This window comes from Pantoea sp. Acro-807 (assembly GCF_011752675.1).
GTDB classification, from domain to species: domain Bacteria; phylum Pseudomonadota; class Gammaproteobacteria; order Enterobacterales; family Enterobacteriaceae; genus Pantoea; species Pantoea eucrina.
In genome coordinates this window covers 57672-173014 of the sequence record NZ_VWXE01000004.1, presented here as the reverse complement: position 1 = coordinate 173014, position 115343 = coordinate 57672, and the positions used below count along the sequence as shown (strand labels likewise).

Genomic DNA, 115343 nt, shown 5'->3' with positions numbered 1-115343 from the left:
CGATATCCGTGATTTGCAGCAGCGGCTTGGCTTTACGGCAGTGTATGTCACGCACGATCAGGAGGAGGCGCTGGCGGTATCCGACAAAATTATTGTCATGAAAGAGGGAGATATCGCTCAGCAGGGCACGCCGGAAACGCTCTATCGCAGTCCGGCCTCCGAGTTTATTGCCGATTTTATGGGAGAGGCGAATATCCTGCCGTGTGAAGTTGAAGAGGTCGCAGAGAGTGAGGCGCTGATTCGGCTGGGAAATCAGCGCTATCGCGTGCCGGACAACGGCGTCCTCGCCGGCACCGCCCGTCTCTCCGTGCGCCCGCAGTTTATTACGCTCAGCACTCACCGCGCCGGGGCGCTGACGGGGGAGATCACGCACTGCACCTGGTTGGGCGACCATATCGAATATGAAGTGACCACTGAGCTGGGCGCCTTGTTTATCGTCGATGCACAGATGGAGCAGCAGCTGCCGCTGGCGGCACGGGTCGGCGTCGATTTCAAACCACAGGGGCTGGCTCTGATTGCCGGCTGACAAGAGGAAGCGTCATGAGTGAGACAGTAAGCAGTGCGCTACAAGCGCGACGGGAGCTGGCTGAGCAGGTTGCGCGGGCGGGGGGTGAAAAGGCTCTGGCCTGGTTCCGGCAGCGCGATTCGCTGGTGGTGGAAACGAAATACGATCTGCAGGATGTGGTCTCACGCGCCGATCGTGAAGTTGAGCAGCTGATAGCAGAGCAGATCCGCCTCCGGTTTCCGCAGGATGGTTTTCTGGGAGAGGAGTATGGCCTGCAGCCTGGTTCGTCAGGTTATACCTGGGTGGTTGACCCTATCGATGGCACCAGCCCGTTTCTGAACGGTATGCCTAACTGGTGCGTGTCGGTGGCCGTACTGCACGAGGGAATACCGGTGGTTGGCATTATTTATGCGCCGGTTTATGAAGAGTGTTATGCCGCCTCCCTCGGCGCTGGCGCCACGCTGAATGGCACAACACTGCAGGTTGATCCCGCACGCACTTTGCAGAATCACGTGACAGGTTTTGGTGCAAACAGCCACGTCAGCCCGGAAGAGGTGGGCAGGCTGCTCGCGTCGCTGCTGGCGGCGGGCGGCAACTTTATCCGTATTGGCTCAGGCGCTCTGATGCTGGCCTGGGTCGCTGCAGGACGGGTGGTAGGCTATTTTGAACCCTATATGCACGCCTGGGATTGTCTGGCGGGATATTGTCTGGTGAAAGAGGCGGGAGGCTGGTATCACCCGTTTAATACCGAAGGCGATCGCCTGCTGAAAGGCGCTCAGGTGCTGGCAGTGGCGCCAGGCGCTGAAACCGAGCTCAGGCAGATTGCCGGCGTGTAACTACCGTTAGCGGATGCAAATTATTGCATCCGTTTTTTAACGTAACCGGAACGCTGGTATGCCAGCATACTGCATCAGTAAATATCCGATTCATCAGGCTATTTTTTATTAATAAAAATACAACAAGAAAATATAGCGTAAAGGCGTGAAATAGCGCTTAAAAAACTCCGTAATTAATATTGTATAAATTTGTCATCGCAAACCTTCGTTTTATTTTTGTTTAATATAGATGCTATAAAAATGATTTCTCTTACACGAAAAGGAGAATATCATGATTAAAATTGATTATAACAGCTATCGTTCTGTAAAAGGCTTTAACCGCCGCGTACGCTTTCTTATTATGCATTACACTGCATTAAATTTTAACGGTTCAGTGAATGCGCTAACGGGCGCTTCCGTCAGCGCCCACTATCTGGTCCCGGATTTTACAGACAAAACGTATATCGACGCCGGATTTACCGATGAACGTATATTTAACCTGGTGGATGAGCACGAGCGCGCATGGCATGCCGGCGTCAGCACATGGGCCGGACGAACAAATATTAATGACTCATCCATCGGCATAGAAATTGTTAATGAGGCTAAAAGTAGCAGTGAAGGATTTATTTTTCCTCCTTATCCCGACAGTCAAATCGAGGCGATAATTTCTCTGGCATATAATATTCTGCAGCGTTATCCCGATATTACACCTACGCAGGTAGTAGGGCACAGCGATATTGCTCCGGGTCGCAAAAGCGATCCGGGCGCAAGCTTTCCGTGGCAGCGATTATATGAAGCGGGCGTGGGTGCCTGGTATGATGAAAGTACGAAACAGATGTATAGGGAGCGTTTTGCTGCCGGATTGCCGGATAAAAATGAAATTATCAGCAAATTTAAAACATATGGCTATAACACGCAGGAGGCTGCATCCGCTCACGGCTATCGTGTGCTGGTCAGGGCGTTTCAGCTGCATTTTCGTCAGCAGGATTATGCGGGCGTAATGGATGCAGAAACGGCCGCAATCCTCTATGCGCTGGTAGATAAATATTTTGCTGGCTAACAGGCGCTGCTCTGCCGCACAGATAGCGGCAGAGCACGCTTCAGGATATGACAAACTCCTGATACCCGGAGTAGATCACATACACCGCGAAATAGCTGAAAATCAGCGCTGAGGCGAGATAAGAGAGCCTCAGCAGCTTCCCACCCAGCATTTTGCCGCCCAGCGCGCCGGTCAGGCAAATCACGCCGCTCCAGAGCAAACCTGCAATAAAGAAGCCGCTCAGGAATTCTGCCGTGGCGCCTGCTCCCTGGTTACCCATACGCGCAATCAGCGCGCCGCCCACGCTGGCAAACCAGAGAATGGCGGTAGGCGATGACATTGCCAGCACCACTCCGCGCCGGAATTCCCGTGACAGCGGCTGTCGGGGCGCGGTTTCAGCTGCCGGCATGGCAACAGACTTTATCAGCGCGGCGTAAAGCATACGCCCGGCAAACCCGATCAGTAGCAGGCCACCGCCAATCCATAATGCCCAGCGCACAGGCGCAAATTGCAGCACCATAGCCATACCCGCCAGCGCCAGCAGGGCATAGATCAAATCGCCAATGCAGGTGCCGACACCCAGCCAGAAACCCTGCAGAAAACCACGCTGCATCGCCAGGGTCAGCATGGCGATATTGGCAAGACCAATATCGAGACATAAGGAGAGGCTAAGCAAAAATCCATTTGAAAACGGCAACATAGATCCGTCCCGGGCAGTAAAAAAGCTATTAAATCATCTCTGGCAGGCAGTGTTAATCGCAGAATCAGATTGTTGACTAACTCCTATAGACGGCTTGCAGAATCGTTGCCAGATTGTCCGTTTCCTGACTACGCTGTATCACACCTCTGGTCTGCAGGATAAACATAACGATGTCTATACCTTTCAAACCCGCTGCGTCTGGCGCATTGACGCCGCTTTCCGTAGCACTGTCACTGGCTCTTTTTACTTTTGGGGGAAATGTAATGGCACAAAATAGCGAAGATCAAATCGCCCTGGTGGGCACCTGGACCAGCGTGCCTGATGCTCCGGCGGCTGAAAAACCGGCGCAGCCAAGCGAGGGGCTCTACCGGCTGAAGCTGAACCGTGACGGCACGCTTACTCCGCTGGATGTGGTGAAGATGAAGAGTCCGTCATGGCTGGTGAAATCTGCCGACGGGCGTTTTCTCTATACCACCAACGAAGAGAAGGCAGGCAGCGTAACCGCACTGTCGGTTGCGGCTGATGGCACCGTAAAAGTGATCAACACGATAACCAGCCACGGCGATGAGCCAACACACGCCACGCTCAGCCCCGATGGCCGCTATCTGCTGGTCGCCAACTATTCCGGTAATAAAGGCGGTGCAGGCATTGCCGTACTGCCGGTGAACCAGGATGGATCGCTGGGTGCGCCGGTGCAGCACTTTCCGTTTGCTGAAGGCAGCGGCGTCGTGGACGAGCGTCAGGAGAGCGGACATGCTCATTCAGTCACGTTTACGCCGGATGGAAAGACGCTTTATGCCGCTGACCTGGGGGGTGACAAGCTTTATGCTTATCGCTACGACGCGCATTCAGCCACGCCGCTGCAGCCGGATCCGGCACGCGACATGACCTTTTCACCCGGTGCCGGGCCGCGTCATATGGTATTTTCAGCCGATGGTCACTACGCCTGGGTCATTGCAGAAATGGCGGCGGTGGTCGAAACCTGGCGGTTTACGGGAGAAAAACCGGAACGCATTGCGAGTACGGACATAGCGCCCGATAACGCTACGGCGGATCAGAGAAGCGGCGGCGCAATCATGCTCAGCCCGCAGGGCAAATTTCTGATTGTGTCCAACCGCGGTTCGCATAACCATCTGCTGGTATTCCGGATTGGGCGTGACGGCAAACCGGAGGCGCCCGTACGCTACCCGGCAGGCGGCATTGAGCCGCGGGCGTTATCTTTTGACGCCACCGGCCGCTATCTGTACGTGACCAATGTCTTCACTAACGCCATTTCGCTGTTTTCTTTCGACGAAGAGAGCGGCGAGCTGGAGGCGAAAGGGAAGGCGGCAGAAATTGCCACGCCAACTGATATCAAATTTGTGACCACAGAACGTCCCTGAGCGGCTAACGGATAGGCAATTGTTCAAGCGCCGTCAGCAGCGCATCAACTTTCGGTAACAGCTGCTTGCGGCGCGGCCAGATCAGCGACAGCGCAAAGCCGTCTGGCTGCTGCTGTGGGAGAATAATTTCGAGCTCGCCACGCTGCAGCGGCCCGGCGATGAGCCAGGAGGGCATCTGCGCCACGCCTAATCCGGCACAGACTGCCTGCACCTGTGCATCCACATCGCCCAGCGCCATACGATGCGGGACATTACGCCAGTAAGCGTGCCCCTCTGCGGTAGTCAGCAGCCAGGGCTTGGTGGTGCCATCAACCCGTTCATACATTACCGCCGGATGCAGCAGCAGCTCATTTTCCGTTGCGGGATAGCCGTGATGTGCCAGATAGTCCGGCGCTGCGCAAAATACCATACGTTCACGCCCGAGATGACGGCAGCCCAGTGACGCGGGCAGATCCGGCGAGCCGCCGATGCGCACGGCCAGATCGATTCCCTCCTCAAACAGATCGATAAAGCGATCGGAAAACGTCAGGCTTAGCTCCACTTCCGCGTGCTGCTGGCAAAAAGCGATCAGCAGCGGCATCACCGCCAGCCGGCCGTAGGTGCTGGGCAGGGCCAGTCGCAGGCGCCCTGACGGGATCGTTCGCTGCGCGGCCAGTACCGATTCCGCTTCGGCCAGCTCCTCCATGACGCGCAGGCAGGTCTGATAGTAGGCGCTGCCGGCATCGGTCAGCTTCAGACTGCGCGTGGTGCGCTCCAGCAGGCGTGAGCCGAGACGCGTTTCCAGCCGGGTAACGCTTTTACTGATCGCTGAACCGGTCAGATGCAGCCGCTGCGCCGCCGCAGCAAAGCTGCCGCATTCCACGCTGGCAACAAAAGGAACAATATCTTTCAGGCGATGATCGTGCATCTATTCATGAACTCAATTCAGAAATGAAGTGAATTTTTACCAGAGATAAGAACTCATTTCTCTATTAGGCTAAATATTAATAAACCGACGGGAGGATAATGATGAAAAAACAGGCACTCATTGTAGGGATCAGTGGCGTTATCGGACGTGCGCTGGCAGAACAGCTGCAGAAAGAGGGCTGGGACGTTACCGGCTTATCGCGCGGACGTGGTGCAGTACCGGATGGCTGCCGTAGCCTGACTGCTGACCTTACCGACAGCGACGCGGTACGCGATGCGCTGGCGCAGGAAAAACCCGATGCGCTGTTTTTCAGCGTCTGGGCACGTCAGGAAAATGAGAAAGAGAACATTCGCGTTAATGGCGGCATGGTGCGTAACGTCATTGAGGCGCTGGGCGAACGGCTGCAGGGTGCTCACGTGGCGCTGGTAACCGGCCTTAAGCACTATCTGGGGCCTTTTGAAGCCTATGGTAAAGGAGCCGTACCGGTTACGCCGTTCCGCGAAGAGCAGGGCCGCCAGCCGGTAGATAACTTCTATTATGCTCAGGAGGATGAGCTGTTTGCCGGGGCCGAAAAATATGATTATCGCTGGAGCGTGCACCGTCCGCACACCATCGTCGGCTTTGCGCTGGGTAATGCGATGAATATGGGCCAGACGCTGGCCGTCTATGCCACCCTGTGCCGTGAGAAAGGCTGGCCGTTTATCTTCCCCGGCTCGCCTGAGCAGTGGAATGGTTTGGTCGATGTGACGGATGCTGGTTTGCTGGCTGAGCAGCTGGTCTGGGCGGCTACAGCAGAAGGCGCAGCGAATCAGGACTTTAACGCAGTAAACGGCGACGTTTTCCGCTGGAACTGGATGTGGCCGCAGCTGGCAGCCTATTTTGGTATCGAAGCTGCAGACTTGCCGGCTCAGACGCTGCCGCTGGAAGAGAGAATGCAGGAGGCGGCTGAAATCTGGCAGGAGATCGCTGCACGCTATCAGTTACGTGAGGCGGATATCAGTAAGCTGGCGTCATGGTGGCATACCGATGCCGATCTCGGTCGCCCGATGGAAGTGTTTACAGATATGAGCAAAAGCCGCAAAGCAGGTTTTACCGGCTATCGTTCGTCCGTTGACTCTTTTATCCAGCTGTTCGATCGCCTCAAAGCGGAAAATATCATCCCGCGCTGATGCACTCAGGTTCTGCCGCCGCCTCTGGCGAGCGGCAGACGTTGCGCATAAACGCTATTTTTTACCGCACTGTTTTTATTTTGTAAAACTGACGTGCCTGGTCTGTTTTCAGCCTGTGAAGTTACGTGCAAAACGCACAAATGCCTTAAGCCAGCGGCAGATTAGTGCGGTTCGTTTATTTATTTTTAGTACCAGATCCTTACAATAACCCGCTGATACATTTCACCAGGTTATTGCGTTATGACAACACTTCTGAAAAACAACAACAGTGACACACAGCAACTTTTGGCCGTCATCGAACATGCTGTCAGCGATCCGGTTCCGCTGGTTCAGTCTCTGCCTGAGAATTTCTGGCAGCAAATTGAGTCGCTGGCCGTCGCCGCTGCAGAAGAGTAGCGATTGAGTCCCGGCTGGCTGTCAGAGTTAACCGGGACATCCTCTTTATCACTTCACAAGACGGCTGAAATTTTTCTTTTCCCTCCTCCTCTTTTCTCAAACACCCGCTAAAATTAGCTCGTTCAGCACGCGCGACCCACGGCTCCTGTCAAAATTACTGTTTATCCTGTTTTTATACGTATAAACATGATGTTACCTTTATGTAAATTAAGGTAAATAACAGGGAGAGAGTGAGGATTTTCCCGCTGCGGGTTTAACTGTGCTGCTTTTTTACGGTATAAATCTTTCACCAATAAGCCGGGCGAAACGACAACCCATGACTATCACCGCAAGCCGTACTCTTTTTACCAGTCTGCTGCTCTTTACGCTGGCTGGATGCGCGAAAAAGCATCATGAAGCGCCTCCGCCTGACAGCGCTGAAATGAATCTCTCTGGTGATAAACAGCCCGATTTAATCCCGGTTATTGCTGCACTGCACGATCAGATGCACTCCTGGCAGGGCACAAAATATCAGTGGGGCGGCACGCAGCTCTCCGGCGTGGACTGTTCAGGCTTTGTCTGGCGCACGCTGAAAGATCGCTTTAATATTCCGATGGAGCGCGTGACGACACGTGAACTCATCGCCATGGGCAAGCCGGTCGATCAGGCCCATCTGCAGCCGGGCGATCTGGTCTTTTTCCGCATCAGGCATGAGCTGCATGTGGGCTTCTATGATACTGACCGCCAGTTCCTGCATGCGTCGGTGAGTCAGGGTGTGATGCGTTCATCCCTCAACAATCCTTACTGGAAGTCTGTCTATCTCCAGGCGCGGCGACTGCCCCGCGAACAGGGTTCGCAAATCAGCTTCAACTATAAAAACAAAGTCTGAGCGCTACCTGCTTCTCTGATCCAGGAATAACAGCCGCCCCCCTCTCCGCCTGCTGAGAAAAACCGCCTGATGGCGGTTTTTTTACGCCTGTTTTTATTCAAAAAATATGAACATAAACGGCAAAATGCTTAGCTTTTAAACTCTCCTCAACACCTTTATTCTCTCTTCATCGCAACAGAGGCAGCGCTGATAACGTTTCCGGAGTGATTCTCCACCTGCTTTTTTAAGTGAAATAAACTGCTTGACTTGCTTGTGAATTTAGTTAGCAAGATCACAGTAACAGCATTAATTATCAAAATGTATATAGTTTACAGTGTTACTATATTTCTCATCAAAGGCGTGCGGCCTTTAAAACAGATATTAAGGAAAAGATTATGAAAACCATGAAAGCTCTCTCAATTGCTGCTGTAACCGCTCTGACCCTGGTATCCGGCGCAAGCTTTGCACAGAGCATCTCTGTGACCTCCGGTACGCTGGATGGTGCAGAAGCGAAAATTGCCGCTCAGGCGCAGGAGCAGGGCGCGCAGTACAAAATTACTGAAGCCAATACAAACAACCGTGTGCATATGACCGCTGAGCTCTATAAATAATCTGGCGTGAATAAGCGTTAAGGCCGCCTTCGGGCGGCTTTGCTGTTCTTGTGGTTAAAAAATAACCAATCAATGGCGGCGTATCTGCCATGCGGCCTGCAGAAGGTTATCCACAGGTTTGCGCCTGCTCTTTTCACGCGGAATGTGGATAAACCCGCAAGCATAATCCACTCTCTTTGTCAGGTAAGACGCACGTTTAACTGTGCCAGGCCGATCTATCTATTCGCCTCATTTTTATTCTATTTTATTCCCTGACTGCAGAACGCATAGCAATGACACGCTTCAACGTGAAATTTAACCTTTAGTAACTTATTTCTGGTTACACATTATTGCGGCGCAACTCAGGTAATTCATTCGATATTCCGGAATTTCATTACTATATTCAGCATGAATGCAATCTGCATTTATTTTCGGGGATAAGAATATGCGTAAAATAGCGTTTGCTTTATTAACTGCCGGCGTGCTGTTATCAGCGACTGCTCAGGTTCAGGCTAAAGGCTGTCTGAAAGGGGCTGCGGTAGGCGGTGTGGCAGGGCATCTTAAGCATCACGGTGTAGCCGGTGCGGCAGCAGGATGTGCAGTAGGTCATCACATGGCGAATAAAAAAGAGAAAGAAGCGAATAAAAATACGCAGTAATACTTATTGGGCAGGGCGCTATTTAGCCCTGCCTGAGCGCGCTCAGTGCTTCTCTTTATTTCCCTGCGTCCACGGATTAAATCTGGCGTCAGCAAGATCTTTCTCAGGCTGTTCAGTTAACATCTCCCGATAGAGCGCTTCAACTTCTGTACGCGCCCAGGGTGTACGTCGCAAAAATTTAAGGCTCGACTTTATACTGGGATCGCTTTTAAAGCAGTTGATATTGATCTTTTTTGCCAGTTCTGCCCAGCCGTAATGTTCTGCCAGCGCAGTCACTATCATTTCCAGCGTTACGCCGTGCAGAGGGTCATTTGAATGCATATCAGGTTGCGTCTCACAGGGCAAAAAGGGGCGCCAAGGTTACCGTAAACATACGGTAACCGCAAACCACCCCGCGGTGAAACGTGTTTGTCAGGATTGATCGACCCAGATGAGTTTATCGGTGGCAAAGCCCAGCTCCCTGGCAAGATTAACGTAGTCACGTTTAACCTGCTCCGGGATCTGCGGCTGGCGCGACAGTATCCACAAGTAGCTGCGATTCGGGCCGCTGACCAGCGCATACTGATAATCTTCATCCAGCGCGATAACGTTGTAGCCGCCGTAAAAAGGCCCGAAGAACGAAACCTTTAGCGCCGCAACGTCAGAGCGTCCGGTGAAATAGGCTTTACCCTCGCTTTCACTCCAGGATTTCTTCTCCGGATCGTAACCGCGATTGATAACAACCAGTCCGCCATCGCTGCGCTTTTTATACGTGGCGGTCACGTGATCTTTACCACGCTCAAAGCGATGATCGAGACGCGCAATTTCATACCACTTGCCCAGATAGCGCTGTGCATCAAAACCGGTAACCGGCTTAACACCTTTGGGCGGGGTAGGCGATTTGCAGGCCACCAGCGTCAGTGAAAGCGCGGTGACAGCAACCAGAGGCCAAATCTTCATTGTCTCTCCTTACACAACATCGTAAAAATCCCATGCTGAGTATAGTTAAGGATTGACGAGGCGTGGCGGGCGCGGGCAGATGCGTTCCGCTCGCGCCTTTGCCTGCAAGGACTATGGCGTTTTCTCGTCGTCCGCCGGGAACTGAGGTTCATCAATGGCAATCGACTTACCGGACTTCAGCAGCTGAATATCGAGCATGACGTAAGTCATGGTGGTGATAAACAGAGAGATAACGCTGCCAATAACGCCGCTGGTGGTAAAGGTAAAGAAGTTATACATCACTACCCAGGTGACACAGATAAACAGCGCCAGCGCTACGCTGATAGCGGACTGTGAATAATTGGTCGTGCGCGCGCCCATTTCGTTGATCTGCATACTGAGGTTGCACCCTGTGTATTTCTCAAGTACCCAGATGCCCTGGTCCCAGCTGCGCAGACGACGCGCGCTGCCGCGTGTCACAAACAGAAACAGCAGTGAGATAAACAGGCCTGAGAAAGCGATCAGCACCGGTACTGCCGCCAGAGCATAAGCGATACTTTTATGCAGCGAATCCTGTGCCAGACCGGTGAGATCCAGGGTTAACGACGCGCCGAGTACGCCATATAAAAACAGAAACAGCACCAGATAGAGCGCGTTACGTTTCCAGTCGAGATCGGCTTCGTGGTTTTTCTGCTGACGAGCGATAACCAGAGCCTGCTGCAGGCGCTGCGCTTCAGCAGAGCTGGCGTCGATGGTGTCAGGTTCACTGCCCAGCAGTCGGTGGATAAAAGGCCGATCGGCCGGATCGATAATCATGTGCATAAGGGTTCCGCAAACAGAAGATAAGTGGCAACAGTGTAACAGTTGCCGGCTCGAAGTGATCGTTAAGGCGCGGCTGAAAGCCGTCCGGTGCACCGGTCTTAATCAGAGCGTACCGCCGGTTGTTGGCGATAGCGCATTATTCGGGTAACGTGGAATACTCACCGTTTTATTCATCAGGCCAGCCTGGACTGGCAGGAGCCTCTTTGATGTCAGCTTCCTCTTCACTTGTCGCGCTGATCTGTCGCGCGCCTGAAAATGCGGCAACCGCGCGTCAGCTCAGCGCATTCAGCGCTCAGCTCAACAAACGCGGCATGGTCAGCCTATTGATTCATGCGCAGTCACGCGAGGAGCTGCAGCAGGCGCTGCATAATGCCGCCGCGCTGCCGGTTACGCATCTGCTGTATCTCTCATCTGTCTGCGACGATGAGCAGACTCTGGCCGCAGAGATCCTGCCTGCGGTCGCGCAGCTTCATGCTGATGCACTGGCCAGCGATCGCTACAGCGCCGGCGAAGCGCTCGCCCTGCTGCTGCTTTCGCAGGGGCATCAGCGGACAGGCTTTATGCACGCCGGTGACACGCCGGCTATAAGCCAGCAGCTGGCAGGCGTGAATGCCGCTTTGCAGACGCAGGAGAAAGAGATACAGCTTTTACTGACGGCCGGCAGTGAGCAGCGCGAAGCGGCGTATCAAAGTATGATGACCTACCTGAAGAAAACCCGTGCCGCTGAACGTATTAACGCGCTGGTGTGCAGCAGCGATGAGCTGGCGTTTGGCGCGCTACAGGCCGTGCGTGATTTTGGTCAGGGTGCGCACGTGGCGGTAACGGGCTATGGCAGCGTGCCCGAAGCGGCAACATCCACCTGGCATCTTACCCGCTGGGCACCGCGCAGCGAGTTACAGATCGCAGAAACGCTGAACCGGTTACTGGAGCAGCGTGCTGACAGCAGCGTCTGGCAGCAGGGTGCACTGGAAGTGCGGCATTCCCATCAGGGAAAATATATCCCGGGCGAAATGTCGCAATGTGGCTGCGCGATTCGCCACTAAAGCGCGGCTCCGGACAGCATGAATGCGTATCCGGAGCCCTGCACTTAACGCAGCACGCCGCTGTTGTCAGCCTGCGCGGCACCGGAAGGCTCAATCACCACCGGAATACTTTTATACGCGGGAATACCGCTTTGCGTATCGTGGCTGTCGAGCGGCACCATGATATTCGCTTCCGGATAGTAAGCGGCTACCGAACCGGGCGCCATGTCATAAATCACGAGGGTCAGGTTCTCCATACGGCGCTGCGTGCGGTTGCCCTGCGGATCGAGCGCGGTCATATTGACCGTATCGCCGGAGCGCAGCTGCCGGCTCTCCGCTTCATCGGCAGAAATAAAGAGTACGTCGCGCCGGCCGGTAATGCCGCGATAACGATCGTTCAGCCCGTAAAGCGTCGTGTTGTATTGATCGTGACTGCGCAGCGTGGTCAGCACCAGATCGTGACACTGTAGCGAACGCGGATCCTCATTGATGCCCTGCATCACTTTAAACTGCGCGCGCTTCGACGGCGTCAGCCAGACACGTTCAGAAGCCGCGTTGTACAGGCGGAAACCGCCAGGCTGCATTACGCGCTGGTTAAAGTTCTCAAAAGCGGGGAAGACGGCCTCAATCGCATCACGAATGTTACTGTAGTCGCTGACCATTTTATCCCAGTTTACGCGGGAAGCCGGCAGCGTCGCTTTTGCCAGCCCTGCTACCAGCGCCGGTTCCGATTTTAGATGCGGCGAGGCAGGCTCCAGCGTGCCGCGCGAGGCGTGCACCATCGACATCGAATCTTCCACGGTGACGCTCTGATCGCCCGACGCCTGGCGATCCCGCTCCGTGCGGCCCAGCACAGGCAGCAGGTAACTATGTTTAGCCATCAACAGATGAGAGCGGTTGAGCTTCGTCGCCATATGCACCACCAGATCGAGCTTGCGCATCGCTTCAAAGGTGATTTGCGGATCGGAGATCGCTTCAGCAAGGTTGCCGCCCAGGCAAAGCAGCGCCTTTGAGCGTCCGTCACGAATCGCCTGAATCGCCGCCACCGCGCCGTGCCCGTGCTGCTGCGGGGGCGTGAAGCCAAAGACCTTCTGCAGACTGTCCAGCAGCGTCTGCGAGGGGATCTCTGTAATGCCCACGGTGCGATCGCCCTGTACGTTGGAGTGTCCGCGCAGCGGGCAGATGCCTGCGCCGCGCCGGCCAATATTGCCGCGCAGCAGTAGCAGGTTCGCAATCTGCTGCACATTTTGCGTGCCGTACTGATGCTGGGTGATGCCCATTCCGTAGCAGATAATGGTGTTTTCCGCGGCGGCGTAGAGGTGGGCAATATTCTGGATTTCGGCGATATCCATGCCGGAGACTTTCAGAATATGATCCCAGCTGGTGTCATCCAGATCCGCTTTCAGCGCCGCGAAGCCTTCAGTATGTTCACGGATAAACGTCTCATCCAGAACCGGCGGCTCGCCGGCTTCAAGCGCGTTATCATGCATAGCCAGCAGCGTTTTCATCACCCCTTTGAGCATGGCCGCATCGCCGCCAACGCGCACTTTATAGTAGGTTGAGGCCAGCTGCGTGGACCCCATCGAGAGCATTTCAATCGGGCTTTGCGGAGAGGTAAAACGCTCCAGCCCGCGCTCGCGCAGCGGGTTAATGGCCACAATTTTTGCACCACGCTTAGAGACCTCCCGCAGCGTCCCCAGCATACGCGGATGGTTGGTGCCAGGGTTGTGACCAATACAGATCACCAGATCGGCGTGATCGAAATCCTCCAGCTCTACCGTGCCTTTGCCGACGCCGATGGATTCAGGCAGGCCTACGCTGGTGGGCTCATGGCACATATTGGAGCAGTCGGGAAAATTGTTGGTGCCATATTCGCGGGCAAACAGCTGCCAGAGAAAGGCCGCTTCATTGGAAGCGCGTCCGGAAGTATAAAATTCCACGCTATCGGGATCGTCATAACCGCGCAGCAGCGCGCCAATCTCCTGCAGCGCGGTTTCCCACTCAATGGGCTGATAAGTATCGCTGACGGCATCATATTTCATCGGATGCGTGAGCCGGCCTTCACCTTCCAGTTCAAACGCGCTGCGCTGCCAGAGTTCGCTGACGGTGTGCGCGGCGAAAAAGGCGGGCGTGGTGCGTTTGCTGGTCGCTTCCCAGGAGACAGCTTTGGCACCATTTTCACAAAACTCAAACGACGAGGCGTGACGCGGATCGGGCCAGGCGCAGCCCGGACAGTCAAATCCCTCCGGCTGATTGACCTTAAATAACGCAATCACATCCTGTTTCACCGCCATCTGACGGCGAATGGCATCTGCTACCGCTTTCAGTGCACCCCAGCCGCCAGCTGAGCCGCCATAAGGTTTAATGCCGACATCCCGATTCTGCTCTTTCATGGCTGCTTATCTCGCGTAAAAAATTATCTCATAAGCCTGGAATAAGCTGCCGGGTCCGCAAGGAAACTATTTAAAACAGGTTATTTTAATGTTTACAGAATATTGCAGCGCTGCGATTGCTAAACGGGCATATAAGCGCATCGGATTCTCGCCTTACCGCTATAACATGCTATATAAATGATAATTATTATCAGTAAATTGATGCGGAACTGACAGAATGCACAACGGTAAAACTCTCCATACTGACTGCTGTATTGCAGGCGGCGGTCCGGCCGGATTGATGCTGGGATACCTGCTGGCGCGTGCCGGCGTAAATGTGATTGTGATTGAAAAACATGCTGACTTTTTGCGTGATTTTCGCGGTGACACTATTCATCCTTCAACGCTGGAAGTGATGCACCAGCTTGGTCTGCTGGATGAGCTGTTAACGCTGCCGCATCAGCGGGCTGAAAAGCTGCAGGCGGAAGTGGGTGGGGAAGAGATCACCATGGCGGACTTTTCCCGCCTGCCGGTGCGCTGCCGTTTTATCGCCTTTATGCCGCAGTGGGATTTTCTTGATTTTCTGGCGCGCAAAGCCCGCGCGTATGACAATTTTACGCTGCTGCAGGAGACCGGCTTTGCTGACTTTATCAGAGAGGGCGACCGGGTTACCGGCCTGACGACGTTACAGGGAGAGACTATTCACGCACCGCTTGTGATCGGGGCTGATGGTCGTCACTCACAGGTACGTGCTAAAGCCGGATTGACCAGCCAGAGTTTTGGCGCACCGCGTGACGTGCTGTGGTTTTCACTCCCTAAGCTTCCCGACGATCCGGCGCTCGGCATGGGCCATAAAGGACCGAAGCAGAATTTTATTGTGATCGATCGCGGTGACTACTGGCAGTGCGGCTATACCATCGAAAAAGGTGAGTTTGAGCGGCTCAAAACGGGCGATGTCGCTGCATTTATTACGCGGCTTGCTGAGGTGGCCCCCTTTAGCGAAGCACGGCTTCAGGTGCTGACGCACTGGGAGATGTTTCACCTGCTGTCGATCCGGATCGATCGGCTCGACAGCTGGTGCCGGGCAGGGGTACTTTGCATCGGAGATGCGGCGCATGCGATGTCGCCCATCGGTGGCGTAGGGGTGAATCTGGCTATCCAGGATGCGGTGGCCACCGCTAATCTGCTCACGCCTTCACTGCTCAGGGGAAGGGTGAGCCTGAAAACGCTACAGAAAGTCCAGCGGCGGCGTCAGTTTCCGACGGTTGCCACGCAGTTTCTGCAGATAAAGATGAGCAGTAAAAAACGCACGCGCAGCGCGCCGTCAAAAGTGCCGCAGTTCATCAGCCGCTACCCGTTCCTGCGTCACCTGTTTGGGCGTCTTATCGGACTGGGATTTCGCCCGGAACGCCCGCGTCTGACCGGCAAAGTCTGAATTACAGACAAAAAAAAGCCCGCGAGGCGGGCAGGCGAACGATAACCGGTAAACTTTCTCGTCAGCAACGCATTGCTGTTTAGCGTCACTATAATAGCAACGTTTCAGCGAACGTACGAATTTTGTTCGATGAGTTAATTTTGCTGAACAGATAAGTAATTTATGCAGCCGGGCCGGTTCAGGCTAATCCTTCGGTAATGACAATCGTTGCGTCAGCAATATCAGCGCGCGCAGCACGCGCCTGCTGATATTCGGGTGAGTGGTAACACGCCACGGCCGTCTGATAATCGGGAAACGCGATTAACACATGCCGGCCATAGCTCTCGCCTTCCAGCGTCAGCGCCTGCTCGCTCCGCGCGAGAAATGTTGCCTGATATTTATTAAAGGCCGCCGGTGCAAGATCCCGGTAACGCTGATAGCGCTCAGCATCATGCACCGTCACGTGTGCTATCCAGTAAGCGGTCATGGTTACTCCTCCGTTGTCAGAATCGTTTTTGCCAGCTGCGCAGCTTCCGTCAGATGCTGTATCACCGCTTCTCTGGCCTGCTGCGGATCGCTGGCTTCAACTGCTGCACAGATACGCGACATACGTTCAAATCCGGCAACCTGGCGTTCAGGGCTGCGCAGCGTCATGGCGCGCAGCCGGCTGATACGGCTGTTGAGCCGCTGCACGATTTCCCAGGCGATATGATGCTCCGCAATCGAAAACAGCGTTTCATAAAACGCCTGAGACGCTTCAACCCGTTCAATATCGTCATGATGTTCAGATGCTCTGGCAATTCGCATCAGCCGGGTGTGCAGCCTCTGCTTATCTTCCGCTGTGGCTTTGCGGGCGCAATCTTCTGCAGCTGCAGATTCAAGCAGCTGACGTATGCTGTAGATCTGCTGCGCAATCTCCCAGGTGAGCCGCGCCACAATAGGCCCTTTTTTAGGCAGGTTTTCGATCAGTCCTTCCGCTTCAAGATAACGGATCACTTCCCGCACCACGGTACGACTGACGCCCAGCTCATCACACAATGAGCGTTCAACCAGACGATCGCCCGCTTTAAAATAGCCTGAGATGATTGCCTGTCTTACTTTGACCAGCGCCAGTTCCCGCAGTGTCACCGGCGTGTTTTCAATCCTTAAGGAGTGAATCGCAATCATGATCTTCCCTATTGTCCCGCGTTAAGAACCGTTGCGCGAAGCCCCCTGCGCGCGCTCTTTTTTACTATTAGCACTGTTCCGGCAGTTAACGCAACGTCGCGGACGTGGCTGCAACAGAGTCTGAGGTCATAAAGCCCTCAGCGGCGCTGTGATTTAGTCTGACGCCGCCATACCCGGAATTTGTTATTGCTCACATTTTTATCACTTATCGCTGAAGTATTCCCTTTTCCCGCGCGGGCTTTAAAAATAATGCAAATTTATCAATCACATGATTTTTTTCCGCTGCGCTGGCCTGCATCACTTTTATGATGCCAGTCACACTCCGATAGCTGATTTTCTACCCGCTAAAACCTGCGCTGGCAGCACGCTAAAAATGGCCCAGGAGCGCGTCTGGCGCATCCTGGCGCATAAAAAGCAGGCAATCAAGGTGTGACTGTATGATGGTATACCATATTTTGACATCCCAAAAGCGGCGATGCTATACCCCTTTCACCAGTAGCAATTAACAAACCGTTAACTTGAAAGGGGTTTACATGCATCCGGATATTCGTAAAACCGTCGTCACCACTGAAACCGTGTATACCGATGGCGGCAAAGCGGCGGGCACGCCGCTGGTGATGATTGCCGCTGCAGCCGTGGTCAAAAATCCGTGGGCTGGCAGAGGCTTTGTTGAAGATCTGGCACCAGAAATCCGTGAGATGGCGCCGGTATTAGGCGAATTGCTGACCGGATTAATCGTTAAAGAAGCGGGGGGCGGCGATCGCGTGGTCGCCTATGGCAAATGTGCCGTTACCGGACTGAACGGCGAGCTGGAGCACGCCTCAGCGCTGATTCATACGCTGCATTTTGGTAATCACTACCGTTCTGCGGTGCAGGGCAAAACCTATCTGGCATTCAACAATACGCGCGGCCCGGCCAACACCCCGATTCTCGTCCCGATGATGGGAACAGAAGATGAGGGCTCGCGCGAACATTATCTGACCATGCAGTTCACCATCAATGATGCCCCGTTCAGCGACGAGATCGTGATTGCGCTGGGCGCTGCGCTGGGCGGCCGCCCGCATCATCGCATCGGTAACCGTTATCTTGATCTTAAAGAGCTTGGCCATGATCAGAAAAATCCAGCCGCTGTCTGAGGCGTCAGCGCAGGTCAGCTATCTCGAAGCGGGAGCCGGCACTCCGCTGGTGCTGATTCACGGCGTGGGCATGAATGCGGAAGCCTGGTTTCCCCAGATAGCGGTACTGAGCCGCCATTTTCGGGTTATCGCAGTGGATATGCCCGGGCATGGCGACAGCACAGGCTTCGGGCATCACGCGACGCTGACCGACTACGTTTCCTGGCTGGCAGCCTTTCTCGCCACTCAGCCAGAGCAGCGTTTTGCGGTTGCCGGGCACTCAATGGGTGCCCTGATCACCGCCGGACTGGCAATTGATTATCCGCACTCTGTCAGCCGCGCCATCGTCATGAGCGGCGTCTTCAGGCGCTCAGCTGCGGCCCGCGCTGCGGTCCTGCAGCGCGCTCACGAGCTGGCAAGCGGTGATGTCCAGCTGGATGCGCCACTGGAGCGCTGGTTCAGCGCCACCCCGGAGGAGCAGCCGCTGCGTCACAGAGTCGGCGAGTGGCTGCAGCAGGTCAGCCCGGCAGGCTATGCGCGCGCCTATCAGGCGTTTGCTGAAGGCGACTCGCTGTATGCCGATCGCTGGGCAGAGATGCGCTGTCCGGTGCTGGTCATGACGGGCGAACTGGATGCCAACTCCAGTCCGGAAATGACACGCCAGATGGCCGGCGCAGCACCTTACGGTGAGGCGGTGGTTATCGATAACGCCAGACACATGTTGAATCTGACCGATGCTGAACGGGTCACGCAAGAGATGCTCTCTTTCCTTGAGCCGGTTGCAGCCCCCGTCACGTCACAAGAGCCTATTCAGGAGTAACTTATGGACGCAGATAAACGCAGAGAGTTGCGCGACGCCTTTGGCGCCTTTATGACGGGCGTAACCGTGGTCACGACCCGGGATGCTAAAGGTGAGCCGATTGGTTTCACCGCAAACTCTTTTTCATCGGTATCACTCGACCCGGCGCTGCTGCTGGTCAGCATCGACAAACGTTCGGCTAACTTTGAACATTTTACGCAGTGCCGCCATTTTGCCGTCAATATTCTGGCAGAACAGCAGAAAGAGACGTCAAACGTGTTTGCGCAGAAAATTGCCGACCGGTTTGCACGCGTCAGCTGGCATCGCGGAGAGCAGGGCACGCCGCTGATTGATGAGAGTTCGGCCTGGTTTGAGTGTTCGCTGCATCAGGTGATTGACGCGGGAGACCACGCAATTCTGATTGGTAACGTGCTGCAGTTCGCTTCCAGCGGCACGGCGGGTCTGGGCTACTATCGCGGCGCCTATTTTACCCCTTATCAGCAGGCAGAGTCGCTGATTAGCGGGCCGGATGTTGTGGTCAGTGCGCTTATCGAGTCCGCCGGTAAGGTGCTGCTGGTCAGGCAGTCAGAGGGGTATGAGCTACCGGCACAAACCATGCGCGGCCGCAGCGTCGATGAAACGCTGACGCAGGTATTCAGCACGCTGCAGATTGCCGCCAGTCCGGGCTTTATCTACTCCATGTGGGAGGATCGGCAGAAAAAGCAGCAGCATATTGTCTTTTTATGCGCTCAGCCCACCGGCGGTACGCTACCCGCAGTTGACCAGGGAGAGTGGCGCGATCTGCAGGATCTGGCTGCAGTACCGGTGGCTAACGGTGCGCTGCAGGCGCTGCTGGGACGCTACATGCGTGAATATGCGGCGGGTAATTATGGCCTCTATTACGGCGATGAAGCGCAAGGTTCGGTGCGCCAGTTCTCTGTGTCAGCCCATCAGGAGGTGGTATGAAGCTTTCTCTGTTTCTGCATATGGAGCGCGTCTCGGCTGATGATGCACAGGATAAGCTCTACGAAGAGATGATGACGCTGTGCGAAATCGCCGATCGCGGCGGGCTGCATGCGATCTGGACCGGTGAGCATCACGGTATGAACTTCACCATTGCACCGAACCCTTTCATCAATCTGGTGGATATTGCGCACCGCACCCGACATGTGCGCCTCGGTACCGGCACCATTATTGCGCCGTTTACCCATCCGATTCGCCTTGCCGGTGAGGCGGCAATGACCGATATCATCACTAACGGACGGCTGGAGCTGGGTATTGCGCGCGGCGCCTATGCGTTTGAGTATGAGCGTCTGCTGCCGGGCCTTGATGCCTGGGGAGCCGGTCAGCGCATGCGGGAGCTGGTGCCGGCAGTAAAAGCGCTCTGGCGCGGTGATTATGCTCATCAGGGCGAGTTCTGGCAGTTCCCGTCCACTACGTCCTCGCCGTTACCCAAACAGCAGCCGCATCCCCCCATCTGGGTGGCTGCCCGCGATCCCAACAGCCATGAGTTTGCCGTTAAGCAGGGTTGTAACGTGCAGTGCACGCCGCTGCATCAGGGAGACGAGGAGATTGTGCGCCTGATTACCACGTTTAAAGAGGCGTGCCGGGAATACGCTCCGGAGCAGCCGCTAAAAATTATGCTGCTGCAGCACGGTTTCGTAGCGGCGGATGAAGCGGATGCACAGCAGGCAGCGCAGGAGCTGAACCGCTTCTACCACTACTTTGGCGCCTGGTTTAAAAACGAGCGTCCGGTGACGCAGGGGCTTATTGCGCCACTCAGTGATGAAGAGATTGCCGCTAACACCTATTACAGCGCGGAAAAAATGCGCCAGAACCTGGCTATCGGTACGGCGGACGAAGTGATCGCCCGGCTGAAAAACTATGAAGCACTGGGCTATGACGAATATGCGCTATGGCTCGACAGCGGTATGACCTTTGAGCGCAAAAAAGCTTCGCTGATGCGCTTTATTGAGCAGGTCGTTCCGGAATTCCACTAAGCGGAGAGAGAGATGGACGCGTTTAAACTCTATATTGACGGGCAGTTTGTAACCGGCGCAGCCTCGTTCACATCCCTGAATCCGGCGACCGCAGAGCCCTGGGCAACCATCGCTGGCGCAGAACAGCAGGAGACTGACCGCGCGGTGGAGGCGGCTGCCCGCGCGTTTACGTCAGAGGCATGGCGCGCGCTTACCGCCAGCGCGCGCGGTAAACTGCTGCTGCGGCTGGCCGATCTGATTGAGCGGGATGCGGCGCGGCTGGCACGCATTGAAACGCTGGATACCGGCAAAATTATTCGCGAGACGCAGGCGCAGATCGCCTATGTGGCGGAGTATTACCGCTATTACGCGGGCATGGCCGACAAAATGGAGGGGGCCACGTTAAGTATCGATAAGCCCGATATGGAAACGTGGGTCAGACGTGAGCCGGTGGGCGTGGTGGCGGCAATCATCCCCTGGAACAGCCAGCTGTTTCTGTCAGCGGTTAAAATCGGCCCGGCGATCGCCGCTGGCTGTACGCTGGTAGTGAAGGCAGCAGAGGTGGCTCCGGCTCCCCTTCTGGCGCTGGCAGAACTGATTGATGAAGCGGGTTTTCCGCCCGGCGTGATTAACGTCATCACCGGCTTTGCTGAGCAGTGCGGTGCACGGCTCACCGCACACCCGCTTATCGATCATATCGCATTTACCGGCGGCGCAGAAACCGCACGCCATATTATACGCGGCAGCGCGGAGAATCTCGCCAGCACCTCACTGGAGCTGGGGGGCAAGTCACCGTTTATTGTTTTTGCCGATGCCGATCTGGAGAGTACGGCGAACGCTCAGGTGGCTGCGATCTTCTCAGCCTCGGGTCAGAGCTGCGTTGCAGGCTCGCGCCTGCTGGTAGAAGCCAGTATTAAAGAGGCGTTTATTGAAAGGCTGGTGAGTAAAGTGCGCAGCATTGTGATCGGCTGTCCGCAGCAGCCTGAAACGCAGTTTGGCCCGCTCTGCACGCTGCGCCAGAAACAGAACATTGAACAGGTCGTCAGCCGCACGCTGGAGCAGGGCGCTAAGCTGATTATCGGGCATGAGCCTGTTCACAAGCCTGGCTTCTATTATCCGCCTACTATTCTTGATTGCAGCAGCGTACCGGCAGCAGAGAGTGTCGTGCAGGAGCTGTTTGGTCCGGTGCTTTCGGTGCTGACTTTCAGCGGGGAAGCGGACGCGCTGCGGCTGGCTAACGGCACCGAATATGGTCTTGCCGCCGGCGTCTTTACGCAAAATCTGACGCGCGCGCATCGCATCACGCGCCAGCTGCGCAGCGGTGTGGTCTGGCTGAACACCTATCGGGCAGTCTCACCGCTGGCACCCTTTGGGGGCTATGGCAAATCAGGATTCGGGCGCGAGGGCGGCACTGACGCCGCGCTGGAGTACACCACAACCAAAACGGTATGGCTGCGCACCAGCGATGAGCCCATCGACGACCCATTTATCATGCGTTAATTCCCTTTCCGGCGCTGGCCATTCACATCCCCGCCCGCCGGATCGCTAAGTATCAGGAGTCTTACCGCCAGCAGTTTCTCCTGCGAGAAGACGAGACGCACATCGTCGGGATGGCTATGGCATGACAACGCCAGTGATGTATCTGCAACACATAATAATTCTGCATCTCAACTGGAGGGTAAGGTGGAAAAATCATCACGTCAGGGGCCGTTTATCGAGAACAAGTCGGTGGATTATGTGCCGGTGTCTGAGCGGCACGGCAAATCGCACAGCCTGTTCACGCTCTGGTTCTGTACCAATATTGCTCCGCTGGCGGTGGTCAGCGGGGCGATCGCAACCGAAACGTTTCACCTTAATGTAATTTCCGCGCTCTCTGCGATTATCGCCGGCCATCTCTTTGGTGGCATCTTTCTTGCGCTGACCTCAGCGCAGGGGCCGAAAACCGGCATTCCGCAGATGGTACAGAGCCGCGCGCAGTTCGGGCGCTATGGTTCGCTGCTGGTAATCAGTTTTACTACCGTGATCTATCTGGGGTTCTTTATCTCCAATATCTCGCTTTCGGGCCGGGTAATTAACAATGTCATTCCGGCGCTGCCGGTGGCGAGCGCAACGATTTTAGGCGCCGTGCTGGCAACAGCGATCGGCGTGATAGGTTACCGCTTTATTCACCGGATCAATAAAATTGGCGCATGGATCATGGGCGCGGCCCTGCTGCTGGGACTGACGCTGATGCTATCGCAGCCACTACCGGCAGACTTCTGGCAGCGCGGATCGCTGAGCGCGGCAGGCTGGTTCGGGACCTTTTGCATTGGTGCGGTGTGGCAAATCAGCTTTTCACCTTATACCTCAGATTATTCGCGCTATCTGCCTGCGGATGTGGGGATCGCCCGTCCTTTCTGGGCGACTTACCTCGGCGCCTGCGGCGGAACTATCCTGGCGTTTGTCTTTGGCATGATGGCCGTCAGTATTGCTCCGGCGGATGACGCCATGATGGCGGTGCGTCATGCCACCGGCTGGCTGGGACCGCTGCTGATGATCCTGTTTCTGGTGAATATCATCTGTCATAACTCCATGAACCTGTACGGGGCGGTGTTATCGCTGATAACGGCCGTGCAGACCTTCCGTCCGCACTGGACGCCGGGGGCGGCGGTGCGGCTGGTGGTGTCCGCTCTGGTATTGACAGGCAGCATTTTGATTGCGCTGGCGGCGTCGCAGAACTTTGTCGCATTTTTTATCAACCTGATTCTGGCGCTGATCGCCGTACTGATCCCGTGGATTGTGATCAACCTGCTCGACTTCTACTACGTCAATAAACAGCACTACGACGTGGCAGCCATATTTCAGGCGGACGGAGGACGCTATGGGCGGCTTAATACACAGGCGCTGCTGGTCTATTTTGCCGGGATCCTGGTGCAGGTTCCTTTCATCGAAAATGCGTTTTTCTCCGGTCCCTATGCAAAACTGATCCCGGGCGTGGATATCTCATGGATTATCAGTCTGGTTGTAACCAGCATCGCCTATCCGCTGTTTCATCGCAGGCATCAGCCGGTATTGACCGTACTGCCTGAAAGCAAAGTGTAATAACCGGGCAGGGATGCCCCGGTCTGCTTCCCGCTTTAGCAACGAACGTGCTGCTGTCTGCGACCTTCTCATGCACGACAACCGCACGCAACAGAGGTGCGATTTATGCGGGATACCTGCTAACATAGCGCGCGGCAGCGGCGCGCTGTCGTCTGGTTAACCCGGTATAAATATTATGATTACGCCGTGCGAATAACGCGCGGCGAATGGAGCTATGGCACTGATGTTGCAAGATTTAGGCATTATCGATTTATGGACGTTTCTGGCAGGTGCGCTGGTGATTATTCTGTTACCCGGCCCGAACAGCCTCTATGTTTTACGCACCGGCATGGGCCGCGGCATGAAAGCTGCGTCTAAAGCGATTGCGGGCGTCATGGCAGGCGATCTGATCCTGATTTTTCTTGCCTGGGCAGGGGTTGCTACGCTGATCCGCACCAGCCCGCACATTTTTATGATGGTGCGCTATCTGGGCGCGATGTTTTTACTTTATCTGGGTATCAAAATCATCATGGGCGCACTGCGCCAGCGCGCGGATGCGCAGCCTGCTGAGCCGGTCAAAGCAGAAAACTACTTTCTGCGTGCGGTACTGCTGGGGGTGACTAACCCTAAAGCTATCCTGTTCTACGTCTCTTTCTTTATTCAGTTTATCGACCCCAAAGTCACTCATACCGCGCCGGCGTTCGCCACGCTGGGTGCGCTGATCCAGCTTATCAGCTTCAGCTACTACTCCGTGCTGCTGGTGGCGGGCGCGGTGATGGTCCGCTTCCTGCGCAGCCGCACGCGGCTGGTTAAATTTGCCAACATGCTGACCGGTATGCTGTTCTTTGGTTTTGCCGTCCGGCTGGTGAGCGCCCAGAGCTGATGGCAAACACGCACGCTGCGGAGAGATAAATGATAGCCAGACAACGCCAGGCGGATGCCCTGCTGGTGAGCACCACGCTCATCGCGGCATTTGGCTGGATCTGCTCACGCGAAGCGATAGCTGGTATGCCCGCGCTGGCCTTTGTTGCGCTGCGCTTTCTTTCGGCCAGCGTGGTACTGCTGCTGCTGTGCCGTGCCGCCGAGCTGCGCCATACGCTGCGGAATATCAGGCCGGTTCTGATGAGCGGGCTGCTGCAGTCTGCTTATATGCTGCTGTGGATTTATGCCGTCGCCACCACGCGCTCGCTGGGTGAGGGGGCTTTTATTATGAGCCTCTCAATGCTGTTTGTGCCGCTTTTTGCCTGGGTTATTCTGCGCAGCCGGCCAGCGCGTGCGTTCTGGCTCTCCCTGCCGGTGGGCATCGCGGGGCTGGCGCTGCTGACGCTCAGGCAGGATCTCCATTTTGAACTGAGCCAGCTCCTGTTCCTCGGCGCCGCGCTGGTTCAGGCAGTCTACTTCTGTTTCACCACCCGCTTTGCCGCGACGGTCCCTGTCTGTCCGCTGGCCACGGTACAGCTCGCCTGCACCGGCGCGGTAGCAGGCGTGCTGTCGCTGCTCTCTGAAAGCTGGCCGCAGGAGATCACGCTGGCTTCCTGGAGCTGGCTGGCGGCCAGCGCGCTGCTGGCGACCAGCCTGCGCTTCTGGCTGCAGCTGAAAGGACAGAGCATGACCAGCGCGGCAAATGCCGCACTGATCATGATCCTGGAACCGCTGCTGACGGTGCTGGCGGCGGCCCTCTGGTATGGCGAAGCGATGTCGGCCCGGCAGATGCTCGGCTGCCTGCTGATATTACTGTCGCTGCTCTATTACCGTCTGCAGCAGGCGAAAGCGCTGGCGTAATCGCTTAAGCAAGGCGATACAGCGCATCGCTTACCGCATTAAACAGCCTGTCAAGTTCGTCAGGCTGAGCAGAAAACATCGGACCAAACTGCAGCGTGTCGCCGCCAAAGCGAACATAGAATCCCGCCTTCCATAACAGCATGCCCGCTTCAAAAGGGCGCAGCGTGGCATCACCTTCACGCGGCGCCAGCTGAATCGCCCCGACCAGCCCGCAGTTGCGAATATCCACCACGTGCGGACAACCGCGCAGCGCGTGGAGCTGCTGTTCAAACAGCGGTGCCAGTTCAGCCGACTGCGCTATCAGCGACTCCTTTTCCAGCAGGTCAAGCGTGGCGATAGCCGCTGCGCAGGCGACCGGATGGGCGGAATAGGTATAGCCATGCGCAAACTCCACCGCATGCTCTGGCAGCGGCTGTGACATATAGGCGTGATAGATTTCGCTGCTGGCGGCCACGCCCCCCAGCGGGATGGCGCCGTTGGTGATCTGCTTGGCAAAGTTAAGCAGATCCGGCGTCACGCCAAAGTACTCTGCGCCGGTCCAGCGTCCCATGCGGCCAAAGCCGGTGATCACCTCATCAAAAATCAGCAGGATGTTGTGCTGCGTGCAGATCTCACGCAGGCGCTGCAGATAACCCCGTGGCGGAATGATGGCTCCGGCGGAGCCGGAAAGCGGCTCAACAATCAGCGCGGCGATGTTTGACGCATCGTGCAGCTCAATCAGTTTCAGCATCTCATTGGCCAGCGCCTCGCCGCCGGTTTCAGCCTGACCCGGCGTGAAGGCGAGGTCGCTTTGCAGCGTATGCGGCAGGTGATCCACATCCATAAACTGACCAAACATTTTGCGGTTGCCGCCAATGCCGCCGAGGCTGGTGCCGGCGATGTTCACACCGTGATAACCGCGGGCGCGACCGATCAGTTTGGTTTTGGCCGGCTGGCCTTTGGCGCGCCAGTAGCCGCGCGCCATTTTTACCGCGGTGTCTGCCGCTTCAGAACCGGAGCCGGTGAAAAAGATATGGTTGAGATCGCCCGGCATGTACTGCGTGATACGTTCTGCCAGCTGAAACGAGAGCGGATGGCCATACTGAAAGCCGGGGGAGTAATCAAGCACGCCGAGCTGCCGGCTTACCGCCTGCTGGATCTCACTGCGCGTGTGGCCAGCGCCACAGGTCCACAGCCCTGACAGACTGTCATAAATGTGTCGCCCTTGATCATCGGTAAGCCAGCGTCCCTCCGCTGCCACGATAAAGCGCGGATCGCGCTGGAAATTACGATTGGCGCTGGAGGGCATCCAGTGCGACTGCAGGTTCAGGGAAGCGGTATCTATGCGTTCGGACATGGCGGGTTCTCCAGAGTGTATAGCCAGAGTTTGCAATCAGGCATCGGTTAAGTTAAATGCTAATTAACTTAAGTTTAGTCAGCGGAAAACTCACCTGAATGAAACCTAAAACCCTGGCGCAGGTTACCGATTTCGATCTGCGTCTGCTGCGGCTGTTTAAAGTCGTTAGCGAATGCGGCAGCTTTACGGCTGCCGAGAGCAGGCTGGGCATTACCCGTTCGGCGATCAGCCTGCATATGAGCGATCTGGAGAAGCGTCTCGGGATGCGGCTCTGTCAGCGCGGAAGGGCGGGATTTGCCCTGACGGATGAGGGGCGCGAGATCCTGCGCCACAGCGCCAGCCTGATGGCGGCGGTTGAGGATTTTCGCCAGCAAATAAATCAGATGCATAAACAGCTGCGCGGTGAACTTAATATCGGCATTATCAATAATCTGGTGACGCAGCCGCGTATGCAGATTACGCAGGCGCTGGAAGCGTTACGCGAAAAGGGTGCGGAAGTCCGCATTGATATCAGTATGCTTACGGCCGCTGATATTGAGCAGGGTTTGCTTGACGGACGTCTGCACGTGGGCGCACTGCCCTATACCGCGCCGGTGTCGGGCCTGGTCTATATGCCGCTCTATGAAGAGATCTCCTGTCTTTACTGCAGCAGTACGCACCCGCTTTTCAGCCAGGCGCATGAGGCGGATCCAGCGGTGCTGCATCGCTATGAAGCGATAGCGCCTGGCTACCGTCTGAGCGCGGAAGCCGCTGCCCTGCATCGGTCGCTTAACTGTACGGCCACAGCCTCTGACCGGGAAGGTATCGCTTTTCTGATCTTAACCGGACGCTATATCGGCTTTCTGCCCGATCACTATGCGGCACGCTGGTGTGAGCTGCAGCAGATGCGTGCAATTGCGCCTTCGCGGCTGCGCTTCGGCAGCCAAATCGCGATTGTGACCCGGCAGGGAGAGCGCCGGAATGCCATTCTGCAGCATTTTCTGGCAGCAGCAGGCGCGGAAAATGAAGCTGCCACACTATCATAATTACAACATACTATTAGTTGATTAACTAACTCGTTCAGCTTCAGTGTCAGCTGGTCCGATCGGGCATTCGTCGTGGCATGTTTCACAGCGAGGATAAGACGGTATGAAGCAGGGCAGCATTGCGCTGCCCTGCAGAGAGGTTATGCCCGTACAGGCTCACCGCGCACCGGGCGCTCGCCGGCAACATAGTAGTCGGCAGTGCTGCGTGGCAGCGGATCGCGACCGCGAATGTTATCCGCAATCTTCTCGCCAATCATAATGGTTGTCGCATTCAGGTTGCCGGTAATGATCAGCGGCATGATGGAGGCATCGACCACGCGCAGCCCCTGCAGGCCATGCACGCGACCTTCACCATCGACCACGGCCATCTCATCGCTGCCCATTTTACAGGTGCCGCAAGGGTGGTAAGCGGTTTCACCGTGGTTACGCACAAACTCATCCAGCTGCTCATCGGTCTGGCAGTCGATTCCCGGACTGATTTCGCGACCGCGATATTTATCCAGCGCCGGCTGGTTGATGATTTGACGCGTAATGCGAATCGCATCGCGGAACTCATGCCAGTCCTGTTCATGCGACATGTAGTTGAACAGAATGGCCGGATGGCGGCGCGGATCGCGTGATTTGATCCGCACGTGACCCCGGCTTGGCGAGCGCATAGAGCCAACATGGCACTGGAAGCCGTGCGCTTCAACCGCGTTAGAGCCGTTGTAGTTAATGGCAACCGGCAGGAAGTGATACTGGATGTTAGGCCAGTCGAACTCTTCCCGGCTGCGAATAAAGCCGCCGCCTTCAAACTGGTTGCTGGCGCCGACGCCGGTACCGTTGAACAGCCATTCGGCGCCGATTTTCGGCTGGTTCCACCACTTCAGCGCCGGATAAAGAGAGACCGGCTCTTTGCACTCATACTGCAGATACATCTCCAGGTGGTCCTGCAGATTCTCACCCACGCCGGGCAGGTCGTGCACGACCGGAATATTAAACTGCTGCAACAGCTCTGCCGGACCGACACCTGAACGCTGCAGGATCTGCGGCGAGGCGATGGCGCCAGCGCACAGCAGTACTTCACGCCGCGCATAGACCGTTTTCGGGGTGTTACTGCCGCCCTCAAGGTATTCAACGCCGGTCGCGCGCTTGCCGTCAAACAGAATGCGATCGGTGGTCGCATGGGTAATGATCTTCAGGTTCGGACGCTTTTTCGCGGTATCGAGATAGCCGCGTGCCGTGCTGGAACGGCGGCCTTTTGGCGTAACAAAGCGATCCATCGGGCCAAAGCCTTCCTGCTGATAGCCGTTCAGATCGTCGGTGCGCGGATAACCCGCCTGCACGCCTGCTTCAATCATTGCCGCAAACAGGACGTTGTTATCCGGCTTACAGGTGGTGATGCTGACCGGACCTTCGCCGCCGTGATAGTCATTTGCGCCGATATCACGCGTTTCTGACTTGCGATAGTAGGGCAGGCAGTCGAGATAGCTCCACTGCTCAAGACCGGGCGCTTTGGCCCAGTTGTCGAGGTCCATCGCATTGCCGCGGATATAGCACATGCCGTTGATCAGCGAAGAGCCACCCAGCCCTTTACCGCGCCCGCACTCCATGCGGCGGTTATTCATATAAGGTTCCGGCTCGGTCTCATACGCCCAGTTGTAGCGCTTACCCTGCAGCGGGTAAGCCAGGGCCGCAGGCATCTGAGTGCGGAAGTCAAAGCGGTAATCGGGTCCACCCGCCTCCAGCAGCAGTACGTTGACATTGCTATCTTCGGTCAGACGGGTAGCCAGTACGTTTCCTGCGGATCCGGCTCCGATAATGACGTAATCAAATTCCATTAGTCGCTCCTCAGGTAAGCTCAATTAAAATACTGACTGAAAACGGGTCATTTCGATCTGCACCGATTTAACCTGGGTGTAATTCTGCAGCGTCATCACGCCGTTTTCACGGCCGATGCCGGAGTGCTTATAGCCGCCTACCGGCATTTCAGCGGCGGATTCACCCCAGGTGTTGATCCAGCAAATACCGGCTTCAATCTGGTGAATAACGCGGTGCGCGCGGTTAAGATCCTGCGTGACCACGCCCGCGGCCAGACCATATTCGGTGGCATTAGCGCGACGCACGACCTCTTCTTCGCTCTCATAGGTGAGAATGGACATTACCGGGCCAAAAATCTCTTCCTGTACGATGGTCATTTCGTCGCGGCAGTCGGTAAAGACGGTTGGTTCAACCCACGCGCCCTGATCAAATTCAGCGCCGCTCATGCGCTTACCGCCGCACAGCAGCGTAGCCCCTTCGCTGATGCCCGATTCGATATAGCGCATTACGTTGTCGCGATGGGCAAAGCTCACCAGCGGACCAAAGTTCGTGGCCGGATCGGCGAGGTCGCCCGCTTTGATACGCGCCACGCGTTCGCTGATTTTGGCCTCGAATTCCGCTTTTACCGCTGCGGGAATAAAGACGCGGGTGCCGTTGGTGCAGACCTGACCGGAGCTGTAGAAGTTTGCCATCATGGCGATGTCAGCAGCGAGGTCGAGATCGGCATCATCAAAGATAATCAGCGGAGATTTACCGCCCAGCTCCATCGTGACATCTTTCAGTGTCGAGCCGGCAGCGTTTGCCATCACTTTCTTACCGCTGGCCACGCCGCCGGTGAAGGAAACTTTGTCGATACCAGGATGATCGGTCAGCAGCTGACCGGTCACCGCGCCGCGTCCGTTCAGCACGTTGAAAACACCATCCGGCACGCCGGCCGCGGTGTAGATCTCAGCCAGCTTCAGCGCGGTCAGCGGAGTGACTTCACTGGGTTTGAAAATCATGGCGTTACCCGCAGCCAGTGCCGGTGCCGATTTCCACAGCGCAATCTGGATGGGATAGTTCCACGCGCCGATCCCGGCCACCACGCCGAGCGGTTCGCGGCGGGTATAGACAAAAGAGGTGTCGCGCAGCGGGATCTGCTGGCCTTCCAGTGAAGGGATCAGCCCGGCATAGTACTCCAGTACATCAGCACCGGTGACAATATCTACCGCCTGGGTTTCGCTGAACGGTTTACCGGTGTCCAGCGTTTCGAGTTCCGCCAGTTCGTCATTACGTTCACGCAGGATCTCCACCGCACGCCGTAAGATGCGCGAGCGCTCCATCGCCGTCATCGCAGCCCAGATTTTCTGGCCTTTTTTCGCGGCTTCAACGGCGCGATCGACATCCGCACGCTCAGCTTCATGGACTTCTGCCAGCACATCGCCATTAGCAGGATTGATACTCTGGAAGGTGTTACCTGCTGCAGAGGGGACAAATTTGCCATCAATGTAGAGGTGCTGTTCGGTGAATCGGGACATGGTTTTTCCTTCCTCAGTGATTCGGTGAGTCAGCCAGTTGCTGACGAATAAATTGGGTGGTAAGCGTTCTGGCAATCGCTAAATCAAAGGGCTTGCCACTCAATGCGGCACGCAGCCACAAGCCATCAATCATAGAAGCCAAACCGTAAGCTGCCAGTCGGGCCTGCTCGCGCGGCATTTCCCGGCGAAACTCTGCAGCCAGGCTGGAGAACAGGCGGCGACTGCTGACCCGCTCTAACCGGCCCAGCTGCGGCTGATGCATGCTGCTTGCCCAGAAGTCGAGCCACGCTTTCATGGCGGCACTGTGCAGCTGGGTATCATCAAAGTTACCTTCCACAATGGCCAGCAGGCGCGCTTCGGTGCTGGCGTCTGCCAGCGGTTTAAGCCGCATGGAAACGGCTTCGCGCAGCTGGCGCGTGACATCACGCATGGTGGCTTCGAGCAGGCCATTTTTATCTTTGAAATAGTGACTGATGATGCCGGTAGAGACGCCAGCCCGTCGGGCAATTTGCGCGATGGTGGCGTAGTTAATCCCTACGTCGTTGATGGTATCAAGCGTCGCATCAATCAGTTGCCGGCGACGTATCGGCTGCATTCCTACCTTTGGCATCACTACCGCTCCACCTCAAATCGAGACCCCTATTAAAACTTTTTTTGATTGTACGTTCAATATAAAAAAGAAAGTTGTTAGGATGGTGTGCTTCGTTTGTTACAAAAGCCAAACGGTGAGCTACGCTTGGTAGCGATTTATCACCGTGCCCAACTAACGGAGGTAAAGCAGAGAGTACAACAACAAGATCAGCCACACTGATCGCATCAATTTATTGAGTAGTTACAGGAAATTAACCAGAGGTTATCGATGATTAATCCACCTGCCAGTGAAAAGGACAGAATTAATCCCGTGGTGTTCTTCACCTCGGCCGGACTGATTCTGACATTTTCACTTGTCACCATTCTCTATAGCGACCTTGCGGGCGCCTGGATCCAGACAGCAGTAAACTGGGTCTCAACCACGTTTGGCTGGTATTACATGCTGGCCGCCACGCTCTATATCGTTTTTGTGGTCTATATGGCCTGCTCGCGCTATGGCGCGATTAAGCTCGGGCCGGAGCAATCCAAACCGGAGTTCAGCCTGCTGAGCTGGTCGGCGATGCTGTTTGCCGCCGGTATCGGAATCGATTTGATGTTTTTCTCCGTTGCAGAGCCGGTGTCGCAATATATGCAGCCGCCGGAGGGGGCCGGACAAACCATAGAAGCGGCGCGTCAGGCGATGGTCTGGACGCTGTTTCACTACGGGCTGACCGGCTGGTCAATGTACGCATTGATGGGGATCGCGCTCGGTTACTTCAGCTACCGCTATAATCTGCCGCTCACCATTCGCTCAGCGCTCTATCCGATCTTTGGTAAACGCATCAATGGACCGATTGGCCATACCGTGGATATCGCTGCGGTAGTCGGCACCATTTTTGGTATCGCTACCACGCTGGGTATCGGGGTAGTGCAGCTGAACTATGGCCTGAAGGTGCTGTTTGACGTCCCTGAAGGACTGACCGCGCAGATGGCGCTGATTGTCCTGTCGGTGATCATTGCGACGATCTCCGTCACATCGGGCGTCGACAAAGGTATCCGGATTCTGTCTGAGCTGAACGTGGCGCTGGCGCTCGGCTTGATCCTGTTTGTGCTGTTTATGGGCAAAACAGACTTCCTGCTGAACGCGCTGGTGCTGAACGTTGGCGACTATATCAACCGCTTTATGGGGATGACGCTGAATACCTTTGCGTTCGATCGTCCGACCCAGTGGATGAACAGCTGGACGCTGTTTTTCTGGGCGTGGTGGGTCGCCTGGTCGCCGTTTGTTGGCCTGTTCCTGGCGCGTATCTCACGCGGCCGCACCATTCGCCAGTTTGTGCTCGGCACGCTGATCATTCCCTTTACGTTTACGCTGCTGTGGCTCTCTGTATTCGGTAACGCCTCGCTGTATGAAATTATTCACGGCGATGCCGGCTTTGCGCAGGAAGTGATGGCGCATGCCGAACGCGGTTTCTACAGTCTGCTGGCGCAATATCCGGCGTTTAAACTCAGCGCGTCCGTTGCCACCATTACCGGGATGCTGTTCTACGTTACCTCAGCAGATTCCGGTTCGCTGGTGCTGGGTAACTTCACCTCAAAGCTCAAGGATATCAACAGCGATGCGCCTAACTGGCTGCGCATCTTCTGGTCAATTGCGATTGGGGTGCTGACCATGGGCATGCTGATGACCAACGGGATTTCTGCACTGCAGAACACCACGGTCATCATGGGGCTGCCGTTTAGCTTTGTGATCTTCTTTGTGATGGCCGGCCTGTGGAAATCGCTGAAGGTAGAAGATCATCGCCGCGCCAGTGCCGTGCGTGAAACCGCGCCTTATATTCCCTCAAGCAGCGATCGCCTGAGCTGGAAGAAGAGGCTGTCGCGCCTGATGAACTATCCGGGCACGCGCTATACGCAGCGGATGATGGAGACCGTGATCTATCCGGCTATGGAAGATGTGGCAAAAGAGCTGGAGCTGCGCGGGGCGCGCGTCATGCTGGAGAAAATGCCGGCTGAAGAGGGACAGGCGCTGGGTCACCTCGAGCTGCGTGTGGATCTGGGTGAAGAGCAGAGCTTTATGTATCAGGTCTGGCCGCAGCAATATTCGATCCCCGGCTTTACCTACCGCGCCCGCAGCGGTAAATCGCACTACTACCGGCTGGAGACCTTTTTACTGGAAGGAAGCCAGGGCAACGATCTGATGGACTATAACAAGGAGCAGGTGATTATCGATATTCTCGATCACTATGAACGCCACCTGAACTTTATCCATCTGCATCGTGAGGCACCGGGCAGTAATCTGACCTTCCCCGAGATGTAACCCTCCGGGCAGCTGCGACCATGCAGCTGCCCGTTTTCTTTTTTCTCCACCTCGCGCATTCCTGTCTGAGAGCTAGACTCACTAGCTGCTGTTAAGGGGAATTCTATGAAACTGGGTTTTGCGTGTAAGTATTTCGATCATGAGGCGAAGCAGCCTTTTCCATTCAAAAGCACCACCCGTACCCGCTTTCTGGGCATGCAGGGTGATGCCGCCGCCACGCTGCTAATTGGGCTGGCCCGTACTAACCTCACCAATCTTTATGCTCTGCTGGAACAGCTCGCCACGCTGCCTGATGCACTGCGCATGATGCGTATCGGCAGCGATCTGCTGCCGCTCTATACCGTTCCGCAGGCTACGCCACTCTACCGCGAGGCGATGCCGGAGCTGGCGCCGCTCTTTGCCCGCTGTGGCGAACTGGCGCGCGCCAGCAATATTCGGCTCTCGTTTCATCCCGGACAATATACCGTGCTGGCGTCTGATAATGAGGGGGTGGTGGAGCGTGCAATTGAGGATGTTGAATATCATGCCACCTGTGCCGTTCTGATGGGCTATGGACAGCGTTTTCAGGATTTTAAAATCAATATCCATATGAACGGCAAAAAGGGGTTTGCTGGTTTTCGCGATGCGTTTATGCGGCTCAGCCCTGAGGCGCGTAATATGCTCACGGTAGAGAATGATGAGGTTTCCTGTGCGCTGGATGATGTGCTTCAGGCGCGCGAGCTGTGCGCGGTGGTGCTGGATATTCACCATCACTGGGTAAAAGAGAATGCCTTTATCAAACCTGACGATGGCCGGATTGCACAGATTATCGACTCCTGGCGCGGCGTGCGTCCGGTGCTGCACTACTCGATTGCGCAGGAAGGATTGATCCCCGATAGCGGTTTTCCCGATCAGAACGCGCTGGCAGCCTCCAAAATGAAGCTGCGCGCGCATTCGGACTACTTCTTTAATCAGACGCTAAACGACTGGGCGCTCTCGTTTGACCGGTTCGATATCATGTGCGAAGTCAAAATGAAAAACCTCGCCCGCGACCGGCTCTATTTCTATGCGCTGGAGCGCGGTGGTCACGCTACGGCGCCGTGATCACAATAGCGACGCGGCGGTTCTGCGCACGCCCCTGCGAGGTACTGTTGCTGGCAACCGGCACCCGCATACCCAGCCCGCGCGTCACAATATTCGCGCGCGGGACGCCGCTGCCGGCGGCCCACTGCTGCGCGACGGCATTGGCGCGTTTAAGTGAAAGCTGCTGATTATAGCCCGCTTCACCGTAGTTATCGGTATGACCATCAATGCGCAGATGCGTAATACCGGTAGCTGCCAGCAGGCTTGCCGTGGAGGCGATGCGCTGTTTACTGGCCGCGGTAAGGTCTGACTCATTAATGCCAAACAGGATGCGGTTGGGTAATCCCAGCCCCCAGCCTTCGCTGTTCTGACTAAAGCCCTCCTGCTGCAGCGCTGCAACCTGGGCACGGGTAAAGCCGCCGGACTGGCAGCCCGCGCAGGTGAGTATCAGCGCCATCAGGCAACAATAGATTTTCACAGCCGATCCTTATTCAGTTTTTTGTTTTTATACATATGCAAATCTGCCCGCTCCAGCAGTGAGGCCACGCTGTCGCCAGACTGCGCCCAGGCGTAGCCGATGGTGACTGAGGTGGTAATAGTGCGGTCTTCACTGAGCGCGATAGGCTGGCGTACCGCATGCTGTATGGCATCCCGGAGCGCCTGCAGCCGGGCAGGCGTAGTGCGGCTGGTGAGGACAATCGCAAACTCATCGCCGCCCATGCGTGCAACCAGATCGCCTTCAGAGACCAGGGCGGCCAGGCGTTCGCCGGTTGCTTTCAGCACTTCATCCCCGGCAGCGTGTCCCCAGCTGTCATTAATGTATTTAAAGCGGTCACCATCCAGAAACAGCAGCGCAAAGCGCGGCGGCGTTAACGGACGATCGAGCAATTGCGCCAGCCGCGCTACAAAAGCAGAACGGTTCGCCAGACCGGTAAGCGGGTCGGTCAGGGCTTTTTCTGCCAGCGAGCGGTTATCGCGCAGCAGCGATGCTTTCAGCGTCTGCATCTCACTCAGCAGCGCGTTCAGATCGCTGGAGAGCAGCTGAAACTCATTGATCGGCTCAGGCGGCACGCGCTGAGCAAAATCACCGGTGCGGATCACATAGTGAATCGCGCGCGTGATAGTGCGCATGGAGAGCAGAATGCCGCGATGCAGGAACTCACTCAGCATAAAAGAGATCACCAGCACGCACAGCATACCGCAGGTCAGGATCAGGATGGAGTAGTGGATAAATTCGCTGGCGCCGTTCACCGTTCCGGCCAGTGTCAGGCTGCCGGCCCGCGTGCCCGCGTGCTGTATCTCCACGGTAATCGGGCTGGCGTAGATCCACTGCCGCAGCTGTTTTTCATAGAAGCCGCTGTGCTCGCGGCGGTTGACCCAGTCAACCAGTACGGTATGGCTGGCGGTGACCAGCTGCGCCGACGCAAACATCCCTTTGTCACCCAGCATGGCAATCTTACTGTGCGCATCATAGCTGTCTTCAAATACCGTTGCCGCAGTAAGACTGGTGCTCAGCGTGGTTGCCGTCAGCGCCAGATTGCGGTTTTCGTAACGCTTAATAAAGTAGAGAGAGGTCGAGGTCATCAGCAGCCAGCACAGCAGCAGGATCACCGCCGCATTTATGGTGCTGATGCGGCGCAGGCGACCGCGCAGTGATGAACCCTGACGTTTTCTCAGTAAAAATTTCATCTTATTGGTTCTCTTTACGCGACAGCATCAGCACATCGGGACTGACTTTGACGCCGCTGCGTGCCAGTGAATCGAGATTCACCGAAAAACGGGTACGTTCCTCACCAAAAATCATACAGAAAGTGGCGCCGGTTGCGCAGTCAGGGTTATTTTCCGCCATGCTGAGCACCGCTTTATCAGGCATTGCTGCCAGAGCAGCGTGCTGCTGAGCCGGAGTTTCCGTGCCGAAATAGACCGCGTCGCAGTGCAGCGCGGATAACCTGCCAGCGCTGTCAGCGCGCACGACGCTGAACGGCGTGGCAGGCGGCGCGTCGGCTGATGAAAGCGTGAGGTGTCGGGCGGAGGCCAGGATGCAGAGCTGCGGCACCTGCACCGGAGGTGGCCAGCGGGTAAAACTCAGGATACCGCTGACAATGCGGTTAGCGCGATTGTCAGCGGCAGTATGCTCAGCGGCGTATGCCATCGGCCAGCTAAGCAGCACCAGCAGCGCAGGCAGTGCGCAGCACAGCCAAAGGCAGGATCCTTTTGAATACGGGGCAGGAAATCCTTTTATCTGCATGGCACTCTTCCTGGTCAGTAAAGCCGGGATAGTACCATTCTTCCGTATCAATACACATCAGCCGCCCGCAGCCGTGACGACAGAAGTGGCAAAATATTACTCAGAACTGAGGTCGCGTCCGTTACTGGCGATGACTTTTTTATACCACCAGAAGGATTTTTTGCGCGTGCGCTGCAGGGTACCGTTGCCCATGTCATCCCGATCAACGTAGACCAGGCCATAACGCTTACTCATCTCACCTGTGGAAGCGGCGACCAGATCGATACAGCCCCAGGTGGTGTAGCCCATCACCGGTATGCCATCGGCGATAGCCTCTGCCATAGCCTCAATATGCTGCTGCAGATAGCTGATGCGGTAGTCATCATGAATTTCACCGGCGGCGGTAAGCTCATCACGTGCGCCGAGGCCATTCTCCACCAGAAACAGCGGCTTCTGATAACGGTCATACATCATATTCATGGTGATGCGCAGGCCCAGCGGATCGATTCCCCAGCCCCAGGCGCTGCGCGCAATGTGCGGGTTGGTCAGCGATTTAACAACGTTGGCGGCGCTGCTGTTCTGCTCATTCATCTCTGCCGAGGCGCAGCGCGAGGCGTAATAGCTGAAGGAGATAAAATCTACCGTGTGACGCAGAATGGCTGCGTCTTCATCCGTTATTTCAAGGGTTACGCCTTTTTCACGGAACAGTCGTGCGCTGTAGGCAGGGTAGGCTCCGCGAGCCTGAACATCAATAAAGAACAGGTTTTCACGATCTTTCTGCAGCGCGGCCCAGACATCCTCTGGCTTGCACGACCATGGATAAAAGTTACCGCCCGCCAGCATACAGCCCACCTGGTTCTGCGGATTAACCTCATGCGCAATCTTTGTCACCAGCGCGCTGGCGACCAGTTCATGATGCGCCGCCTGATACTTCACCTGCTCATGATTCTCGCCGGGTTCAAATACCAGGCCAGCGCCTGAGAAGGGACTGTGCAGCAGGATATTGATCTCATTGAAGGTCAGCCAGTACTTCACCAGGCCATCAAACGCTTCAAAGCAGGTTCGCGCGTACCGCGCAAAGAAATCAATCATTTTACGATTGCGCCATGAGCCATATTCAATGACCAGATGCATTGGCACATCAAAGTGAGAGAGCGTAACCAGTGGCTCAATGCCATATTTTCGGCACTCGGTGAATACTTTATGATAAAAAGCGATCCCGTCCGCATTCGGCGTCAGCTCATCGCCGTCGGGAAAGAGCCGGCTCCAGGCGATAGAGGTACGAAAAACGGTAAAGCCCATCTCTGCCATCAGCGCGATATCTTCTTTATAGCGATGATAAAAATCGATAGCGTCATGGCTGGGATAGAACTCCTCTTCGCGCAGCGTAAACCGCTTCTCCAGCCCCAGCTTAACCGCCATACGGTTAGCGCCGTGCGGGATCATATCCACCGTGGTCAGCCCTTTACCATCGGCCAGGTAACTTCCTTCAGACTGGTTGGCGGCTAAAGCGCCGCCCCATAAAAAACCGGCCGGGAATGGCGTGTCAGACATAAAAAACCTCAATCATTAACGGGTAGGGATGGCGACATTGCCGGTGGCCGGCTGCGGCTTTTCTGCTGGTGTGGTAACAGGAATATCCTCAAAGCCGAGCAGCAGCGTCAGCACAAATGAAACCACCACGGAAAGCACCATAACGCCGCCCACCCAGACAATGCTCATGGGGTTAGCAGGATCAAAAAACTGGACGCTGGTAAACAGGCCCGGTGAGGCCATAGAGTGGCTGGCGAGTCCGCCGATGCCGGCCACCGCGCCGCAGATAAAACCGCTGATCAGACTGGCGATCAGCGGACGGCGCAGCCGCACGGCCACACCGTACAGCGCCGGCTCGGAAATACCGGCGACAATGGCAGAGGCGGCGGCGGCAAAAGCGGTCTGACGCAGCTCCGGGTTTTTGGTTTTAAACGCGACTGCCAGCGACGCGCCGCCAAGCGAGAGGTTGGCACCAATTTCTGACGGCATCACCATGCCCTCTTTGCCGGTTTCAGCGATGGTCTGAATGATAGTAGGGGTAAAAACGCGGTGCATACCGGTCATCACCAGCAGCGGCCAGAGTGCGCCCATAATGGCGACTGAGAGCCAGCCCAGATAGCCGTGAATGGTGTAGACCAGCGCAGAGATGCCGCTGCCGATCCAGATCCCCAGCGGCCCGACAAGCAGAATGGCTACCGGCGCGGCCAGCAGGACGATCAGCATCGGCTTGAGGAAATTTTTCGTCACGGCAGGGGTGATGCGATCAACCCAGCGTTCGATCCAGGAGAGGATCCAGGTCATCACCAGCGCGGGGATCACGGTATAGGTATATTTCACCGCCGTTACCGGAATAAACGCGAACTCCACCGTCTGGCCCTGCGCGGCTTTCGCCATCAGGTCGATAAAATTGGGGTGTACCAGCACTCCGGCAATGGCGATCGCCAGCGACATATTGGTATTGAATTTAAGCGCGGCTGAAGCCGCAACCATCACCGGCAGGAAAAAGAAAGCGCCGTCGCCGATAACGTTGAGAATGATCAGCGTTGAACTGCCTTTCTCCAGCACGCCACCCATCTCCAGCATCATCGCCAGCAGCTTAACCATTGAGCCACCGATGATAGCCGGAATCAGCGGTGACATCGTGCCCACCAGTGCATCAAGAATGCCGGCTCCGATGCGGCGCAGCGTGATTTTCCGCGCCGGCGCGGCTGCGGTGGCAGAAGCGCCGGGCGTGCCGAGCTGCTGCACCGCCTGGTAAGCGAGGTTTACGTCATTGCCAATGATCACCTGACACTGTGTGTCGGTATAGACCACACCCATTACGCCCGGGATCGCTTTTAGCGCGGCATCATTAATCTTTTCGCGTGCGTGCACCACAAAACGCAGTCGCGTCATACAGTGGGTCACCGCCGTAACGTTCTCCAGGCCGCCAAGCGCAGCAACAATGGAGCGGGCGGCGTCTGCATATTTATTCGCCATGATTTCTGTCTCAGTTTTCAGGGTAAGATTGTCCGGCAGCAGGCTGCCTGTTTTTTATTCATGAGAAACCGGTTTCACAAAATCATGAGATGTGCATTATGTTCAGGCAAGAGAATTAAAATTTAATATCTGCAATTGTGACGCAGATCGGATCTCGCCCGGCGGGACAAAAGATAAATTTCTTTGCCTGTCCCGATACTTAGGTAAACTCAGCGCAGGAGAGCTTAAACAGGCAGATTATGACCACTATCACCGAAGTAGCAAAACGCGCGGGTGTCTCAAAAGCGACAGTGTCACGTGTTCTGTCAGGTAACGGCTATGTCAGCCAGGATACGCGGGAAAAAGTGTATGCGGCCATCGCTGAAACCGGCTTCCGGCCCAATCTGCTGGCGCGCAATCTGGCGACGCGCTCCAGCCAGACAATCGGGCTGGTCATTACCAATACGCTCTATAGCGGCAGCTACTTTACCGAGATGATGCAGCATTCAGCGCGCATGCTTGAACAGCAGGGGCGCCAGCTGCTGCTGGTGGACGGCAAGCACAGCGCGGCAGAAGAGCGGGCCGCCATTGAGTTTTTGCTCGATCTGCGCTGCGATGGCGTCATCATCTATCCGCGCTTTCTTTCCATCGAAGAGATGGACAGCATTATTGCTCAGCACCGGCATCCGATTTTGGTCATCAACCGCCGCCTGCGTCAGCATACCAGCTACTGCATTTTTGCCGATCAACACGCCACCAGCGCGGCAGCCGTTGAGCAGCTTATTCTGCTGGGGCATCGCGAGATTGCGTTTATCACCGGATCGCTTGATTCGCCTACCGGACGCGAGCGTCTGGCGGGCTATCAGACGGCGCTGGCGAAGCATGGCATTGCGTTCGATTCGGCACGGGTGGTGGAAGGGCGCTGGCAGGCGGAACAGGGCGTCATGGCTATTGAGCAGCTGCTGACGCAGCACGTCCGCTTCAGCGCGGTGGTGGCAAGTAATGATGAAATGGCGATTGGCGCACTCAGGGCGCTGGCCGTCCGGGGGATTGCCGTGCCGCAGCAGGTGGCGGTGGTGGGATTTGATGATATTCCACTGGCACCCTATACCCTTCCGGCGCTGTCGAGCGTGAAAATGCCGGTGACAGAGATGATCCATGAAACCATCGCCCGTCTGGTCGCCATGCTTGACGGCGGCGATATCAGGCCAGGCGCGCCGCACACCGGCACGCTTATCCGGCGTGAATCCCTGGCTGCAGGTCCCTGGCTATCCCGCGCGACTCAGTGATTAAGCAGCGCCTGACGGAAAGAGAGAATATGTACCCGCGTCGCCGCTTCCGCCTGTTGCACGTCACCCTGCTCCAGCGCCAGGATGATCGCTTCATGCTCGGCGATCACCTCTTCCATATGCCGGACGCTGGAGAGCGTGGTTGCCCAGAAGCGCTGTGCCTGAGCATGAATAATGCTCAGAATGTCGGTCAGACGCCGGTTTCCGGCAATCTCCGCCAGCCCCTGATGAAATTCACGATCCAGCAGCATCATCGTCTCTCGCTCATGCGCCGCGCTGGCGCGCGCGATTTGCTGATTGAGCTGACGCAACGTAGCAATCTGCGCGTCACTGATGCGCGCCGCGGCCAGCCTGACGCATAGCGCTTCATTCACCAGCCTGACCTCAATCAGTTCAAGCGCATCGTCAATAGAGAGCGGCGAAACCATCACACCTTTACGGGGAATGATCTGCAGCAGGCCCTCCGTCGCCAGCCGGTGCACCGCCTGGTTGACCGGCGTGCGCCCCATCTGCAGATCTTCCATCACCTGGGCCGTATTCAGATAGTCGCCGGGTTTATAACGCAGCGTGATCAGGCGATGTTTAAATGCCAGATAGGCGCGCTCATTTAATGAAAGCGTCTTTCCCTCCGCCTGCGGGTTCACATTTTCAGCCATTACATCACTCATTGCGCACATCCTTTTTTGGGTACTGAGACATATTACACAAAAACCTGGCATGAAAATGGCTACTTTGAAATCACAGTGAAATTTCACAATCATTTCAAGTCAGGAGAACCGACCATGCAGCTACGTTTCAACACGCAGGAAAACCCGCCCCTGTCGCTGGACGTCACCATCAACCGGCTGGTCATTGCGGGCTGGGCCGGGCGCGATCGGGAAGCCGTATTGCACCATATCCGTGAGCTGGAGGCGCTGGGCGTGCCCGCTCCTGGTGCAGTACCGCTGTTCTATCGCGCCACGCCAGGGCTGCTGAGCCAGCATGAGAATGTGGAAGTGGTGGGAGAGCAGACGTCAGGTGAGGCTGAGCCGTTTGTCTTTTTTCACCAGGGAGAGTGCTGGGTTTCGCTTATCTCTGACCACACCGATCGCCATCTGGAAACCTTCAGCGTGGCGCTTTCAAAACAGGTATGTGTGAAGCCAGTCGCGCAGCAGGCGTGGCGCATGGCGGAGGTTGCCGCGCACTGGGATCGGCTGGAGCTGCGTGCCTGGATAATGGAAAACGGCGACTGGGTCACCTACCAGTCCGGCACGCTTGATGCACTCCTCTCTCCGCTGGAGCTGATTGCGCGCTTCTCAGGTAAAACGGCTGAAGAGGAGGGATTTGCGATCTCCTGCGGCACATTATCGGCTATTGGCGGTATTCGTCCCGCCGTGGCGTTTCGCATGGCGCTGCACGACCCGGTGCTGAATCGCACGCTGGAACACAGCTATTCGCTGTCCACTCTGCCGGTTATTGCCTGATGGAGACGCGCCTTATGACAACCTTATGGCAGGCAAGCCAGCAGCTGCAGGCGGGCGAAACCACATCGGTGGCGCTGACGGCACAGGCGCTGGCGGCAGTTCAGGCGGAGCAGGGCGAGGGCGCGCGCGCGTTTACTCAGGTATGGGCGGAGCAGGCGCAGCAGCTGGCCATCGCTGCCGATGCGCGCCGGGCACGCGGCGCGGCGCGCTCACCACTTGATGGCGTGCCGGTCAGTATTAAAGATCTGTTCGACGTTGCAGGCTCCCCCACGCTCGCCGGATCGCGGCTGCCCGGCCTCCCGCGCGCGACGGCTGACGCCACTATTGTGCAGCGTCTGCTGCAGGCGGGCGCCGTGATCGTAGGGAAAACCACTATGACGGAATTTGCCTTTTCCGGTCTGGGCATTAATCCGCATTACGGCACGCCTGCCAACCCGTGGCGGCGGCAGGAAAAACGCATTCCGGGTGGCTCATCGTCCGGTGCGGCAGTGGCCGTTACTGATGGTATGTCAGCCGGTTCCGCAGGCACGGATACCGGCGGCTCGGTACGTATTCCGGCCGCACTCTGTGGTCTGACCGGCTTTAAGCCCAGCGCCAGCCGTATCGATCAGCAGGGCACGCTGCCGCTGGCACCGTCGCTCGACAGTATCGGCACGATTGCTCATGACGTGCGGAGCTGCTGGCTGCTGGACAGCGTTATCGCCGATGCACCGCTGACGCTCGGGCCGCGCAGTCTGGCTGACGCACATTTTCTTATTCCTCAAACCCGCGTGCTCGACGGTCTGGATGAGGGCGTTAGCGCTGCCTGGCAGCGCGCGCTCAGGATACTGCGCGAGGCGGGTGCGACGCTGACAGAGCAGCCGATGCCTCTGCTGAACGAGCTCGATACCCTCAACGCGCGCGGCGGTATCACCGCGTATGAAGCCTGGCAGTGGCACCAGGCGTGGGTGGAGAGAGCCCCGGCAGAGTACGATCCGCAGGTGCTGCTGCGGATCCGGCGCGGCAGCGCGCTGACGGCGCAGGATGCGGAGCAGCTGTATCAGCTGCGCCGGACGTGGCAGCAGCAGGTCAGCGATTTCCTGTTGCCCTTTGACGCGCTGCTGATGCCCACCGTGCCGCTGATCGCACCCACCATTGCCGAACTGGATGATGAAGAGCGCTACCGCGAAGTCAACCTGCTGATGCTGCGCAACACCAGCGTCATCAACATGCTGGATGGCTGCGCCATTTCACTGCCCTGCCATACGCCCGGCGAGGCACCTGCCGGCCTGATGCTGGCGTCAGTTCACAACCAGGATGCAGCGCTGCTTAGCTGGGCCGCTGCTGCCGAATCTGCCCTGCAACGAGGTTTACATCATGAATAATCCCCACGGTATGCTGTTTGTCGCCACCAGTGTGGCACCCGAAGATGATGCTGATTTTAACCAATGGTATGACCATGAACATGTTGAAGAGCGCGTCGCCATCGAAGGCTTTCTCAGCGGTACGCGTTATCGTGCCGTAGCGGCAGCGCGCCGCTATCTGGGGCTTTATGAAACTGCATCGCTGGAGACTTTTACCAGCGCCGCCTACCACGCCGCCTTTACGCGCCAGACGGAATGGTCAGTCACTAATCTCAACCGGATGATTAATCCGAAGCGAAGGGTTTGCGCAGTGACACACCGGCATGGCCGGGGTCAGGGCGCGCATCTCGCTATTCTGACCCTGCCCGCAGACGCTGAAGGCACGGCGCTGCAGGCGTGGCAGCAGCAGCTGCCGCAGGTGCCGGGCTATATCTCCTCCTGCCTGCTGACGCCGGATGTGTCACTCAGCACGCCGTTGCCGCGCGAAACCGATGCCGATCGTCCGATGCACGCCATGCTGCTGCTGCACTGCGCTGATGAAACCGCCTCTGTCACGCTGGCTGATATGGCCGCGCACACTTTCCATGCTGATGCAGAGCGCTACGCGCTGAGCTGGCAGCTTACCCGACAGGAGATCTCCTATGAGTAATAATGACTCTGCACTGTCACAGGTTTCACAGCCTGACGTCACACACTCTGCCGCTACGGGCGCCAGTAAAACCCGGCGGCTGGCAGCCGCCAGCTCTATCGGTACGGCGCTGGAGTGGTACGATTTTACCGTCTACAACATCATGGCGGCGCTGGTGTTTAACCATGTGTTTTTCCCCAGCTTCGATCCGCTGGTCGGCACCATTCTGGCGTTCTCCACGTATGCCGTTGGCTATGTCTCCCGTCCGGTAGGCGGCTTTATCTTTGGGCATCTTGGTGACGTGGCCGGACGCAAAGCGGTGCTGGTCACCACGCTGGTGATCATGGGCGTCACGACCGCGCTGATGGGTATGCTGCCCGGCTACGCCAGCTGGGGGATCTGGAGTCCGGTGCTGCTGGTCGCGCTGCGGTTTATTCAGGGCATAGCGCTGGGCGGGGAATGGGCCGGTGCGGTACTGCTCTCGATGGAGCATGGTGACGCCAGCAAGCGCGGGCGTAACGCCTCGTTTGCGCAGGTAGGGCCGTCGTGCGGTACGCTTATCGGCACCGGCTTTATTACGCTTGTGACCCTGTCACTGAGCGGCGAGGCGTTTCAGGCATGGGGCTGGCGTATACCCTTCCTGCTCAGCCTGCTGCTGGTGATGTTTGGGCTGTGGCTGCGCCGCGGCGTAGATGAGACACCCACCTTTAAGGCGATGAAACAGGCAGATAAAACCACGCAGGCTCCGCTTAAAGAGGTGTTTACCCATCATCCGCGCGCGCTGCTGATTGCCGGTGGCTCACGCATCGGATCTGACGTGCTGTATGCGCTGGTGGTGGTCTTTACGCTGACCTACGTCACCACGGTGCTGGAGCTGCCGCGTCCGGTAGCGCTGCTGGCGACTATGCTCGGCGCCATCGGCAATGCGATTACGGTGCCGATGTTTGGTGCCTTATCCGATCGGCTGGGGCGTCGCCCGGTCTATATCGCTGGCGCACTGCTGGGCGTGATCTGGAGCTTTGTCTTTTTTGTTCTGCTCGACAGCTCACAGCCGGTACTGATTGTGCTGGCGGTAATCGTCGGGTTACTGATCCATGCGATTATGTATGGTCCGCAGGCGGCTTTCGTGACCGAACAGTTTCCCGGCCACGTCCGCTACGCCGGCTCTTCGCTTGCCTATACGCTGGCCGGTATCATCGGCGGCGGCTTCGCGCCGCTGATCATCACCTCGCTTTACCGTGAGTCGGGCAACACGCTCTGGGTATCACTTTACGTGTCGCTGGCGCTGCTGATCACGCTGCTTGCCCTGTGGAAAGCGAAAGAGACGGCGCATAAACCGCTATAAATGTCGCTGGCGAGGGACCGCCGCATTTTTCCGCATCGGACTATCTTCCGGCAGCACCATCGCAATCTGCGCCAGCGGACCCGGACGTCCGATATAGTAACCCTGTACCGCGTCGCAGGAGAGCGCCTGCAGCTGCGCCATATGTCCGGGGGTTTCCACCCCTTCAGCCGTAACTGACAGCGAATAGGCTTTACCCAGTCCAATCATATTTTCCACTACCTGACGCGCCTGCGGGGATTCACCCAGCGGGAAAATAAACGATTTATCGATCTTGAGGCCATCAAACGGAAACGCGCGCAGATAGCAGAGCGAGGCGTAACCGGTGCCGAAATCGTCAATCAGGAATTTTACGCCGAGCGCTTTAACCGCCTGCATCGTCGCCAGCGTTTTCTCCGGATCGCTCAGCAGCGCGTTTTCCGTCACTTCTATCTCCAGCCGGTGATTGGGCAGGCCGCTGAGCTGCAGCACCTGGGCAATACGTGACGGCAGCGCATCATTCTGGAGTTCCGTCGCTGAGATATTAACTGACACAGAGAGCGCCGGCTCAAACTTAACAATATCGCTGCAGGCGCGCAGCAGCACCCAGTCGCTCAGCGCGCCAATCAGGCCGGTCTCTTCCGCCAGTGGGATGAACTGATCGGGCATCAGCAGACCCAGCCGCGGATGCTGCCAGCGTACCAGCGCCTCAACTGCCGTAACCTGTCCGGCTGCCAGCTCATAGCGCGCCTGGTAAACCAGCGCCAGCTGCTCGCTGTTAATCGCATCGCGCAGCTCATGCTCCAGCTCGCGGCGCTGCACAATCTTCTCTTCCATATCGCGATCGAAAAAGACCCACTGATTGCGTCCGCTGTTTTTCGCCTTATACAGCGCGATATCGGCATAACGCAGCAGATCGCTGGCGTTATCGGCGTCCTGCGGCGCCAGCGCAATGCCGAGACTGGCGCCAATGTGCAGCGTGTTGTCACACACCTCAAACGCATCGTTGATACGTGCTATCAGCTGCTGACACAGCGCGATAATACGATCGCGGCTGTTCATTTCAGGCAGAATCGCCACAAACTCATCGCCCCCCAGGCGTGCCGCCAGTCCGTGACTGCCGAGACAGGCGCGAATACGGTCCGATACCTCATGCAGAACTTTGTCGCCTGCGGTGTGACCGTAGATATCGTTGACCGGCTTAAATTTATCCAGATCGATCATGATAATCGCCAGGCGATGTTGCGGATCGGACGGCAGGCTGAGTTTGCCCGTCAGAAACTCCTGCATCTGCACCCGGTTAGCCAGCCCGGTCAGCTCATCAAAATGGGAGAGGTAGTGCGCCCGCGCCTGCGCCTCATACTCGAGCGTGATATCCGTAGCGCTGCCGCGGAAACCGCTGACGCCCTGGGTCAGCATCACCTCTTTCAGCGTCAGGTTACAGTAGCGCACGTGCCCCTGCGCGGAGCGGTAGCGGCAACCGGTCAGCGTCAACTGACCACCGGATTGCTGAAACAGCGTCAGACGGCTGCGATATTTCGCGTAATCCAGCAGAAAATCCGCCAGCGTACGCTGTATCCACTCCTGACTGCTGAAACCGGTGACGACCGGAAACCGCCCTGAGATCCAGACAAAGCGCAGCTGGCTGTCCATTTCCCAGATCCAGTCCGTAGTGGTTTCGGCGATGTCACGGAAGCGTCGTTCGCTGGCGCTCAGGGCGAGCTGGCTCTGTCCCAGTAGCCAGGCGCTCTCATCATTAAGCTGCGCTTTACGCAGCGCGCTGCGCATCAGCATCAGCGCGGTAAACAGTGAGAGCAGCATAATCAGCACCAGCAGAGGCAGCAATCCGGTCAGCAGCGCGCCGCCAGGATTTGCGCTGCGCCAGACCAGCGCAACGCGCTTGTCACCCACGGAGAGCAGCAGAGCGGGAGAGGCTGGCTGGCCGGCAGGCGAGGTATCCAGATGGAGGTTCTGAATACCATACTCATGACCCAGCTTAAGCAGCTTCTGTGGCGTCAGGCGATCGGTGAAAATCATCAGCGAAGGCGGACCAGGCAGCGCCGTTACGCTGCGGTCGCCTCCTGGGGTGATCCACGCCGCGCTGTAGAGTGTGAGCTGCCCCTTTGCCAGCACGTAGTCGCTGATCGCTTTACCCGCGCTCGCCTGCAGCTGCGTTTTAATCCGGGGCAGGGGATCGGCGCCCAGCCAGAGAGAGAGCGTTCTCTCTTCTGGCTGCCCACGGATTACGCTGTAGCGCGTTTCATCCTGCGGTGAGATAACAAATACCCCCTCATAGGCAAAGGTATCAAACAGCGAGGCGCCAAGATTCTGATTATCCCATGCCCAGCTGCGATTCAGCGTACGATGCAGATTCTGGTACGCCTCGCCCCACTCGGCGTTATCAGAGAGGTGAAACTGCATGACCGCCTGCCGCGTCTGCAGTGCTTTGTCCAGCAGCAAAGATTGCTGGCGATCGGATTGGCGGTTTAAATCGCTGGCGATAAATATCAGGCTGATAAACGCCCCGGCAAATGCCAGCAGGATCAGCAGTACCATCATCATCATAGGCTGACGGATCAGACCACGCATTTGCCCGCGTGTGGGAGAATCGACAAGAGAGGTCTTCGCTATCATAGGCTTAATACGCCAGTTAAAATGACATTACAAAAGTATGTTCAGGTTATCGGCACAGGCTGGCAAAACCTGATGCGTGAACGTGATGTTGCGCTGTGACAGCCCTGCCGGAGAGCTGGTGCATAAAAAGATGCAGGCAGTAAAACTGAATCTGTCGGGTGATATGTAATAAACGGACCTGAATAAATGGGCGTTTCAGTGCTCAGGTTCAAGTATAGCCAGCTCTGCAGGCATAGTAGAGGTATCAAATACCCGGAATGGGTAGCCAGAAATTTTTATAACATTTTGCTGTTTACTTAATATAAATTTAATCTTAATAGGAATAAGCCTTATTGAATGTAAATCTGCGTCAATGTTAATTTGACTTATGTCTATTTATTATTGTCACTGAGAACATCATGCAGGCTCGTATCACTCACCTCGACGGTATGCGCGGTTTGGCTATTCTGATGGTTATCGCCTATCACGCCTGGGCGCGCTGGCCAGAACTGCTGCCTTATGTCGCCACCACTCAGCATCTGCCGCTCTTTTCTTTTGGCTGGGCTGGAGTACAGCTCTTTTTTATGATCTCGGGCTTTGTTATTTTTATGACGCTTGACCGATCGGAGAGCTATTCGGGCTTTCTGCAGAAGCGCTGGCTGCGGCTCTTCCCGGCGATGCTTATTGCCAGCCTGCTGCTTTTTCTGGCCGGCGGATTTTTTCCGGAGTGGTCTCTTATGACCCCTTATGTGAAAAATCTGCTGCCGGGTCTGCTGTTTATTAATCCGGAAACGCTGACGCAGCTGACCGGCATTTCGTTTCACTCTATGGCGGGTTCTTTCTGGTCGCTTTATGTTGAAGCCCTGTTTTATCTGATTATCGGCGCTGTCTATTTCACTGCGGGACGTAAATATTGCCTGCCGGCGCTGATTTTACCGATGCTGTTACTTTCCGGTGCGTCAGTCATTAAGTCACTCGGCTATCCGCTGCTGGTGGATATCATCTCCAAACTGGGATTTATTCATTACGCCTGGTTTATGGTGGGCTGTCTGGTCTACGAGCGTCTGCACGGGCGTGACAGGCGCTACCACTATCTGCTGGTAGCCGTTGCGCTGCTGATCAACTTTAGCTATTACGTGAAAAACAGCGGGGCACTCGCGCTGGTGCCGCTGGTAGCGATGCTGCTGTTTTTCATCGCCAGCTTCAGGCTGCAGCGGATCCAGCACTTTCTTTCACTACGACTCTTTACCGCTATGGGCTTTGTCAGTTATGCGCTCTATCTGATTCATGAAAACCTGATGATTGCGATGCTGATTAAGCTTAACCGCTATGTCAAAAGTGACACTGTCATGATGATCATGCCGCCGGTGATGGTTATCGTGCTGGCCGGTGTTGCGTATGTCATTACCCGCTACGCGGAGCCGGCGCTGCGCCGGGCGCTGCAGAAAAAACGGCAGCCGGTCGCACCGGCCGCAGGCAGCGGCATAGAGTAGCGGGCGGGAGGCGAAAGCCTCCCGCTGGTTTCAGACATCCAGGCGGTGGATAACGTTAACAAATTCGTGAACGCCGCTGTTAATTTCCCGCAGGCTGCGCGACAGCATGCCGATTTTTTCCTGCTCAGCTACGACAAACTCACGCACCTCATCCAGCTGCTGATACATCTCTTTTATCAGCAGGCTGTTTTGCTGCACCACTTCGGTAATTTGCCGGGTCGCGGCAGCGGTGGAAGCAGCCAGACGACGTACTTCAGCGGCAACCACGCTGAAGCCGCGGCCTGCGTCACCGGCACGCGCAGACTCAATGGCGGCGTTCAGCGCCAGAATATTTGTTTGTGACGCGATGAGATTAATCGTGTTAACCACCTCGCCAATATTTCTGGCAGACGCATTAAGCTGAACGCCAATTTCCGTCGCAGCATTAACCCGCTGGGCCACCAGACCTGAATTGCGTACGGTTTCGTCCAGAACGTCGTTGGCGTTGTCGGTGATTTGCGACGTTTCACCTGACGTGGTGAGGGCTATATCTGCCACACGCTTTGCGGCCTCCACGCGCGCGGTGATATCAGAGGCAATTTTAATAACTTTATAGACCCGCCCATCCGCATCCACTACCGGGTTATAGCTCGCCTCCAGCCAGATGCGCTCACCGCTGGCGGTTTTACGCTCAAAACGACCGACAAAATGTTGCCCGCGCGCCATTTTTTGCCAGAAATCGGGCTGAGCGTGATAAAAATCGTCATAGCAGAACAGTCGGTGATGCTGACCAACAATCTCTTCACTGCTATACCCCATATGCTGCAGAAAATTAGCGTTGGCGCTGAGGATCTCGCCCTCAGGTGTAAATTCAATCACCGCCATGGAGCGATCCAGCGCGGTGATAACCGCCTCTTTATGCTCCAGCTCCTGATGGCGCGCGGTGATATCGCTGGCGACTTTGATCACCTTATACACCCGGCCTTTATCATCGCTGACCGGAAAGTAGGTCGCGCTCAGGTAGAAACGCTGCTGCTGACGATCGAAGCGCTCAAAAATGCCGGTGATTGACTCACCCCGCGCCAGCGTTTGCCAGAAACGGCGATAGCCCGCTGTCTGACTGTAAAGCGGTGAACAGAAGAGGCGATGGTGCTGGCCCTGGATCTCCTGCAGCTGATACCCCGTCAGCGTCAGAAACAGCGCGTTAGCATCAACAATTTCACCATCCGGCGTAAATTCAATCCAGGCAACATGCTGTCTGATAGCATTGATATCACGATGAACGCTGGCGCTGTGGCTGAACGGCAGCGCCAGGCGTGAAGTTTTCACCCCAAACATAGATGACCTCTGTCAGATAGTGTGCAGTTAAGTAGCGCGATCGCCTTACAAAGGGTCGCGTAATTTCATTCAGCGCAGAGCCTGTGCCGCGCCGGATGTTTCCCCCCGATTTCCATGTTGTCCTGAGCGCCGGCAGCCGTTAAGCGTAAACGGGCATCAGTCAGGGGGATTTTTTTGAAGTTCAGATTCCCGGTGCTGGCAATAAATGTGGTGCTGAATATATGTTATCGACGGCGGAAAACAAAAACTGAGTAAATTTTCTAATTAAAACGCAGCGGGGGGATTTTACCGTCAGCGGTCTGAAATCAGCCGGGTGCTGCGCTGTCAGGCAATATGTCGCTGCAGCAGAGTGGATCAGGCTGCTTGTTAAAGATGTAAATAAAATATAGGTTATCTCTGCTACAGAGAGCGGATAAGCAGAATGGCAGCTACTGACGGAGAGCTTTGTGATGACGACATCCCTGTGTAAAGAATTAAATCTGCGCTATCCGATTATCCAGGCCCCGATGGCAGGCGTTTCAACTCCGGAACTGGCTGCTGCAGTCAGCAATGCCGGTGCGCTTGGCTCGCTGGGACTGGGCGCCTCCTCTGCGGAAGAGGCTGCACGCCTTATACGGCAGACTCAGGCGCTTACCCGGCAGCCTTTTAACGTCAATCTGTTTTGCCATCCGCCCGCCCTGCGCAACGACGCAGTCGAAAAGGCGTGGATAGCACGTTTCGCCGATCGTTTTGCTGCTCTCGGCGCTCAGGTTCCCGTGAATCTGGAGGAGATCTATCCCACTTTTTGCGGTCATGAAGCGGTGCTGCAGGTCATTGAGGAAACGCGTCCGGCGGTCGTGAGTTTTCATTTTGGTTTGCCACCGGCGAATACTCTGCGACGGCTGAAAGCCTGCCGGATAGTGACCCTGGCAACAGCCACCAGCGTGGCGGAAGCGGAAGCGATCGCGCAGCAGGGAGTGGATATGATTGTGGCGCAGGGCTATGAAGCAGGTGGCCATCGCGGCAGTTTTGCCGTCAATGAGGAGGATCATCAGCTCTCCACGCTGACGCTGGTACAGGCCATCTGTGCGCGGGTTACGCTGCCGGTGATTGCCGCAGGCGGGATCATGAACGGTGCAGCAATCGCAGCAATGCAGGCTCTGGGTGCCAGCGGCGTACAGGCCGGTACCGCTTTTCTTCTCTGCCCTGAATCCGCTACTGCACCCGCCTGGCGTCAGGCGCTCCGGCATGCCGCTGTAACGGGTACTACCATGACTGCGGCAATTTCCGGTCGTGAAGCGCGCGCGCTGCGCAACGCATTCTGCACTATTACGCGCGATATCCCCCGCACCGAGATCCCTGCTTATCCGCTGGCTTATTCACTGGGTAAGGCGCTGGCTAAGGCTGCGCTGGCGCAGGGCGAGGCGGGGTTTGGGGCATACTGGGCGGGAGAGGGAGCAGCACTGGTACGCGAACTGCCGGCGGCGGAACTCATCCGGCAGCTGGTCACAGAGTGGCATGCTGCCTCTGGTCAGGGTAGCCCGGCTAATGCGACAGAACGGTCATCTTTATAACATGGCAGGAATGCATTATAAACGCGATTGCGTTTCGGACATCTGCTGATTAAATAAAAAAACGGGTGGGACAGCAAATAAGCGCAGCGATAATTTTACCGCTGCGCTTATTTAGCGCAGGTAAGATATCCGGAGATAAACTATTAACTCATCTGGACTGATATAAATTGAATGGCTTCACCATAAATTTTCTTAACGCCATCAATAGCCTGCGCTTCAGACTCTTGTAACTCCGCCAGAATGGCATATTTTTCAACGGGCACGCCCGCTGCAATAAGGGTAGTCACGGCGCGTCCTATCGCCTGATTAATGTCATTAATAGGTTGTACATCAACCGGTTTCACCAGGTTTTCTCCACAGATAAAATATGCCAGTCAGCACAAAGCCGCAGGCAGTAATACGTTACAGCAATGATTGCTGGTATATATAATGCCATAGAGAAAATAAATTTTAAATATAGATCTGAGTCATGTTTTATTGCCCGCTAAGGCGTCTTTTTAACTTGGCGGTTCGTTAAAAAAACGTGCTGCTTGCTATCAACGTACAATCGGGCTAGCCTGCTGATCGTTGAAATAATCACGCTAAGTACAGGCATACATTAATGGCAGTTATTCCGAAAAACTACTCGCGGCTGGAGAGCGGCTACCGTGAGAAAGCACTTAAAATTTATCCGTGGGTGTGCGGGCGCTGTGCGCGGGAGTTCGTTTACTCAAAACTGCGCGAGCTGACGGTACACCATATCGATCACGATCATACCAACAATCCGGAAGATGGCAGCAACTGGGAGCTGCTTTGTCTCTACTGCCACGATCATGAACATTCAAAATATACCGAAGCCGATCAGTACGGTACGCGAGTGGTGGCGGGAGAGGATGCGCAGGATGAAGTGGGTGCCGCGACATATAACCCGTTTGCCGATCTGAAATCGCTTATCAGCAAGAAGAAGTAGCAGCGCTGCCACACACATTTACAGGTCAGTAAAATGAGACGGCGGGAAACCTGTGTTATAGTGCGTTTGCGTACTTTTCTAAGTCGCGAATTTCACTGGCGCTTGTGCCAACCCGATACGCCCAGCCGGGTGTCGGGCTCTTTTTAGCCCGGTTACGCGCGCACAAAAAAACCCGCACAAGGCGGGTTTTTTTATCAGCAGCATTTAACTGCTCAGACTACTGTCTTCATCGCTATCGTAAGCGCTGCCGATCGTCAGCGCAGCTTACAGTGCGGTAACGTTAGCAGCAGCTGGACCTTTAGCACCATTCTCGATGGTGAAAGAGACCTTCTGGCCTTCGTCCAGGGTTTTGAAGCTGTCACTCTGGATTGCAGAGAAGTGTACGAACACGTCTTTGCTGCCATCTTCAGGAGTGATGAAGCCGAAACCTTTATCTGCGTTGAACCATTTTACTAAACCAGTCATTTTGTTAGACATAGATACTTCCTTAATTGATGAGCCATAAACTATGGCGATGGTGGCCTGTATCAGAGCGTTACTTATTGGGCACTTAGGAGGAGGCTCATGAAGAAGGGGTATCTGTGGATAACACTTGAACTGAGGACTGCTTTACTAAAACTGCTTCATAAGGTCTGTATTCCAAACCGATGACGCTATTAAGCCACACCTGTTCCGGTTTAGCAACACTTATATTACATCCTCTTTAATGCATCCGCCAGATAAGCCCTGCACCACGTTTTACCTCCCGGTCATCATCCGGGAGGCGGAAAACCACATAGTGAAAGAGGTATTGTTATACGCCTCAAACGGAATTGTGACAAAGATCACAAATTCATCCTTCAGAAACGCTGATGTAAAATTTACTGAAATTACCCTATTGAATGATAATAATTATCATTTATAATCTCATTCAAATTTTAAGGCCGCCTTATACAGGTCTGCCCACGTATGCCAACTGATGGCGTATGTTAATGATATTTATAAATTATTGTTTTTTAGATTTTTGCAGAAGCAACAGAGCCTATGACACCTGTTGTCTTATTTGTCAGCAGGATTTAAAGATTTTTAGTAACAGGAAAGGATTATGTTTACACGTTCATCTGCGCAATCATTACCAATCGTAACCTCTGAGCCGCAGTCAGGCGCGCCGGAGAGCTGGCTTTTTAACGATCGTCAGCTTGATGCCTGGGCCGGACAGACGCAGGAGGTGCTTAAGCTACTGACCCAGACGGTGCAGGGCGTAGAAAAGCCGTTTAGCGGTATTCTGCCGCACGAGCTGGCAAACGAGTTCCGCTGTGTGGATCTTAATTCTCCACTGGGCAATAACGAAGCTGCACTGGCCGAGCTGTCTCAGCTCTATCTGCGCGATGCGGTCTGGTTTCACCATCCTAAATATGTTGCGCATCTGAATTGCCCGGTCGTCCTGCCGTCGCTGATGGCAGAGCAGGTGATGGCCGCCGTCAACAGTTCTGTCGATACCTGGGATCAGAGTGCCGGCGGTACGCTAATTGAGCAAAAAGTTATCGACTGGACGCTGGAGCGTATCGGCCTGCCCGCCGCTGCGGACGGTATTTTCACCAGTGGTGGTACGCAGTCAAACCTGATGGCAATGCTGCTGGCTCGCGACAGCTGGTGCGAGGCGCATCATCCGGGGCATCTGATCAAATATCGCGGCCTGCCTGAAACCGCCGGTAAGTGGCGCGTATTCACGTCTAAATTGAGTCATTTCAGTATCCAGAAATCGATGGCGATCCTCGGCCTGGGCTACGATGCCGTTGTGCCGGTTGACCATGATGCCGATTACCGTATGGATGCGGGTATGCTGGAGCACGAAATCCAGCGCTGCCGCGAAGAGGGGCTGATCCCGATTGCGGTGGTAGCAACCAGCGGCACCACCGATTTTGGCAGCATCGATCCGCTGGAAAAGATCGCCGCGCTGTGTCAGCGCAATGGATTATGGATGCACGTTGATGCCGCCTATGGCTGTGGTCTGCTGGTTTCAGAACAGCACCGCCAGCGTCTGCGCGGTATTGAACAGGCAGACTCAGTCACCGTTGATTACCACAAATCGTTCTTCCAGACGGTAAGCTGCGGAGCATTCTTTGTACGCAACAAAGACCATCTGAAACATGTTACGCACCATGCTGACTACCTCAATCCACTGAGCGCACAGCAGGAAGGGACGCCAAACCTGGTCAACAAAAGTATTCAGACCACGCGTCGCTTTGATGCGCTGAAGATGTGGCTGACGCTGCGCGTCATGGGCCCGGCCGCGCTGGGTGAAGCGTTTGACTCGCTGATTGACCTTGCACAGCGTGCGCATCAGCTGCTGCGCGAGCATCCGGCAATCGAGGTGCTGCACGCGCCAGAACTCACCACGCAAATCTTCCGCTTTGTGCCGCGCCAGTCGCTCAGCGGCCCGCAGCTCGACGATATCAACGCTGCGATCCGCAAAGCGCTGTTCCGTTCCGGCAACGCGATTGTGGCAGGCACTAAAGTCGATGGCCGGCAGTATCTGAAATTCACCCTGTTAAATCCTGCCACCACCGCGGCAGATCTCGAAGATGTGATCAACCTGGTGGCGCACTACGGGCGCGAGCAGCTGCGCACGACCGCGCTCCACGCGGCAAATCAGTGAGAACTCTGTTATGAATAACACCGTTTACGATTTTATAGGCATCGGTATCGGCCCGTTCAACCTCGGACTGGCCTGTCTCAGCGAACCGGTAGAGGGACTCAACGGCGTATTCCTCGATCAGAATGCGGGTTTTGACTGGCACACCGGCATGATGCTGGAAAGCGCACACCTGCAGACGCCGTTTATGGCCGACCTGGTGACGCTGGCTGACCCTACCAGTCCTTACAGCCTGCTGAATTACATGAAAGAGAAAGGAAAACTCTACTCATTTTACATCCGGGAAGATTTTTTCCTGATGCGTAAAGAGTATAACCAGTATTGCCAGTGGGCCTGCGAGCGCCTCAGTAACCTGCGCTGGAACCGTCACGTTGAGTATGTAAGTTATGATGCGGAGCAGGCGGTTTACCGCGTTCAGGCGGTTAACCGACAGAGCGGCGCGACCGAAGAGTGGCTGACGCGCCACCTGATCCTCGGCACCGGTCCGGTGGCCTGGCTGCCGGAGTGCAGTCAGCCGCATCGTCAGCGTATTACGCACTCCAGCGACTACCTGAAAAACAAAGCAGAGCTGCAGAAGAAGCGCTCTGTCACCGTGCTGGGCAGCGGTCAGAGCGCAGCTGAAATTTACTATGACCTGCTCAGCGATATCGACCGGTTTGACTATCAGCTGAACTGGATCACCCGTGCGCCGCGCTTCTATCCGCTGGAATACACCAAGCTGACGCTGGAGATGACCTCGCCGGAGTGGGTTGACTATTTTCATGCGCTGCCGCCGGCGAAGCGCGACCGGCTGAATGCAAACCATAAGAATCTTTATAAAGGTATCAACAGCAGCCTGATCAACGATATTTATGATCTGATGTACGTCAAACAGCTCGACGGCCCGCTTGACGTCAATCTCTTCACGCACTCAGCGCTGACCGATCTGCGCTGGCTGCCGACAGGGGAGTTTGAACTCTCGCTCTGGCAGCAGGAACAGGAGTGCGCCTTTACCCGTCGTACCGAAGGGCTGGTGATGGCGACCGGCTATCACTACCGGCCGCCGATGTTTATCGAAGGCATCAGTCAGCGGCTGCGCTGGGATGAGCAGGGGCGCTACGATGTGCAGCGTAATTACAGCATCGATCATCACAATCAAATCTTTGTGCAAAACGCAGAGCTGCATACGCACGGTTTTGTGACACCGGATCTCGGTATGGCCTGCTACCGCAACTCCGTTATTTTGCGCGAAATTACCGGGCGCGAAATTTATCCGGTAGAGCGGCAGATCGCGTTTCAGACTTTCCCGGCACAGACGGAGCGCTGACATGAGCACAGAGATGATTTACAGCGTTAAGCGACCGGCAGGCACGTTTAGCCTGCGCCCGATGCAGGCCGCCGATGCCGCACTGATCCACAGCTGGGTAACGCGCGATTACGCTCGTTTCTGGGGCATGCAGAACGATACCCTGGAGCAGGTCGCTGCCTTTTATCACGGGCTGACCGCTAATAATCCGCACGCCGCCCTGATTGGTTGCTGTGAAGGGCAGCCGGTGTTTCTGATGGAGTGCTATCGCGCCAGCGAGGATGAAATTGGACGGTTCTATCCGGCCGCGCCCGATGACTACGGGATGCATATTCTGATTGCGCCCGCCAGCACGCCTATTCCGCAGTTCAGCTGGCAGGTCTTTACCGTAGCCATGGGGTACCTGTTCAGTCTGCCGCAGGTCGGACGCGTGGTAGTGGAACCTGACGTACGCAATGAGAAAATTCACCGGCTGAATAAACGGGCCGGCTTTCGCTATCAGCACACGCTCGATCTCGGGCATAAAACCGCCTGGCTGGCCTTTTGCCAGCGGGAAGATTATCAACAGGCTCTGGAGCAGGATATTTTGACCATGAACACCCCCTCTGCGCTGCTGACAGGATCCCACCTCACGGGCGATAACTGGGCACAGGCAAACCGGATGCTGATCCGCAAAGCGATAAGCGAGTTCGCCCACGAAAAGCTGGTTACGCCCGCTGAAAACGGCGACGGCTGCTATACGCTGGCCGTACCGGGCGGCGAAGCAACTTATCAGTTCCGCGCAGAACGTCTGGCGCTGGACCACTGGAATATTGACGCCGCGTCACTGCAGAAGCAGGAAAATGGTCGTCCGCTGACGCTGGATGCGCTGCAGTTTATCGTGGAGTTTAATCAGCAAATCGGCATTCCGCAGGCGCTGCTGGCGACCTATATGGAAGAGATCAGCAGCACGCTCAGCAGCAGCGTCTATAAGCTGCAGAAGCAGAACCCGGATGCGCAGGCCCTGGTGCACGCTGATTTTCAGACCACTGAAGCGGCAATGACCGAGGGGCATCCCTGTTTTGTCGCCAATAACGGTCGCATTGGTTTTGACGCCCGCGATTATCTCGCTTTTGCGCCTGAGGCCGCCGCCCCGGTACAGCTCATCTGGGTTGCGGTACATCAGCGCAACGCCCACTTTTCCAGTCTGGGTACGCTGAGTTATGAGCAGCTGATGCGTGATGAGCTGGGCGCAGAGACCCTGGCCCGGTTTACAGAACAGCTCAGCGCGCGCGGGCTGAATGCGGATGAGTATATCCTGATGCCGGTGCATCCGTGGCAGTGGCAAAACAAACTGCTGACAGTATTCGCGGCTGATATTGCGCATCAGGATATTGTCTGGCTCGGCGAGGGCGACGATCGCTATCAGGCGCAGCAATCAATCCGCACCTTCTTTAACCGCAGTCAGCCCGCGAAGCGCTACGTTAAAACCGCGCTGTCGGTGCTTAATATGGGCTTTATGCGCGGCCTCTCACCCTATTACATGGCGACCACGCCCGCTATTAATGAGTGGCTGGAACAGCTGGTCAGCAATGATGCATGGCTGCAGCGCTGTGATTTCCGTATTTTGCGGGAAGTTGCGGCGGTAGGCTATCACAACCGTTACTACGAGCAGGCCATCAGCGGCGATTCCGCCTATAAAAAGATGTTTGCTGCGCTGTGGCGGGATAATCCTGCAGCCCGCCTGCAGCCGGGTCAGCGCCTGATGACGATGGCCGCATTCCTGCATGTTGATCACCACCAGCAGGCGCTGCTGCCGGCGCTGATCGCCGACTCTGGCCTGCCGGCAAAAGAGTGGGTGGCACGGTATCTGAACTGCTATCTCAGCCCGCTGCTGCACTGCTTCTACCAGCACGATTTAGTGTTTATGCCCCACGGCGAGAACCTGATTATGCTGCTGGAAAACAATGTGCCGGTCAGCGCCTATATGAAAGATATAGGCGAAGAGATTGCCGTTATGGATCCGGACGCGCAGCTGCCGGAAAAAGTAAGCCGGCTGGCGGTGGATGTGCCGGACGATCTCAAGTTACTGTCGATTTTTACCGACGTATTCGACTGCATTTTCCGCTTTATCAGCGCCATTCTGCACCAATCCGGTACGCTGTCGCAGGATCAGTTCTGGCAGGCGGTGGCGCAGTGCGTAAAAGAGTATCAGCAGGCGCATCCGCAGCTGGCGGCTAAATTTGCACGCTTTGATATGTTTGCCCCGACGTTTACCCGCTCCTGCCTTAACCGGCTGCAGCTGGCGAATAACCAGCAAATGATCAACCTCACCGACCCGGCGGAGAATCTAAAATTTGCCGGTACGCTGGATAATCCGATTGCCCGCTGGCGCTGATAAGGCGTTCGCTGGCTGACATTTGTGACGCGGTCGCTCCGGCAACCGCGTTTTTTTATCATTCTGCAACGGGTAAGGATCGGTAATGGCCCTGTATGAACCGGTGTCGCAGCTTACGCGCCGCCGCATAATTTTTCCGCTCTCGCTGGTACTGTTTGAATTCGCCACCTATATCGCGCATGACATGATCCAGCCCGGTATGCTGCTGGTCACTGACGAGTTTGGTGCCGGGCCTGAGTGGGTCTCCGCCTCACTGACCGCCTATCTGATCGGCGGTATGATGCTGCAGTGGCTGCTGGGGCCGCTTTCCGATCGCATCGGGCGGCGTCCGGTGCTGCTCAGCGGCGTCGCCTTTTTTATGCTGACCTGCATTGCCACCCACTGGGTGCAGAGCATTGAGCAGTTCGTACTGCTGCGCTTTCTGCAGGGAGTCAGCCTTTGCTTCATCGGCTCTGTAGGCTATGCCGCTATCCAGGAGGCGTTCAGTGAAGCGCTGAGCGTGAAGATTATGGCGCTGATGGCAAATGTCGCGCTGCTGGCTCCGCTGGCCGGACCGCTGGCCGGGGCCGCTTTTCTGACCGTCAGCGACTGGCGCACCCTGTTCTGGCTTTTCGGCGGCGTGACGGCGCTGGCTCTGCTGGGCCTGTGGTGCACTATGCCGGAAACCGCAGGAGATCGTACGCGATCGATCTCACCCGGCGCGCTAGGCAGGGGTTACTGGCAGCTGCTGCGCGATCGTCAGGTTATGCGCGGCTCGCTGGCAATCGGCCTGGTAACCATTCCCTGCCTCGCCTGGGTAGCGCTGTCGCCGGTTATTCTGATGCATGATGCCGGCCTGAGCCGTATGGAGTATGCGCTGCTGCAGCTGCCGGTTTTTCTGGCGATGATTGCCGGTAACCTGGCGCTGGGTCGCCTCAGCAGCCGGCTGCCGATCCAGCGTCCGCTGCAGCTGGGAGCCTGGCCGGTGATAGCGGGTCTTGCGCTGGCGGCGATAGCGACCGTGGCCGATCGGCACAGCTATCTGTGGCTGACCGCCGGGCTGAGCCTGTATGGTTTTGGCACCGGACTGGTTAATGCCGGACTCTATCGTATGACGCTCTTTTCCAGCCAGGCGGGCAAGGGCAGCGTGGCAGCGATGGTGGGTATGGTAACAATTCTGATTTTCGCACTCGGCATAGAAGCGGCAAAATACGCCTATTTCAGCTTTTACAGTACCGGCTTTAGCCTGATTAATCTGGCCTGCGGATTGCTCTGGCTGGGTCTGATCCGCGCATTTCTGCGTGAAAACCGGCGGCGGCAGCCCGCGCTGCAGCAGGCCTGACACATTTATCTAAAGCGAGCTGCGGCTCGCTTTTCAGCTATTTCTCGCTTTTCAACTGGTTTCCGGCGGAAAATTTTACTGCGGACACATCTTGAAATGTCGCACCCAAAAAGATAATAATTCTCATTAATATTAGCATTACCATTGCCTCTGGCATCCATCGGCTCTCCGGCTGCATCGGAGAGAACTGCGTGTTTTTAAGGGAATTAACCATGCGAGTGCCTTTTACTCTGAAGCGTTCTGTTCTGTTCTGCTCCGTCGCATTATCCGCATCACCGCTGCTGTATGCAGCTGAAACTCTGGTTGTTACCGCTCAGCCGGCTGAAACGGCTACTACTCCCACCACAGGCTATACGGCGAAAACCAGCCAGGGCGCGACCAAAACCGATCGCCCGCTGATCACCACCGGTCAGGCTGTTTCAGTGGTGACACGTCAGCAGATGGAAGATCAGGGTGCGATGAGCGTGAATCAGGCGCTGAATTATACCGCGGGCGCCTTTACAAACTTCGCCGGTGCGGCGTCGCGTTACGATACAGTATCACTGCGCGGTTTTCACGGTGGCGATGTCGACAACGTCTTCCTGGATGGCCTGCGACTGATGAGCGATCCCGGCAGCTATAACGTGCTGCAGGTTGATCCCTGGTTCCTTGAGCGTATCGATGTGATTAAAGGTCCTTCATCTGCGCTTTATGGTCAGACAGTACCGGGCGGGCTGGTGATGGAGACGTCAAAACGTCCGCAATTCCGGCAGGAAGGGCATTTCCGTCTCTCGGCGGGTAACAACAACACCCGCTCAGCCGCGTTTGACTACACCGATGCGCTGAACGATCAGCTGGCGTTCCGCCTTACCGGTATTACCCGCAACAGCGATACGCAGTACGATCACACGCGGGAAGAGAAATATGCGATTTCGCCCTCGCTGCTCTGGCAGCCGTCGGAAGATACCTCGCTGCTGCTGCGCGCCTATCTGCAGAAAGATCCGTCAGGCGGCTACCACAGCGCGGTACCGGGTGAGGGCAGCATCACCGAACACAACGGCTATAAGCTGAGCAATGGTTTCTACGACGGTCAGAGTTCACTCGACCAGTTTAAACGCCGCGAGCAGATCTACAGCGCCGAGTTTGCCCACCGCTTTAATGACACCTGGGCCTTCCGCTCTAATGCCAGCTACTCCCACTCAAACGTCGATCTCGATCAGGTGTATCAAATCGGCTGGACTGGGAACAATTCAGATCTGCTGAACCGCTACTACTCCGGCTCGCGTTCATCGCTGAAAGCGTACGCGATCGATAATCAGCTGGAAGCAGATTTCGCCACTGGCGCAGTAGACCATAAAGTGGTGCTGGGCGCGGAATACCATCAGTATAAAAACGACCTGCATGACGCAAGCGGCAACGCCAGTCAGCTGAATGCGCGGACCGGGGCCTCCGTGGGTGCCAACGACGTGTATACCTTCGAGCGCTCGCAGCGCTACTACTATCAGACCGGCGTCTACCTGCAGGATGAGATGGTCTGGGATAAGTGGCATCTTGACCTGTCGGGCCGCTATGACCGCATTGTGTCGCAGACTGAGAACTACGATCAGGCGACCAAAAACCGGCGTCAGGATGACCACGTGGGCGGTCGTGCCGCGCTGCTTTATGCGTTTGACAACGGTGTCTCACCTTATGTGAGTTACAGCCAGGCTATTACGCCGCAGTCGCTCTCGGGCCAGAACGGCAACCTGCTGAAACCCACTACCGCAGAGCAGTATGAAGCGGGCGTGAAATATCAGCCGCCGGGGACCTCCGATCTCTACACCGCAGCGGTGTACGATCTTACGCAGAAAGATGTCGGCAACCGTATTGTGCAGGGTTCTTATTTTGTGCCTGCCGGTAAAGTGCATTCACAGGGGCTGGAGCTGGAGGCGCATACCCAGCTGACGCCGCGTCTCAGCACCATCGCTAACTACACGCTCAGCCACGTGCGTTATAAAGATTCAGTGGATGGCAACGATGGCCACACGCCTTATGTCACCCCCAACTCTATGGCTTCGCTCTGGAGCAAATATCAGTTTGACTACGGTCTGAGCGTGGGCGCCGGCGTGCGTTACATCGGCAAACAGTGGGCTGATAATGAAAATACCCGCCGCCTGCCTTCAGCTACTCTGTTTGACGCGTCGGTCCGCGCCGATCTCGGCGCCTGGAACAGCCAGCTGAAAGGGGCTTATGTACAGGTTAATGCCAATAACCTCACCGACCGGGAATATGTCGCCGCCTGCTACGGCACGGGCTACTGCTACTGGGGCGCTGAGCGCTCAATTGTTGCGACCGTGGGTTACGATTTCTGATCGGATAATAGGTGGCCGGCGTACAGCCTGACGCCGGCAAACATACAGCCCGTAAGCTGGTTTATCCGCTTACGGGCTTTTTTCTGGTCGGCGCAGGTTAAAAGCTTTCCCAGCTGGCGTCCGCTGTGGACACAGGCCGGGGTTTAGCCGGCGACGGCGTCAGCACGGGCTTCGGAGCAACCCGGGCGGCATTTTCCTGTTCCGCGGAAAGACGGAAGATGGCCACGGTTTTCTCCAGTTCAATCGCCTGCGACTCCAGCGAGCTTGCTGCGGCAGAAGACTCCTCAACGAGAGCCGCATTCTGCTGGGTGGTGGTATCCATCTCCGACATCGCCTGCGCAATCTGCGAGATGCCCCGGTTCTGTTCATCAGAGGCGGCGGCAATCTCACCCATAATGTCGCGCACCTGCGTCACCGACTGCACAATATCATTCATTGTCGTACCGGCACGATCCACCAGCGCTGAGCCGTCGCTGACGCGATCCAGTGATTCGCGGATCAGCGTCTCAATCTCTTTTGCCGCCACAGAGCTGCGCTGCGCCAGGTTTCTGACTTCGCCCGCTACCACGGCAAAACCGCGTCCCTGTTCTCCGGCCCGCGCCGCTTCAACCGCTGCGTTCAGCGCCAGGATATTGGTCTGGAACGAGATACTGTTGATGACATTGATGATTTCACCAATTTTACCGGAGCTCTGACTGATACCGCTCATGGTAGCGATCACGTCGCGAACAATCTCGCCGCCGCGGCCAGCATTGCCGGAGGCGTCGGCCGCCAGCTGGCTGGCGTGATGCGCATTCTCAGCGTTCTGCTTCACCGTAGAGGTCAGCTGTTCCATACTCGCGGCGGTCTGCACCACGGCAGCACTCTGCTGCTCGGTGCGGGAAGAGAGATCGGTATTGCCGGCGGCAATCTCTGCGGAGGCGCGCGCCACGCTGCTGACGCCGCTGCGCACGTTAGCGATAATCGTCTGCAGGCTATGGTTCATGCTGTCAACCGCCTGCATCAGCTCTCCCAGCTCATCGCCACGGGTGGTTTTCAGCGACGTGGTCAGATCGCCTGCGGCAATGCGCTGCGCCGCGCTGAGCGTTTCACGCAGCGGGTGCGTAATGCTGCGCGTAATGCGCCAGGCAATCAGCAGGCTCAGCACCACGCAGATCGCGGCAGCGATAGCGATGCGCCACTCAGCGCCTTTGATAAACGAAGCAGAAAGCTGCGACTGATAGCTGAACATATCTGCCACGCCCGCATTCAGCCGCTCCGCCGCGCCCGTCAGGATGATGGATTCACTTTTCTCGCTGTTAAAAGCGTTCAGGTAGGGCGCCAGGGCGGGGCGCTGCTGATTGACCGCGGCCAGCACGGCCTGCGTTGCGGTAGTGATATCCCCCTGATTAAAACTGTCGAGCAGTTCGGTCAGGGTGGTGATGGTGATAAATTTATCCGCTATGGCGTCTCTGCTGGTTTCGCCGGGATTTTTCAGGAAGTTCTCTTCAATATTAGCGGTATCGTAGAGGGTCGCCGTAAGCTGCATAACCGGCGGCGCGGTCTCTGGCGTCAGGCCGCGATTCAGCGACTCCAGCTGATGTGCCAGCTTAATCAGCGCGGCAGGCGTAATTGCACTGAAGGCCGTGGTGGTTTCTTTAGCGGCGGCAATAAATTTTTCGCGCTGATCCTGATAGCTGTGCATCAGTTCACCCAGCTGGTTCACTTTCTGCAGCCCCTCTGCGTTCCAGCTAAAGCTTTCCAGACGCTGATAAAGCGCGGTAAATTCTTTCAGCGCCTCAACGTTCCGCACGGCAAACTGCTCATCTTTCGTGTACTGATACAGAGTGCGATTCAGCCGTGCTTTACTGAGCGTATTCACCATCTCAACCGTCACGGTGCGCCGGGCTGAGTTATCTTTAATGCTGCGAAAACAATCAAATGCGATAACAGTGATTGCCAGTGAGGCGGCTATCACAATAATAAAACCGGCTCCCAGTTTCTTTCCGATTTTAATATTTGAGAGGGAGTGAGCAAGGCCCATAAAATTCACCTTTAGTGAGATAATGAAATGCAGGTCAGAGGGAGGCGGAACGCGTGCTCTGCCGTCAATTTACTATCGTCACGGCTCACAGAAGCTTGATATCTATTTTTAACGTTCGTCTTTTTATAAATAAATAAATGATGATCCAGAACAATATGGCGTCGGGGAAAACAGGATCGCGCTAAATAAGCGGATCCCCGCCACCGGATACGGCAGCGCCTGGTATCAGGCGGCGCTGCCTGAAAAGCGTCGGGTCAGAACGGCCCCCAGTTGATAGCGACCCCTGTCAGCAGCATCACCACACAGATCACAAACCAGATTGCGATGACCGGGGCAACAAAGCGCAGCCACTGACCGAATGAAACGCCTGCCGTGGCGAGCACCGCCATCAGCACGCCGGACGTCGGGCTCATACAGTTGACGATCCCTTCACCCAGCAGTACCGACTGCACCATCACCTGGCGCGTCAGGCCAAGGTTATCGCCCAGCGGTGAGAAAATAGGGATCAGAAGCGCCGATTCTCCCGAGCCGGATGAGATACCAAAGTGGATCAGCGCGGCGCTGATAAACATGCCGATCGTTGCCAGCCAGGCGGGCACCGGCTCCAGCAGATCGGAAAGAAACCCGACGATCGGGTCGAGGACATTGCCCTGCTGCAGCACCAGTGAAATGGCAGCGGCCATCCCCACGATAAACGCCCCTTTGACCAGCGTGGCGCAGCCTGCCAGGAAGGTGTTGGCAATGTCCGATCCTGAGAGACGGCCCATCAGTCCGACGATAATAGTCAGCAGAATAAACATCGCTGACATCTCACGGGTGCCCCAGTGATAGCGCACCGTACCGGCAATAAAGAGCAGCAGCGCCAGCGCCGTGGTCGCCAGAATCAGCTTATGTCGTCCGGTTACCGGAGCAATACTCTCCGCAGCGGCAGACATAGCGGGCCGGCACTCACCGTTTTTACGCGCACGGCGCACGGCGTGGATCAGATAAAGCGCGGCGCTGACCACAAACAGCAGGCAGGTCAGGGCGCGCAGCAGCATGCCGGAGAACAGCGGCAGCTGCGCCAGATGCTGCGTCAGCCCGGTGGTGGCCGGATTCAGGATCGCGACGTTATATCCGGCGGCGCAGGTCAGATAGACCAGCGAGGCCCCAAGCATAGGGGAGAGTCCGAGTGAGCGCCCCACCAGCAGTCCGATCGGCACAAAGGCGACCACCGCATTGACGACCACGCCGGTGGTGCCGAGCAGCGAGAAAATCACGGCGAAAATAATGATTATGCGCGTATCACTCAGCGTGCTGCTGCGCGACAGCGCCTGCAGAGCCGTCGCTATCGCCCCGGTTTTCTCGATTACCGCCAGTACGCCTCCGGTAAACAGGATCAGAAAGATAATGGGGGCCTGTTTAACCATGCCCGCAGCGATCGCCATAAAGATCTCCAGCGGGAGCACACCGCTCTGCGGCACCGCATGCAGACTCTCTTTGACGGCAAACTTAATGCCGTCGCGCGTCTCATAATCGTAGACGCCCGCCGGTATAATCCAGGTCGCCACGGCGGCCAGCGCCAGAATAATAAACAGCAGCAGGTAGGGGCTGAGGCCCTCCCGCTGGCGCACAGCCCTGTCCGGTTTTTCCAGCGATATCTGTGTCATGGCGTCTCTCCGCTCAGCAGGCCAGCCAGCAGCGCCGTACGCTGCACCACCTCCGCAACAATAATATGCTCATGCCGCGCGTGAATACCGGCACCGGTGGCGCCCAGCCCATCCAGCGTGGGCAGCCCGAGTGCGGCGGTAAAGTTGCCGTCGCTGCCGCCGCCCACGGAGGCGCCTTCCAGCGTCAGGCCCAGTTGACGACCGATGTGCGCCGCGCGGGCAAACAGTGCGCGTGATGCCGCGCTCTGGCGCATGGGCGGGCGCCCCTGTTCACCGCTGATATGCAGGGTCACGCGCGGGTCATGCGGCTGGAGCTGCATAATTGCCGCGTGCAGGCGGGCCGCCTCCTCTTCAGAGGTGACGCGCGTATCCACTTCCAGACGCGCGCGATCCGCCACCACGTTCGCCCGGCTGCCGCCGCTGGCAACGCCGACGTTGACCGTAGTGCCACGTTCGGGCGCGTTGAGCGCGTGCAGCGCCAGAATCTGCTGCGCCATCTCCTGCACCGCGCTGACACCTTCTTCCGGATTGTTGCCGGCGTGCGCCGCCAGGCCGGTCAGCGTAAGGTCATAGCGGCCGGTGCCTTTGCGGGCGACCTTCAGCGCGCCGCTGCCCGCTACCGCTGGCTCGACAACAAATACCTGGGCGGAGCCCCGGGCGTGGGTTTCAATCCACTGCTGCGAACCGGGGCTGCCCAGCTCCTCATCACTGTTGCAGAGAAACACCACATTTTGCCAGCCTGGCAGATCAAGCTGCTGCAGTGCGCGTACTGCCCAGATCGCCTGCACCAGACCCGCTTTCATATCGAGAATGCCGGGGCCGTACAGGCGTCCCTCTTCTTCACGCAGCGTAAGCTCGCCTTTATTCCAGACGGTATCGAAATGGCCAATAATGGTGCTCTGCGGCGTTTGTCCGCCCAGCGAAAATTTCAGGTTATTACCATAGTGCTGCTGCGGTGTTATTTCCGCACGCACGTTAAGACGCTGCTGAAATAGCTGCTGCAGCACTTCACCGCAGGCGTCAACGGCAGATTTGTCATCAGAGGGAGATTCAGCCGCCACCAGCGTTTTTATGTCCGCCAGAATATCTGCGGCATGCTGTTCCAGATAAAGAGTAATCGCTTTCATTTTATAGTTTTCCTGTCTGTCGGGTTTGCACAGGCAGTATGCGCAGAAAAAACACGGTAGAAAAATAAGCTGCGCTGGCTATTATTGTTGCTCTCAGATCAACAGATAAGCGGAAAGTATGACATTATCCAGCTATCCCGAAAAATCGATAAGCTACCTGTATGAAGTCGGAATGCACGGCGGGATCCGCCGCGCTGCAGATGCGCTGGGCGTCAATGCTTCCGCCATCAGCCGCCAGCTGGCGCAGCTGGAGCGCGCGCTGCAACTGCCGCTGCTGGAACGACGCGGCAGAAATGTGGTCCTGACCGATGCGGGTAAACTGCTGGCAGAGGATTATGCGCTGACCAGTCAGCGCCGCCGTCAGCTGGAGCGGCAGCTGCAGGATATGCGCCATATGCGCGGCGGCAGCGTTACGCTGCGCGTGGGCCAGGGGATGGCAGACGAAGTGATCCGTCACGTTATTGCCGAGTTCTCTCAGGCTTACCCGGCGGTTTTTGTGAATATTCAGTCGGGAGATATGCAGACCACGCTGACGCTGCTGGCAAAAGGTGAGGTGGATATGGCGGTGAGTTTTGGCCCCTCCGGCCCGCCCGGACTCCGCTGTAACAGCTTCAGGCGCGGTCCGATCTGTGCGGTCGTGCCCCCCTCACATCCGCTGGCCGCGCTGGATAAAGTTACGCTGTCACAGCTGGCTGAGCACCGGCTCATCGGCATGGATGAGCAGTTTGGTCTCCAGCGCTATCTGAATGCCATGTTCAGGAGTGAAGGACTCATCTTTACGCCCGCCTGTAGCTGTAACCTGTTTACCAGCGCCGTTTCTCTGGCGCTGGCCGGGCAGGGCGTGGCGTTTATGACGCCGCAGACGCTGAGAAGCATTCACGATTGCGATCGGCTGGTCGCGATACCGCTCGATCACCGCATTGCGCGCGAGAGTCAGTGTCAGCTGCTGCACAGCGCCGATCACCGCATGACGCCCGCTGCGCACTATCTCTGGCGACTGCTCAACAGCTATTTTGCGCGCTCCGCTAACGGATTACCGGCATAAAAAAAGCCGGACAGTGTCCGGCTCGGGATTCAGGGCTGGTCGCGATTAGAGCGCCATATCCTGTTTAGCAGATTCTTCGCGCGGCTTAGCCTGCATCGGCGCGGCCTGCTGCTCGCTCATATTGATGACAGGTGGTTTGGTCAGCTGCAGTACAGACGCGGTGTTATCCCACACCTGCTGCGTCAGCGCGGTATTGCCATTCAGTTTCTGGCCAAAGCTCGGCACGATAGTACGGATTTTTTCCTGCCACTCCGGTGAAGCAAACTGCTGCGGGAACAGCGATTTCATTACGTTCAGAGTGATAGGCGCAGCGGTTGAAGCACCCGGTGACGCGCCCAGCAGGGCCGCCACGGTTTTCTGCTGATCGGTGACAATTTCTGTACCGAGTTTCAGCACGCCGCCTTTGTCCGCATCTTTCTTGATGATCTGTACGCGCTGACCCGCCTGGATCAGTTTCCAGTCCTCTTTACGCGCGTTCGGATAGTACTCTTTCAGCGCGGCAAAGCGGTCGTCATCGTTCAGCATTACCTGACCAATCAGATATTTCACCAGGTCAAAGTTATCGATACCCACGTGGGTCATCGGCATAACGTTGCTGGTGGTGGTCGCGCTCAGCAGATCGAACAGCGAACCATTTTTCAGGTATTTGGTTGAGAAGGTGGCGAACGGCCCGAACAGCACCACTTTTTTACCGTCGAGGTTACGCGCATCGATATGCGGAACCGACATCGGCGGTGCACCTACGGAAGCCTGACCATACACTTTCTGCAGGTGACGGCTGGTGATCTCCGGGTTTTCGGTCATCAGGAATGAGCCGCCTACCGGGAAACCGCCGTAATTATCCGCTTCCGGAATGCCGGTTTTCTGCAGCAGCTTGATGGCCGCGCCGCCGGCACCGATAAAGACATACTTCGCATCAACGCTGCGATCTTTACCGCTCTTCACATCTTTAATCGTGACGTGCCAGGAGTTATCACCGTTACGTTTGAAATCGGTCACTTCAGACGACGTTTCCAGCGTGAAGTTCTGATCTTTTTTCAGGCTGCCGATCAGCTGACGGGTAATTTCACCGTAGTTGACGTCAGTACCGACCGGTGTCCAGGTCGCAGCAACTTTCTGTGCCGGATCGCGGCCTTCCATCACCAGCGGTGCCCACTGCTCAATCTGCTTGTGATCGGTTGAGAACTTCATGCCCTGGAACAGGGTGGTTTTCTGCAGCGCGGCGTAACGTTTAGTCAGATACTCAACGTTCTTATCACCCCAGACAAAGCTCATGTGCGGCGTAGAGTTGATGAACGAACGCGGATCGTGCAGCACACCGCGCTCAACCTGGCTGGTCAGGAACTGGCGGGTGATCATGAATGATTCGTTGATCTCCAGCGCTTTGCTAACGTCGATTGAACCGTCTGCACGCTCTGGCGTGTAGTTCAGCTCCATGTTAGCAGAGTGACCGGTACCGGCATTGTTCCAGCCATTGGACGACTCCATCGCCACGCCGTCGAGACGCTCAACCATCAGCTGTTTCCAGCCCGGTTGCAGCTCCTGCAGCCAGGTGCCCAGAGAGGCACTCATGATCCCGCCGCCAATCAGCAGCACGTCGGTTTTTTCTGGTGCGTTCTCAGCGTGAACCGCTGAAGAAACAAGCAGTGCGGTCAGCGAAAGCGCGGACACAATTTTTTTGGTCTGATTCATGCCAGTCCTGTTCTTTATTCAATGCAGATGAACGTTAAAAATTCGGATGGCAAATTAAAATATTGTTACGGAAAGATTAACCTGTTTTTAGTTATTTAACTATTTACGCGGATTAATTAAGTTACATAATTACATTCAGGTTAAATAAGCAGCAAATAAGGCGGGAGAGGCGATGTCAATATCAGCAGGATAACCGCTTCTGTTGCGCGGTTATTCTTTATAACCACAGGCTGAACTTAAAGCAAATAAAAGTGCGGATAATTGCGCCCGCCGGTTATTCAGCAGGCGCAGAGCGTTAGCCGTTTAGCGCAATCTCATCACCGGTGTGATAGAGCGTCGCTTTCGCCGCCAGCACCGGGTGCCCGTCATGCGCCGGCTCATGCGACTCCACATCACTGATATGATATCCCGCCGCCCCGGCAGCCAGCGTCTTTTTAACCACCGCATCGGTCAGATCTTCCATTGAGGTTGCCCAGCTCACGCTGGTTACGCTGGTGGGGCGCAGCGAAGCGATCTGCTGTGGCGTCAGATCGGCACGCACCAGCACCGGCTGAATATCCTGCGGGGTAAAAATAGAGATAACATCATTGATTAACGCTTTCATAGGCCTGCTCCTGAGAGAATTGCACGGTATGGGTTCGTTATGCATTTTTCTGCCCGGCTTAAAAAGCGCGGGCGACAGAGTGACTAAACACTCTGCCGCGCCGTCTGGTTTAGCTTTAATTGCTAATAAGTTGTTAAGAAAAATTCTGCCACAACTTTGTCACTCTTAGAGCAACCTGGTTGCATCTGCTTACAGGTTTATGCTGTGTTTTGGTGCACTTACCCGATCAAAACTCGCGCTGACCACCCAGTTCAATGACGCGGTTGGGCGGGATATGAAACTGTTCATGAGCGCGCAGCGCATTGCGCTGGCAAAAGTGAAAAATGCCGCCGCGCAGGCGCGCCAGACCACGACGCTGTTTCATCACCAGCGTGTCGTGGGAAGTAAAGAAAGACGCTTCATTGACCGAGCAGCCAAAGCCCTCCAGCCCGCACAGGTGCAGGATCTCAGCCATCGACGGCGTTTCACGCCAGCCATAGGCGGCAGTGACCTGCCAGAAGGAGGCGGAAAGCGGCGTCAGCGTTATACGCTGCTGGTTATGCACGCGCGGCGTGTCGACGGTGCGGATATGCAGCAGCACGACGCGACGGTGCAGCACGCGGTTATGTTTAAGGTTGTGCAGCAGCGCCTGCGGGATCTCAAACTCTTTACGCGCCAGAAACACGGCGGTGCCCTCCACGCGGCTGGGCGGGCTTTTTTCCAGCGAGCTGACCAGCGCCAGCAGGCTGGCCTGACTGCTGTCGAGACGCCGGATCAGCCGGTTGCGCTCGCTGCTCCAGATAAGCATCAGCGCCATCATGGTCAGCGCCAGCAGCACCGGGATCCAGCCGCCTGACAGCAGCTTCATCAGGTTTGCGATAAACAGCGGCACGTCGATGCACAGCATCATCAGCAGGAACAGCCCCGCCAGCGGCAGCGGCCAGCGCCAGTTGCGTTGCGCCACCACGCCTGCCAGCCCGGCGGTGATCACCATTGTACCGGTCACGACAATGCCGTAAGCAGAGGAGAGCGCCGACGACTCACGAAAGGCCACTACCACCAGCATCACGGCGGTAAACAGCAGCCAGTTCACGACCGGAATGTAGATCTGACCTGACTCGGTATGCGAGGTAAAGATAATGCGCATCGGCGGCAGAAAGCCCTGCCGTATCGCCTGATGCGTCAGCGTATAGACGCCCGAAATCACCGCCTGCGCGGCGATAACCGTTGCCAGCGTCGAGAGCACAATCAGCGGGATCTGCCCCCACGCCGGCGCCAGCAGGTAAAAGGGATTACTGATCGCGGCGCTGTTCGCCATCACCAGTGCGCCCTGACCAAAATAGTTAAGCACCAGCGCCGGCATAGCGATAACCAGCCAGGCAAGGCGGATAGGGGTTTTACCCAGATGCCCCATGTCAGCATAGAGCGCCTCGGCACCGGTAACGGCCAGCACCACCATGCCGAGCGCCGCCAGCGACAGCGCAGAGTGGCTCAGCAAAAAGTCGAGCGCATAGTGCGGACTCAGCGCCTGAAGCACCTGCGGGTTAAGCAAAATGCCGCGTACGCCGAGCAGCGCAATGGCGGCAAACCAGACAAACATTACCGGCCCGAATATGCGGCTGACCTTTTCAGTGCCCTGGCGCTGAATGACAAACAGCAGCGTCAGAATAACCAGCGCCAGCGGGACCACAATCCGCTCCAGCGCCGGTGAAACCACTTCAATGCCTTCAATGGCGGAGAGCACCGAAATCGCCGGGGTGATCACCCCGTCACCATAAAAGAACGCGCCGCCGATGAGACCGGCCAGCATCACAGCGTGCCCCGCTTTGCTGCTGACGCCGCGTCGCGCCAGCGCCATCAGCGTCAGGATGCCTCCCTCTCCGTCATCATCCGCGCGCATGACGAAACAGACATACTTCAGGGTAACAATCAGCGTCAGCGCCCAGAAGATGAGCGATAAAAAGCCCATGACGGCAGCCGGTGTAACGCTGCCGTCGGGCAGAATCGACAGGCACTCTTTCAGGGTATAAAGCGGGCTGGTCCCGATATCACCAAAGACGATACCGGCAGCAGCCAGCATGCCGGCAGGCAGCGAGGCTTTGTGCGGGTGTTTCATGAATTTCCTGCTCAGGTTAACAGAGAGGCGCGGTCTCTTCAGCGCCGGAGTTATAGCGGCGAAGATAGCGGTTTTCGGCGCAGGCAGGGAGAGGGTGGCGAATATTTACACACCATTTTTACGCCGGGAGCGCAAATTTTTACGCGTTTTTTATATCGCTGCGCGTTTAACAGCCAGATAAACAGCGTGCTGACTCAGTCAGCCTGGAGAGCAGGTACAGGGAGACACGGGACGACCTGTCGGGAGCGTCCTGTGTCTCCGGCCGGTTCAGAACTGCCAGCGTACGCCAGCATTGTAGCGCCATCCTTTGGCACCGTTCCCGTCGAGCGCTTTACGGTAATCCGCTTCGGCATAGAGCGAAACGTCATTGCGCAGCGTCACCGTGCCGCCCGCGCCCGCTTCCCACATCTGACCAAAACGCCCGCTGGTAAACGTCGCGCCCAGTGCCGGATTATCTGCAGCAGCGACCGATGTCCGCGCCGCGCCGCCCCAGCCTTTGTAATAATTTGCCCGCAGCCAGGGCGTATACTGGCGCTGATGCTCATCACTCCAGGTGCGATCGAGGCGTGCGCCCAGCCGGCCAATCGTCTGGTCATAATCGCCGTAGCGCACTTTGCTGCCATCCTTGTCGGTAAAATCATTCATGTTTAGCTGCATATAGAGCAGCTGCGCCTGCGGTTCCAGTTGATAGCCGTCACCCAGAGCAAACGGATAGCCGCTCTCCAGTGAAGCGGTCCAGCCGTCTCCTTTCAGCTTAGCCACCTGTTTTTGCCGCGCGATGTTGGTGTCACCACGATGCCGGTCAAATGACAACACCCCATCCAGATAAAAGCCGTTATCACGTTGCCAGGTGCTGTAGAGCGCCAGGCTGTCGCTGTTAAAGGTGGTGCTGCTGTAGCCATCCGCTGCCTTCGGGCGCAGGCGCGTATTGCCGCGCGTATACGCTATACCGCCGCGCAGGGAGTCGCTATCGCCATCAAGCCGCAGCAGATTGCCACCGAGCTGGACTGCGCTGTAATCGAGATCAAAATCGTATCCGTAATTGCGGAAGCTGCGATCGCTCTGGTATTTCAGGTCAGAACCAATGTAGCGGAGAAACATCTCGCCGCCGTTGTCGTCAGCGCGCCGCTCTCCGTGGCGCAGCTCACCCAGACGTTTATGCAGGTCATCAACAATGGCAGCGGTATAATAAGCCAGCCCCACGGGCGCTGAAACATAAGAGGGCACCTGTGGTACCACGGCCGGACGCGCGTCATAAGTTTGTTCGCTACCAAAGGCATCGGTAATCAGCGCAGGCTGGCAGCTGCTGCTGTTCTCGCAAATGAGATAGTTTGCCAGGCGATAATCCCAGTAGCGGTTCCCGCTGCCGCTGACCAGGCGCTGCGCCGGATCGCTGCTGCCCGGTGCGAAAGTGTATAAACGATACTGCCACGGTCCGGCCCCAAGATAGCCGTCCGCCAGCGCAAAGCTGCCGGCAGCCGCGTTACCACCTACCTGCGCCAGCGAAATACCTTCATTGCCTTCCACGCCACCGTTGCGATTGAGATCGGTCAGCGCACCGCTGCTGGCTGCGTCCGGCTGCACATTCAGCAGCGTGGTACCGCTGGCGTTGCCGGTCACGTTAATGCGATCGGTAAATTGATTGCCAGGCGCTCCCCCTTCGTTCAGTCGGGTGATCAGGTTGGCCTGACCGCCCGCCGACACCAGCGAGCCGTTGATGTCCAGCGTATTGCCCGGTGAACCGGCACCGTTGGTGAGGTCCAGCGTACCGCTGTTATTAACCACCAGCGAGCTGGCCGTACCGCCAGCCAGCAGCGGATGTACATTATTACCCGCGTACAAGGTGGATGCCCTGTCAATGTTGATGGTGCTGCGTGCCAGCTGCAGATTATCGGTCAGAGTCCAGCGCGCATCCGCAAAGTTAATGGTGCTCCAGCCGGTGCCGAGATTGACGCCCTTGCTGCGATCGTCGGCGCTAAAGCTGCCGCCACGCCCGTCGATCTGGCTGAATGTGAGACTGTTGCCGGCTCCGCTGCCGCTGGTGAGATGGTAAGTGGTGCTGAGGCTGACGCCGCTGACGCTGGCCTGATTGTTGTTACCATCGCCCATTGTCAGGCTGCCGTTGAGCGAGCCGCCGCTCCAGCGAAAGGTGTCAGATCCGCCGCCGGGATTGATATCGCCGCGCACTTCGCCTTCGGTCAGCAAAATAACGTCATCGGCATTGCTGCCAGCCACCGCCTGAGTTTGCGGCGTGGCGGTAATAATCGTGCCGAAGTTTTCGAACACCGTCTTACCACCACGTAAATCCACAACCGGTGCACTCAGGCTGGCGGAGCGGAGCGTTCCGGTGTTCACAATGGTGCCAGCCGTACTGGAGATCAGCGCCGATCCGCCTGCGGCATTATTAATGTTCACGCTGGCAGCGGTGAAAATATCACCGGTGGTATTGGCCCGAATCCCGCTACCGCCTGCGCCGGTGACGTTGAACACGTAGCCCGAACCCAGCGTCAGATCGCCACGCGTCGTGCTGCCGTCGGCATTCGCAATGTTCAGACCGTTGCCGTTGCCGCTGACGTTTGCCGTGACGGTGGAAGCGGGATCAAACGCCACGCCGGTACGAATGCCGTTGCCGTTGCTGACGTTAAGCGTCAGGTTGCTGAGCGTGACATTACTGAGTTCTGCCCGGTTCTCTATGCCGTTGCCGCTGCCGGAGACATTGATGCTGGCATCGCGGGCGCTGAGCGCGGCGGCCCCCTCGTCCAGTAAAATGCCGTGGGCAGTACCGCGCGCGGTAATTGCGGTATTACGACCGGTCAGCGCCAGGCTGGCCCCCTCGCTGATACGCACACCGGCTACGCCGTTTTCAACAGTGATGATGCCACCCTGCGCAAGCGTACTGCCGCGACCGGCAACATCCAGCCCGGTGCCGCGGGTGATTGTGACCACACCGTTATTGGTTAAGGTACTGCCGGCACGGGAGCGGATGCCGATACTGTTATTTCCGCTCAGACTAAGCGCACCATTGTTGATCAGGGTAGCGCCATTGGTGATATCGAAACCCGTTGCACCAACGCCGGCACCGCGGATACTGGCGTTGCTGGTGACCCGCGTTGCGGCAGCGCTGCCATCCAGCGCATTACTGAGGTCGCTGCGCAGCGTATTCGCCAGTACGCCAACGGCATTCTCGCCGCTCAGGTTAAGCGTGCTGCTGCGGTCCAGCGTGGCTGTCGCGCCTCCCTCGATGCGAACCGCCGTACTGCCTGCGCCGCTGGCGGTAAAGCTGGCGTTCGTGCTGTTTAGCGTGCTGCCATTGCCGGAAACAATGACGCCGGTGGCGTTTGCTGCACTGGCGTTGAGCGTACTCGCGGCGGTGAAACCGAGCGCTGCCCCCTCGTCAATGCGGTAGCCGGTGGAGCCCGCAGTCGTGATGTCCAGCGCACGCGTTGCCGAAGTGATACGAGAGCCGCTACCCGCTGCGTGGTAAGCGATCTGATTGCTGTTGTTAAAGATCGGCGTTGATCCCGCGGCGATATTAACCTGTGCACCGCTGAGCGCTTCAGCACCCATTGCACCGACACCATTCAGGGTAAGCGTGCCGGCATCAAGCGTGGCTACGGCCAGTGCGCCGCTGGCCGTCACGCCGCGCGTGCGATTACGTACGCTGCCGCCATTGACATCAATGTTACCGCTATTGCTGGCGGTGGTAGCAAACGTGCTGCCCGCACTATTAACCACGATGCCGCTGCCGCCTCCGCTGATACTGATATTGCCGCTGTTGCTGCCGCTGGCACCGCTCTCCACGCGCATCCCGGTGGTGCTGGCGCCACTGAAGATGATATTGCCGCTGTTGGTAAGCCGGGCGCGATTACGCGCCAGATAGCCGGTAATAGCGTCCTGCGCCGAATCAAGCTCTGCCGCTGAAATAAGTCGCGTATCGGCAACCGGAGCGCGGCTGCTGGCACCGGTCAGCGTATGTTTTTGTCCGTCGGCGATCGCCCCGATGGCATTGCTGCCGGTGAGATTAATAGTGGTTGCAGCATCAATATTGCCCAGCGCACCGCCTTCAATATTTACGCCCGTCGCACCGATCCCGCTGACGTTCAGCGTGGCGTTACGGGTGTTAACCGTGGTGCCGTCAGCACCGGTGCCGTTGATCGCCACGCCTCCCGCGCCGGAGGCAGTCAGCGTGGTATCTGAACCATCAAATTCGGCACCCTGTTCGATACGAAACAGCGTGGAGTTACGGGTGGTGACGTCAAAAGCATTGTTATCCGCTACGTTAATCAGCGCATTCGGACCATAGGCAAAGAAGCCGATTTGCTGACTGCCGGTACTGAAAGCCGGGATCGCATCCTCGGTAACATTCACGGTGGCATTACCGCGTGCGTGTACGCCAATTGCACCGTTGCCTGTCAGATTGATGCGCCCATCCACATTAGCCTGTGCTGTGCCGCTACCCTGTCCCTCTACCCAGACGCCAAAGTTGCGTGTGCCGCTGGCGGGATCGGCACCGCCTGCCACGTTGATCGTACCGGTGGAACTCGCTGCCGCCGTACTGCCATTGCCAGCCAGTACTTTGAGGCCGGTGCCGTTAACACCGTTGAGATTGATAGTGCCGCGATTCTCCAGTGTACCGCTGCTGTTACTGACCAGCATGCCGGTGTTTTCGCGCGGCACGCGCGCCGCACTGCCGTTAACATCAATAGTGCCGCTGTTGATGAGCGTGGCGTTGTTCGCACTGCTGACGGACATGCCGGCCGCATTCTGCACGCGGGAACCCAGTACGATGCTGCCTTCACTGATCGCGCTGCCATTCGCCAGCAGGGCAATACCGCTGGTCAGACCGCTCTGATTCATCGCGGTTTCCGCCACGCTATCGCTCAGGCTGTTTTGCGGACCGCGTCCGATGTAAATGGTGCCCGCGCTGTTATTAGTAAAGCGGCTGCTATCGGCCGTGAGCAGAACGCCAGAGGTGGTGCCGCGTGCGGCCGAGCCATTAACGCCAACGTTAATATTCCCGCTGTTACTCGCCTGCGCGCTGGAATCCAGCCGGATACCAGCGACGCCATTGGCAAGATTGCTGCCGGTGGTGCCGAGGTTCAGCACGCCATTATTGGTAAAGCTGCCGTTGTTTTGTACCGTAACCGCCGTCGCGTTGCTGCTGGCCGCGCCCACACCGGTGCCGTCAATCCGGTTGAGAAAGCCGCCGTTGATCACCCCGCTGCTGCTATTAGTTGCGCTGGCATCATCCAGCGAGAGTGCCGTACCCCGGCTGGCCAGCTTGCCATCGATGGTGGCGCTGGCACCGGATGCAACCCGCACGGCACCGCCGTTCGCGCCGACCGCCTCAAGCGTTTTATCTGCGGCAACAGTAATCTGTGAACCGGCACCCTCAGCATTGATCACGATACGGTTACCCAGGGGCTGTGTGATCTCATCCGGCGGCGTGGCGCTGACGCTGTAAACAATTTGTTCATCAGTGAGGGTGACGGCTTTATTAAATTCGCTGAGGTAACTGGCCGTGGCGAGATTGCCGTTTTGCAGCTGACTCACCAGCCAGTTGTTATAGCGCTGCAGCTGACTGGCATTGGTCACGTTAAAAGAGGTGCGCCTGCCATCCAGCGTTTGTACGCTGAAGCTGCCGTGGTAAGTGGCGAGGTTTTGCACGCTCAGACTGTCAGTTGCGCCACTTCCGGCTACATCTGCTGCTGAACCGGTGAAGGTGATACGGTTATTGCTGTTCCAGTTAATCACCCCGCCATTACTGGCCTGAAACAGCGTGGTGTTTTTTGCCGCCATGCTCCAGGCATTGGTACTGGCACTGCTGCTGGCATTGCTCTGCCCGATAGCGACATCCAGCGAGCTTCCGCTGCCGGTTACATCCGCTACGCGCGCGTTAATATACTGATTGTTATTCACGTTTTGCAGGTCTGGCACCACGGTGGTGCTGCTAACCGGTGCCAGTGCTACCAGACTGGCTGAATCGAAAACCTGAAAGGTCGTATTGCCGCCTGTGGTGAGATCCGGCACGGTAATAGCAAAATTTTGCGGGCCGGTATCAAGTCTCGCCCCATCGATAAATCCGGCGCCAGAGACGATGCTGACCTGCCCGAGCGTCGTATTTATTGCGCCATCAATGCCTGTTTCAAATGCCTGATTGCCGGTCAGGGTCTGGCTGCCGCTGGTGACAATCAGCGCGCCGTTTTGTTGATCGTTATCGCGGGGATTGTAGGGACCAAGAGCGGCAGCCTGGCTGGCAAATGGGACGCAGAGCGCGGTCTGTACTGCCACTATTCCTAACGCAATGGGATTCAGGGTGAATCTCATACATCCTCCGGTAAACGATTTTTCAGCAACATGATGAATTCACCGCGCTAAAAGAGCGGACAGCACGAAGCGCATAATGTTTTTCAGCATGAACTAAGTGCCTGGCTTTATGTTCAGGCAGGGCAGGCGTGACGATATTTAAGGCAAATTCTGTTGGTTTTATAGACGTTGCGGGCGCAGAAGGCAAAAAAGCGAGGTGGCGATTTTTAACAGGATAAAATAACAGCGTGATCAAAAACAGGAAGGCATAACCCTGTTCTTTATCAGGTTTAAAGGTTAGCCGACTGTTATGACACTTATTTAATTTCCGGGCTTTACTATTGACTGGATCAGAATTCAAAAAACAGTTACAGGATTTAACCGGAGGATTATTTACCGTAACTGTGAAGCAATGCACAAAGCCGGATGCTGCATTTATCATGCCTGCTAATTAAAAAAGAGCGTGGCGGCCCGGACGGGACGCCACGGCAGATAGTTCAGAAGAGCCGTAAAACGTAATAATGACGCGCTCTTCTCTTTCTCCGGAGAAGAGGCGTGGAGCAGGCAGCGTTTACCAGCCTTTGATAATATCGCCTTTATAAATCTCGTTGGCTTTATCCAGTACCGGCTGCGAGCGGAAGGCCTCTTTCAGTTTCTGCACGTTCGCACTCTCTTTATTATCTTCACGCGCCACAATGGCATTGACGTATGGCGATGCTTTACCTTCCATAAACATACCGTCGCGTGAGGCGGAGAGATTTACCAGCGCCGCAAAGTTGTTATTGATGATGGAAAGATAGACCTGCGGATCGTCCAGCGTGCGTGCCAGCTGCGGCGTATCAACTTCAACAAACTTCAGCTTTTTAGGATTAGCAGTGATATCCAGCGTGGTAGGCAGCAGACCCGCTTCAGGTTTCACTTTAATCAGGCCCTGCGCCTGCAGCAGCAGCAGGCTGCGACCCAGCGTGGTGGCTTCGTTTGACAGCGTGATCGTCGCGCCATCCGGCAGTTCGTTCAGGCTTTTAATTTTGCGGGAGTAGCCGGCAATCGGGAATACAAAGGTATTGGTGATTACCGCAAATTTATAACCGCGCTCTTTTGACTGCATCTCAAGATAGGGCAGACTCTGGAAGGCGTTTGCATCCACGTCTTTATTGTAGAGCGCCTCGTTGGGCTGCACATAATCGTTAAACGCAATCACCTCAACATCCAGCTTATATTTGTCATGGGCGACCTGCTTCACTGTCTGCCAGAGCTGTTCATCCGGGCCGCTGTTGATCGCAACTTTGATTTTTTCGTCGTTATTATTGTCGCAGGCGCTAAGCAGCGTAACAGAAGCGGCCAGCAGCGCGGTCAGTAAATGTTTTTTCATGTTTGCAGCATCCTTATTCTTGTCAGCCCCGGACTATAATATGCGTCCAGACGTCTGTACATCCATAATTAACAGGTGGCTTATGCTTTTACTGCATAAGTTATGCGCTACTTCAGGCAGTTGAGATAGCGCTGCGCGGAACGTGCGACGGCGCTATCGGCATCCTGCAGGATCTCACGGCCGTCAAATGCGCCGTAAAGCTGGGCAAAATGCCGGTTCTGCAACCGCTGCATCATGTCGCGCACCACCCGGGCAGAGAGCGGCAGCATATTGGGATAGCTCCACATAAACGAGACGGCATCCGCGCCTGGCGTTACCTGCAAAATATCGCCACTCAGCATTACCCCCGAATTACGCTGCCAGTGCAGCACCGTGCCACCGGCAAAATGGCCGCCAAGACGCAGCAGCGTGATGCCTGGCAGCAGGGTATGCTCCTCCTCCTGCCATAAACGGATCCACGGGCTGTCGCGCATGATCCACTCTCTGTCGCTGGCGTGCAGCCAGACGGGGGCGCTGAAAGCGGCGGCCCAGTCCTGCATCGTGGTGTAGTAGTGGGGATGGGAGATGGCTATCGCCTGCACGCCTCCCAGCGCATGGATCAGCGTTTCAGTGGCGTCATCCAGATGAGCGATGCAGTCCCAGAGAATATTGCCGTGCGGGGTACAGAGTAGAAAAGCGCGCTGATTAATACCAAATGCCGGCAGGCTCTGCAGCGAAAGCAGTCCGGGCAGGTGCTGCTGCCATCGGTTGGTATGTGCGGCGCGTAAATCCGCCTGCGCTATCCAGCGCTGTCCGCCTGGCGGAATAAACTGGCGCTCATCTTCACAGACGGGACAGCGCCGGGGAGCCGGTTCGGCGTAAGAGGTGCCGCAGGCAGTACAGAGCGTAATCATAATCTCTCCTTATCAGCTGATCCGATAAGGATAGTTACTCTGTCGCGGGCTGCAGCTCGTAAACCCAGGCGCTAATCTGCTCACCCCGGTCGGTGGTCACGGCGACCGGCACGCGATCGTATCCCTCTTCAAACGCGTCGAGCATCGGCCAGTGCGCGTCGAGATGCGGCGAGAAAAACAGATAGCCCGGTACGCGCGCGCCCTCCGGTGAGAGCACCACGCCGGGAAAGTCCGCGGCAGCGCCCCAGCCCCGCGCATAATAGGTGCCGCTGACGCTGCCGGCCAGCCACTCGCCGCCTATCTGCTCCAGAAGCCAGGCGTTATCGTGCCCAGGCTGCAGCGTACCGTAGACAAACAGAGGTTTCATACCACTCCTGTAAAGGGTTGCGTTATACGAACCGGCTATTGTGACGCAGCGGGCGGGGCCGGTAAACGTCACGGGCGGGAAAAATTCCGCGCCGATTAGACGAAACGCCAAATGTGACATTTACTCATAGGAAGATTCAGGTCCCTGCAGGTAAAAAAGGGGGACATTACGACGGAGCAATTCATGTATCACCTTGATGTGCAGGTTCTTGAAACCGCGCAGCACTGGGCAGAAGCACATCCGGTATGGCTTTGTACCGTACTGAGCACCTTTGGCTCCTCGCCGCGTCCGCCGGGCGCCATGATGGCGATCCGCGCCGATGGACACTTCTGCGGCTCGCTCTCCGGCGGCTGTGTGGAGGAGGATTTTCGCCAGCGCATAGCAGCAGATGCTTTCAGCGAGGCGAGCGCTGTTGTGCGCTATGGCGATGGCGGGCTGACGCCTGACCGGGCACTGCCATGCGGCGGCGTGCTGGATATTCTGGTGGAAAAGCTGCCGCAGGGAGCGGCATCCATTCACTATCTGCGTCAGATGCACGATGCGCTGGTTCGGGCCGAAGCCATCAGTAAAACGCTGCTGCTGCCGCACCCCTGCGCCGGCATAGAGACGCACCCCTATACGCAGCAGACCGCAGCGCACATTACTGGCAACCAGGTTACGCTGACGCTCTCTGCGCCGCCGCGCCTGATTATCGCCGGTCTCTCCAGCGTAGGCATTTACTGCGCCAACTTTGCGCAGGCGCTGGGGTTTGAGACGCTGGTCTGCGAGCATCGCGATGAGGTGCTGGAGAATATGGGTGCGGAGTTACAGGCTGGCGTGCGGATTATACGCTGTTTTCCGGCCCGTTATCTGGAGCGTGAGGGGTGTCACAGCGCAACGGCGATTCTGTCACTGACCCACGATCCGCGAATCGATGACCTGACGATGATGGAAGCGGTGATGCTGCCGGCATTTTACCTCGGCGCGATGGGCTCGAAGCGCAACAGCAGCCGGCGGCTGTCGCGTCTGGCGGAGATCGCCGGATTGACCCCTGAGCAGCTGACGCGCATTCACGCGCCGGTGGGGCTGGATATTGGCAGCAAAACGCCGGCAGAAATCGCACTATCGATTATGGCGGACATTGTGCGCCATAAAAATGGCCTTGCAGCACGCCAGTAAGCCCGTTCCGGCAGCCATAGCCCTTTGCGCTATGGCATTTTTGCGCTAATCCCTCACAAAGTTTGTCCTTTTTTCTGACAACGCCTTCCGAAATGCGCTCAGCGTCTAGACTTAGCGGGTGCGCACGCTATTAAGAGATCCTAAACGCGCATCCCGATCGATTCTTTCACTATTGGAAATGAGCCATGTCAGAAAACATACAACTGCACCTCGAAGTCAATGGGCAGCCCATTGAACTTAGCGTCGACCCGCGCGTGACGCTGCTGGACGCGCTGCGTGAACACCTGACGCTGACCGGTACAAAAAAGGGCTGCGATCAGGGCCAGTGCGGCGCCTGTACCGTGCATATCAATGGCAAGCGGGTGCTGAGCTGCCTGACGCTGGCTGTACAGGCCAACGGGCAGCAGGTCACCACTATTGAAGGTCTGGCGCGACCTGATGGCACGCTGCATCCGGTTCAGGCGCGTTTTCTGGAGCATGACGCGTTTCAGTGCGGCTACTGCACGCCGGGGCAGATCATGTCTGCCGCCGCCTGCATTGCCGAAGGACATGCCGGATCTGCCGATGAGATCCGGGAATATATGAGCGGTAATCTTTGCCGCTGCGGTGCTTATCCTAATATCGTCGACGCTATTCAGCAGGCCGCCGCCGATCTCAGTTCGGAGGCGCGATGAATCCGTTTGACTACCTTGCGGCGAGCAGCCCTGAACAGGCGCTGCAGCAGAAGCAGCGTGCCAGCAGCCGGTTTCTGGCAGGGGGCACCACGCAGATTGACTTAATGAAATGTGACGTGGAACAGCCTGCAGCGCTGGTGGATATCAGCGGCCTGCAGGAGATGCGTGAAATTGCGTTCAGCTCTGACAGCCTGCGCATTGGCGCGCTGACGCGCATGAGTGAACTGGAGCATCACGCAGAGTGTCAGCGTGAAGCGCCGGCGATTTATCACAGCCTGTGGCAGGCGGCGTCGCCGCAGCTGCGTAACATGGCCACCATCGGCGGCAACCTGCTGCAGCGTACCCGCTGCGTTTACTTCCGCGATCCGCATACGTTCAGCGCCTGTAATAAGCGCAATCCGGGCTCGGGCTGCGCCGCGCTGGAGGGCATTAACGGCAACCACGCCATTCTGGGTACCAGTGACAGCTGTATTGCGGTTTATCCGGGCGATCTGGCTGTCGCACTGACCGCCTTTGATGCCGTGGTTATCGTGCGCAATGCCGCACAGCGGGAGCGCCGTATCCCGATCGATCAGTTCTATCTGCTGCCCGGCGATACGCCGCATCTCGAGCACGATCTCGCCAGTGATGAGATGATTATCGCGGTGGAACTGCCGCGCACCGCCGCGCTTAAACATTCGCACTACCTGAAGGTGCGCGATCGCAGCTCGTATGAGTTTGCTGCCGCCAGCGCTGCTGTCGGTATTGAGCTGAATGGCGACCGGATCCGCGACGTGCGTATCGCCGTCGGCGGCGTGGCGACAAAACCCTGGCGGGCGCAGCAGGTGGAAGGGGCGCTGCGCGGCCAGCCGTTTGATGAACAGACGCTGCGTCGTGCCGCAGAGCGTATCGTGCAGGATGCGAAAACCCTGCCGCAGAATCAGCACAAAAAAGTGCTGACACCGCGCGTGATTGCACGTGCACTACTTCAGGCTGGCGGCAAGGCGTAACGGGGAAATTGTATGGACAAGCAGGAACAGAACTATCAGGCACTCGGTGCCGGACGCAGTCGGGGCGACGGCGTGGTGAAAGTCACCGGCGCCGCGCGCTATGCGGCGGAGTATCAGCCTGAGAATATGCTGTATGGCGTGGTGGTGCAGTCCACTATCGCCAGCGGCCGGATGACGGATATTGACACCGCAGAGGCGGAACAGCAGCCTGGCGTAGTGGCGATTTATACCCATCTCAATCCGCTGAAGATCAACAAGCCCACCGCCATTGCTGACGGCGGCGCGGCGCAGTCTACCTACACACCGCTGCAGGATGACAAAATCATTCATAACGGTCAGAACATCGGGCTGGTGGTGGCAGAAACGTTTGAGCAGGCGACCTGGGCTGCCAGCCTCGTGAAAGTGCGCTATGAAGAAGCGAAGCCGCTGGTCTGGATGGACGATCCGGCAGCAGAGCGCCAGGAGAGCGCTACCGTTGAAATGGGTAATGCGCAGCAGGCGATGGCGCAGGCAGAAGTGAAAATCAAAAGCTGCTACGCCACACCGCGTGAATATAACATGCCGATGGAACCGCACGCCTGCATCGCCTCATGGCAGGATAATGCGCTCACGGTATGGGAGCCAAGCCAGTGGGTGATGGGAGCACAGACTGAAATAGCTGAATGGCTCGGCATTGAGCAGCAGCAGGTTCGGGTGATTTCTCCCTATGTGGGCGGCGGTTTTGGATCAAAACCCGTGCCCTATACCCATGTGGCGCTGGCCTGCGTGGCATCGCGCGCGCTGACGCGTCCGGTGAAAGTGGCGCTGTCGCGCCCGCAGACCTTTACCGGACTGGGCGGTCGTCCGGCGACGCAGCAGACTATTGAGATGGGTGCCGCACAGGATGGAAAACTGCTGGCGATCCTGCATGAAGGACTGAGCGATACCTCGCTCATTGACACGTTCGCGGAAGGGACGAACAAAGTCACCGGACGTATCTACGATGTGCCAAACGTCTATTCGCGTCATTATGTGGCTGCTATCAACACCGTTACGCCAGGATGGATGCGTGCGCCCGGCGAGAACCCGAGCGCGTTCGGACTTGAGGTGGCGATGGATGAGATGGCCTATGCGCTGGGTATCGATCCGCTGGAGCTGCGTCTGCGCAACTATGCAGAACAGGATCCGCAGGAAAATCTGCCGTGGAGTACGCGCCGTCTGAAAGAGGCTTACAGCGCAGCGGCTGAAGCGTTCGGCTGGAAAGATCGCACTATGGCACCGCGCTCAATGCGCGAAGGCCGCGAGCTGATAGGCTGGGGCATGGCAACGGCAACCTATCCGGTAAACAAAGCCCCGGCTGAGGCGCGCCTGATCCTCAACAGTCAGGGTGAGCTGGTGGTGCAGAGTGCAGGTGCTGATATCGGCACCGGAACCTACACCATTCTGGCGCAGACTGCGGCAGAAGTGCTCTGTCTTGACTCTACCCGCATTAAAGTTGAACTGGGTGATACCCGGCTGCCGCGTGCCGGCGTGGCGGGCGGTTCGCAGCTGGCCGGCAACCTGACCGGTGCCGTGCATAAGACGGCGGTGGCGCTGCGTGACCGGCTCTACGCGCTGGCAGGTGCTTCTTCAGATGCGCCGTTCCCGCAGACCGACGCTGAACAGCTGACGCTCTGCGCGGGAGGCGTGTGCCTGAAAGGTCAGCCGGAGCGTGCGGTGTCGCTGGGCGATCTGGTGCGGCTGAGCGGTGAAGAGACGCTGGCGGTAACGGACGGCACCTTTAAGCCGGGCGAAAGCGCAGAGGAGCGGGATAAAGCGGTGCACTCGATGTCGCGGATGACCACACCGGAAGAATTTTCTTCACACAGCTGGGGCGCGCAGTTTGTTGAAGTGCGCGTGGATGAAGATTTCGGTACGGTGCGCGTCAGGCGTATGGTGTCCGCCTTTGACAGCGGACGGCTTTATAATCCGAAACTGGCGCGCAGCCAGTGGATTGGCGGAATGGTGATGGGGCTCGGGCAGGCGCTGCTGGAGGGCGGAGCGGTCGATCCGCGTAACGCCCGCATCGTGAACAATAATCTCGCCGATTATCTGATTGCGGTTAACGCTGACGTACCGGAAATTATCACTATCGACGTGGGTGAGCCGGATCATCACGCCACGCTGATGGGCGGAAAAGCTGTGGGCGAACTGGGTATTGTGGGTATGGCTGCGGCCATCAGTAATGCTGTTTATCACGCAACCGGCAAGCGCATTCGCGATCTGCCGCTTTCCCTGGAGAAGTTGATCGATTAATGCAGGCTGGCGGCGTCAGGAGGATGCCGCCGCTTCATCCCGTGGGCGCTTACATGACTATTCCCTATCTCAGGCCTGGTGAACAGGTAGTGCTTTACGACGGCGTGTGCAAACTCTGCAATGGCTGGGTGGCATTTTTGCTGCGACACCGGCTGGATCGGCGGGTACGGTTTGCCACCGTGCAGAGTGAGGAGGGCAAAACGTTGCTGCGTCATGTCAGCATGCCCGTTGACGATATCCGCACCATCGTGCTGATTGGTGAAAACGGACACTGGCTGCGCGCCCAGGCAATCTGTCGCGTAATGAAAAACCTTCACAGTCGCTGGCGTATTTTTGCGCTGCTGCGTTATTTCCCCGATGCGGTAAGCAACGCGATATATAACCTTATTGCCCGCAACCGCTATCGCCTTTTTGGCCGCTATGACGACGTTAAGCACCTCTCTCCCGACTTCCCCGAAAGGTTTATTGCACGCTAAAGCAGCGTTATTGCTTTGATAGCAGAAAATGAAAATCAGAGATGCAGGTAAATAAATTTCCTGCATCAATCCCTTTTGTGCACTACATCAGGCTGGTGCAGCAGCATCTATTTATATTTTTGATTTTAAAGTAAATTAATTAACTTTCTGTTTCATTAAACCGCAATTGTCTATTTTGTATACTCTTCTTTACATAAAAAATTACATTTTATGCCTGATTAAAAACAAATAATGTCCCGCGGAGGACGATACTTTTTGCCAGTTCTTTCTCCTTAATACCATCATGGCTTTGAATAATGGCACAATACAAATAGCGCCATATACTTTAAGCGTATTCTCTCCCGGAATATAACATTACCTTTTAATTTTCTATGGCAGCGCAGCGGGCGTGATAATGACGCCGCTGTACAGGAGCAATCAACATGGATCAGACTGCATTTCTCATTGGATTTTCAGTGATGGCGCTTGCATCACTGGCGATTTACGCCACCGGCAGTAAAACGTTTCCCTCCCGTCACCACACCCTGATGCATGCATCAGTGCCTTTTATTGCCGCTACGGCGTATCTGGCAATGGCGTTTGGCTATGGCAACCTCACCCTGGACAGCGGCACGACGGTCTATATGGCGCGTTATGCTGACTGGTCTGTGACCACGCCGATTCTGCTGGCGGGGCTGGTTATGCTGGCCTTTCATGAGCATGGCAAGCCAGGCGAGATGGGCGGCTTTCTGACCGCTATTATCGTGCTGGATGTGATGATGATTGTGACCGGTCTTGTCTCCTCGCTGGCGGAAACCGCAGCAGGAAAATGGGTCTGGTATTTCTGGTCCTGCGCTGCATTCCTCGGCGTGATCTATCTGCTGTGGGGGCCGCTGCGTACGATGGCGGCGGAGCGGGGCAGCGCACTGGCAGGCGCCTACAACAAAAACGTGGCGCTGCTGACGGTGGTCTGGTTTATCTATCCGGTGGTATTTCTGATCGGGCCGGAAGGGCTGAAGATTATTTCTGATCCTGCTTCAATCTGGGCATTTCTGATTCTCGATATTATCGCCAAAGTTTTCTACGCCTTTTACGCGGCGGCGAATCTGGAAAAAGCGTTGCGCTACGCAAAACGCGATGGTGCCGTGCGGGTATGATCCTGCGGCAGCATACCGGCTGGCTGACGCTCTGGGGGGCAGCTCTGGCTGCCTCTTTCAGCCCGCTGCCGGTTCAGCTGCTGTTTGCCGTCGTGGCCATTGGCATTATCGGCATGGCGCACGGTGCAAGCGATCTTGAGATTGTCAGGCGCGAACAGCAGTGCGCTTTTCTGGCAGGTTACGGCGTAGTGATTGTGCTGTGCCTGTTCTGGTGGCACTGGCGTCCGGCAATCGCGCTACCGGGCTTTCTGCTCGCCTCTGCCATCCATTTTGCGCTGGAAGATGCGCCGCACGGCTCTCTGGCTGAACGACTGGCGCGCGGCATCAGTCTGATTGCAACGCCTGCCGCGCTGCATCTGACAGCGTACAGAACGATTTTACATCAGGCCGGGCTGGCATCTGCCATGCCGGATAGCGTGACTGCGGGTCTGGCTATAGCGGGCGGCTTTACCGCCGCAGCGCTGTTGCTGACAGGCATTGTACGGCGCGACAGGCGTCTGCTGGCCGGGACGCTGGCATTGCTGCTTCTGCCGCCTTTTGTCGGTTTTTCTGTAGGCTTTCTGATCCTGCATGCGCTACCGCAGACCCGCGAACGGCGCGATTTGCTGGGGTTCAGACATTACGCTGACTACCTGCGTGCCGTCTGGCCGGTGCTGACGGCAGCTATTTTGCTGGCGGTACTGATCATGTTTATGATGCAGCCCACCGATACCGCCGGCGTGCGTTCACTGTTTGCCGCGCTCGCTGCGCTCGCTATCCCGCATTTACTGATCACGCCGTGGTTTGAGAAACCGCCGCACCGTAAATAATGCGTGCCATTCATTACGCTATCTTCTATTCAAATATAAGCAGGAAATGGCAGGTGAGATAATAATAATTTCCTGCCCGAATAACTGTTTTAATTAATAGCGTATCACTGTGCGACATTGTACTGTCAGTTTGCGACATAACGCGGATATTTCAAAATTAATATATTTATCTACATGTATTTAATGGGTTTTCCTGTATAGCCACTTGTTGCATTCATGAAGCCAGTCACAACTCCGGCACGCGTAATCCATTCCCTGTTTAATTACGCACTATTGCGTATTAGATTTAACGCGTCATCACTCTTTATTATCTTACGGTTTCGTAAGTGTCCGGCAGTTAATGTGCATATCAACATATAATGGAGATTTTATGGGCGCAAATTCCAACCGCGGTGTGGTGTATCAGGGGCCAGGTAAAGTCGAGGTGCAGGATATTGCCGATCCGGTCTTTGCTAATCCGGCCGGCAAGAAGATTGGGCACGCCGTGATCCTGAAAGTGCTCTCCACCAATATCTGTGGCTCAGATCAGCATATGGTGCGCGGACGTACCACCGCGCCTGCGGGTATGGTGCTCGGCCATGAAATTACCGGTGAAATTATCGAAAAGGGCGCTGACGTTGAGATGCTTAACGTCGGTGATATTGTCTCTGTGCCGTTTAACGTTGCCTGCGGGCGCTGCCGGTGCTGCCGTGAACTCGATACCGGCGTCTGCCTGACAGTCAATCCGGCACGCGCGGGCGGCGCGTTTGGCTATGTTGATATGGGCGGCTGGGTAGGCGGGCAGGCGAAATATGTGATGGTGCCCTATGCGGACTTTAACCTGCTGAAATTCCCTGACCGTGACCAGGCACTGGCGAAAATTCTGGATCTGACCATGCTGTCAGACATTTTACCGACCGGGTTTCACGGTGCGATCAATGCGGGTGTGGGCGTCGGCTCAACCACCTATGTTGCAGGCGCCGGTCCGGTTGGTCTGGCCGCGGCGGCATCAGCACAGATCCTCGGTGCGGCGGTGGTAATGGTAGGTGACTTCAACAAAGAGCGTCTGGAGCACGCCAGGAAAATGGGGTTTGTGCCGATCGACCTGAGTCAGCATGACCGCCTGGGAGAGATGGTTGCGCAGGTCACTGGTACGCCGGAAGTCGATTCAGCTATCGACGCCGTCGGATTTGAAGCGCGCGGCCATTCCGGCAAGGAGCAGCCGGCGGTGGTGCTGAATCAGATGATGGAGATCACCCGCGTGGCCGGTAATATCGGCATTCCGGGTCTGTATGTGACGGAAGATCCGGGCGCGCACGATAAATCAGCACAGGAAGGCTCCCTGAGCCTGAAGTTCGGCCTCGGCTGGTCTAAAGCGCAGTCATTCCATACCGGGCAAACCCCGGTGGTGCGTTACAACCGGCAGCTGATGAACGCCATCCTGCACGATCGTTTGCCGATTGCGAAAATCGTTAATGCCAAAGTGATCCCGCTTGAAGAAGCGGCGCAGGGGTACGCTCAGTTTGACGCCGGCGTTGCCGCCAAATATGTGCTGGATCCGCACGGCATGCTGACGGCAAAATAGTCTGGTGCAGATAAACTTATCCGGCAAGGTGTAAGGCACGCGCGAATATGCGCTGTGCCTTACACGCGTTTAAGTGCGCATAATCATGATTATGTTAAATGAACTATCTTTTTAGTTCATCTGTAGCCCCGCTAGTCCAGACAATTATTCTCCCTTTTTATCTTAACGTTCATCTCTTAAATTACACGCCATGAGATGTTGCTTACCATGCAACACATGCTATAGTGTTCCCTGTTAAGCAACACTGGGATACAAGGATGATCAAAACCTGGCTACATAAAGGACTTGAAGAATTTTATACAACCGGCTCTACCCGCAAGATTAACGCAGCTCATGAGAAGCGTCTACGTATGCGCCTGAGGGTAATTGACCTGGCTGAGAAAATTGAGGATATGAACCTTAGTGGCTACAGGTTGCATCCTCTTAAAGGTGACAGACAAGGTATCTGGTCTATCACGGTTACAGGAAACTGGCGAATCACTTTTGAATTCAAAGATGGTGACGCCTATATTCTGAATTATGAGGATTATCATTAATGACTATGCACAACCCCCCGCACGCGGGTGAAATCATTGCCGATATTATGGAAGATCTTCAGATCGGTATCAGAGAACTGGCGCGTGCTTTAGCTGTAGCCCCCTCTACCGCTTCAAGAATAGTATCGGGAGCAACAGCGGTAACGCCAGAGATGGCGATCAAATTATCGGCCGTAATTGGCAGTACGCCTGCGATGTGGCTGCGCATTCAGGCCGCTTATGATTTAGAGCGGGCAGCCAAAACTGTTGACCTCTCGGTTCTGAATACCAGCTTCAAGCCTGACCCGCTGCAGGGTGTCAACTGAAGCCTGTGGGCAACGTGAGCAGCTGGTGTTAATTGCTCATTACACACCGTTATCACGCGCGCCGTTTCACTGAAGGCAAGAGCTTAAGCAGAACGATATATGTGGAACACGATATCTTTCTTCAGTTGCCACCTGCCTGCGGATGAACGCTGCAGGGAAAATCAATCGCGCGCGGCGTGTGTGTCCCGATACCTTACCGATCACGTTTGAATACTCTCCCGCGTAGTGTTTAGCGAGATCAGCGCCTGTTATTGCACAATCATCATATGCCACTATAACTTCATATAATGGGACTTATATGAACTTATAAAGAGGGCATTGACGGGAGTTGTGATGATGGACGTGGCGCTTCAGCTCAAAAAACCGGCGTCGCTACGTGAATTCTGCAGGTATTGCAGCACTGGTTACCCTGCAGAATTCACCCAGCGCTGCCGGTTTTATCAGCAAAAAACAGCACCGGAGTGCTGTATAGTTTGTCGGGTTACCAGAAACGCACGCCGGTAAGATGCAGCGTACGGGCGATGCCGCCTGCTGCAATCAGCGAAAGCGCGATTCCCAGCATAGCCATCGCGTCAAAGCCAAAGTGCCGGAACAGCAGATAGCCCGCCACGCAGCCTGTGAGGAAAGAGAAGATGGTTACAAGGTGGGTATAAAGAAGCTTGCGATGCAGATGGCGCTCACCCGCTTCGCTGCTGCTGAACGTTGCCCGCAGAAAAGAGCCCAGCGCAATACCGGCGTCGGTCAGCGTACCGGTTACGTGCGTTGAGCGTACGCGACCAGACGAGAGCTGTGTCGAGGTGGAATTATGGATCCCCATCAGCAGGCCGAGCGTGACAAGGATTTCACCGTTGTTACGTTCTGAGTACCACAGGATCTCCACCACTGACGTCATCAGCAGAAGCAGTCCCTCAATGAAAAGCACCTGACAAAAAATGGTCCTGATATTGCGTTTAAGCCCCCAGGCAACCGTCAGGCGCGCGATCATTGAGCCGGTGACAAATGCCAGAATTAAGCCGGCCAGAAACAGCAGATCCTGCAGATCGGAACCTGAAACTTCAGCAGAGATTTGGGAGGTGTTACCGGTCATATGGGAGGGGAAAAAACCAAAAGCACCGAATGCCATGGCGTTAAGTATACCTGCAGTGGTCGCCAGCGTGAGCGCCAGCAGGCGATCTTCGCTGTGCGAACGTAACTTCTTTTTTCTCAGCAGCATCCTTCTCTTACCTCGCAGCGTTAAGGCACATAATATTAGCGTAGCGCACTATTCAGCATAGCGAAGTCTGGCCAGGACGCCTGTAACTAACTGCTTTCAATAGTTAATAATGTCATAAAATGCAAATTCAGAGTGAGAGCCGGAATAACCCGCTTTCAGTGACGTTGTCACATAATACGGGCGATTCCGGCTATGGCGTTACTTATTATCAAAATAATCAGTCGGCATCTGTCCCGGTGCCATGTTGATCACCTCGTCATTGTCTGGCCCCTCATTTTTCATATAAGTGACCTGAGCAAATTCCGGGATAATAATATAGGGATAGGCCGGTCCCTCGTCACGAAAACGCTGCATATCTTCAATGAATTCATTCTGATAACAGATCGTTTTTTCCGGATGCTGCCCCTCCCCGGCGATCCACTGCGGGAAAAAAATCGTACCGTGAATAAGTTTACGTTCGAGGTCGAACAGCAGGCTTACGCAGGTGCCGGTGGGTTCATGCCAGTCAACCTTATAGATACCGGGTGCAAACTGCACCGCATGCATCTTCTGATGGGTAACCCAGCGTCCCCCTACCAGTCCCTGATGAATACGGTAGTCGCAGGTGGTGGCGTTACGGGCATACCACTCATATTTCCAGCCGTTATCATAGGTATAAACAAAATGGGTTCCGATAAATGCAGACAGATCGCTGGCCTGTTCTGTCGCTGATGCGATTGAACTCATGCTTCACCTCACCAATGGGGAAAAAAAAGCGTACTGGTAAGGTATAGCGCGTAATACGGGATTGCGTATCGCTTAACGACGTTTACACATACCCCATTAGTCTCAACATCGACCGCGCTTCGTGCATGGCTTCATTGCGATGGGTCACTCCCAGCTTCTGATAGAGGTTGCGGATATGGGTTTTGATGGTGGTAGCGGCGACATCAAGCTCGCCGGCAATCTGCTCATTGCTGTAACCGGAATAGATCAGACCCAGCACCTGCCATTCGCGCTGCGTCAGTGGGCTGGTGCGGACCAGCTCCGGAACATCGGGGTGGTTGAGTAAACGGCTGACAAAGCCCTCATCAAAATGGGCAAATTTATGCCGGTGATACTTATTAATTTCGTGCAGGATGCGGCGGGCGCGATGTTCATCTATCTCTTCCAGCACCGAAAGCTGCAACAGTTGCCGCAGCTGCTGCGCCATGATCTCGCCCTCAATCACAAACTGACTCATAAACCCTGTACTGCGCGCCAGCTTCAGGGCGGCAATCAGCACCCGCTGTGCATCGGGTTTACGATTAGTCTGCCAGTAAAGCTGATTAAGCAGCAGCAGGTTGCTGTTAAAATCGCTGGTGAGCTGAAGCGTCCGGGCATTCTCATTCAGCTCATCCAGAATCACTTCCGCCTGAATCAGATCGCCCGCCAGAAGCTGTGCCCGCGCCACGTTACGCCACTGCTCCTGTAAGAAGTGATTATTGGCGCTGGCCGGCCGGGAGGTAACGCGCAGCCACTGACTGGCGCTGGCGCTATCCCCGGTCAGCTGCCAGTAAAGGATACGCGCTTTATCCGCGTTGGCGATCCAGTCGATATGCAGCGTGCCATTATTGAGCAGATTCTCCAGCCGGGTAATGTGCGACCGGGCATTATCCAGATTACCCCGCGCCAGCGAGCACTGGATCAGCAGTCCCAGACACTGGATCTGCTGCTGCGGAGGAAAGCCGCGCAGTACCTGCATACCACTGCGAGCCGCCTGTTCAGCTTCATCAAGCCGACCCCAGGCCCAGAATAGCTGCGCGCGAATGCGTAACAGAAACTCATGCAGCGGAAATTGTGCGAGATGCTGTTCGTGAACCAGACGAAACGCCTTTTCCTGCATCTCCCATGCCGATTGTAAAAATCCCTGCGCAAACAGAATCTCGCTCTGCTGGATCAGGCTCCAGAGAACGTAGTGCCAGGTCTCTTCTTGCCGCGCCATCTGCTCTGTCTGACGCATCAGCGCCAGTGAATCAGCCAGCTCTCCTTTACAGTGCATGACCTCACCGTGGACAGAGGTCGCGACAATGCGGCTGTAGCTTTTCGATGCCGGCAGCAGCTGCAGAGCAAGACGCGCCAGCTGCGCGGCCTCTTCCGCATTGCCATCGTTAATGGCCACTTGAGCGCGTATTGCGTGCAGCTCGCCCTGCAGAGAGGCATCCATCTCACAGCAGCGCTGCTGTTCAAACTGCGCCAGCAGGCTGTTAACTTCGGAAAAACGATGCTGGCTCTGCATCAGCCACGCCTGCAGCAGCACCAGCTCCGGGTTTTCCAGCAACAGTGGCCATGGCAGAACCCGCAGGGAAGACTCCAGCAGCGCCAGTTCGCTTTGATTAAACAGGGTCCAGGCGTGCTCCAGCAGCACGTCGCGCAGCATATCGGTATCACCCGAGGCCAGGGCATGGTGGATCGCCTCGCCCGGGAAACCCTGCCTCATCCAGCCTCGCGCCGCCGCACGATGCAGGGCCGGCAGCTCCGCGCTAAGCTCCCACTGACAGCGCTGCCGCAGAAAACTGCCAAACAGCGGATGGTAGCTGAACCACTCGCCCGCATTATCCATGCGCTGCAAAAACAGCCCCTGCCGCTCAATCTCCTCCAGCCGCATGCGGCCATTATCTTCACCCGTGACTGACGTCACGAGGGCATCATTCATCGAGCGCAGCAGCGCACTCTTCAGCAGGAACTGGCGGGTATCGGCATCGACAGTATCCAAAACCTCCTCAACCAGATAATCGGTGAGATGGCTGGCGTTGATGCCTGATAAACGGCGCGCGGAGTCCTGCGCTGAGCCTGCGCCCTGCCGGGCTGAGATAGCAATCAGCTGCAGTGCGGTCGCCCAGCCAGCCACATCATCACACAGCTGGTCGCTCTCTTCACCGGGCAGTGGCGCCTGCAGCCGGTTATCAAAAAATTGTTTAGCTTCATCGTGCGTAAAGGCGAGCTGCTGGCTGCTCAGCTCCAGCAGCTGTTCACGCACGCGCAGATTGGCGATGCCCAGCTGTGGCAGACCGCGCGACAGCACCACCAGGGTCAGATTTTCCGGCTGATGCTTCAGAAAAAAGCGCATCGCCTCATGAATAACCGGATTGGTAATATGATGGTAATCGTCAATAACCAGCCAGGCCGGACGCTGATAGTCAGCCAGCTCAATAAACAGCTGCGAGAAAAGCGCATTGAGATTAACGTAGTGCCGCTTTTGCGCCAGTGATTCACTGCGGCTGCAGCTGCCCTGAGTGGCCTGCTGCAGCGCAGCAATCAGATAGTCAGCAAACCGTTCCGGCTGATTATCCCCCTCATCCAGCGAATACCAGCCCAGGTCGCGCTTTTCTGCCGCCCACTGCGAAATCAGCGTGGTTTTACCGTACCCTGCGGGACTGGTAATCAGCACTAACCGGTAAACGGCGGCGGCATTCAGTTTCTGCAGCAGACGGCTACGGACCACCATGGCGTCATGGCGCACAGGGCGACTCAGTTTTGACGGGATCAACATCGACGCACGCTCCTCCGTTAACGTCTGCGCAGTATTATTTTACGCTTCGTAATTATTCGACATACACGTTATCCATACGCCATCTTAATGCAAGCGAACTCAGCAGCGCGGCTTAACAAAAGCGAGGGGTATCACACTCCTGTCACGCTTTCGGAGTTTCCTTACCCTCTCCTCCCTCTCTATCCTCCTGCCTGAATAGTGCCGGGGAGGAGGAGATACACAACCGGCGCAGGCAAAATGCACGCTGACCTCTTCCTCTGACGGATGCTTAAGCCATGACCCAGTTACCTTTTGATTCCGACCGTTTTTCTGCTGCCCTGACGCGACAGTGGCAGCGCTTTGGCCTGCCCGACGCGCAGGCGATGAGCCGGCAGCAGTGGTGGCATGCCCTGAGCGGTGCGCTTGCCGAACTGCTGGCTGAACTGCCCGCGCAGCCGGCAGCGGGACCGCAGCGCCACGTTAACTATATTTCGATGGAGTTTCTCACCGGCCGTCTGACCGGCAATAACCTGCTTAACCTCGGCTGGTACCCGGCGCTGAACGATTTGCTGCAGCAACAGGGGCAGTCGCTGAGCGATGTGCTGGAACAGGAGATCGATCCGGCGCTGGGAAACGGCGGTCTGGGCCGCCTGGCCGCCTGTTTTCTCGATGCGATGGCAACCACGGGTCAGCCCGCTATCGGTTATGGCCTCAATTATCAGTACGGACTGTTCCGGCAGCATTTCAGCGACGGCGCGCAGCAGGAGCGGCCGGATGACTGGGGGCGAAATCGCTACCCCTGGTTTCGCCATAATGCGGCGCTGACGGTAACGGTTAATCTGGGCGGCAAGGTGAAAACTGAGCAGGGAAAAAACCGCTGGATCCCGGCGTTTCAGCTGCAGGGTGAGGCCTGGGATCTGCCGGTTGTGGGTTACCAGAACGGGGTGGTTCAGCCGCTGCGCCTGTGGCAGGCGAGCCACGCGCAGCCATTTGACCTGCAGCGGTTCAATAACGGCGATTTTTTGCGGGCGGAAAAGCAGGGCATTGATGCAGAGAAGCTGACTAAAGTGCTCTACCCTAACGATAACCATCAGGCGGGTAAGAAACTGCGCCTGATGCAGCAATATTTCCAGTGCGCCTGTTCGCTGGCGGATATTCTGCGCCGCCATCAGCAGGCGGGTCACGCTATTGACACGCTGGCCGATCGCGAAGTCATTCAGCTCAACGATACGCATCCCACTCTGGCGATTCCGGAACTGATGCGCCTGCTGCTGGATGAGTATGATTTCAGCTGGGAAAGCGCCTGGCAGCTGACGCAGCGCACCTTCGCCTATACCAACCACACGCTGATGCCGGAGGCGCTGGAGTGCTGGGATCTGACGCTGTTCCGTACCCTGCTGCCGCGCCACATAATGATTGTGAATGCCATCAATGCGGCACTTAAGCAGCAGGTTGAGGCGCAGTGGCCCGGTAATGCTGCCATCTGGGCCAGACTGGCGGTGGTGCATAATCATCAGGTGCGTATGGCTAACCTCTGCGTGGTGACCTGTTTTGCCGTTAACGGCGTTGCTGCCCTGCACTCAAAACTGGTGACAGAGGATCTTTTTCCGGAATATCACGCGCTCTGGCCGGCGAAATTCCACAATGTGACAAACGGCGTGACGCCGCGCCGCTGGATCAACCAGTGCAACCCGGCACTGGCTGCACTGATCGACCGCTCGCTGAATAAACCCTGGCTGACCGATCTCGACGCGCTGCGCGCGCTGGAGCCGCTGGCAGAGGACGCCTCATTCCGCGCAGAATATCGCGCCATCAAACAGCAGAACAAACGCGATCTGGCACAGTGGGTGGAACAGAAAACCGGCATTGTGATCAATCCGGACGCGCTGTTTGATGTACAGATAAAACGGCTGCATGAGTACAAGCGTCAGCATCTGATGCTACTGCATATTATTGCGCTGTGGCAGACGCTGGTCAGCGATCCGCAGGCCAACCTGGCGCCGCGCGTGATGCTGTTTGGCGCAAAAGCTGCACCTGGTTATGCGCTGGCCAAAAATATTATCTATGCCATTAACAAAGTTGCCATGACGATAAATGCTGACCAGCGCGTGGGCGATCGGCTGAAAGTGGTGTTTATCCCGGACTATAACGTCTCGGTCGCAGAAAGGCTGATCCCGGCAGCCGATCTCTCGGAACAGATCTCCACGGCCGGCAAAGAAGCGTCAGGCACCGGCAATATGAAACTGGCGCTGAACGGCGCCCTGACTATCGGTACGCTGGATGGCGCTAACGTGGAGATTGCCCGCGAGGTTGGCGACGAGAACATCTTTATCTTTGGCCATACCGTGGAGCAGGTCAGCGCGCTGAAGAGCGCGGGCTACGCCCCGGCAGTCTGGCGCAAAAAAGATAAACAGCTGCATCAGGTGCTGACGGCGCTGGAGGATGGCACGTTTAGCGACGGCGATTGCACGGCATTTGATGCGCTGGTGAAAAGTCTCGGGGCGGAGGGTGGCGATCCTTATCTGGTACTGGCCGATTTCCGTCACTATCTCAATGCGCAGCAGGATGCAGAAAAACGCTGGGCCGATAGTGAAGCCTGGACCCGCGCGGCGATCCTGAATACCGCACGCTGCGGCATGTTCAGCGCCGATCGCGCTATTCGTGACTATCAGCAACGAATCTGGCAGGCGGTGCGCTGAAGATGACAATGACAACGCTTACTCCGGCAGCGCTGATCGCGCCGGAATATATTGATGCTCACGGCAGACCGCGCCGCATTCCGGCCGCCACCGAGCAGTGGCTGCACACGATCATACAGCCGCCTCTCGCTACACCGTCAGCGCTGCCCCCGGTAGCAATTTTTCGTGGCGGAGAAGCCGTGGTAGTAGAGCCAGCGCTGAGCGGGGCGGCAGCATGGGAGCTGACCAGTGAAGCGGGCGAGCGCTGGTCAGGTGAGTGCCAGCCTGGTGAAACGCTGCGGTTGCCGGCACTGCCGGAAGGCTATCATCAGCTGACCCTGACGCAGCCGGCGCTGCTGTCGCGCTGCAGCCTGATTGTTGCGCCACCGCGCTGCTATGAGCCACCGGCATTGCTGGCCGGCGACAAGCTCTGGGGCTGCTGCGTGCAGCTCTATACGCTACGATCGCAGCATAACTGGGGCATCGGCGACTTTGGCGATCTGCGCCAGATGGCGGCAGAGATCGCGCAGCGCGGCGGCGCATTTATCGGGCTTAATCCGCTGCACGCCCTCTTTCCGGCTAATCCTGAGGGTGCCAGCCCTTACAGCCCCTCCTCGCGCCGCTGGCTGAATGTGCTCTATATCGACGTCAATAGCGTGGAGGATTTCAGACTCAGTGAGGCGGCGCAGGCGTGGTGGCAGCAGCCTGATACCCAACAGCGGCTTGCGGCCGCGCGTGACAGCGAATACGTAGATTACGCCGCCGTTACCGCGCTAAAGCTGGAGGGCTTACGCCTTGCCTGGAGACAGTTCAGACGACGTTCGCCGGATGAACCGGTAATGCAGGAATTTGATGCGTTTGTTAAAGCGGGCGGACAGAGCCTGCTGAGTCAGGCGTTGTTTGATGCGCTGCAGGCGCACCAGCGCGCCAAAAATCCTGCGCTGTACGGCTGGAAAAGCTGGCCGGAAGCGTATCAGCATCCCGACAGCGCCGCCGTGCTGGCGTTTCGTATTGAACATAGCGACGAAGTACGCTTTTACCTCTGGCTGCAGTGGCTGGCTGCCTCTCAGTTCGCGGCCTGCTGGTCCGTGTGCTGCGCGCAGCAGATGCCGGTTGGCCTCTACCGCGATCTGGCGGTAGGCGTCGCGCAGGATGGCGCAGAGACCTGGCGCGAACGCGATCTCTATTGTCTGCAGGCCAGCGTGGGTGCGCCGCCCGATATTCTGGGGCCGCTGGGGCAAAACTGGGGGCTGCCACCGATGGATCCGCAGATCCTGACAATGCGTGCGTTTACCCCGTGGATCGATCTGCTGCGGGCCAATATGCGCGACTGCGGCGCGCTGCGCATTGATCACGTAATGGCACTGCTGCGCCTCTGGTGGATCCCGCAACATGAGAAGGCCGCTGAGGGCGCCTACGTTCACTATCCGGTTGATGCCCTGCTGGCCATTCTTGCGCTGGAGAGCCAGCGCCATCGCTGTATGGTGATAGGTGAGGATCTGGGCACCGTACCGGAAGCGATTGTCGCTAAGCTGCGCGACAGCGGCGTCTACTCCTACAAAGTGCTCTACTTTGAGCAGACGGCAACGCGCGCGTTTCGCGCGCCGGAAGCCTGGCCACGGCAGGCGATGGCGGTTGTCACCACGCATGATATGCCTACCCTGCGCGGCTGGTGGCAGAGTGATGACTTAACGCTGGGCAGCAGGCTGGGACTCTATCCGGATAAAGCGATCCTGTCGGGTCTGTACCGCGAGCGCGCGGCGGCAAAAAAGGCGCTGCTGCATACGCTGCAGCAGCAGGGAGCGCTGGCGCACCGCTATCCGCTTCAGCGCGGCCGTGCGCCCATGCGCCGCGCGATAAACCGTGCGGTTCACCACCTGGTGGCGGCCAGTAACAGCGCCCTGCTTGGCCTGCAGCCGGAGGAGTGGCTCGATATGGATCGGCCGGTAAACGTGCCCGGTACGGTGGACAGTTACCCTAACTGGCGCCGCAAGCTCACGCTGTCGCTGGAGGCGATGTTTACGGATGAAGGGATTACGCACCTGCTGCAGGAGGTCAGTCACGTGCGTCAGCGGCACCCCTGATCAGACGCCCCGGACCGGGGCGGTTTCTGCAATAAAAAAGGTGCGCCGGAGCGCACCAGGTGCTGCAACTCAGCACTGTCGGGGCAGGTTCACCCCTTGCCTTTTACACTGCTGATAAACGTTTGCCGCGCTGAGGTGGACCCCAGTCGCTCGGCCTCATTCAGAAGCTTCAGCGCTTTATCAATGTTGCCCTGGCTGACCGCCTGACGGATATTCTGATTGAAGTAACTTTCGGTGTCGTTTTCCAGCGGCACCGGCTTCACGGCAGAGGAGGGACGCACGGCAGCGGGCGCAGGCGCCTGAGTATTGCCGATCACAACCGGAGCCGATGCCGATGAACCGAACAGCGGGCCGACCAGAATAGAGGACGCGGAACTGGTGGAGACTTTCAGCTTCAGCCTGCCGCTCTGGCTGTGTGTGGCAACCGGATCGGGAATATCAGGAACCGCATGGCCGGTGCCTTTCGCGTAAGCTTTGGCCGGATCGACCAGCGTGGTGGTCTGGGTCAGATCCCGGTCGGTGGTAAAGACCAGCAGATAAATTTTCTGCTGTCCCGGCACCGGCGTCAGTTTCATTACGCCTTCAAGACGATCGGCGCTCATGACGCCCGGCTGCTGGTAAGCAAAGAACTGCGACGGGAACCACGCTGCCGGACGCAGGTTTTCATCGAGCACCAGTACATTAGGCGCGAACACGCGGTTGTCAGCAACCTCACTGCTCAGCGTAACGGTCAGCTCACCCTGACTGGCTGGCAGACTATACGCCGCAACCGGACCACGGATCCCCGGCAGAGCATCTCCGGTGCCGCTGTCGCGCAGCTGAGTGGTTACCGCACGCGACGTGTCAGCAGGTTGCCAGTTCAGGCGCTGCAGAGTTTCAGGTGAAACGGCGGGCGCGGTGGAGAGATCCTGCGGCACCAGATTAATATCAGCGACAGCGGGCAGCGTAACGCCGGTCAGCAGCGCAGCGCTCAGGCAGAGCGCGGTAAGCGTTTTTTTCATCGTTTTATCTCTGATAGCTGGAGGCAGCGCCGGCACCAGGCAATGGCCAGCGCTGCCTAATCGGTGAGCCGCACCGGCGGGTGCGGCCATTCTGTTACAGGGTAACGCTGAGGCTTACCACCAGATTTCCATCTGTGCGCCAAAGCTCCACTCGTCATTGTCGCCCCGGCTGTTGGTGAACAGGCCGTTACCGGTGCTGTCAGCAGCGGCCAGCGTGGTCAGGTTGCCATCGGCATTTTTGCTATAGCCCCACTTCTCATCCCATTTGGCATAGGTTGCAAACAGGCGCAGCGCCGGACGGGACCAGATGCTGTCGCCCGCCTGCCACTGCTGGGCCAGGGTAATTTTGTACTGCCCGTTGCGATCGCCGACCTGCTGCGACTTCACGTTGTCGTAGCCCAGCTCAAGCAGCGTGCTCATGATAGGCGTCCATTTGTACATCGGGCGCACGCCCACGGTGTACCATTCGTTGCCGCGATTATTATCGAGGTCGGTGTTCTGATACATCGCGACGTACATCAGGTCCCAGCGCTCGGCCAGCGAGATGGCACCGTGATCCAGCACGCGGTACATTTTGCCGTCGTTATTGATATTCGTGCCCTGCGGCAGCCCTTTGCCCTGCGAAGTCAGCGCGTCCGTTGCGTACTGAAGTACAAACTTGTTGTAGCCTTTCAGCATGCTCTGCGTATGTTCGGCGGTGAAGAGCCAGCCATCTTTGGACGCGCCATCCTCCAGACGATACCCGTCGCGCGCGTTAGCACGGCCATAGTCGACGCCGAGTTCCAGCACGCCATCCGGGTTGGTTTCCAGACCCGCCAGGCGCACATCAAACACGTCGTTCGCGGTGCTGGTTGCGTAGTCGCGGATGCGATCGCTGGAGAAGGTGTAGGAGCCGCCCGCTTCTGATGAGCGCGTGGCGGCGAAAGAGAGTTTGCCGAAGCCGAGGTCAACATCTTCCAGGCCTGCGCCGGGACCGGAGATATCCCAGTAGTAGAAGTCGATCATATGCACGTCGTGACGCTGATAAAAGCGCTTACCGGCCCAGATAGTAGAGCCCGGCAAAGCATCAATCAGGTTTTTGCCTTTAACGTTGGCTTCGCGGAAGGCAGGTGAAGTTGCCTCCCAGTCATTCTGCTGCGATACGGAGTAGGCAACGTTGGTGTCAAAATAGAAACTCTTATCGCCCTCCTTCCAGACTTCCTGTCCCAGCTTAAGCTCGGCGTAGGTTTCACATTCGTTACCCAGACGGTACTTACTTTGTGCGCCGGTCGCCTGGAAGCACTGTTGTTCACCGCCGCTGCCGGTCCAGCCAATGCCGGAACGGGCGTAACCGGTGAAGTCCACCGCCATAGAGGAGGCGGACAGGGTACCCGCAGCGATAGCGATCGCCACGGGGAGTTTGCGCAGAGTTATCATTTATTTATCTCCTGAGATCATTGCTTTTATTGTTTTGCAGGGTACACACCAGGCTCCTGATGCAGCCTGCGACAGGCGCTGCCATCTTCACGAAACAGATGGCAGCGTTCCGGCGGCAGGCCGATGCCCATCAGGGCGCCCTCTTCTGCCAGCACCACGTCCTCCTGGCGGTAAACCAGGTTTTGACGGATGGCGGGTATTTGAATGTGGATTTGCGTTTCATTGCCGAGCTGCTCAACGACCTGCACCTCTCCCTCCAGCGTGACATCGGCGATGTCGCTGGAGAGCAGATGCTCAGGCCGGATACCCAGCGACATGTTGCTGCCGATCTGCACGCCGGTGCTCTCGACCGGCAGCCAGACCAGCTGATTGTTGGGCAGACGCACCTGAACCTGATCGATTGCGGTGGCGGTTACTTTTACCGGAAGGAAATTCATCCGCGGGGAACCGATAAATCCGGCGACAAAGCGATTGGCGGGGTAATGATAAAGTTCCAGCGGTTTGCCAATCTGCGCGATGCGCCCTGCTTCGAGCACCACAATTTTGTCGGCGAGCGTCATCGCTTCTACCTGATCGTGGGTAACGTAGATCATGGTGCGCTTCAGCCGTTTATGCAGTCGCGAAATTTCGATGCGCATCTGGACGCGCAGCGCGGCATCAAGGTTGGATAACGGCTCGTCGAGCAGAAAAACGCGCGGTTCAGCCACCAGTGTCCGGCCAATCGCCACCCGCTGCCGCTGACCGCCAGAGAGCGCTTTGGGCCGCCTGTCCAGCAGATGCGCCAGCTGCAGCACCTCGGCTACCTGGTTTACACGCTGCTGGATCTCGGCGCGCCTGACGCCGGCCAGCTTCAGGCCAAAGGACATATTTTCCGCAACGTCCAGATGCGGATAAAGCGCATATGACTGAAACACCATGCCGATCCCGCGCTCTGCTGGCGGTACCTCATTCATGCGCTTGCCGCCGATCAGCAGGTCGCCTTTAGTGATGGTTTCAAGCCCGGCAATCATCCGCAGCAGGGTCGACTTACCGCAGCCGGATGGTCCGACAAACACCACAAATTCACCTTCGGCAATCTCAAGATTGATATCTTTCGAGACTTCGGTTTCACCCCATGTTTTGGAGACATGACGTAACGCAACGCTCGCCATAATACTTTTCCTCTCAACGTGCCCTGTTGGCTGATATGACTGCTGGCCGATTCTGTGGCTCATCATGAAAGCCCCGGCAGCCGCTGACATCCTCCACCACAACGTGAATGCACGGGGGATGAGCCGGGAGGAGGAGAAAGGATGCGTGCCGGCTGCCAGCTGCCGGATGAAGAAATTTTTGTGATGTCAGACGCAGAAAAAAGCGAGAGAAAGTGTGCGCCAGCCCATAAAAACAGGGATTTTTGCAGGCAGGATCACGCGTTTACGCCTGCAGGCGTAGAGAGCAGGAGGATGAAACCGTGCTGCAGAACCTGACAATAAACGGGACGCTTACTTCCCGCTTTCGTTTACAGGATGGACTTATGACAATGAAAACCGTCTCGCGCTTATTCGCCCTCTCCGCGCTCTCCGCCGTGCTGTTCTCTGCTTCGGCTCTCGCAAAGATCGAAGAGGGAAAACTGGTTATCTGGATCAACGGTGACAAGGGCTACAACGGACTGGCCGAGGTTGGCAAAAAATTTGAGCAGGAGACCGGCATCAAAGTCACCGTGGAACATCCGGATAAGATGGAGGAGAAGTATCCGCAGGTGGCCGCCACCGGTGATGGCCCCGATATCATTTTCTGGGCTCACGACCGTTTTGGCGGCTATGCGCAGTCAGGTCTGCTGGCGGAGATCTCACCTGACAAAAATGTGCAGGACAAGCTGTTTCCCTTTACCTGGGATGCGGTGCGCTACAACGGCAAGCTGATTGGTTATCCGGTATCGGTCGAGTCCCTCTCGCTGATTTATAACAAAGATCTGGTCGCCGAACCGCCAAAAAGCTGGGAAGCCATCGCCGATCTGGACAAGCAGCTGCGCGCCAAAGGCAAGAGCGCCATCATGTTTAACCTGCAGGAGCCTTACTTCACCTGGCCACTGCTGGCGGCAGGCGGTGCTTATGCTTTCAAACCTACGCAAAGTGGATTTGATATCAAAGACACCGGCGTGGATAACGCCGGGGCGAAAGCGGGCATGCAGTTCATTGTGGATCAGGTCAAAGCCAAAGTGCTGAATGCGGATACCGACTACTCCATCGCTGAAGCGGCATTCAATAAAGGGCAGACGGCGATGACGGTTAATGGTCCGTGGGCGTGGAGCAACATCGACAAGAGCGGCATCAAATACGGGGTGACCACCCTGCCAACGCTCAATGGCAAACCCTCTAAAACCTTTGTCGGTGTACTGAGCGCCGGTATCAACGCCGCCAGCCCCAACAAAGAGCTGGCAAAAGAGTTTCTGGAGAACTATCTGCTGACCGACAGCGGGCTTGAGGCGGTCAATAAAGATAAGCCGCTGGGCGCCGTGGCGCTGAAATCGTATCAGGCAATTCTGGAGAAAGATCCGCGTATCGCCGCCACCATGAGCAACGCACAGAACGGCGATATCATGCCAAACATCCCACAGATGTCCGCCTTCTGGTACGCCATGCGCACTGCCACCCTTAACGCGCTGAAAGGACGCCAGAGCGTGGACGCCGCGCTGAAAGATGCGCAGACCCGTCTGAACAAGTAAACCCTGTCTGAAGCCGGCGCTGTCCGGCTTTTTATCAGCTGTTGAGGAATTTCGGATCATGTCAGGAAAAACGGAACGGTACAGCCAGATGCTGAAAGGCGTACTGGTTGGCGGCTGCTGTCTGTTAGTCGGCTATCTGCTGGTGCTGATGTATGTGCAGGGAGAGTACCTGTTTGCGCTCATGACGCTGATTGTCAGCGCAACCGGCATCTGGATTTATGCTAATCGCCGCGCTTATGCCTGGCGCTATGTCTATCCGGGCCTGGCCGGCATGGCTATTTTTGTGCTGTTTCCGCTGGCCTGCACTATCGCTATCGCGTTCACCAATTACAGCAGTACCAATCAGCTTTCGCAGGAACGGGCGCAGCAGGTGCTGCTTGGCAGGCAGTATCAGGATGGCGCCGGGCTGAATTTTGCGCTCTACCCGGCCGATCGGCGCTGGCAGCTGGTGCTCAGCGACAGCAGCAGCGATGAACGCTACGTCTCCACGCCGTTCGATTTCGGCAGCGTACAGACCCTGACGCTGCAGCAGGCGCCGCTGCCCGCTACTCAGCGCGCCACGCTGAAAGTCATCACCATGCATCGCCAGGCGCTAAGCCAGATCCGTGCCCGGTTGCCGGATGGACGTGAGCTGGTGATGAGCTCCTTACGCCAGTTCTCGGGTACCCGTCCGCTCTATGTTGCCGGGCACCAGGGCGTGCTGAAAAATCAGCAAACTGGCGTACGCTATCAGGCTAATCAGGACACGGGGTTTTACCAGCAGATTGCGGCTGACGGCAGCTGGGGCAGTGAACAGCTGAGCCCTGGATTTACCGTTAACGCGGGCTGGAAAAACTTTGTTCGCGTCTTTACTGACGAAGGGATCCAGAAACCGTTTCTCGCCATTTTTGGCTGGACGCTGATCTTCTCGCTGGTGACGGTGATCCTGACCGTTGCAGTGGGCATGGTGCTGGCCTGTCTGGTGCAGTGGGAAGCGCTGCGCGGTAAGGCTATCTACCGCGTGATGCTGATTTTGCCCTACGCCGTACCGGCTTTTATCTCCATCCTTATCTTCAAGGGGCTGTTTAACCAGAGTTTTGGTGAAGTTAACGTCATGCTCAAGGCGCTGTTTGGCGTCCAGCCTGCCTGGTTCAGCGATCCCGCGCTGGCGCGTACCATGCTGGTCATCGTGAATACCTGGCTCGGCTATCCCTACATGATGATTCTGTGCATGGGGCTGTTAAAAGCTATCCCGGACGATCTGTATGAGGCTTCCGCGATGGATGGCGCGGGTCCGCTACAGAATTTTTTCCGCATCACGCTGCCGCTGCTGCTTAAGCCCCTTATGCCGCTGATGATTGCCAGCTTTGCCTTTAATTTTAATAACTTTGTTCTGGTGCAGCTGCTTACCAACGGCGGACCGGATCGGATCGGGACTACCACGCCCGCCGGCTACACGGATCTGCTGGTCAATTACACCTGGCGTATTGCGTTTGAGGGCGGCGGCGGGCAGGACTTTGGCCTCGCGGCGGCGATTGCAACGCTGATTTTCATGCTGGTCGGGGCACTGGCGGTCATCAACCTGAAAGCCGTGCGCATGAAGTTTGACTGAGGAAAAATTATGGCAATGGTACAACCCAAATCACAAAAGCTTCGTTTGCTGCTGACGCATCTGCTGCTGCTGGTTTTTATTGCCGCCATCCTGTTTCCGCTGCTGATGGTGGTCGCTATTTCACTGCGTTCCGGCAATTTTGCGACCGGCTCGCTGATCCCGGAGCAGATCTCCTGGGAGCACTGGAAGCTGGCGCTGGGATTCAGCGTGACTCAGCCGGATGGCAGCGTCACACCGCCACCCTTCCCGGTACTGCTCTGGCTGTGGAACTCGGTGAAGATCGCAGCGATAAGCGCGCTGGGTATCGTGACGCTATCCACGACCTGTGCCTACGCCTTTGCCCGCATGCGTTTTGCCGGCCGCGCAACCCTGCTGAAAGGTATGCTGATCTTCCAGATGTTTCCGGCGGTGCTGTCGCTGGTCGCGCTCTATGCATTGTTTGACCGGCTCGGTCAGTATGTGCCCTTTCTCGGACTCAATACGCACGGCGGCGTAATCTTTGCCTATCTTGGCGGCATTGCGCTGCACGTCTGGACCATTAAAGGCTACTTCGAAACCATCGATGGCTCGCTGGAAGAAGCGGCCGCGCTGGATGGCGCAACGCCCTGGCAGGCGTTTCGTCTGGTGCTGCTGCCGCTGTCGGTGCCGATTCTGGCAGTGGTCTTTATTCTGGCCTTTATCGCCGCGGTCACCGAAGTGCCGGTCGCTTCGCTGCTGCTGCGTGACGTTAACAGCTATACGCTGGCCGTTGGTATGCAGCAATATTTAAATCCGCAGAACTATCTCTGGGGCGACTTTGCCGCCGCTGCGGTGTTGTCTGCCATTCCCATTACGCTGGTATTCCTGCTGGCACAGCGCTGGCTGGTCAGCGGTCTGACAGCGGGCGGTGTTAAAGGCTAACCTCTTCATCATTGTGTGACCTCGCTGCCCCGGTGTTTAACCACCGCTGGGGCGTTTGACGGCCCCCGGGCCGTCTTTTTTTATGGCGAGGGAAATAATCAACATTTTTTCTTACTGAACCCGACCTCCCCTGGGATAAGAGATGATTGATTTATGCAACTCCATCAGGAAATTATTTAGAAAAAAAGAGGCATAGCCGTGCAGATAAAAATCCTCATATTACCTTTGAAATCAATCACCCGGAAAATGAACGATAAAGCGGCAAGGAATTATTTTATAAATAGTAATATTTCCGGGAAAGTAATATGAAAAATTAAAGATAAAACTGCCAAAAACTTCAATAAGTATAAATTGATCTGGCGCACATTTATATTATTCAGGGTTTGAATTCAGAGTGAACGTTAATTAAATATATCCCTGCCGCAATCAGCGGTTTGCTAATAAAGGAGTCTAATCATGGGATATTTAAACTCAGGCATCAGCAACAGCAATAGCGAGAATGCAAACAAAGCCGTACTCACTATTGAAGAAGAGGAAGTGTTAGCGTCCGCCTCGCAGGCGGATGAAGAGAGTCAGTCTGAAGACTAACATTTCAGCGGCACATTATTGTGCCGCTTTAATATGGACATTTATCATGACTATCCTGCCTGAAAGATCTGTCACCCTTACCCGGTCAAGAAACGCAATAGAGCGTTATTTTTCCCGCCAGAATATTCAGATAAAAAATGACAACTTTGGCAATACGCTTTCAGCTACGGTTACGCTGTTAAACAGGGAAAGTGGCACCAAACCGATTTCTGGCTGCGGTAAAGGCTATGCAGAGGAAGCCAGTGTTGGTGCACTCTATGAAGCTTATGAACATTACAGAAGCTTTCCGGCACTCAGAGAGAAAAGCAGGTTATATCCCTTCGGGTCAGTCATTCAGCAGGCAGAACTTCGCGGGATGTTGCCATTGACTATTCTTGCGAAATCATCACCCGCCAAAATTGCAGCAGTGGAATTTACAGATAAAAAGGGTTGTGCGTCACTGCTCTGGCCTCTTTTTTTAACGGATTGCGAATATTTCAGCCATATCATTCAGGGAGACACTACAGACTATAGCGCAGCGCGACGCTATACCAGTAATGCAGGTATCGCTGCGGGTTATGGTTTTACTGAAGCAGCGATTCACGCCATCGGAGAAATAATAGAGCGGCACTGCACAGGTATCCTGCTGGCAAAAACATTTTTCTATGGTACACAAAAAGAGGTTCGACTTGTTAATACGGATTCACTGCCCCCTGCAGCTGAAAAACTTTTCAATGATGCTCAGTCTGCTTTAGAGGATGAAATCAATATTATTGATGCCTCAGAACCGTCACTGCCTCCTGTTTATCTTGCTTACTGTAAGAGTAAGCCGCGCCTGGGGATAAACATCTACGGCGCTGGCTGTTCACTTTATGCTGACCATGCGGTTGCCCGGGCTATCAAAGAACTGGTCCAGCTGCATAAACTGGCCGATAATTTTACCTGCTTTACTGAGGAACTGGAAAAACACCAGCATAACCTGAGAGAGCATGAAAAATTATATCGCAGCCTTGTTGCCGATTTTGGCAGCCTCGCTTCTGTCAGCGTTGAGCTGCCAGAGAAACGCGCTGAACTGACTCTGCAAGAGCACCTTCACCGCCTGACAACCCTGTGCGAAATGGCCGGATTGCCTGTATGGCTTAAAGAAATAGACAGCGATCCTGCCGGCGTATCACTGGCCTGTGCCGTCATGCCCGGTATGGAGCGATTTGCCCTGGTCAGTTTGGGTAACGTCGTTATTCCCTGCCGAAGCTATCAGGATCAGATATGAGTAGAATGATTTACATCCGGGTCCCGAATCGGGAACGGCATGATATTTTTATCATGACAACCTCTGAATCGATTTTTGCCGGCATACGAAAGCCGTTAAGCCACGTGGCTTACAGCATCATTCTTCCCGATATGATAAAAGGCCCGCTCATTTCGCTGGATGAAACCAAAGATGAAATAACCCTCGGCATCAGAGTGCTGGACGATCCGGCGTGGCGTGAAAAATTACTTCCCCCCTGCCCGGATTACAATATCCACTTTCCATGGCCGCCGCTGGATGATGAAGGGAATGAGGCTATATGCCCGGAATCATTCTGGGACCAGATGGCCGGTACACCGGAGAAGCTGGACATACAGGAAGCGCACTTCCGCCTGCATACCGTAAATTTGCTGCGTGAGATTGCTTTTCCCGACTGCCGCGTATTTGACCCGGCCTGCTCTACCGGAACCTTCCTTGCCTCAGTAAAACAAAAGCTTCCCCGGCTAAACTATTTCGCTGCCGATCGCGCGGAAAAAATGGTCCTGAAGGCCAGGCAGCAGCTGCCGCAGGTTGTACAGAGCGACTTTATGCAATCCTGTGACCGTGACAGGTATGATATTATTTTTTGCCGCTTCGCCAATCATGAAGTGATAAGACACGATCAGGCAGCACCTGTTATCGATAAACTTATTACGCTGCTTAATAAGAAAGGGTATTTAATTATTTTTGGTCATACCCCTGTAAATTGTGATGTTGAAAATCATGTGCGGGGCAAAAACATTGCTCTTAAAATGACAAGCGGCTATAGCGAACGTTCAGCAGGTTTTTTCCAGTATTATCTGTTACAGACACTTTGAAAGACTGCGCTGAGGCCACAGGCACGTGCGACATACCGCTTAACATTAAGCATAAAATGCTGCAGTGGCGCTGCTGCTCTTTAAGCTGAATAACAGATTTTACTTTAAGCAGTGATTACTAAATTTTCGATCAAAACTAATTCCAATCATTAGATACCCTGAATACATTAGCGATACTAAAATCTATTGTCAGGGATAATTGTGGATTCGTTAAGGAAATCAGTGACTGTCAGCGCAGTATCCGATGGCGTTCTGAGTAAAAGAACGCTCAAACTATGCAGATTGCTTAATGATAGCGATAAGCTGATCGATATTGCGCCGGCGACCGCTTTTCTCGATTTTTTGAAAGGCATGGAAGTCACGCATAGCGCCTACCAGCGTAGCGGTATTATCAAGAGCAAGCGTGCGCTGTTCCTTTATAACGAAGGCCTGCTTCATCCTGACAGCACCCTGTTTCTGGCGCGTAAAAAACAGGAGATCCTCGGCACAATCAGCGTGATTGCTCAGCGAAACCAGCAGCTGCCCTGCTCCCTGCTGTTTGGTGCAGAGATAGCCGCCCTCGGGCTGGAAAACCGGAAAGTCGTAGAGCTTGGTACGCTGTCGGTCAAGCAGACGCAGCAGCAGGACAATCTGGTGTTTATGCTCTATCTCAGGATTATGATTTATACGATTTTTGTGGAGCAGGTAGACGATCTGCTTATTCAGGTTAAAGAGAACGTAGCGCCTTTTTATATGCGCAATTTCATGTTTACCCGGATAGGTAAAACCAAAAAACATCCTGAGTACAGCGATCTGAATGCTGTGTTATTGCGTCTCGACGTTAAGAAGATGCGGGAAAAAATCTATGAACAACAGTGCTACGGAGCCAATGGCTGGCTGCGTATTTTATGCGAACTTGGACTGAACCGGCACTATCGTACCATCTGTGCTCAGTGTCGTAATGGCCAGCGCTTCAGGCCGGATCCGCAGGATGCCGCTGTTTATCGTTATCTCTGCTCGCTTCAGAGGTAAATTAAAGGCCACCGCAAGCCCTGTCAGGCGATATTACTGCCGCGGCTGCAGAGGGTGTATTTATAGTAAAATAGTATGTTGTAACTAGAAAGCCAAATCTTTCCGGTTAACGTCTAGAAACAGAATCCCTGTGCCGGGCCGCCTCCGTTCGCCGATGACCATCTACACTTATTTCACCTGAGATCCCCTGAAAACATGAGGTTAAGATGAGTCTGTTATTTAGCGCCACGAAACTGGGACAGCTCTCGCTGGAGAATCGCATTATTATTGCGCCCATGTGTCAGTACTCCGCTGAGGCGGGTAAAGCCACCGCCTGGCACCGTATCCATCTGGGGCAGCTTGCCCTGTCCGGTGCGGGCTTACTGATTATCGAAGCAACAGCCGTTGAGGATATCGGCCGCATATCGCCGGGCGATCTGGGATTGTGGGACGATGAGACTGAGGCGGCACTGGCCAGCGTGCTGGAGGATATCCGTCCATGGGCAACCCTGCCAATAGGTATCCAGCTGGGTCACGCAGGTCGCAAAGCCTCCTGTGCCGTGCCGTGGGAAGGCGGCGAGCAGCTTTCGGCTCAACAGGGCGGCTGGCAGACGGTGGCTCCCTCCGCAGAGGCTTACCAGTCGGGCGAACAGGCGCCACACGCGCTGAGTAAAGAGGAGCTGATGCGCCTGAAACAGGCCTTTGTTGACAGCGCGCAGCGCGCGGTCCGCATCGGTATCGAACTGGTTGAAATGCATGCTGCCCATGGCTATCTACTGCATCAGTTTCTCTCTCCGCTCAGTAACAAGCGCGATGATGAATATGGCGGATCGCTGGAAAACCGCATGCGCTATCCGCTGGAAGTGTTTCAGGCGATACGCGATGCTCTGCCAGATTCAGTACCGGTGGGCGTGCGTATTTCAGCAACTGACTGGGTCGCAGGCGGCTGGGATAATGAGCAGTCTATTGCGTTCAGCCAGCAGCTGGCCGCCGCAGGCTGTGCCTATATTCACGTCTCCAGCGGCGGACTGTCGCCCGATCAGGAGATCGATATCGGCCCAGGCTATCAGCTCTCTTTTGCGCGCGATATTCGCAAAGTGGTGGATATACCGGTAATCGGTGTCGGACTGATAACCGATCCGCAGCAGGCGGAACAGGCTCTGCACACCGGTGATACGGACCTGATTGCGCTGGCGCGCGGCATGCTCTGGGATCCGCACTGGCCGTGGCACGCTGCCGCTGAGCTGGGCGCCACCGTTAAGGCTCCGCCGCAGTATCTGCGTTCA

94 protein-coding genes (2 of these 94 cut by a window edge) are annotated in these 115343 nt (G+C 56.3%); 56 read left to right on the top strand and 38 right to left on the bottom strand.

Going from position 1 to position 115343, the window contains the following annotated elements; genetic code table 11:
- The 3 genes from F3J39_RS11530 to F3J39_RS11520 form a co-directional block, all read left to right on the top strand.
- A protein-coding gene (locus F3J39_RS11530) for an ABC transporter ATP-binding protein (protein ID WP_166714208.1) crosses the window boundary here: on the top strand, window positions 1-526 show its end. The gene continues 536 nt to the left of window position 1, outside the view; only the last 526 of its 1062 coding nucleotides appear in the window; the start codon falls outside the window, past its left edge; the stop codon is at window positions 524-526.
- 14 nt (window positions 527-540) lie between these two features.
- Entirely contained in the window at window positions 541-1341 is an 801-nt protein-coding gene (locus F3J39_RS11525) for an inositol monophosphatase family protein (RefSeq protein ID WP_040113590.1), read from the top strand.
- 271 nt (window positions 1342-1612) lie between these two features.
- Window positions 1613-2380 (top strand): N-acetylmuramoyl-L-alanine amidase, encoded by a 768-nt coding sequence (locus tag F3J39_RS11520; protein ID WP_040113588.1) that lies wholly within the window; start codon window positions 1613-1615, stop codon window positions 2378-2380.
- A 40-nt stretch (window positions 2381-2420) separates the two neighbouring features.
- Here F3J39_RS11520 and F3J39_RS11515 read toward each other — a convergent pair whose 3' ends face one another.
- Entirely contained in the window at window positions 2421-3059 is a 639-nt protein-coding gene (locus tag F3J39_RS11515; RefSeq protein WP_040113586.1) for a LysE family transporter, read from the bottom strand.
- A 263-nt stretch (window positions 3060-3322) separates the two neighbouring features.
- Here F3J39_RS11515 and F3J39_RS11510 point away from each other — a divergent pair, with 263 nt between their 5' ends.
- A complete protein-coding gene (locus F3J39_RS11510) occupies window positions 3323-4441 on the top strand; it encodes a lactonase family protein (protein WP_071668379.1) in 1119 nt (372 codons plus the stop codon).
- A gap of 4 nt (window positions 4442-4445) precedes the next feature.
- On the opposite strand, the gene F3J39_RS11505 is transcribed toward F3J39_RS11510, so the two are convergent.
- Window positions 4446-5348: a LysR family transcriptional regulator gene (locus tag F3J39_RS11505; RefSeq protein ID WP_040113582.1), complete on the bottom strand. Its 903-nt coding sequence runs from the start codon at window positions 5346-5348 to the stop codon at window positions 4446-4448.
- A gap of 101 nt (window positions 5349-5449) precedes the next feature.
- On the opposite strand from F3J39_RS11505, the gene F3J39_RS11500 reads away from it, so the two are divergent.
- From F3J39_RS11500 to F3J39_RS11480, 5 genes are all read left to right on the top strand, one after another.
- Window positions 5450-6517, top strand: coding sequence for an SDR family oxidoreductase (locus F3J39_RS11500; RefSeq protein WP_071668378.1), 1068 nt, complete (start codon window positions 5450-5452; stop codon window positions 6515-6517).
- 240 nt (window positions 6518-6757) lie between these two features.
- Window positions 6758-6913, top strand: a complete 156-nt coding sequence (locus F3J39_RS11495; RefSeq protein ID WP_158249873.1) for a hypothetical protein — start codon at window positions 6758-6760, stop codon at window positions 6911-6913.
- Between the two features lie 316 nt (window positions 6914-7229).
- Complete coding sequence (locus F3J39_RS11490; RefSeq protein WP_040113578.1) at window positions 7230-7781, top strand: NlpC/P60 family protein; 552 nt, start codon at window positions 7230-7232, stop codon at window positions 7779-7781.
- A 374-nt stretch (window positions 7782-8155) separates the two neighbouring features.
- Window positions 8156-8371, top strand: a complete 216-nt coding sequence (locus F3J39_RS11485) for a YdgH/BhsA/McbA-like domain containing protein (RefSeq protein WP_040113576.1) — start codon at window positions 8156-8158, stop codon at window positions 8369-8371.
- Window positions 8372-8795: 424 nt separating this feature from the next.
- Window positions 8796-9008: a hypothetical protein gene (locus tag F3J39_RS11480; RefSeq protein WP_040113892.1), complete on the top strand. Its 213-nt coding sequence runs from the start codon at window positions 8796-8798 to the stop codon at window positions 9006-9008.
- Between the two features lie 42 nt (window positions 9009-9050).
- Here F3J39_RS11480 and F3J39_RS11475 read toward each other — a convergent pair whose 3' ends face one another.
- The 3 genes from F3J39_RS11475 to F3J39_RS11465 form a co-directional block, all read right to left on the bottom strand.
- A complete protein-coding gene (locus F3J39_RS11475; protein WP_166714207.1) occupies window positions 9051-9329 on the bottom strand; it encodes a VF530 family protein in 279 nt (92 codons plus the stop codon).
- A gap of 90 nt (window positions 9330-9419) precedes the next feature.
- A complete protein-coding gene (gene blc / locus F3J39_RS11470; RefSeq protein WP_040113572.1) occupies window positions 9420-9947 on the bottom strand; it encodes an outer membrane lipoprotein Blc in 528 nt (175 codons plus the stop codon).
- Between the two features lie 111 nt (window positions 9948-10058).
- On the bottom strand, window positions 10059-10742 hold the full coding sequence (locus tag F3J39_RS11465; RefSeq protein ID WP_247648260.1) for a hypothetical protein: 684 nt from the start codon (window positions 10740-10742) through the stop codon (window positions 10059-10061).
- A 212-nt stretch (window positions 10743-10954) separates the two neighbouring features.
- On the opposite strand from F3J39_RS11465, the gene F3J39_RS11460 reads away from it, so the two are divergent.
- Window positions 10955-11791: a substrate-binding domain-containing protein gene (locus F3J39_RS11460; RefSeq protein WP_104085808.1), complete on the top strand. Its 837-nt coding sequence runs from the start codon at window positions 10955-10957 to the stop codon at window positions 11789-11791.
- Window positions 11792-11835: 44 nt separating this feature from the next.
- Here F3J39_RS11460 and F3J39_RS11455 read toward each other — a convergent pair whose 3' ends face one another.
- A complete protein-coding gene (locus tag F3J39_RS11455; protein ID WP_166714205.1) occupies window positions 11836-14163 on the bottom strand; it encodes an FdhF/YdeP family oxidoreductase in 2328 nt (775 codons plus the stop codon).
- A gap of 217 nt (window positions 14164-14380) precedes the next feature.
- Here F3J39_RS11455 and F3J39_RS11450 point away from each other — a divergent pair, with 217 nt between their 5' ends.
- Entirely contained in the window at window positions 14381-15577 is a 1197-nt protein-coding gene (locus F3J39_RS11450) for an FAD-dependent oxidoreductase (protein WP_166714204.1), read from the top strand.
- 178 nt (window positions 15578-15755) lie between these two features.
- Here the strand turns inward: F3J39_RS11450 and F3J39_RS11445 are convergent, their stop codons facing one another.
- Together F3J39_RS11445 and F3J39_RS11440 are read right to left on the bottom strand one after the other, a co-directional pair.
- Entirely contained in the window at window positions 15756-16043 is a 288-nt protein-coding gene (locus F3J39_RS11445) for a DUF1330 domain-containing protein (protein ID WP_040113562.1), read from the bottom strand.
- Between the two features lie 2 nt (window positions 16044-16045).
- Entirely contained in the window at window positions 16046-16723 is a 678-nt protein-coding gene (locus F3J39_RS11440) for a GntR family transcriptional regulator (RefSeq protein ID WP_150017094.1), read from the bottom strand.
- A gap of 533 nt (window positions 16724-17256) precedes the next feature.
- On the opposite strand from F3J39_RS11440, the gene F3J39_RS11435 reads away from it, so the two are divergent.
- The 8 genes from F3J39_RS11435 (at window position 17257) to F3J39_RS11400 (ending at window position 25458) form a co-directional block, all read left to right on the top strand.
- Window positions 17257-17859, top strand: a complete 603-nt coding sequence (locus F3J39_RS11435; protein ID WP_040113559.1) for an amino acid synthesis family protein — start codon at window positions 17257-17259, stop codon at window positions 17857-17859.
- Window positions 17831-18658, top strand: a complete 828-nt coding sequence (locus F3J39_RS11430) for an alpha/beta hydrolase (RefSeq protein ID WP_071668374.1) — start codon at window positions 17831-17833, stop codon at window positions 18656-18658. Before F3J39_RS11435 ends, F3J39_RS11430 begins: the two co-directional genes overlap by 29 nt.
- Before the next feature lie 3 nt (window positions 18659-18661).
- A complete protein-coding gene (locus F3J39_RS11425) occupies window positions 18662-19603 on the top strand; it encodes a flavin reductase family protein (RefSeq protein ID WP_104085811.1) in 942 nt (313 codons plus the stop codon).
- Window positions 19600-20637 carry an LLM class flavin-dependent oxidoreductase gene (locus tag F3J39_RS11420; protein WP_040113552.1) on the top strand — a complete coding sequence of 346 codons (1038 nt, stop codon included), beginning with the start codon at window positions 19600-19602 and terminating at the stop codon, window positions 20635-20637. Before F3J39_RS11425 ends, F3J39_RS11420 begins: the two co-directional genes overlap by 4 nt.
- Window positions 20638-20649: 12 nt before the next feature.
- A complete protein-coding gene (locus tag F3J39_RS11415) occupies window positions 20650-22116 on the top strand; it encodes an aldehyde dehydrogenase (RefSeq protein WP_166714203.1) in 1467 nt (488 codons plus the stop codon).
- Window positions 22117-22299: 183 nt separating this feature from the next.
- The gene (locus F3J39_RS11410) at window positions 22300-23697 is read left to right on the top strand and encodes a cytosine permease (protein ID WP_071668371.1); all 1398 of its coding nucleotides are present in this window, start codon (window positions 22300-22302) and stop codon (window positions 23695-23697) included.
- A 223-nt stretch (window positions 23698-23920) separates the two neighbouring features.
- Window positions 23921-24559, top strand: coding sequence for a leucine efflux protein LeuE (gene leuE / locus F3J39_RS11405; protein WP_040113891.1), 639 nt, complete (start codon window positions 23921-23923; stop codon window positions 24557-24559).
- Between the two features lie 32 nt (window positions 24560-24591).
- The gene (locus F3J39_RS11400) at window positions 24592-25458 is read left to right on the top strand and encodes a DMT family transporter (protein WP_071668429.1); all 867 of its coding nucleotides are present in this window, start codon (window positions 24592-24594) and stop codon (window positions 25456-25458) included.
- 4 nt (window positions 25459-25462) lie between these two features.
- On the opposite strand, the gene F3J39_RS11395 is transcribed toward F3J39_RS11400, so the two are convergent.
- On the bottom strand, window positions 25463-26794 hold the full coding sequence (locus F3J39_RS11395; RefSeq protein WP_040113546.1) for an aspartate aminotransferase family protein: 1332 nt from the start codon (window positions 26792-26794) through the stop codon (window positions 25463-25465).
- A 98-nt stretch (window positions 26795-26892) separates the two neighbouring features.
- On the opposite strand from F3J39_RS11395, the gene F3J39_RS11390 reads away from it, so the two are divergent.
- Window positions 26893-27819: a LysR family transcriptional regulator gene (locus F3J39_RS11390; protein WP_166714202.1), complete on the top strand. Its 927-nt coding sequence runs from the start codon at window positions 26893-26895 to the stop codon at window positions 27817-27819.
- A 140-nt stretch (window positions 27820-27959) separates the two neighbouring features.
- On the opposite strand, the gene betA is transcribed toward F3J39_RS11390, so the two are convergent.
- Genes betA through betI form a run of 3 tightly spaced genes read right to left on the bottom strand, consistent with a single transcriptional unit; the run spans window position 27960 to window position 31746 of the window.
- Window positions 27960-29639, bottom strand: a complete 1680-nt coding sequence (gene betA / locus F3J39_RS11385) for a choline dehydrogenase (RefSeq protein WP_166714201.1) — start codon at window positions 29637-29639, stop codon at window positions 27960-27962.
- Window positions 29640-29663: 24 nt separating this feature from the next.
- Window positions 29664-31136 carry a betaine-aldehyde dehydrogenase gene (betB, locus tag F3J39_RS11380; protein ID WP_071668368.1) on the bottom strand — a complete coding sequence of 491 codons (1473 nt, stop codon included), beginning with the start codon at window positions 31134-31136 and terminating at the stop codon, window positions 29664-29666.
- A gap of 13 nt (window positions 31137-31149) precedes the next feature.
- Window positions 31150-31746: a transcriptional regulator BetI gene (betI, locus tag F3J39_RS11375; protein WP_040113539.1), complete on the bottom strand. Its 597-nt coding sequence runs from the start codon at window positions 31744-31746 to the stop codon at window positions 31150-31152.
- Between the two features lie 249 nt (window positions 31747-31995).
- On the opposite strand from betI, the gene F3J39_RS11370 reads away from it, so the two are divergent.
- Complete coding sequence (locus tag F3J39_RS11370; protein ID WP_104085815.1) at window positions 31996-34026, top strand: choline transporter; 2031 nt, start codon at window positions 31996-31998, stop codon at window positions 34024-34026.
- A gap of 105 nt (window positions 34027-34131) precedes the next feature.
- The gene (locus F3J39_RS11365) at window positions 34132-35109 is read left to right on the top strand and encodes a UV damage endonuclease UvsE (RefSeq protein ID WP_104085816.1); all 978 of its coding nucleotides are present in this window, start codon (window positions 34132-34134) and stop codon (window positions 35107-35109) included.
- Here F3J39_RS11365 and F3J39_RS11360 read toward each other — a convergent pair.
- The 5 genes from F3J39_RS11360 to ascF form a co-directional block, all read right to left on the bottom strand.
- Window positions 35096-35545: an OmpA family protein gene (locus tag F3J39_RS11360; RefSeq protein ID WP_040113887.1), complete on the bottom strand. Its 450-nt coding sequence runs from the start codon at window positions 35543-35545 to the stop codon at window positions 35096-35098. The two genes, F3J39_RS11365 and F3J39_RS11360, sit on opposite strands and share 14 nt — an antisense overlap.
- Window positions 35546-35562: 17 nt before the next feature.
- A complete protein-coding gene (locus tag F3J39_RS11355; protein ID WP_071668366.1) occupies window positions 35563-36777 on the bottom strand; it encodes a diguanylate cyclase in 1215 nt (404 codons plus the stop codon).
- Between the two features lies 1 nt (window position 36778).
- Window positions 36779-37336, bottom strand: coding sequence for a YfiR family protein (locus F3J39_RS11350; protein WP_040113531.1), 558 nt, complete (start codon window positions 37334-37336; stop codon window positions 36779-36781).
- Between the two features lie 96 nt (window positions 37337-37432).
- Window positions 37433-38869: a 6-phospho-beta-glucosidase gene (locus F3J39_RS11345; protein ID WP_071668364.1), complete on the bottom strand. Its 1437-nt coding sequence runs from the start codon at window positions 38867-38869 to the stop codon at window positions 37433-37435.
- 15 nt (window positions 38870-38884) lie between these two features.
- On the bottom strand, window positions 38885-40327 hold the full coding sequence (gene ascF / locus F3J39_RS11340; RefSeq protein ID WP_040113527.1) for a PTS cellobiose/arbutin/salicin transporter subunit IIBC: 1443 nt from the start codon (window positions 40325-40327) through the stop codon (window positions 38885-38887).
- A 239-nt stretch (window positions 40328-40566) separates the two neighbouring features.
- Between ascF and F3J39_RS11335 the strand changes: the two genes are divergently transcribed.
- Window positions 40567-41595 (top strand): LacI family DNA-binding transcriptional regulator, encoded by a 1029-nt coding sequence (locus tag F3J39_RS11335; protein ID WP_040113526.1) that lies wholly within the window; start codon window positions 40567-40569, stop codon window positions 41593-41595.
- On the opposite strand, the gene F3J39_RS11330 is transcribed toward F3J39_RS11335, so the two are convergent.
- Window positions 41589-42263, bottom strand: a complete 675-nt coding sequence (locus tag F3J39_RS11330) for a GntR family transcriptional regulator (RefSeq protein WP_104085819.1) — start codon at window positions 42261-42263, stop codon at window positions 41589-41591. The two genes, F3J39_RS11335 and F3J39_RS11330, sit on opposite strands and share 7 nt — an antisense overlap.
- 114 nt (window positions 42264-42377) lie before the next feature.
- Here F3J39_RS11330 and F3J39_RS11325 point away from each other — a divergent pair, with 114 nt between their 5' ends.
- The 4 genes from F3J39_RS11325 to F3J39_RS11310 are packed head-to-tail and all read left to right on the top strand — an operon-like array spanning window position 42378 to window position 46374.
- Window positions 42378-43058, top strand: coding sequence for a DUF2848 domain-containing protein (locus tag F3J39_RS11325; RefSeq protein ID WP_166714200.1), 681 nt, complete (start codon window positions 42378-42380; stop codon window positions 43056-43058).
- A gap of 14 nt (window positions 43059-43072) precedes the next feature.
- Window positions 43073-44422 (top strand): amidase, encoded by a 1350-nt coding sequence (locus F3J39_RS11320; RefSeq protein ID WP_166714199.1) that lies wholly within the window; start codon window positions 43073-43075, stop codon window positions 44420-44422.
- Window positions 44415-45050: a DUF4286 family protein gene (locus F3J39_RS11315; protein ID WP_166714198.1), complete on the top strand. Its 636-nt coding sequence runs from the start codon at window positions 44415-44417 to the stop codon at window positions 45048-45050. Before F3J39_RS11320 ends, F3J39_RS11315 begins: the two co-directional genes overlap by 8 nt.
- The gene (locus F3J39_RS11310; protein ID WP_040113522.1) at window positions 45043-46374 is read left to right on the top strand and encodes an MFS transporter; all 1332 of its coding nucleotides are present in this window, start codon (window positions 45043-45045) and stop codon (window positions 46372-46374) included. Before F3J39_RS11315 ends, F3J39_RS11310 begins: the two co-directional genes overlap by 8 nt.
- Here the strand turns inward: F3J39_RS11310 and F3J39_RS11305 are convergent.
- A complete protein-coding gene (locus tag F3J39_RS11305; RefSeq protein ID WP_233499562.1) occupies window positions 46369-48939 on the bottom strand; it encodes an EAL domain-containing protein in 2571 nt (856 codons plus the stop codon). The genes F3J39_RS11310 and F3J39_RS11305 overlap by 6 nt on opposite strands.
- A gap of 443 nt (window positions 48940-49382) precedes the next feature.
- Here F3J39_RS11305 and F3J39_RS11300 point away from each other — a divergent pair, with 443 nt between their 5' ends.
- Window positions 49383-50456 (top strand): acyltransferase, encoded by a 1074-nt coding sequence (locus tag F3J39_RS11300; protein ID WP_071668358.1) that lies wholly within the window; start codon window positions 49383-49385, stop codon window positions 50454-50456.
- 30 nt (window positions 50457-50486) lie between these two features.
- On the opposite strand, the gene F3J39_RS11295 is transcribed toward F3J39_RS11300, so the two are convergent.
- Window positions 50487-51773, bottom strand: coding sequence for a PAS domain-containing methyl-accepting chemotaxis protein (locus tag F3J39_RS11295; RefSeq protein ID WP_040113520.1), 1287 nt, complete (start codon window positions 51771-51773; stop codon window positions 50487-50489).
- Window positions 51774-52204: 431 nt separating this feature from the next.
- On the opposite strand from F3J39_RS11295, the gene F3J39_RS11290 reads away from it, so the two are divergent.
- Window positions 52205-53326 (top strand): nitronate monooxygenase, encoded by a 1122-nt coding sequence (locus F3J39_RS11290; protein WP_348769944.1) that lies wholly within the window; start codon window positions 52205-52207, stop codon window positions 53324-53326.
- A 143-nt stretch (window positions 53327-53469) separates the two neighbouring features.
- On the opposite strand, the gene F3J39_RS11285 is transcribed toward F3J39_RS11290, so the two are convergent.
- Window positions 53470-53670 carry a hypothetical protein gene (locus F3J39_RS11285; protein ID WP_094111613.1) on the bottom strand — a complete coding sequence of 67 codons (201 nt, stop codon included), beginning with the start codon at window positions 53668-53670 and terminating at the stop codon, window positions 53470-53472.
- 257 nt (window positions 53671-53927) lie between these two features.
- Here F3J39_RS11285 and yajD point away from each other — a divergent pair, with 257 nt between their 5' ends.
- Window positions 53928-54275 carry an HNH nuclease YajD gene (yajD, locus tag F3J39_RS11280; protein ID WP_166714197.1) on the top strand — a complete coding sequence of 116 codons (348 nt, stop codon included), beginning with the start codon at window positions 53928-53930 and terminating at the stop codon, window positions 54273-54275.
- Between the two features lie 264 nt (window positions 54276-54539).
- On the opposite strand, the gene cspA is transcribed toward yajD, so the two are convergent.
- The gene (gene cspA, locus F3J39_RS11275; RefSeq protein WP_071668354.1) at window positions 54540-54752 is read right to left on the bottom strand and encodes an RNA chaperone/antiterminator CspA; all 213 of its coding nucleotides are present in this window, start codon (window positions 54750-54752) and stop codon (window positions 54540-54542) included.
- A gap of 607 nt (window positions 54753-55359) precedes the next feature.
- Here cspA and F3J39_RS11270 point away from each other — a divergent pair.
- The 5 genes from F3J39_RS11270 (at window position 55360) to F3J39_RS11250 (ending at window position 64223) form a co-directional block, all read left to right on the top strand.
- Window positions 55360-56913: an aspartate aminotransferase family protein gene (locus tag F3J39_RS11270; RefSeq protein WP_166714196.1), complete on the top strand. Its 1554-nt coding sequence runs from the start codon at window positions 55360-55362 to the stop codon at window positions 56911-56913.
- A gap of 10 nt (window positions 56914-56923) precedes the next feature.
- Window positions 56924-58216, top strand: coding sequence for a lysine N(6)-hydroxylase/L-ornithine N(5)-oxygenase family protein (locus F3J39_RS11265; protein WP_166714195.1), 1293 nt, complete (start codon window positions 56924-56926; stop codon window positions 58214-58216).
- 1 nt (window position 58217) lies between these two features.
- Complete coding sequence (locus tag F3J39_RS11260; RefSeq protein WP_166714194.1) at window positions 58218-60572, top strand: GNAT family N-acetyltransferase; 2355 nt, start codon at window positions 58218-58220, stop codon at window positions 60570-60572.
- An 85-nt stretch (window positions 60573-60657) separates the two neighbouring features.
- Complete coding sequence (locus tag F3J39_RS11255) at window positions 60658-61893, top strand: MFS transporter (protein WP_166714193.1); 1236 nt, start codon at window positions 60658-60660, stop codon at window positions 61891-61893.
- Window positions 61894-62105: 212 nt separating this feature from the next.
- Window positions 62106-64223, top strand: a complete 2118-nt coding sequence (locus F3J39_RS11250; protein WP_166714192.1) for a TonB-dependent siderophore receptor — start codon at window positions 62106-62108, stop codon at window positions 64221-64223.
- Window positions 64224-64320: 97 nt separating this feature from the next.
- Here the strand turns inward: F3J39_RS11250 and F3J39_RS11245 are convergent, their stop codons facing one another.
- From F3J39_RS11245 to F3J39_RS11235, 3 genes are all read right to left on the bottom strand, one after another.
- Window positions 64321-66246 carry a methyl-accepting chemotaxis protein gene (locus tag F3J39_RS11245; protein WP_104085644.1) on the bottom strand — a complete coding sequence of 642 codons (1926 nt, stop codon included), beginning with the start codon at window positions 66244-66246 and terminating at the stop codon, window positions 64321-64323.
- 254 nt (window positions 66247-66500) lie between these two features.
- Window positions 66501-67895, bottom strand: coding sequence for a Na+/H+ antiporter NhaC family protein (locus F3J39_RS11240; protein WP_040113509.1), 1395 nt, complete (start codon window positions 67893-67895; stop codon window positions 66501-66503).
- Window positions 67892-69022, bottom strand: coding sequence for a M20 family metallopeptidase (locus tag F3J39_RS11235; RefSeq protein WP_166714191.1), 1131 nt, complete (start codon window positions 69020-69022; stop codon window positions 67892-67894). The genes F3J39_RS11240 and F3J39_RS11235 overlap by 4 nt, the downstream gene beginning before the upstream one ends.
- Before the next feature lie 118 nt (window positions 69023-69140).
- Between F3J39_RS11235 and F3J39_RS11230 the strand changes: the two genes are divergently transcribed.
- Window positions 69141-70067: a LysR family transcriptional regulator gene (locus tag F3J39_RS11230; protein ID WP_040113507.1), complete on the top strand. Its 927-nt coding sequence runs from the start codon at window positions 69141-69143 to the stop codon at window positions 70065-70067.
- A 45-nt stretch (window positions 70068-70112) separates the two neighbouring features.
- Here F3J39_RS11230 and mqo read toward each other — a convergent pair whose 3' ends face one another.
- The 7 genes from mqo to F3J39_RS11195 all read right to left on the bottom strand — a co-directional run bounded on the left by mqo (window position 70113) and on the right by F3J39_RS11195 (window position 83396).
- The gene (gene mqo, locus F3J39_RS11225; protein ID WP_040113506.1) at window positions 70113-71759 is read right to left on the bottom strand and encodes a malate dehydrogenase (quinone); all 1647 of its coding nucleotides are present in this window, start codon (window positions 71757-71759) and stop codon (window positions 70113-70115) included.
- Between the two features lie 295 nt (window positions 71760-72054).
- On the bottom strand, window positions 72055-72363 hold the full coding sequence (locus tag F3J39_RS11220; RefSeq protein ID WP_040113505.1) for a DUF1471 domain-containing protein: 309 nt from the start codon (window positions 72361-72363) through the stop codon (window positions 72055-72057).
- Window positions 72364-72589: 226 nt separating this feature from the next.
- Entirely contained in the window at window positions 72590-74458 is a 1869-nt protein-coding gene (kup, locus tag F3J39_RS11215; protein ID WP_071668347.1) for a low affinity potassium transporter Kup, read from the bottom strand.
- A gap of 267 nt (window positions 74459-74725) precedes the next feature.
- Entirely contained in the window at window positions 74726-80785 is a 6060-nt protein-coding gene (locus F3J39_RS11210) for an autotransporter outer membrane beta-barrel domain-containing protein (RefSeq protein WP_166714190.1), read from the bottom strand.
- Between the two features lie 550 nt (window positions 80786-81335).
- Window positions 81336-82136 (bottom strand): MetQ/NlpA family lipoprotein, encoded by an 801-nt coding sequence (locus F3J39_RS11205; RefSeq protein ID WP_040113501.1) that lies wholly within the window; start codon window positions 82134-82136, stop codon window positions 81336-81338.
- 107 nt (window positions 82137-82243) lie between these two features.
- Window positions 82244-83029, bottom strand: a complete 786-nt coding sequence (locus tag F3J39_RS11200; RefSeq protein ID WP_166714189.1) for an MBL fold metallo-hydrolase — start codon at window positions 83027-83029, stop codon at window positions 82244-82246.
- Window positions 83030-83063: 34 nt separating this feature from the next.
- Window positions 83064-83396 carry a gamma-glutamylcyclotransferase family protein gene (locus tag F3J39_RS11195; protein ID WP_040113499.1) on the bottom strand — a complete coding sequence of 111 codons (333 nt, stop codon included), beginning with the start codon at window positions 83394-83396 and terminating at the stop codon, window positions 83064-83066.
- 183 nt (window positions 83397-83579) lie between these two features.
- Between F3J39_RS11195 and F3J39_RS11190 the strand changes: the two genes are divergently transcribed.
- The 10 genes from F3J39_RS11190 (at window position 83580) to F3J39_RS11145 (ending at window position 93317) form a co-directional block, all read left to right on the top strand.
- Window positions 83580-84554: an XdhC family protein gene (locus tag F3J39_RS11190; RefSeq protein ID WP_040113498.1), complete on the top strand. Its 975-nt coding sequence runs from the start codon at window positions 83580-83582 to the stop codon at window positions 84552-84554.
- A 185-nt stretch (window positions 84555-84739) separates the two neighbouring features.
- Entirely contained in the window at window positions 84740-85228 is a 489-nt protein-coding gene (locus tag F3J39_RS11185) for a (2Fe-2S)-binding protein (RefSeq protein WP_071668343.1), read from the top strand.
- The gene (locus F3J39_RS11180) at window positions 85225-86217 is read left to right on the top strand and encodes a xanthine dehydrogenase family protein subunit M (RefSeq protein WP_166714188.1); all 993 of its coding nucleotides are present in this window, start codon (window positions 85225-85227) and stop codon (window positions 86215-86217) included. Before F3J39_RS11185 ends, F3J39_RS11180 begins: the two co-directional genes overlap by 4 nt.
- Before the next feature lie 12 nt (window positions 86218-86229).
- Window positions 86230-88491 carry a xanthine dehydrogenase family protein molybdopterin-binding subunit gene (locus F3J39_RS11175; protein WP_071668341.1) on the top strand — a complete coding sequence of 754 codons (2262 nt, stop codon included), beginning with the start codon at window positions 86230-86232 and terminating at the stop codon, window positions 88489-88491.
- 53 nt (window positions 88492-88544) lie between these two features.
- On the top strand, window positions 88545-88967 hold the full coding sequence (locus F3J39_RS11170) for a DCC1-like thiol-disulfide oxidoreductase family protein (RefSeq protein WP_094111598.1): 423 nt from the start codon (window positions 88545-88547) through the stop codon (window positions 88965-88967).
- 422 nt (window positions 88968-89389) lie between these two features.
- On the top strand, window positions 89390-90103 hold the full coding sequence (locus F3J39_RS11165; protein ID WP_071668340.1) for a bacteriorhodopsin: 714 nt from the start codon (window positions 89390-89392) through the stop codon (window positions 90101-90103).
- Window positions 90100-90912 carry a beta-carotene 15,15'-dioxygenase, Brp/Blh family gene (locus tag F3J39_RS11160; protein WP_104085651.1) on the top strand — a complete coding sequence of 271 codons (813 nt, stop codon included), beginning with the start codon at window positions 90100-90102 and terminating at the stop codon, window positions 90910-90912. The genes F3J39_RS11165 and F3J39_RS11160 overlap by 4 nt, the downstream gene beginning before the upstream one ends.
- A gap of 370 nt (window positions 90913-91282) precedes the next feature.
- Entirely contained in the window at window positions 91283-92476 is a 1194-nt protein-coding gene (fdhA, locus tag F3J39_RS11155; protein ID WP_071668338.1) for a formaldehyde dehydrogenase, glutathione-independent, read from the top strand.
- 257 nt (window positions 92477-92733) lie between these two features.
- Window positions 92734-93012: a type II toxin-antitoxin system RelE/ParE family toxin gene (locus F3J39_RS11150; protein WP_040113494.1), complete on the top strand. Its 279-nt coding sequence runs from the start codon at window positions 92734-92736 to the stop codon at window positions 93010-93012.
- Window positions 93012-93317, top strand: coding sequence for a HigA family addiction module antitoxin (locus F3J39_RS11145; RefSeq protein WP_040113493.1), 306 nt, complete (start codon window positions 93012-93014; stop codon window positions 93315-93317). The genes F3J39_RS11150 and F3J39_RS11145 overlap by 1 nt, the downstream gene beginning before the upstream one ends.
- A gap of 481 nt (window positions 93318-93798) precedes the next feature.
- Here F3J39_RS11145 and F3J39_RS11140 read toward each other — a convergent pair whose 3' ends face one another.
- The 3 genes from F3J39_RS11140 to malT all read right to left on the bottom strand — a co-directional run bounded on the left by F3J39_RS11140 (window position 93799) and on the right by malT (window position 98041).
- Window positions 93799-94530 (bottom strand): YoaK family protein, encoded by a 732-nt coding sequence (locus F3J39_RS11140; protein ID WP_166714187.1) that lies wholly within the window; start codon window positions 94528-94530, stop codon window positions 93799-93801.
- A gap of 198 nt (window positions 94531-94728) precedes the next feature.
- On the bottom strand, window positions 94729-95256 hold the full coding sequence (locus tag F3J39_RS11135) for a phenolic acid decarboxylase (RefSeq protein ID WP_104085653.1): 528 nt from the start codon (window positions 95254-95256) through the stop codon (window positions 94729-94731).
- Window positions 95257-95338: 82 nt separating this feature from the next.
- On the bottom strand, window positions 95339-98041 hold the full coding sequence (gene malT, locus F3J39_RS11130) for an HTH-type transcriptional regulator MalT (protein ID WP_071668334.1): 2703 nt from the start codon (window positions 98039-98041) through the stop codon (window positions 95339-95341).
- 275 nt (window positions 98042-98316) lie between these two features.
- Between malT and malP the strand changes: the two genes are divergently transcribed.
- Both malP and malQ read left to right on the top strand, forming a co-directional pair.
- On the top strand, window positions 98317-100719 hold the full coding sequence (gene malP, locus F3J39_RS11125) for a maltodextrin phosphorylase (RefSeq protein WP_166714186.1): 2403 nt from the start codon (window positions 98317-98319) through the stop codon (window positions 100717-100719).
- An 8-nt stretch (window positions 100720-100727) separates the two neighbouring features.
- The gene (malQ, locus tag F3J39_RS11120) at window positions 100728-102782 is read left to right on the top strand and encodes a 4-alpha-glucanotransferase (RefSeq protein WP_166714185.1); all 2055 of its coding nucleotides are present in this window, start codon (window positions 100728-100730) and stop codon (window positions 102780-102782) included.
- An 89-nt stretch (window positions 102783-102871) separates the two neighbouring features.
- Here malQ and malM read toward each other — a convergent pair whose 3' ends face one another.
- The 3 genes from malM to malK form a co-directional block, all read right to left on the bottom strand.
- Entirely contained in the window at window positions 102872-103783 is a 912-nt protein-coding gene (gene malM / locus F3J39_RS11115; RefSeq protein WP_166714184.1) for a maltose operon protein MalM, read from the bottom strand.
- A 114-nt stretch (window positions 103784-103897) separates the two neighbouring features.
- Entirely contained in the window at window positions 103898-105199 is a 1302-nt protein-coding gene (locus F3J39_RS11110) for a maltoporin (RefSeq protein ID WP_040113487.1), read from the bottom strand.
- A 26-nt stretch (window positions 105200-105225) separates the two neighbouring features.
- Complete coding sequence (gene malK, locus F3J39_RS11105; protein WP_040113486.1) at window positions 105226-106350, bottom strand: maltose/maltodextrin ABC transporter ATP-binding protein MalK; 1125 nt, start codon at window positions 106348-106350, stop codon at window positions 105226-105228.
- A gap of 362 nt (window positions 106351-106712) precedes the next feature.
- On the opposite strand from malK, the gene malE reads away from it, so the two are divergent.
- From malE to F3J39_RS11070, 8 genes are all read left to right on the top strand, one after another.
- Window positions 106713-107903 (top strand): maltose/maltodextrin ABC transporter substrate-binding protein MalE, encoded by a 1191-nt coding sequence (gene malE, locus F3J39_RS11100; RefSeq protein ID WP_166714183.1) that lies wholly within the window; start codon window positions 106713-106715, stop codon window positions 107901-107903.
- Window positions 107904-107961: 58 nt separating this feature from the next.
- Window positions 107962-109494, top strand: a complete 1533-nt coding sequence (malF, locus tag F3J39_RS11095; protein ID WP_040113484.1) for a maltose ABC transporter permease MalF — start codon at window positions 107962-107964, stop codon at window positions 109492-109494.
- A gap of 9 nt (window positions 109495-109503) precedes the next feature.
- Complete coding sequence (gene malG, locus F3J39_RS11090; RefSeq protein WP_094111587.1) at window positions 109504-110394, top strand: maltose ABC transporter permease MalG; 891 nt, start codon at window positions 109504-109506, stop codon at window positions 110392-110394.
- A gap of 456 nt (window positions 110395-110850) precedes the next feature.
- Window positions 110851-110982 (top strand): hypothetical protein, encoded by a 132-nt coding sequence (locus tag F3J39_RS18935; RefSeq protein WP_255402130.1) that lies wholly within the window; start codon window positions 110851-110853, stop codon window positions 110980-110982.
- A gap of 46 nt (window positions 110983-111028) precedes the next feature.
- A complete protein-coding gene (locus F3J39_RS11085; protein WP_158531829.1) occupies window positions 111029-112231 on the top strand; it encodes a YcaO-like family protein in 1203 nt (400 codons plus the stop codon).
- On the top strand, window positions 112228-113067 hold the full coding sequence (locus tag F3J39_RS11080; RefSeq protein ID WP_166714182.1) for a class I SAM-dependent methyltransferase: 840 nt from the start codon (window positions 112228-112230) through the stop codon (window positions 113065-113067). Before F3J39_RS11085 ends, F3J39_RS11080 begins: the two co-directional genes overlap by 4 nt.
- Window positions 113068-113289: 222 nt before the next feature.
- Window positions 113290-114078 (top strand): hypothetical protein, encoded by a 789-nt coding sequence (locus F3J39_RS11075; RefSeq protein WP_139239662.1) that lies wholly within the window; start codon window positions 113290-113292, stop codon window positions 114076-114078.
- Window positions 114079-114284: 206 nt separating this feature from the next.
- Window positions 114285-115343: the 5' portion of an NADH:flavin oxidoreductase/NADH oxidase gene (locus tag F3J39_RS11070; protein WP_166714181.1), read on the top strand. It continues 45 nt past the right edge of the window; only the first 1059 of its 1104 coding nucleotides appear in the window; it begins with the start codon at window positions 114285-114287; the stop codon falls past the right edge of the window.

What these genes read in the sequence shown, in the direction of transcription:
- F3J39_RS11525 (WP_040113590.1), top strand. Translation starts at nt 541, where the DNA reads ATGAGTGAGACAGTAAGCAGTGCGCTACAAGCGCGACGGGAGCTGGCT.
- F3J39_RS11520 (WP_040113588.1), top strand. Translation starts at nt 1,613, where the DNA reads ATGATTAAAATTGATTATAACAGCTATCGTTCTGTAAAAGGCTTTAAC.
- F3J39_RS11515 (WP_040113586.1), bottom strand. Translation starts at nt 3,059, where the DNA reads ATGTTGCCGTTTTCAAATGGATTTTTGCTTAGCCTCTCCTTATGTCTC.
- F3J39_RS11510 (WP_071668379.1), top strand. Translation starts at nt 3,323, where the DNA reads ATGGCACAAAATAGCGAAGATCAAATCGCCCTGGTGGGCACCTGGACC.
- F3J39_RS11505 (WP_040113582.1), bottom strand. Translation starts at nt 5,348, where the DNA reads ATGCACGATCATCGCCTGAAAGATATTGTTCCTTTTGTTGCCAGCGTG.
- F3J39_RS11500 (WP_071668378.1), top strand. Translation starts at nt 5,450, where the DNA reads ATGAAAAAACAGGCACTCATTGTAGGGATCAGTGGCGTTATCGGACGT.
- F3J39_RS11495 (WP_158249873.1), top strand. Translation starts at nt 6,758, where the DNA reads ATGACAACACTTCTGAAAAACAACAACAGTGACACACAGCAACTTTTG.
- F3J39_RS11490 (WP_040113578.1), top strand. Translation starts at nt 7,230, where the DNA reads ATGACTATCACCGCAAGCCGTACTCTTTTTACCAGTCTGCTGCTCTTT.
- F3J39_RS11485 (WP_040113576.1), top strand. Translation starts at nt 8,156, where the DNA reads ATGAAAACCATGAAAGCTCTCTCAATTGCTGCTGTAACCGCTCTGACC.
- F3J39_RS11480 (WP_040113892.1), top strand. Translation starts at nt 8,796, where the DNA reads ATGCGTAAAATAGCGTTTGCTTTATTAACTGCCGGCGTGCTGTTATCA.
- F3J39_RS11475 (WP_166714207.1), bottom strand. Translation starts at nt 9,329, where the DNA reads ATGCATTCAAATGACCCTCTGCACGGCGTAACGCTGGAAATGATAGTG.
- blc (WP_040113572.1), bottom strand. Translation starts at nt 9,947, where the DNA reads ATGAAGATTTGGCCTCTGGTTGCTGTCACCGCGCTTTCACTGACGCTG.
- F3J39_RS11465 (WP_247648260.1), bottom strand. Translation starts at nt 10,742, where the DNA reads ATGATTATCGATCCGGCCGATCGGCCTTTTATCCACCGACTGCTGGGC.
- F3J39_RS11460 (WP_104085808.1), top strand. Translation starts at nt 10,955, where the DNA reads ATGTCAGCTTCCTCTTCACTTGTCGCGCTGATCTGTCGCGCGCCTGAA.
- F3J39_RS11455 (WP_166714205.1), bottom strand. Translation starts at nt 14,163, where the DNA reads ATGAAAGAGCAGAATCGGGATGTCGGCATTAAACCTTATGGCGGCTCA.
- F3J39_RS11450 (WP_166714204.1), top strand. Translation starts at nt 14,381, where the DNA reads ATGCACAACGGTAAAACTCTCCATACTGACTGCTGTATTGCAGGCGGC.
- F3J39_RS11445 (WP_040113562.1), bottom strand. Translation starts at nt 16,043, where the DNA reads ATGACCGCTTACTGGATAGCACACGTGACGGTGCATGATGCTGAGCGC.
- F3J39_RS11440 (WP_150017094.1), bottom strand. Translation starts at nt 16,723, where the DNA reads ATGATTGCGATTCACTCCTTAAGGATTGAAAACACGCCGGTGACACTG.
- F3J39_RS11435 (WP_040113559.1), top strand. Translation starts at nt 17,257, where the DNA reads ATGCATCCGGATATTCGTAAAACCGTCGTCACCACTGAAACCGTGTAT.
- F3J39_RS11430 (WP_071668374.1), top strand. Translation starts at nt 17,831, where the DNA reads ATGATCAGAAAAATCCAGCCGCTGTCTGAGGCGTCAGCGCAGGTCAGC.
- F3J39_RS11425 (WP_104085811.1), top strand. Translation starts at nt 18,662, where the DNA reads ATGGACGCAGATAAACGCAGAGAGTTGCGCGACGCCTTTGGCGCCTTT.
- F3J39_RS11420 (WP_040113552.1), top strand. Translation starts at nt 19,600, where the DNA reads ATGAAGCTTTCTCTGTTTCTGCATATGGAGCGCGTCTCGGCTGATGAT.
- F3J39_RS11415 (WP_166714203.1), top strand. Translation starts at nt 20,650, where the DNA reads ATGGACGCGTTTAAACTCTATATTGACGGGCAGTTTGTAACCGGCGCA.
- leuE (WP_040113891.1), top strand. Translation starts at nt 23,921, where the DNA reads ATGTTGCAAGATTTAGGCATTATCGATTTATGGACGTTTCTGGCAGGT.
- F3J39_RS11395 (WP_040113546.1), bottom strand. Translation starts at nt 26,794, where the DNA reads ATGTCCGAACGCATAGATACCGCTTCCCTGAACCTGCAGTCGCACTGG.
- F3J39_RS11390 (WP_166714202.1), top strand. Translation starts at nt 26,893, where the DNA reads ATGAAACCTAAAACCCTGGCGCAGGTTACCGATTTCGATCTGCGTCTG.
- betA (WP_166714201.1), bottom strand. Translation starts at nt 29,639, where the DNA reads ATGGAATTTGATTACGTCATTATCGGAGCCGGATCCGCAGGAAACGTA.
- betB (WP_071668368.1), bottom strand. Translation starts at nt 31,136, where the DNA reads ATGTCCCGATTCACCGAACAGCACCTCTACATTGATGGCAAATTTGTC.
- betI (WP_040113539.1), bottom strand. Translation starts at nt 31,746, where the DNA reads ATGCCAAAGGTAGGAATGCAGCCGATACGTCGCCGGCAACTGATTGAT.
- F3J39_RS11370 (WP_104085815.1), top strand. Translation starts at nt 31,996, where the DNA reads ATGATTAATCCACCTGCCAGTGAAAAGGACAGAATTAATCCCGTGGTG.
- F3J39_RS11365 (WP_104085816.1), top strand. Translation starts at nt 34,132, where the DNA reads ATGAAACTGGGTTTTGCGTGTAAGTATTTCGATCATGAGGCGAAGCAG.
- F3J39_RS11360 (WP_040113887.1), bottom strand. Translation starts at nt 35,545, where the DNA reads ATGGCGCTGATACTCACCTGCGCGGGCTGCCAGTCCGGCGGCTTTACC.
- F3J39_RS11355 (WP_071668366.1), bottom strand. Translation starts at nt 36,777, where the DNA reads ATGAAATTTTTACTGAGAAAACGTCAGGGTTCATCACTGCGCGGTCGC.
- F3J39_RS11350 (WP_040113531.1), bottom strand. Translation starts at nt 37,336, where the DNA reads ATGCAGATAAAAGGATTTCCTGCCCCGTATTCAAAAGGATCCTGCCTT.
- F3J39_RS11345 (WP_071668364.1), bottom strand. Translation starts at nt 38,869, where the DNA reads ATGTCTGACACGCCATTCCCGGCCGGTTTTTTATGGGGCGGCGCTTTA.
- ascF (WP_040113527.1), bottom strand. Translation starts at nt 40,327, where the DNA reads ATGGCGAATAAATATGCAGACGCCGCCCGCTCCATTGTTGCTGCGCTT.
- F3J39_RS11335 (WP_040113526.1), top strand. Translation starts at nt 40,567, where the DNA reads ATGACCACTATCACCGAAGTAGCAAAACGCGCGGGTGTCTCAAAAGCG.
- F3J39_RS11330 (WP_104085819.1), bottom strand. Translation starts at nt 42,263, where the DNA reads ATGAGTGATGTAATGGCTGAAAATGTGAACCCGCAGGCGGAGGGAAAG.
- F3J39_RS11325 (WP_166714200.1), top strand. Translation starts at nt 42,378, where the DNA reads ATGCAGCTACGTTTCAACACGCAGGAAAACCCGCCCCTGTCGCTGGAC.
- F3J39_RS11320 (WP_166714199.1), top strand. Translation starts at nt 43,073, where the DNA reads ATGACAACCTTATGGCAGGCAAGCCAGCAGCTGCAGGCGGGCGAAACC.
- F3J39_RS11315 (WP_166714198.1), top strand. Translation starts at nt 44,415, where the DNA reads ATGAATAATCCCCACGGTATGCTGTTTGTCGCCACCAGTGTGGCACCC.
- F3J39_RS11310 (WP_040113522.1), top strand. Translation starts at nt 45,043, where the DNA reads ATGAGTAATAATGACTCTGCACTGTCACAGGTTTCACAGCCTGACGTC.
- F3J39_RS11305 (WP_233499562.1), bottom strand. Translation starts at nt 48,939, where the DNA reads ATGCGTGGTCTGATCCGTCAGCCTATGATGATGATGGTACTGCTGATC.
- F3J39_RS11300 (WP_071668358.1), top strand. Translation starts at nt 49,383, where the DNA reads ATGCAGGCTCGTATCACTCACCTCGACGGTATGCGCGGTTTGGCTATT.
- F3J39_RS11295 (WP_040113520.1), bottom strand. Translation starts at nt 51,773, where the DNA reads ATGTTTGGGGTGAAAACTTCACGCCTGGCGCTGCCGTTCAGCCACAGC.
- yajD (WP_166714197.1), top strand. Translation starts at nt 53,928, where the DNA reads ATGGCAGTTATTCCGAAAAACTACTCGCGGCTGGAGAGCGGCTACCGT.
- cspA (WP_071668354.1), bottom strand. Translation starts at nt 54,752, where the DNA reads ATGTCTAACAAAATGACTGGTTTAGTAAAATGGTTCAACGCAGATAAA.
- F3J39_RS11270 (WP_166714196.1), top strand. Translation starts at nt 55,360, where the DNA reads ATGTTTACACGTTCATCTGCGCAATCATTACCAATCGTAACCTCTGAG.
- F3J39_RS11265 (WP_166714195.1), top strand. Translation starts at nt 56,924, where the DNA reads ATGAATAACACCGTTTACGATTTTATAGGCATCGGTATCGGCCCGTTC.
- F3J39_RS11260 (WP_166714194.1), top strand. Translation starts at nt 58,218, where the DNA reads ATGAGCACAGAGATGATTTACAGCGTTAAGCGACCGGCAGGCACGTTT.
- F3J39_RS11255 (WP_166714193.1), top strand. Translation starts at nt 60,658, where the DNA reads ATGGCCCTGTATGAACCGGTGTCGCAGCTTACGCGCCGCCGCATAATT.
- F3J39_RS11250 (WP_166714192.1), top strand. Translation starts at nt 62,106, where the DNA reads ATGCGAGTGCCTTTTACTCTGAAGCGTTCTGTTCTGTTCTGCTCCGTC.
- F3J39_RS11245 (WP_104085644.1), bottom strand. Translation starts at nt 66,246, where the DNA reads ATGGGCCTTGCTCACTCCCTCTCAAATATTAAAATCGGAAAGAAACTG.
- F3J39_RS11240 (WP_040113509.1), bottom strand. Translation starts at nt 67,895, where the DNA reads ATGACACAGATATCGCTGGAAAAACCGGACAGGGCTGTGCGCCAGCGG.
- F3J39_RS11235 (WP_166714191.1), bottom strand. Translation starts at nt 69,022, where the DNA reads ATGAAAGCGATTACTCTTTATCTGGAACAGCATGCCGCAGATATTCTG.
- F3J39_RS11230 (WP_040113507.1), top strand. Translation starts at nt 69,141, where the DNA reads ATGACATTATCCAGCTATCCCGAAAAATCGATAAGCTACCTGTATGAA.
- mqo (WP_040113506.1), bottom strand. Translation starts at nt 71,759, where the DNA reads ATGAATCAGACCAAAAAAATTGTGTCCGCGCTTTCGCTGACCGCACTG.
- F3J39_RS11220 (WP_040113505.1), bottom strand. Translation starts at nt 72,363, where the DNA reads ATGAAAGCGTTAATCAATGATGTTATCTCTATTTTTACCCCGCAGGAT.
- kup (WP_071668347.1), bottom strand. Translation starts at nt 74,458, where the DNA reads ATGAAACACCCGCACAAAGCCTCGCTGCCTGCCGGCATGCTGGCTGCT.
- F3J39_RS11210 (WP_166714190.1), bottom strand. Translation starts at nt 80,785, where the DNA reads ATGAGATTCACCCTGAATCCCATTGCGTTAGGAATAGTGGCAGTACAG.
- F3J39_RS11205 (WP_040113501.1), bottom strand. Translation starts at nt 82,136, where the DNA reads ATGAAAAAACATTTACTGACCGCGCTGCTGGCCGCTTCTGTTACGCTG.
- F3J39_RS11200 (WP_166714189.1), bottom strand. Translation starts at nt 83,029, where the DNA reads ATGATTACGCTCTGTACTGCCTGCGGCACCTCTTACGCCGAACCGGCT.
- F3J39_RS11195 (WP_040113499.1), bottom strand. Translation starts at nt 83,396, where the DNA reads ATGAAACCTCTGTTTGTCTACGGTACGCTGCAGCCTGGGCACGATAAC.
- F3J39_RS11190 (WP_040113498.1), top strand. Translation starts at nt 83,580, where the DNA reads ATGTATCACCTTGATGTGCAGGTTCTTGAAACCGCGCAGCACTGGGCA.
- F3J39_RS11185 (WP_071668343.1), top strand. Translation starts at nt 84,740, where the DNA reads ATGTCAGAAAACATACAACTGCACCTCGAAGTCAATGGGCAGCCCATT.
- F3J39_RS11180 (WP_166714188.1), top strand. Translation starts at nt 85,225, where the DNA reads ATGAATCCGTTTGACTACCTTGCGGCGAGCAGCCCTGAACAGGCGCTG.
- F3J39_RS11175 (WP_071668341.1), top strand. Translation starts at nt 86,230, where the DNA reads ATGGACAAGCAGGAACAGAACTATCAGGCACTCGGTGCCGGACGCAGT.
- F3J39_RS11170 (WP_094111598.1), top strand. Translation starts at nt 88,545, where the DNA reads ATGACTATTCCCTATCTCAGGCCTGGTGAACAGGTAGTGCTTTACGAC.
- F3J39_RS11165 (WP_071668340.1), top strand. Translation starts at nt 89,390, where the DNA reads ATGGATCAGACTGCATTTCTCATTGGATTTTCAGTGATGGCGCTTGCA.
- F3J39_RS11160 (WP_104085651.1), top strand. Translation starts at nt 90,100, where the DNA reads ATGATCCTGCGGCAGCATACCGGCTGGCTGACGCTCTGGGGGGCAGCT.
- fdhA (WP_071668338.1), top strand. Translation starts at nt 91,283, where the DNA reads ATGGGCGCAAATTCCAACCGCGGTGTGGTGTATCAGGGGCCAGGTAAA.
- F3J39_RS11150 (WP_040113494.1), top strand. Translation starts at nt 92,734, where the DNA reads ATGATCAAAACCTGGCTACATAAAGGACTTGAAGAATTTTATACAACC.
- F3J39_RS11145 (WP_040113493.1), top strand. Translation starts at nt 93,012, where the DNA reads ATGACTATGCACAACCCCCCGCACGCGGGTGAAATCATTGCCGATATT.
- F3J39_RS11140 (WP_166714187.1), bottom strand. Translation starts at nt 94,530, where the DNA reads ATGCTGCTGAGAAAAAAGAAGTTACGTTCGCACAGCGAAGATCGCCTG.
- F3J39_RS11135 (WP_104085653.1), bottom strand. Translation starts at nt 95,256, where the DNA reads ATGAGTTCAATCGCATCAGCGACAGAACAGGCCAGCGATCTGTCTGCA.
- malT (WP_071668334.1), bottom strand. Translation starts at nt 98,041, where the DNA reads ATGTTGATCCCGTCAAAACTGAGTCGCCCTGTGCGCCATGACGCCATG.
- malP (WP_166714186.1), top strand. Translation starts at nt 98,317, where the DNA reads ATGACCCAGTTACCTTTTGATTCCGACCGTTTTTCTGCTGCCCTGACG.
- malQ (WP_166714185.1), top strand. Translation starts at nt 100,728, where the DNA reads ATGACAACGCTTACTCCGGCAGCGCTGATCGCGCCGGAATATATTGAT.
- malM (WP_166714184.1), bottom strand. Translation starts at nt 103,783, where the DNA reads ATGAAAAAAACGCTTACCGCGCTCTGCCTGAGCGCTGCGCTGCTGACC.
- F3J39_RS11110 (WP_040113487.1), bottom strand. Translation starts at nt 105,199, where the DNA reads ATGATAACTCTGCGCAAACTCCCCGTGGCGATCGCTATCGCTGCGGGT.
- malK (WP_040113486.1), bottom strand. Translation starts at nt 106,350, where the DNA reads ATGGCGAGCGTTGCGTTACGTCATGTCTCCAAAACATGGGGTGAAACC.
- malE (WP_166714183.1), top strand. Translation starts at nt 106,713, where the DNA reads ATGACAATGAAAACCGTCTCGCGCTTATTCGCCCTCTCCGCGCTCTCC.
- malF (WP_040113484.1), top strand. Translation starts at nt 107,962, where the DNA reads ATGTCAGGAAAAACGGAACGGTACAGCCAGATGCTGAAAGGCGTACTG.
- malG (WP_094111587.1), top strand. Translation starts at nt 109,504, where the DNA reads ATGGCAATGGTACAACCCAAATCACAAAAGCTTCGTTTGCTGCTGACG.
- F3J39_RS18935 (WP_255402130.1), top strand. Translation starts at nt 110,851, where the DNA reads ATGGGATATTTAAACTCAGGCATCAGCAACAGCAATAGCGAGAATGCA.
- F3J39_RS11085 (WP_158531829.1), top strand. Translation starts at nt 111,029, where the DNA reads ATGACTATCCTGCCTGAAAGATCTGTCACCCTTACCCGGTCAAGAAAC.
- F3J39_RS11080 (WP_166714182.1), top strand. Translation starts at nt 112,228, where the DNA reads ATGAGTAGAATGATTTACATCCGGGTCCCGAATCGGGAACGGCATGAT.